Source organism: Streptomyces sp. NPDC044033 (genome assembly GCF_056434425.1).
In genome coordinates this window covers 1-112,635 of record NZ_JBWKFF010000013.1, presented here as the reverse complement: position 1 = coordinate 112,635, position 112,635 = coordinate 1, and the positions used below count along the sequence as shown (strand labels likewise).

Annotated in this window: 102 protein-coding genes, 1 rRNA gene and 1 pseudogene (1 of these 104 only partly in view); 36 read left to right on the top strand and 68 right to left on the bottom strand. The window is 73.0% G+C overall.

The annotated features are described in order from the left end of the window. The 12 genes from AC07AB_RS23050 to AC07AB_RS22995 all read right to left on the bottom strand — a co-directional run. On the bottom strand, positions 1–699 hold the 5' portion of the coding sequence (locus AC07AB_RS23050) for a type III PLP-dependent enzyme (protein ID WP_478569831.1). It extends 477 nt beyond the left edge of the window; only the first 699 of its 1,176 coding nucleotides appear in the window; its start codon is at positions 697–699; the stop codon falls past the left edge of the window. Beyond that, the gene (locus AC07AB_RS23045; protein WP_478569829.1) at positions 696–2,408 is read right to left on the bottom strand and encodes an IucA/IucC family protein; all 1,713 of its coding nucleotides are present in this window, start codon (positions 2,406–2,408) and stop codon (positions 696–698) included. Before AC07AB_RS23045 ends, AC07AB_RS23050 begins: the two co-directional genes overlap by 4 nt. Positions 2,409–2,639: 231 nt before the next feature. Further along, positions 2,640–4,445 (bottom strand): IucA/IucC family protein, encoded by a 1,806-nt coding sequence (locus AC07AB_RS23040; RefSeq protein WP_478570060.1) that lies wholly within the window; start codon positions 4,443–4,445, stop codon positions 2,640–2,642. A 101-nt stretch (positions 4,446–4,546) separates the two neighbouring features. After that, a complete protein-coding gene (locus AC07AB_RS23035) occupies positions 4,547–5,782 on the bottom strand; it encodes an ATP-grasp domain-containing protein (RefSeq protein ID WP_478569827.1) in 1,236 nt (411 codons plus the stop codon). A gap of 696 nt (positions 5,783–6,478) precedes the next feature. Beyond that, the gene (locus AC07AB_RS23030) at positions 6,479–8,248 is read right to left on the bottom strand and encodes a carboxyl transferase domain-containing protein (RefSeq protein ID WP_478569826.1); all 1,770 of its coding nucleotides are present in this window, start codon (positions 8,246–8,248) and stop codon (positions 6,479–6,481) included. 279 nt (positions 8,249–8,527) lie between these two features. Then, entirely contained in the window at positions 8,528–9,205 is a 678-nt protein-coding gene (locus AC07AB_RS23025) for a class I SAM-dependent DNA methyltransferase (RefSeq protein ID WP_478569824.1), read from the bottom strand. A gap of 91 nt (positions 9,206–9,296) precedes the next feature. Continuing rightward, complete coding sequence (locus AC07AB_RS23020) at positions 9,297–10,442, bottom strand: mandelate racemase/muconate lactonizing enzyme family protein (protein WP_478569822.1); 1,146 nt, start codon at positions 10,440–10,442, stop codon at positions 9,297–9,299. Between the two features lie 37 nt (positions 10,443–10,479). Then, complete coding sequence (locus AC07AB_RS23015) at positions 10,480–11,859, bottom strand: aldehyde dehydrogenase family protein (RefSeq protein WP_478569820.1); 1,380 nt, start codon at positions 11,857–11,859, stop codon at positions 10,480–10,482. Then, positions 11,856–12,461, bottom strand: coding sequence for a thiamine pyrophosphate-dependent enzyme (locus AC07AB_RS23010; protein ID WP_478569818.1), 606 nt, complete (start codon positions 12,459–12,461; stop codon positions 11,856–11,858). Before AC07AB_RS23010 ends, AC07AB_RS23015 begins: the two co-directional genes overlap by 4 nt. A gap of 2 nt (positions 12,462–12,463) precedes the next feature. Then, the gene (locus AC07AB_RS23005) at positions 12,464–13,036 is read right to left on the bottom strand and encodes a hypothetical protein (protein ID WP_478569816.1); all 573 of its coding nucleotides are present in this window, start codon (positions 13,034–13,036) and stop codon (positions 12,464–12,466) included. Positions 13,037–13,204: 168 nt separating this feature from the next. Beyond that, a complete protein-coding gene (locus AC07AB_RS23000; protein WP_478569814.1) occupies positions 13,205–13,411 on the bottom strand; it encodes a hypothetical protein in 207 nt (68 codons plus the stop codon). Positions 13,412–13,538: 127 nt separating this feature from the next. Then, complete coding sequence (locus tag AC07AB_RS22995; protein WP_478569812.1) at positions 13,539–13,982, bottom strand: MarR family winged helix-turn-helix transcriptional regulator; 444 nt, start codon at positions 13,980–13,982, stop codon at positions 13,539–13,541. Between the two features lie 191 nt (positions 13,983–14,173). On the opposite strand from AC07AB_RS22995, the gene AC07AB_RS22990 reads away from it, so the two are divergent. After that, positions 14,174–15,412 (top strand): MFS transporter, encoded by a 1,239-nt coding sequence (locus AC07AB_RS22990; protein ID WP_478569810.1) that lies wholly within the window; start codon positions 14,174–14,176, stop codon positions 15,410–15,412. Positions 15,413–15,829: 417 nt separating this feature from the next. Here the strand turns inward: AC07AB_RS22990 and AC07AB_RS22985 are convergent, their stop codons facing one another. Beyond that, a complete protein-coding gene (locus tag AC07AB_RS22985) occupies positions 15,830–16,549 on the bottom strand; it encodes a GntR family transcriptional regulator (protein WP_478569808.1) in 720 nt (239 codons plus the stop codon). Positions 16,550–16,630: 81 nt separating this feature from the next. Continuing rightward, positions 16,631–18,052, bottom strand: a complete 1,422-nt coding sequence (locus AC07AB_RS22980) for an MFS transporter (protein ID WP_478569806.1) — start codon at positions 18,050–18,052, stop codon at positions 16,631–16,633. Positions 18,053–18,379: 327 nt separating this feature from the next. On the opposite strand from AC07AB_RS22980, the gene AC07AB_RS22975 reads away from it, so the two are divergent. Then, on the top strand, positions 18,380–18,703 hold the full coding sequence (locus AC07AB_RS22975; RefSeq protein ID WP_478569805.1) for a nuclear transport factor 2 family protein: 324 nt from the start codon (positions 18,380–18,382) through the stop codon (positions 18,701–18,703). A gap of 113 nt (positions 18,704–18,816) precedes the next feature. Here AC07AB_RS22975 and AC07AB_RS22970 read toward each other — a convergent pair whose 3' ends face one another. The 4 genes from AC07AB_RS22970 to AC07AB_RS22955 form a co-directional block, all read right to left on the bottom strand. Next, complete coding sequence (locus AC07AB_RS22970) at positions 18,817–19,041, bottom strand: hypothetical protein (protein ID WP_478569803.1); 225 nt, start codon at positions 19,039–19,041, stop codon at positions 18,817–18,819. 160 nt (positions 19,042–19,201) lie between these two features. After that, positions 19,202–20,086: an esterase/lipase family protein gene (locus AC07AB_RS22965; protein ID WP_478569801.1), complete on the bottom strand. Its 885-nt coding sequence runs from the start codon at positions 20,084–20,086 to the stop codon at positions 19,202–19,204. Between the two features lie 143 nt (positions 20,087–20,229). Further along, positions 20,230–21,444 (bottom strand): DNA polymerase Y family protein, encoded by a 1,215-nt coding sequence (locus AC07AB_RS22960; protein WP_478569799.1) that lies wholly within the window; start codon positions 21,442–21,444, stop codon positions 20,230–20,232. After that, positions 21,441–25,097 (bottom strand): DNA polymerase III subunit alpha, encoded by a 3,657-nt coding sequence (locus AC07AB_RS22955; RefSeq protein ID WP_478569797.1) that lies wholly within the window; start codon positions 25,095–25,097, stop codon positions 21,441–21,443. Before AC07AB_RS22955 ends, AC07AB_RS22960 begins: the two co-directional genes overlap by 4 nt. Positions 25,098–25,308: 211 nt before the next feature. Here AC07AB_RS22955 and AC07AB_RS22950 point away from each other — a divergent pair, with 211 nt between their 5' ends. Beyond that, on the top strand, positions 25,309–26,361 hold the full coding sequence (locus tag AC07AB_RS22950; RefSeq protein WP_478569795.1) for a DUF3533 domain-containing protein: 1,053 nt from the start codon (positions 25,309–25,311) through the stop codon (positions 26,359–26,361). 135 nt (positions 26,362–26,496) lie between these two features. Here AC07AB_RS22950 and AC07AB_RS22945 read toward each other — a convergent pair whose 3' ends face one another. After that, positions 26,497–27,456 (bottom strand): NAD(P)-dependent alcohol dehydrogenase, encoded by a 960-nt coding sequence (locus AC07AB_RS22945; RefSeq protein ID WP_478569793.1) that lies wholly within the window; start codon positions 27,454–27,456, stop codon positions 26,497–26,499. 121 nt (positions 27,457–27,577) lie between these two features. Between AC07AB_RS22945 and AC07AB_RS22940 the strand changes: the two genes are divergently transcribed. Then, positions 27,578–28,282, top strand: coding sequence for a TetR/AcrR family transcriptional regulator (locus tag AC07AB_RS22940; RefSeq protein WP_478569791.1), 705 nt, complete (start codon positions 27,578–27,580; stop codon positions 28,280–28,282). Here the strand turns inward: AC07AB_RS22940 and AC07AB_RS22935 are convergent. Next, complete coding sequence (locus tag AC07AB_RS22935) at positions 28,279–28,635, bottom strand: cupin domain-containing protein (protein WP_478569789.1); 357 nt, start codon at positions 28,633–28,635, stop codon at positions 28,279–28,281. The genes AC07AB_RS22940 and AC07AB_RS22935 overlap by 4 nt on opposite strands. 200 nt (positions 28,636–28,835) lie before the next feature. Here AC07AB_RS22935 and AC07AB_RS22930 point away from each other — a divergent pair, with 200 nt between their 5' ends. Then, on the top strand, positions 28,836–29,054 hold the full coding sequence (locus tag AC07AB_RS22930) for a DUF397 domain-containing protein (RefSeq protein ID WP_478569788.1): 219 nt from the start codon (positions 28,836–28,838) through the stop codon (positions 29,052–29,054). Between the two features lie 30 nt (positions 29,055–29,084). On the opposite strand, the gene AC07AB_RS22925 is transcribed toward AC07AB_RS22930, so the two are convergent. Next, positions 29,085–29,330 carry a DUF7848 domain-containing protein gene (locus AC07AB_RS22925; RefSeq protein WP_478569786.1) on the bottom strand — a complete coding sequence of 82 codons (246 nt, stop codon included), beginning with the start codon at positions 29,328–29,330 and terminating at the stop codon, positions 29,085–29,087. Positions 29,331–29,872: 542 nt separating this feature from the next. Between AC07AB_RS22925 and AC07AB_RS22920 the strand changes: the two genes are divergently transcribed. Then, complete coding sequence (locus tag AC07AB_RS22920; RefSeq protein WP_478569784.1) at positions 29,873–30,694, top strand: DUF5753 domain-containing protein; 822 nt, start codon at positions 29,873–29,875, stop codon at positions 30,692–30,694. Next, entirely contained in the window at positions 30,691–30,906 is a 216-nt protein-coding gene (locus tag AC07AB_RS22915; RefSeq protein WP_478569782.1) for a DUF397 domain-containing protein, read from the top strand. Before AC07AB_RS22920 ends, AC07AB_RS22915 begins: the two co-directional genes overlap by 4 nt. A gap of 198 nt (positions 30,907–31,104) precedes the next feature. Here the strand turns inward: AC07AB_RS22915 and AC07AB_RS22910 are convergent, their stop codons facing one another. Beyond that, the gene (locus AC07AB_RS22910) at positions 31,105–31,572 is read right to left on the bottom strand and encodes a MarR family winged helix-turn-helix transcriptional regulator (RefSeq protein ID WP_478569780.1); all 468 of its coding nucleotides are present in this window, start codon (positions 31,570–31,572) and stop codon (positions 31,105–31,107) included. 102 nt (positions 31,573–31,674) lie between these two features. Between AC07AB_RS22910 and AC07AB_RS22905 the strand changes: the two genes are divergently transcribed. Next, a complete protein-coding gene (locus AC07AB_RS22905; RefSeq protein WP_478569778.1) occupies positions 31,675–32,889 on the top strand; it encodes an amidohydrolase family protein in 1,215 nt (404 codons plus the stop codon). A 583-nt stretch (positions 32,890–33,472) separates the two neighbouring features. After that, positions 33,473–33,907, top strand: coding sequence for a subtilase-type protease inhibitor (locus tag AC07AB_RS22900; RefSeq protein WP_478569776.1), 435 nt, complete (start codon positions 33,473–33,475; stop codon positions 33,905–33,907). Between the two features lie 234 nt (positions 33,908–34,141). Here the strand turns inward: AC07AB_RS22900 and AC07AB_RS22895 are convergent, their stop codons facing one another. Next, positions 34,142–35,212 carry a S1 family peptidase gene (locus AC07AB_RS22895; protein ID WP_478569774.1) on the bottom strand — a complete coding sequence of 357 codons (1,071 nt, stop codon included), beginning with the start codon at positions 35,210–35,212 and terminating at the stop codon, positions 34,142–34,144. A 449-nt stretch (positions 35,213–35,661) separates the two neighbouring features. Next, entirely contained in the window at positions 35,662–36,738 is a 1,077-nt protein-coding gene (locus AC07AB_RS22890) for an alkene reductase (protein WP_478569772.1), read from the bottom strand. Positions 36,739–36,935: 197 nt separating this feature from the next. On the opposite strand from AC07AB_RS22890, the gene AC07AB_RS22885 reads away from it, so the two are divergent. After that, a complete protein-coding gene (locus AC07AB_RS22885; protein ID WP_478569770.1) occupies positions 36,936–37,349 on the top strand; it encodes a MerR family transcriptional regulator in 414 nt (137 codons plus the stop codon). Between the two features lie 45 nt (positions 37,350–37,394). On the opposite strand, the gene AC07AB_RS22880 is transcribed toward AC07AB_RS22885, so the two are convergent. Together AC07AB_RS22880 and AC07AB_RS22875 are read right to left on the bottom strand one after the other, a co-directional pair. Then, positions 37,395–38,426 (bottom strand): slipin family protein, encoded by a 1,032-nt coding sequence (locus AC07AB_RS22880; protein ID WP_478569768.1) that lies wholly within the window; start codon positions 38,424–38,426, stop codon positions 37,395–37,397. 129 nt (positions 38,427–38,555) lie between these two features. Then, a complete protein-coding gene (locus AC07AB_RS22875) occupies positions 38,556–39,332 on the bottom strand; it encodes an aminoglycoside adenylyltransferase family protein (protein ID WP_478570058.1) in 777 nt (258 codons plus the stop codon). Positions 39,333–39,427: 95 nt separating this feature from the next. Between AC07AB_RS22875 and AC07AB_RS22870 the strand changes: the two genes are divergently transcribed. The 4 genes from AC07AB_RS22870 to AC07AB_RS22855 all read left to right on the top strand — a co-directional run bounded on the left by AC07AB_RS22870 (position 39,428) and on the right by AC07AB_RS22855 (position 41,518). Then, a complete protein-coding gene (locus AC07AB_RS22870) occupies positions 39,428–39,772 on the top strand; it encodes an MmcQ/YjbR family DNA-binding protein (RefSeq protein ID WP_478569766.1) in 345 nt (114 codons plus the stop codon). Positions 39,773–39,810: 38 nt separating this feature from the next. Continuing rightward, positions 39,811–40,515 (top strand): hypothetical protein, encoded by a 705-nt coding sequence (locus tag AC07AB_RS22865; RefSeq protein WP_478569764.1) that lies wholly within the window; start codon positions 39,811–39,813, stop codon positions 40,513–40,515. After that, a complete protein-coding gene (locus AC07AB_RS22860) occupies positions 40,512–40,661 on the top strand; it encodes a hypothetical protein (protein ID WP_478569762.1) in 150 nt (49 codons plus the stop codon). The genes AC07AB_RS22865 and AC07AB_RS22860 overlap by 4 nt, the downstream gene beginning before the upstream one ends. A gap of 65 nt (positions 40,662–40,726) precedes the next feature. Then, complete coding sequence (locus AC07AB_RS22855; protein WP_478569760.1) at positions 40,727–41,518, top strand: maleylpyruvate isomerase family mycothiol-dependent enzyme; 792 nt, start codon at positions 40,727–40,729, stop codon at positions 41,516–41,518. 272 nt (positions 41,519–41,790) lie between these two features. Here the strand turns inward: AC07AB_RS22855 and AC07AB_RS22850 are convergent, their stop codons facing one another. From AC07AB_RS22850 to AC07AB_RS22820, 7 genes are all read right to left on the bottom strand, one after another. Then, entirely contained in the window at positions 41,791–42,699 is a 909-nt protein-coding gene (locus AC07AB_RS22850) for a S1 family peptidase (protein ID WP_478569758.1), read from the bottom strand. 419 nt (positions 42,700–43,118) lie between these two features. Further along, entirely contained in the window at positions 43,119–43,928 is an 810-nt protein-coding gene (locus AC07AB_RS22845; RefSeq protein WP_478569756.1) for a DUF1684 domain-containing protein, read from the bottom strand. A 5-nt stretch (positions 43,929–43,933) separates the two neighbouring features. Continuing rightward, positions 43,934–45,424 (bottom strand): NtaA/DmoA family FMN-dependent monooxygenase, encoded by a 1,491-nt coding sequence (locus AC07AB_RS22840; RefSeq protein WP_478569754.1) that lies wholly within the window; start codon positions 45,422–45,424, stop codon positions 43,934–43,936. Then, positions 45,421–46,509 (bottom strand): LLM class flavin-dependent oxidoreductase, encoded by a 1,089-nt coding sequence (locus AC07AB_RS22835; protein WP_478569752.1) that lies wholly within the window; start codon positions 46,507–46,509, stop codon positions 45,421–45,423. The genes AC07AB_RS22840 and AC07AB_RS22835 overlap by 4 nt, the downstream gene beginning before the upstream one ends. Positions 46,510–46,735: 226 nt before the next feature. Then, positions 46,736–47,488, bottom strand: coding sequence for an amino acid ABC transporter ATP-binding protein (locus AC07AB_RS22830; protein WP_478570056.1), 753 nt, complete (start codon positions 47,486–47,488; stop codon positions 46,736–46,738). 251 nt (positions 47,489–47,739) lie between these two features. Further along, positions 47,740–49,812, bottom strand: a complete 2,073-nt coding sequence (locus tag AC07AB_RS22825; RefSeq protein ID WP_478569750.1) for an FAD/NAD(P)-binding protein — start codon at positions 49,810–49,812, stop codon at positions 47,740–47,742. Then, positions 49,809–50,738 (bottom strand): amino acid ABC transporter permease, encoded by a 930-nt coding sequence (locus AC07AB_RS22820; protein ID WP_478569748.1) that lies wholly within the window; start codon positions 50,736–50,738, stop codon positions 49,809–49,811. The genes AC07AB_RS22825 and AC07AB_RS22820 overlap by 4 nt, the downstream gene beginning before the upstream one ends. A 487-nt stretch (positions 50,739–51,225) precedes the next feature. On the opposite strand from AC07AB_RS22820, the gene AC07AB_RS22815 reads away from it, so the two are divergent. Further along, positions 51,226–51,753: a GNAT family N-acetyltransferase gene (locus AC07AB_RS22815; protein WP_478569746.1), complete on the top strand. Its 528-nt coding sequence runs from the start codon at positions 51,226–51,228 to the stop codon at positions 51,751–51,753. Continuing rightward, positions 51,750–52,688 (top strand): ABC transporter substrate-binding protein, encoded by a 939-nt coding sequence (locus AC07AB_RS22810; protein ID WP_478569744.1) that lies wholly within the window; start codon positions 51,750–51,752, stop codon positions 52,686–52,688. Before AC07AB_RS22815 ends, AC07AB_RS22810 begins: the two co-directional genes overlap by 4 nt. Before the next feature lie 100 nt (positions 52,689–52,788). Here the strand turns inward: AC07AB_RS22810 and AC07AB_RS22805 are convergent, their stop codons facing one another. Next, entirely contained in the window at positions 52,789–53,985 is a 1,197-nt protein-coding gene (locus AC07AB_RS22805; RefSeq protein WP_478569742.1) for a DUF5685 family protein, read from the bottom strand. 309 nt (positions 53,986–54,294) lie between these two features. On the opposite strand from AC07AB_RS22805, the gene AC07AB_RS22800 reads away from it, so the two are divergent. After that, the gene (locus AC07AB_RS22800) at positions 54,295–54,741 is read left to right on the top strand and encodes a cell division protein SepF (protein WP_478569741.1); all 447 of its coding nucleotides are present in this window, start codon (positions 54,295–54,297) and stop codon (positions 54,739–54,741) included. A 137-nt stretch (positions 54,742–54,878) separates the two neighbouring features. On the opposite strand, the gene AC07AB_RS22795 is transcribed toward AC07AB_RS22800, so the two are convergent. Together AC07AB_RS22795 and AC07AB_RS22790 are read right to left on the bottom strand one after the other, a co-directional pair. Beyond that, the gene (locus tag AC07AB_RS22795) at positions 54,879–56,066 is read right to left on the bottom strand and encodes an acyl-CoA dehydrogenase family protein (RefSeq protein ID WP_478569739.1); all 1,188 of its coding nucleotides are present in this window, start codon (positions 56,064–56,066) and stop codon (positions 54,879–54,881) included. Between the two features lie 155 nt (positions 56,067–56,221). Continuing rightward, positions 56,222–57,922 carry an MFS transporter gene (locus AC07AB_RS22790; protein ID WP_478569738.1) on the bottom strand — a complete coding sequence of 567 codons (1,701 nt, stop codon included), beginning with the start codon at positions 57,920–57,922 and terminating at the stop codon, positions 56,222–56,224. Between the two features lie 219 nt (positions 57,923–58,141). Here AC07AB_RS22790 and AC07AB_RS22785 point away from each other — a divergent pair, with 219 nt between their 5' ends. Together AC07AB_RS22785 and AC07AB_RS22780 are read left to right on the top strand one after the other, a co-directional pair. Further along, positions 58,142–59,320: a hypothetical protein gene (locus AC07AB_RS22785; protein WP_478569736.1), complete on the top strand. Its 1,179-nt coding sequence runs from the start codon at positions 58,142–58,144 to the stop codon at positions 59,318–59,320. 268 nt (positions 59,321–59,588) lie between these two features. Beyond that, complete coding sequence (locus tag AC07AB_RS22780) at positions 59,589–60,617, top strand: phosphatase PAP2 family protein (RefSeq protein ID WP_478569734.1); 1,029 nt, start codon at positions 59,589–59,591, stop codon at positions 60,615–60,617. A 127-nt stretch (positions 60,618–60,744) separates the two neighbouring features. On the opposite strand, the gene AC07AB_RS22775 is transcribed toward AC07AB_RS22780, so the two are convergent. After that, the gene (locus AC07AB_RS22775; RefSeq protein WP_478569732.1) at positions 60,745–60,960 is read right to left on the bottom strand and encodes an I78 family peptidase inhibitor; all 216 of its coding nucleotides are present in this window, start codon (positions 60,958–60,960) and stop codon (positions 60,745–60,747) included. A gap of 406 nt (positions 60,961–61,366) precedes the next feature. Here AC07AB_RS22775 and AC07AB_RS22770 point away from each other — a divergent pair, with 406 nt between their 5' ends. The 6 genes from AC07AB_RS22770 (at position 61,367) to ctaD (ending at position 65,909) form a co-directional block, all read left to right on the top strand. Next, positions 61,367–61,669 carry a gas vesicle protein GvpO gene (locus AC07AB_RS22770; RefSeq protein ID WP_478569730.1) on the top strand — a complete coding sequence of 101 codons (303 nt, stop codon included), beginning with the start codon at positions 61,367–61,369 and terminating at the stop codon, positions 61,667–61,669. A 131-nt stretch (positions 61,670–61,800) separates the two neighbouring features. Next, positions 61,801–62,523 carry a GvpL/GvpF family gas vesicle protein gene (locus tag AC07AB_RS22765; protein ID WP_478569728.1) on the top strand — a complete coding sequence of 241 codons (723 nt, stop codon included), beginning with the start codon at positions 61,801–61,803 and terminating at the stop codon, positions 62,521–62,523. Between the two features lie 77 nt (positions 62,524–62,600). Beyond that, on the top strand, positions 62,601–63,506 hold the full coding sequence (locus AC07AB_RS22760) for a GvpL/GvpF family gas vesicle protein (RefSeq protein WP_478569726.1): 906 nt from the start codon (positions 62,601–62,603) through the stop codon (positions 63,504–63,506). Further along, positions 63,503–63,718, top strand: a complete 216-nt coding sequence (locus AC07AB_RS22755) for a gas vesicle protein (RefSeq protein WP_478569724.1) — start codon at positions 63,503–63,505, stop codon at positions 63,716–63,718. Before AC07AB_RS22760 ends, AC07AB_RS22755 begins: the two co-directional genes overlap by 4 nt. Next, complete coding sequence (locus AC07AB_RS22750) at positions 63,715–64,005, top strand: gas vesicle protein K (protein ID WP_478569722.1); 291 nt, start codon at positions 63,715–63,717, stop codon at positions 64,003–64,005. Before AC07AB_RS22755 ends, AC07AB_RS22750 begins: the two co-directional genes overlap by 4 nt. Positions 64,006–64,169: 164 nt before the next feature. Next, positions 64,170–65,909 carry an aa3-type cytochrome oxidase subunit I gene (gene ctaD, locus AC07AB_RS22745; RefSeq protein ID WP_478569720.1) on the top strand — a complete coding sequence of 580 codons (1,740 nt, stop codon included), beginning with the start codon at positions 64,170–64,172 and terminating at the stop codon, positions 65,907–65,909. Positions 65,910–66,023: 114 nt separating this feature from the next. Here ctaD and AC07AB_RS22740 read toward each other — a convergent pair whose 3' ends face one another. From AC07AB_RS22740 to AC07AB_RS22725, 4 genes are all read right to left on the bottom strand, one after another. Beyond that, entirely contained in the window at positions 66,024–66,194 is a 171-nt protein-coding gene (locus AC07AB_RS22740; protein WP_478569718.1) for a hydrophobic protein, read from the bottom strand. A 180-nt stretch (positions 66,195–66,374) separates the two neighbouring features. After that, complete coding sequence (locus AC07AB_RS22735) at positions 66,375–67,280, bottom strand: hypothetical protein (protein WP_478569716.1); 906 nt, start codon at positions 67,278–67,280, stop codon at positions 66,375–66,377. Next, positions 67,277–68,527 carry a glycosyltransferase family 4 protein gene (locus AC07AB_RS22730; protein WP_478569714.1) on the bottom strand — a complete coding sequence of 417 codons (1,251 nt, stop codon included), beginning with the start codon at positions 68,525–68,527 and terminating at the stop codon, positions 67,277–67,279. Before AC07AB_RS22730 ends, AC07AB_RS22735 begins: the two co-directional genes overlap by 4 nt. An 841-nt stretch (positions 68,528–69,368) precedes the next feature. After that, positions 69,369–70,022: a transglycosylase family protein gene (locus AC07AB_RS22725; RefSeq protein WP_478569712.1), complete on the bottom strand. Its 654-nt coding sequence runs from the start codon at positions 70,020–70,022 to the stop codon at positions 69,369–69,371. A gap of 451 nt (positions 70,023–70,473) precedes the next feature. Here AC07AB_RS22725 and AC07AB_RS22720 point away from each other — a divergent pair, with 451 nt between their 5' ends. Together AC07AB_RS22720 and AC07AB_RS22715 are read left to right on the top strand one after the other, a co-directional pair. Further along, positions 70,474–71,286, top strand: a complete 813-nt coding sequence (locus AC07AB_RS22720) for a hypothetical protein (protein WP_478569710.1) — start codon at positions 70,474–70,476, stop codon at positions 71,284–71,286. Positions 71,287–71,429: 143 nt separating this feature from the next. Next, positions 71,430–71,711, top strand: coding sequence for a hypothetical protein (locus tag AC07AB_RS22715; protein WP_478569708.1), 282 nt, complete (start codon positions 71,430–71,432; stop codon positions 71,709–71,711). Between the two features lie 49 nt (positions 71,712–71,760). Here AC07AB_RS22715 and der read toward each other — a convergent pair whose 3' ends face one another. From der to aroH, 5 genes are all read right to left on the bottom strand, one after another. Continuing rightward, positions 71,761–73,221: a ribosome biogenesis GTPase Der gene (gene der, locus AC07AB_RS22710; protein WP_478569706.1), complete on the bottom strand. Its 1,461-nt coding sequence runs from the start codon at positions 73,219–73,221 to the stop codon at positions 71,761–71,763. Between the two features lie 61 nt (positions 73,222–73,282). Next, positions 73,283–73,960: a lysophospholipid acyltransferase family protein gene (locus AC07AB_RS22705; RefSeq protein WP_478569704.1), complete on the bottom strand. Its 678-nt coding sequence runs from the start codon at positions 73,958–73,960 to the stop codon at positions 73,283–73,285. Beyond that, a complete protein-coding gene (cmk, locus tag AC07AB_RS22700) occupies positions 73,921–74,634 on the bottom strand; it encodes a (d)CMP kinase (protein ID WP_478569702.1) in 714 nt (237 codons plus the stop codon). Before cmk ends, AC07AB_RS22705 begins: the two co-directional genes overlap by 40 nt. 147 nt (positions 74,635–74,781) lie before the next feature. Then, the gene (locus tag AC07AB_RS22695) at positions 74,782–75,867 is read right to left on the bottom strand and encodes a prephenate dehydrogenase (protein ID WP_478569700.1); all 1,086 of its coding nucleotides are present in this window, start codon (positions 75,865–75,867) and stop codon (positions 74,782–74,784) included. Further along, on the bottom strand, positions 75,864–76,226 hold the full coding sequence (gene aroH / locus AC07AB_RS22690) for a chorismate mutase (RefSeq protein WP_478569698.1): 363 nt from the start codon (positions 76,224–76,226) through the stop codon (positions 75,864–75,866). Before aroH ends, AC07AB_RS22695 begins: the two co-directional genes overlap by 4 nt. Positions 76,227–76,392: 166 nt before the next feature. Between aroH and AC07AB_RS22685 the strand changes: the two genes are divergently transcribed. After that, positions 76,393–76,755, top strand: coding sequence for a DUF952 domain-containing protein (locus AC07AB_RS22685; protein ID WP_478569696.1), 363 nt, complete (start codon positions 76,393–76,395; stop codon positions 76,753–76,755). A 103-nt stretch (positions 76,756–76,858) separates the two neighbouring features. After that, positions 76,859–77,593, top strand: a complete 735-nt coding sequence (locus tag AC07AB_RS22680; RefSeq protein ID WP_478569694.1) for a nucleotidyltransferase domain-containing protein — start codon at positions 76,859–76,861, stop codon at positions 77,591–77,593. Positions 77,594–77,879: 286 nt separating this feature from the next. Here the strand turns inward: AC07AB_RS22680 and AC07AB_RS22675 are convergent, their stop codons facing one another. The 9 genes from AC07AB_RS22675 to AC07AB_RS22635 form a co-directional block, all read right to left on the bottom strand. Then, on the bottom strand, positions 77,880–78,911 hold the full coding sequence (locus AC07AB_RS22675; RefSeq protein ID WP_478569692.1) for a pseudouridine synthase: 1,032 nt from the start codon (positions 78,909–78,911) through the stop codon (positions 77,880–77,882). Continuing rightward, positions 78,911–79,594: an SMC-Scp complex subunit ScpB gene (gene scpB / locus AC07AB_RS22670; protein ID WP_478570054.1), complete on the bottom strand. Its 684-nt coding sequence runs from the start codon at positions 79,592–79,594 to the stop codon at positions 78,911–78,913. The genes AC07AB_RS22675 and scpB overlap by 1 nt, the downstream gene beginning before the upstream one ends. 59 nt (positions 79,595–79,653) lie before the next feature. Further along, the gene (locus AC07AB_RS22665) at positions 79,654–80,730 is read right to left on the bottom strand and encodes a segregation and condensation protein A (protein ID WP_478569690.1); all 1,077 of its coding nucleotides are present in this window, start codon (positions 80,728–80,730) and stop codon (positions 79,654–79,656) included. An 83-nt stretch (positions 80,731–80,813) separates the two neighbouring features. Next, positions 80,814–81,422 (bottom strand): hypothetical protein, encoded by a 609-nt coding sequence (locus AC07AB_RS22660; protein WP_478569688.1) that lies wholly within the window; start codon positions 81,420–81,422, stop codon positions 80,814–80,816. Then, a complete protein-coding gene (locus AC07AB_RS22655; protein WP_478569686.1) occupies positions 81,407–82,522 on the bottom strand; it encodes a ParA family protein in 1,116 nt (371 codons plus the stop codon). The genes AC07AB_RS22660 and AC07AB_RS22655 overlap by 16 nt, the downstream gene beginning before the upstream one ends. A 309-nt stretch (positions 82,523–82,831) precedes the next feature. Continuing rightward, positions 82,832–83,956 carry an alanine dehydrogenase gene (gene ald / locus AC07AB_RS22650; protein ID WP_478569684.1) on the bottom strand — a complete coding sequence of 375 codons (1,125 nt, stop codon included), beginning with the start codon at positions 83,954–83,956 and terminating at the stop codon, positions 82,832–82,834. Between the two features lie 122 nt (positions 83,957–84,078). Next, complete coding sequence (locus tag AC07AB_RS22645) at positions 84,079–86,214, bottom strand: tetratricopeptide repeat protein (RefSeq protein ID WP_478569683.1); 2,136 nt, start codon at positions 86,212–86,214, stop codon at positions 84,079–84,081. A 666-nt stretch (positions 86,215–86,880) separates the two neighbouring features. Next, positions 86,881–87,507 (bottom strand): NUDIX domain-containing protein, encoded by a 627-nt coding sequence (locus AC07AB_RS22640; RefSeq protein ID WP_478569681.1) that lies wholly within the window; start codon positions 87,505–87,507, stop codon positions 86,881–86,883. Between the two features lie 69 nt (positions 87,508–87,576). Then, on the bottom strand, positions 87,577–89,229 hold the full coding sequence (locus AC07AB_RS22635) for a CTP synthase (RefSeq protein ID WP_478569679.1): 1,653 nt from the start codon (positions 89,227–89,229) through the stop codon (positions 87,577–87,579). 416 nt (positions 89,230–89,645) lie between these two features. Here AC07AB_RS22635 and AC07AB_RS22630 point away from each other — a divergent pair, with 416 nt between their 5' ends. Beyond that, a complete protein-coding gene (locus AC07AB_RS22630) occupies positions 89,646–91,457 on the top strand; it encodes a glycoside hydrolase family 15 protein (protein WP_478570052.1) in 1,812 nt (603 codons plus the stop codon). Here the strand turns inward: AC07AB_RS22630 and AC07AB_RS22625 are convergent. Beyond that, complete coding sequence (locus AC07AB_RS22625) at positions 91,429–92,964, bottom strand: MFS transporter (protein ID WP_478569678.1); 1,536 nt, start codon at positions 92,962–92,964, stop codon at positions 91,429–91,431. The two genes, AC07AB_RS22630 and AC07AB_RS22625, sit on opposite strands and share 29 nt — an antisense overlap. A gap of 86 nt (positions 92,965–93,050) precedes the next feature. Between AC07AB_RS22625 and AC07AB_RS22620 the strand changes: the two genes are divergently transcribed. Continuing rightward, positions 93,051–94,706 carry a PucR family transcriptional regulator gene (locus AC07AB_RS22620; protein WP_478569676.1) on the top strand — a complete coding sequence of 552 codons (1,656 nt, stop codon included), beginning with the start codon at positions 93,051–93,053 and terminating at the stop codon, positions 94,704–94,706. 96 nt (positions 94,707–94,802) lie between these two features. On the opposite strand, the gene AC07AB_RS22615 is transcribed toward AC07AB_RS22620, so the two are convergent. Together AC07AB_RS22615 and recN are read right to left on the bottom strand one after the other, a co-directional pair. Further along, positions 94,803–95,921 carry a glycosyltransferase family 4 protein gene (locus AC07AB_RS22615; RefSeq protein WP_478569675.1) on the bottom strand — a complete coding sequence of 373 codons (1,119 nt, stop codon included), beginning with the start codon at positions 95,919–95,921 and terminating at the stop codon, positions 94,803–94,805. A gap of 243 nt (positions 95,922–96,164) precedes the next feature. Continuing rightward, on the bottom strand, positions 96,165–97,916 hold the full coding sequence (gene recN / locus AC07AB_RS22610) for a DNA repair protein RecN (protein WP_478569673.1): 1,752 nt from the start codon (positions 97,914–97,916) through the stop codon (positions 96,165–96,167). A 214-nt stretch (positions 97,917–98,130) separates the two neighbouring features. On the opposite strand from recN, the gene AC07AB_RS22605 reads away from it, so the two are divergent. Further along, complete coding sequence (locus AC07AB_RS22605) at positions 98,131–99,483, top strand: FtsX-like permease family protein (protein ID WP_478569671.1); 1,353 nt, start codon at positions 98,131–98,133, stop codon at positions 99,481–99,483. Positions 99,484–99,642: 159 nt separating this feature from the next. Here AC07AB_RS22605 and AC07AB_RS22600 read toward each other — a convergent pair whose 3' ends face one another. Genes AC07AB_RS22600 through AC07AB_RS22590 form a run of 3 tightly spaced genes read right to left on the bottom strand, consistent with a single transcriptional unit; the run spans position 99,643 to position 101,832 of the window. Next, entirely contained in the window at positions 99,643–100,530 is an 888-nt protein-coding gene (locus AC07AB_RS22600) for an NAD kinase (protein ID WP_478569670.1), read from the bottom strand. 53 nt (positions 100,531–100,583) lie between these two features. After that, positions 100,584–101,426 carry a TlyA family RNA methyltransferase gene (locus tag AC07AB_RS22595; protein WP_478570050.1) on the bottom strand — a complete coding sequence of 281 codons (843 nt, stop codon included), beginning with the start codon at positions 101,424–101,426 and terminating at the stop codon, positions 100,584–100,586. A 13-nt stretch (positions 101,427–101,439) separates the two neighbouring features. Continuing rightward, a complete protein-coding gene (locus tag AC07AB_RS22590; RefSeq protein ID WP_478569668.1) occupies positions 101,440–101,832 on the bottom strand; it encodes a hypothetical protein in 393 nt (130 codons plus the stop codon). An 82-nt stretch (positions 101,833–101,914) separates the two neighbouring features. Between AC07AB_RS22590 and AC07AB_RS22585 the strand changes: the two genes are divergently transcribed. Further along, complete coding sequence (locus AC07AB_RS22585; protein WP_478569666.1) at positions 101,915–102,262, top strand: SCP2 sterol-binding domain-containing protein; 348 nt, start codon at positions 101,915–101,917, stop codon at positions 102,260–102,262. Here AC07AB_RS22585 and AC07AB_RS22580 read toward each other — a convergent pair. The 3 genes from AC07AB_RS22580 to AC07AB_RS22570 all read right to left on the bottom strand — a co-directional run bounded on the left by AC07AB_RS22580 (position 102,228) and on the right by AC07AB_RS22570 (position 105,474). After that, complete coding sequence (locus AC07AB_RS22580; RefSeq protein WP_478569664.1) at positions 102,228–103,097, bottom strand: ABC transporter ATP-binding protein; 870 nt, start codon at positions 103,095–103,097, stop codon at positions 102,228–102,230. The two genes, AC07AB_RS22585 and AC07AB_RS22580, sit on opposite strands and share 35 nt — an antisense overlap. 185 nt (positions 103,098–103,282) lie before the next feature. Further along, a complete protein-coding gene (locus AC07AB_RS22575; protein WP_478570048.1) occupies positions 103,283–104,371 on the bottom strand; it encodes a FecCD family ABC transporter permease in 1,089 nt (362 codons plus the stop codon). 59 nt (positions 104,372–104,430) lie between these two features. Continuing rightward, on the bottom strand, positions 104,431–105,474 hold the full coding sequence (locus AC07AB_RS22570; protein ID WP_478570046.1) for a FecCD family ABC transporter permease: 1,044 nt from the start codon (positions 105,472–105,474) through the stop codon (positions 104,431–104,433). 58 nt (positions 105,475–105,532) lie between these two features. Between AC07AB_RS22570 and AC07AB_RS22565 the strand changes: the two genes are divergently transcribed. Continuing rightward, complete coding sequence (locus AC07AB_RS22565; protein ID WP_478569662.1) at positions 105,533–106,552, top strand: ABC transporter substrate-binding protein; 1,020 nt, start codon at positions 105,533–105,535, stop codon at positions 106,550–106,552. A gap of 79 nt (positions 106,553–106,631) precedes the next feature. Continuing rightward, a complete protein-coding gene (locus tag AC07AB_RS22560) occupies positions 106,632–107,468 on the top strand; it encodes a siderophore-interacting protein (RefSeq protein WP_478569660.1) in 837 nt (278 codons plus the stop codon). 100 nt (positions 107,469–107,568) lie between these two features. Here the strand turns inward: AC07AB_RS22560 and AC07AB_RS22555 are convergent, their stop codons facing one another. Continuing rightward, a complete protein-coding gene (locus tag AC07AB_RS22555; protein WP_478569658.1) occupies positions 107,569–108,603 on the bottom strand; it encodes an HAD-IIA family hydrolase in 1,035 nt (344 codons plus the stop codon). A gap of 76 nt (positions 108,604–108,679) precedes the next feature. Between AC07AB_RS22555 and AC07AB_RS22550 the strand changes: the two genes are divergently transcribed. Continuing rightward, on the top strand, positions 108,680–109,960 hold the full coding sequence (locus tag AC07AB_RS22550; RefSeq protein ID WP_478569656.1) for a DUF1015 family protein: 1,281 nt from the start codon (positions 108,680–108,682) through the stop codon (positions 109,958–109,960). A 76-nt stretch (positions 109,961–110,036) separates the two neighbouring features. Here the strand turns inward: AC07AB_RS22550 and AC07AB_RS22545 are convergent, their stop codons facing one another. The 3 genes and pseudogenes from AC07AB_RS22545 to rrf form a co-directional block, all read right to left on the bottom strand. Continuing rightward, positions 110,037–110,831: a tetratricopeptide repeat protein gene (locus AC07AB_RS22545; protein WP_478570044.1), complete on the bottom strand. Its 795-nt coding sequence runs from the start codon at positions 110,829–110,831 to the stop codon at positions 110,037–110,039. Positions 110,832–110,975: 144 nt separating this feature from the next. Next, a pseudogene (locus AC07AB_RS22540) lies at positions 110,976–111,731 on the bottom strand (tetratricopeptide repeat protein); the annotation flags it as partial. Between the two features lie 578 nt (positions 111,732–112,309). Then, positions 112,310–112,426 (bottom strand): 5S ribosomal RNA (gene rrf / locus AC07AB_RS22535). Between the last annotated feature and the right edge of the window lie 209 nt (positions 112,427–112,635).

The window sequence follows — 112,635 nt, the reverse complement described above, 5'->3', positions numbered from 1 at the left end:
CGCGTAGTCGACGGCCATGCCGCCGCCCACGCCGACCTCGGTGAGGGCGAGGCCGTGCCGGGCCTCGAAGTCCCGGGTCCAGTCCGCGATCCGGGTCGCCACGGCGAGTTGCGCGGCGGCGTCGAGGCCGCTGGCCAGGTGCGCGTGGATGCCGCGCAGCCGGAGCGGGCCGGCGCCGGTGAGCAGGGGCAGGCAGGCTTCCAGCCGGTCCGGGTCCAGGCCGAAGGGGCTGGGGCGGCCGCCCATGGCCAGCGCCGCGCCGCCCAGTTCGGCCGCGTCCAGCGGCAGGTTGACGCGTAGGAGGACCTCCACATCGCGTCGGGACGGGGCCAGAGCGGCCAGCAGGCGGATCTCCTGTTCGCTCTCCACGTGGAAGCGCTCGACGCCCGCCTCCAGGGCGAGCCGGAGTTCCGCCTCCGTCTTGCCCGGTCCGCCGAAGGCGAGCGGCAGTCGGGGGACGGCCTTCCGTACGTGCGCGAGCTCGCCGCCGGAGGACACCTCGAAACCGTCGAGGTGCGGGGCGAGGGCCGCGAGGAGTTCGGGGGCCGGGTTGGCCTTCGCCGCGTAGTACAGCTCGACGCGGGGCGGCAGGGCGGCCCGCACGGCGCGGGCGTGGGTGTCGAGGGCGGCCAGGTCGTGGACGTACGCGGGCAGTTCGTCCAGCGCGAGCGCGCGCTCGGCGGCGCGGGCGGTGATCATGTGGCGCTCCGGGACTCGGTGCGGGCCGCGCCGGACAGCAGGTCGCCGACCAGCGGCGAGGCGATGCGCACATAGCCGGCGTCGCGGTCGGCGCGGCGCTCCCAGCGGGTGAGGAGGTTGGCCTTGGCGGGCAGCGGCACGCCGGCGACCAGGGCGCGCAGCGGCGGCGGGTTGCCGTGCGCGGCGGCGCGCTCGGCGAGGACGCGGCGGACGGCCGCCCACAGCCGCGGTTCGAGGGCGGGGTGCCGGTCGGCGAGGGCCGCGAGGAGTTCGGCGAGGTGGTTGACCACCAGGCAGTAGACGACGCGGTCCCAGCCGCGCTCCCGGTCGTACGTCATGGGCCGCGCCACGTCCTGCGGGAGCCCGGCGAGGGGCCCCGCGTGGTGTTCGGGGAGGAGCTTGACGCCCTCCAGGTCGCGCAGCAGGACCTGGCGGGGCGTGCCGTCGGCGGCGACGCCGACGACCACGTTCTGGAGGTGCGGTTCGAGGACGACGCCGTGGTCGAGGTAGGCCGCGAGCACGGGCGGCACCAGCAGGCCGAGGTAGGCGTCCCACCAGGCCAGGGCCTCGGCGGGGCCCCCGTCGCCCAGCAGCCGGGACAGTTGGGCGCCGCCGGTCGGGTACTCGTCGGCGACGGCCGCGGCGAGCAGCCCGGTGACGCCGGGCCGCAGCCGGCCGCCCAGCCCCTCGCGGATGATCACGCCGAACCCTTCGGCCAGTTCGCGGCTGCCGAGGTCGAGCGTGCGGTAGCCGGGTTCGCGCAGCAGGTCGAAGCCGGGGAAGCGGGCGGCTAGGTCGCGGGCGACGGGCTCCAGGACGCGGGTCAGCGCGACGGCCCCCGCCAGCTCGTACTCGGCGTTCTTGCGGAGGCAGTTGGTGATCCGCACGTTGAGGCTGAACTTGAGGAAGTCCCGGCCGTCGTAGAGCGTGCGGACGGACGCGGTGGGCGCGAACTCGGGCCCGCCGGGGCCGAGGTCGAGGACGTCGCCGTATTCGACGGCGCGTGCCAGGGCCGGGTGGTCGCGGAGCATGGCGTACTGCCAGGGGTGGGCGGGCAGCAGCCGGTAGCCGTCGGGGACGGGGCGCTGCCGGTCGAGGGCGTCCAGGGGGCCGGGGCGGCCCGCGCCCGTACGGACGTGCTCCTCGCGCACGTACCGCTCGCGCACCGCCAGGTGGTGCAGCGGGAAGCGGACCCGGCTCTCCGGCGCGTACCGCTCCCAGTCCTGGTCGCGGCCGGTGCGGGCCTTGGGGGTGGGGTGGAAGCGGTGGCCGAAGAGGAGGGACTGCTCGGAGTCCAGGTAGGCGTCCGGGCCGGGCGGGCGGCCGGGCAGCAGGGCGGCGGACACGCCCGCGTGGGTGGCGGCGACCTGGTCGAGGAACTCGTCGTTGCGGACGCCGGTGCGCAGCTCCAGTTCCCGGTGGATGTACTCGGCCAGGGTCTGCCAGGACACCTCCCGCCAGACCCCGTCGCGCTGTTCGGCGGGCGGCCCGGTGAACCGGTGCGCGCCGATCAGTGAGGTACGGCGCAGCGCGATCCCCAGCAGCACGCCGCAGCGCGGCATCCGCAGCAGCAGTCGGCCGCCGGTCACGGCCGTCTGGTGCTCGGGGCCCGAGACCTCGCGGAGCAGGCAGTTGAGGAGGGTGTGGGCGACCACGTGGTCGGCGTGCGCCACGGCCGTCACGGCCGTACGGGAGGGGGCTGTTGACATGGAGCGGCTCCAGCGGGTGCGGAGGGGACGGGGTGCCGGGGGCCGCCGCGCGCGCGGCGGCGGGGGCGGGGGCGGCCGGAACCCGCCCGCCTGGGGAGGCGGCGGGCCCGGCCTGGGGTATGGACTCCGAGCGGCTGTGCGCCGCCGATGCCATCGCGGAATCCGGGCAGCCGTGCCCCGCCCGCTCCTGATCCGCCGTGCCGCCGTCGCGATGACGGGGTAACGCCGTCGTCATCGGCCCGCCGTCCGCAGGTAGTTGGGGCCGCTCACGTAGTACTTGTTGATGTCGGCAGCCCCGGAGCGCTCCTTGCTGAGCAGGGTCCCGGCGGTGACCATCGCCTTGATGGGCAGCCGGTCGGCGTCGAGCACGCGGGCGCGCAGGACGGACGCGGGCGCGCCGGGCACCCCGGAGGCGTGTTCCAGCCGGTCCACGGACTCGCGGAGCCGGTCGGCGAGCTGCCGCAGGAGTACGTCCAGGGGTGCGCGGCCGGCTTCGGCGAGCCCGAAGGCGAGGGCGCCCGCGCACAGGTGGACGGTGATGGTGGCGAAGACGTCGGCGACCGGTTTGTCCGCGCCGACCAGTATGCGCCGGTCGTCGAAGCCGCACAGGTCGGCGGCGCCGCCGCCGGTGACGGCGGCGAGCCGCACGGAGTGCACGCGCGGCCCGTCGTTGTCCTTGAGCAGCAGCCGCAGCCGGGTGCGGCCGTCGTCGTCCTCGTCGAGCACCAGGGAGGTGTTCTGCTGGTGCGATTCGAGGGCGATGCCGTAACCGAAGAGAGTGGTGTGCCAGTCGAGGAGCAGCGTCAGATAGGCGTCGAGGAGATCGGTGAGCGAACCGCCGTAGTAGCGGTCGGCGAGCGCGTCGATGACGAGCGCCCCGTCGGGGCCGGGCGCCAGGAGCGCGGCGACGGGGACCACCTGGGCCCCGTCGAGTCCGGCCGGGTAGCGGCGGACGAGGGCCGCGAGCAGTTCGTGCCCGGCGGTGAGGTGGGTGCGCTCGTCGGCGAGGAGTACGGTCCCCGCGAAGCGCGGCTGCCGGGCGATGACCGACTCCAGGAGCCGCTGCCCGGTCGCGCCGTCCACGAGGGTGCCGGGCTTGATGGTGCGGCGGTTCCGCAGGCCCAGGGTGGCGGTGGCGAGCGGGAGTTTGAGGTGGACGGCGGGGTCGTCGGCGACGGCGACGGTGCGCATGGACAGGGTCGGCCGGACGTCCAGCCAGGGCCGGTCGGCGAGGCGCGCGGAGCCGTCGAGTCCGGCGGCGCGCAGCGCGTCGGCGAGGGAGCGCCGGGCGGTGAGGGGGTGGACGGGCAGGGCGAGGTGGGTGGCGTCGAGGTAGGGCAGTCCGAGGGCGCCGGGGGCGGGCCACCAGGCGGGCAGGGCGGCCGGGTCGCCGCGCACGGCCTCGCGCGGCAGGGCGAGCCAGCGCAGCGCGAAGGAGGGGTGGAACTCCGGTGCGTAGTCGCGCAGTTCGGCCTCGGACAGGCCGGAACGGCCGCGCCCGGTCGGGTAGACGGGGTGGTCGCGGAAGGCGGCGAGGGTGTCGTAGGCGAGGGTCCGCCGCAGCCCCGCCCAGTGGCGGGCGGGGTCGGGGCCGTAGCGCTCGGCGAGGGCGCCGGTGACCTTCTCGCGCACCCGGCCGTGCAGCCGCATGGCGTCCAGCGCCTCGTCGCACTCGACGACGAACGCGTCGAACCCGGGGCGGTCCTCGGGCTCGGCGGCGCCCCGCAGCCGGGCGAGGACCGGGCGCAGCCCGGTGAGGGTGCCGCCGGGCGTCTCCAGTTCGGGCCTGCGCGGCCCGACCTCGCACTGGAACCCGTCGGGCGCCACGGGCAGCAGCAGCGCCTCCCCCGCCACGTCCAGGCGCAGCCAGTCGCCGTCGGCGCGCCGCTCGGTGTGCGCGGCGGCGCGCAGCCCGTAGGCGTTCTCGCGGAGCAGGGCGGCGAGGACCCGGCCGAGCAGCGCGCTTTCGAAGGCGTCGGGGGCCGCGCCGGTCGCCTCTGAGGCCGCGCCGACCGCGCCGGGGGCCGCGCTGCCCATGTCCGGGGCCCCGCCGCCCGCGTCCGTCACCGCGCCGACCGTGTCAGGTGCCACACCGGCCATGTCAGGTGCCACGCCGGCCATGTCGGGTGCCACGCCGCTCATGAGGCGATCTCCCAGCGGTGCGTGGCCAGGAATTCCTCGACGGCCCGGTCGATACGGTCCTGGTCGCGACCGGTGGCGCGCAGCACGCCGAGGTAGTCACGGTTGGTGTGGCGCAGCGGATGTTCCTCGTTCAGCTCGCGCAGCGGCCGGTAGTCCAGGCGCACGCCGTCGGCGGTCGTACGGTCGCTGGCGGCGGGCGCCGCGACCAGCCGCCCGCCGCGTTCGGCGCGTATGTACTCCAGGCGCGCCCGGCCGTCGGTACGCGCGTCCAGATCCGTGGGCAGGGGGGCGCCGAGGTGGGTGCGCAGAACGTGTTCGAAGAAGGGGATGCCGAGCACGTCGGCGAGTACGAGGTCGCACTGGTCTCCGATGGCGCGGTAGTTGACCTCGATGACGCGGGCCCGGTCGCCCTGGACGACGTACTCGGTGTGGCAGGCCCCGAACCCGACGCCGAGCGCGGAGAGCTGGGCGAGTACCTGCTCGGTGTACGGCTGCGGCGGGGCGGGGAGCAGGGTGAGCCGTTCCTCCATGAAGTACGGGAGCGGGGACATGTCGGTGCGGAACGAGCCGACGGCGTGCAGGGTCCGGCCGTCCCCCAGCGTTTCGAGGGTGTGCAGCGGCCCTGCCAGGTACTCCTCGACCACGAGCGCGTCGCCGGGCCGCCGCGCTCCGATCTCCCGGCAGCGGTCGGTGAGCTGCCCGGCGTCGGCGGCCAGCACCACGTCTTCGCTGGCGACGCCCTCGCGGGGCTTTATCACGCAGGGGTAGGACAGCCCGGCGGCGGCGATCGCGGCGGGGGCGTCCTCGGGGTCGCCGCCGGGGGCGAGTTCGGCGGCGCGTACGGCGTCGAGCCCGGACGCGGCGAGGGCGCGGCGCAGGTGCGCCTTGTTCTTGGTGCGCAGCGCTGCCCGCCAGTCCTTGCCGGGCAGCCCGAAGTAGTCGGCGGCGAGGGCGGCCTGGGCCTGGAGATGGTCGCTGTTGGTGAAGACGGCGTCGGCCGGGCCGAGGTGTGCGCCGCGGCTGATGACCTCGCGGAAGTCGCGTACGTCGCAGCCCTCGACGGCGAGCGGCGGCAGGGTGCCGCCGCGGGCCGCGTACCGGTCGTAGGCGGCGCGGTGGGCGTCGGCCTGGTCGGTGAGGAGTGTGACGTCGAGGCCGAGGCGGGCGGCGGCGGGCAGGAACCCCTCGGTGACGGAGTCGGTGGGGTTGCGGGCGAGGAGGTGGAGGCGCACGGGGTGCGTGCCTTTCGGGCGAAGGGAGCGTCAGCCTGCGGCGCGCGGGGGCTCGGTGCGGCTGAAGGGGTGGCGCGGGGAGGGCCTGGGGCCATGGAGGGCCCGGGGACCGGGGGCGGTGCGTGCTACAGGGGCACCGGGAGGCCGGTGCCGGCCGTGGCAGCACGGCCGTCGGCGTGGGGCGTGCGGGTTCCGCCGCCGGGCGTACGGACGGCGGCGGAACGGAGCGTTCTGGCTCCACCGTACGTGCGCGGGGCGGCGCCGGGTGTTCGGGAGCCGCCGGGCGTACGGACGGCGGGGCGGGGGATCCGGGCTCCGCCGTACGTACGTGGGGCGACGCTGGACGTCTCGGGTTCGCCGGGCGTACGCGCGGGGCGGACGCGGGGCCCGCCGGGCGTGCGTACAGCGGCGCCGGGGGTTCGTGCTCCACCCGGCGTAGCGGCGCCGGGGGTTTGTGCTCCGCCCGGCATGCGTACAGCGGCGCGGGTGGGCGCGGCCGGTACCGCGGCGGGGAGTCGCGGGGTGTGTGAGCCGGTGGCGGCCGGACTCGGCGCCGTACGGACGGAGAGCGCGGCGGTCACCGCAATCGGCGTGGCGGCTCCGCGAGTTGCCGCAGGGCGCCCGGCAGCATGCCGGGCGGTTCCGAGATCGGTCCGGTTCACAGGAGAGACACTAGGTTAGGCATACCTAACTTTGTCAATTTGCCCCGGGTGTATGCCCCCGATGCACCGTTTCGCGCTCTGCGGCCGGTCCCTGCGGCAGCCCCACCCGGCGGTACCGCGCCCGCCTGGCGGCGAGCCGTTCGCCGCGCTCCCGCGCGCGCAGCGCGGCCAGTTCGTCCCCGAGCACCGCCCCCAGACGGTCCGTGAAGACGCCAGGCCCCGCGCCCTCCTCCACCACCCGGTCCACGATGCCGCCCGCCAGCAAGTCGGCGGAGCGCACGCCCTGTCGGGCGGCGACCTCGTACGCCCGTTCCGTGGTCCGGTACAAGATGGCCGACGCGCCCTCGGGCGGCAGCGGCGACAGCCACGCGTGCCGGGCGGCCACCACCCGGTCGGCGGGCAGCAGCGCCAGCGCGGCACCGCCCGCGCCCTGCCCCAGCAGCAGGCACAGCGTCGGCGCGGGCAGCGTCACCAGGTCGGCGAGCGACCGTGCGATCTCGCCCGCCAGTCCGCCCTCCTCGGCCTCCCGGGACAGCGCGGCCCCCGCCGTGTCGACGACGGTGAGCAGCGGCAGATCCAGCTCGGCGGCGATCCGCATGCCCCGCCGCGCCGCCCGCAGCCCGGCGGGCCCGAGCGCCTGCCCGGCGGGGGCCGCGCCCGCGCGGCGGCTGCCCCGGTCGTGGCCGAGCACCACGCACGGCACGGACCCCACCCGCGCCAGGGCGAGCAGCAGCCCGGGGTCGCGCTCCCCCGCGCCCGTACCGCTGAGCGGCGTCACCTCAGTGGCGACGGCGTCCAACAGCTCCCGCACGCCGATGCGTTGCGGCAGGCGCGAGCGCCGGATCGACTCGGCGGCGGTAGGTGGCTCGACGGCGGTAGGTGGCCCGACGGCGGACGACGGCTGTGCAGCAGGCGACGGCCCGGCAGCGGTCTGCGACTCGGCAGCGGGCGACGACCCAGCAGCGGACAGCGGCCCGGCGGCGGACGGCGGCTCAGCAGTCCCGTCCATCGCGGCGCTCGGGTCGCCCTGCCGGCCGGGCCCGGCGGCCGGCGGCCCCGGCTCGCCCGCCCCGCTCGCCCCGCTCTCCCCCGGCTCCCCGCCGCCCCGCGCCGCATCCGCGCACAGCACGTCCAGCGCCCGCGCCGCGATGCCCGCGAGCTCCCCCGCGGGGAGCACGGCATCGATCAGGCCGTGGGCCAGCAGATGCTCCGCGACCTGGACGCCCTCCGGAAACCGCTCGCCGTAGAGGGCCTCGTGGACGCGTGGGCCCAGGAAGCCGATCAGGGCGCCGGGTTCGGCTGCCGTGAGGTGGCCCAGGGAGCCCCAGGAGGCCAGGACGCCGCCCGTCGTGGGATGGCGGAGGTAGACGAGGTACGGCAGTCCGGCGCCCTTGTGGTCGGTGATCGCGGCAGTGACCTTGACCATCTGGAGGAAGGCGACCGTCCCTTCCTGCATGCGCGTGCCCCCGGATGCCGGGGCGGCCAGCAGCGGCAGCCGCAGCTCCGTGGCGCGCTCCACCGCCCGTACGAGCCGCTCGCCCGCGACCACGCCGATCGACCCGGCCAGGAAACGGAACTCGCAGGCCACGATCGCCACTCGGCGCCCGAGCAGCCGCCCCTCGCCGGTGATCACGGACTCGTCCAGGCCGGTGCGCTCGCGCGCGGCGAGCAGGTCCGCGCGGTAGACGGGGTCCGCCGTGTCGGCGAGCGCCCCGGCCGGCTCGTCCCAGGAGCGCCAGCTGCCGGGGTCCACGACGGCTTCGATCAGTTCCAGCGCGGGCGCGCGAGGGCTCGGTGCGGTCATGGGATCACCCTGCCACGCGCACGGCGAAGCGACCGGCCCGAGGGGCCGCCGCCCGCCGGCCCGAACGGACGGGCGGCCATGGGCTCCGACGGCCGCCCACCCCCGGCTCGATCAGACCTCCGACCGTCGACTCAGCCGAACCGCCGTCTCCAGCACAGGCCAACCGCCCACCCCCGGCTGAGACCGCCCGCCCTCAGCCCACACCGACCGCCCGCGCTCCCGGCTGAGGCCCACACCGGCCGCCCCGCCCCGGGCTGAACCAGGCCGCCCCGCCCCGGCTCAGCCGGGCTGCCCGCCCCCGGTCGGCTTGCGGGCCAGCACGAACGCCTGCGGCGTCCGCTCCGGGAACTCGCTCTCGACGTCACGCTCGCGCCACACCTTGGCGCGTACGGTCAGCCCGGCCTCCGTCAGCAGTTCGGCGATGCGGTCCGGCTGCCACCGGTGGAAGTCGAGCGCCACCGAGTGCCCGAGCGCCTCCTCCAGCCGCAGCGACTCGTCGCCGACCTGGAAGGCGAGCAGCACCTCGCCGCCCGGCGCCAGCACCCGGTGGAATTCGGCGAAGACCTCCGGCAGCCGCTCCCCCGGCACATGGATGGTCGAGTACCAGGCGAGGACCCCGCCGAGGGCGCCGTCCGCCACGTCCAGCGACAGCATCGAGCCCTCGTCGAACCGCAGCTCCGGGTGGTCCCGCCGGGCCGCCGCGAGCATCCCCGGGGACAGGTCGATGCCGTACACGTCCACCCCGAGGCCGTGCAGATGCGCCGTCAGCCGGCCCGTACCGCACCCGATGTCGGCGACCGGCCCGGCGCCCGCCCGTTGTACGTACTCGGCGAACCCGGCGAGCACCGCCCGTTCCAGCGGCTTGGCCGCCAATTCGTCACGGGCGAATGCGACGTAGTCATCGGCCATGGCGTCGTAGGACGCCCGGGTGGAGGTCAGGAAGTCGGCTTCGGTCATGGAGGGGGACCCTACGCCACGGCCCCGGGGCCCGGACCGCCGGTCACCGGCGTGCCCGTCAGCCGCCCCGCCCCGCGCTCCGGACAGGCCCCTACCTCGTCATCTCGTATTTCGCGACCGCCTCCGCGTCGAATTCGATGCCGATTCCGGGGCGGTCGGGCACGAACACCTGGTTGTCGCCGTACGTCAGCCGGGTCTCCGGCGTCAGCAGCGTCTCGAAGTTGTAGATGCCCTTCTCCGGCGCGAAGTACTCGACCACGAGGGCGTTCGCCACGGCGGCCGTCAGATGGACGTGCAGGTTGTGGTGCCAGTGCGGGGCCATCCGGAGGCCGAAGCTGTCGGCGGTGTGCGCCACCCGCAGCCATTCGGTGACCCCGCCGACGACACCGGCGTCCGTCTGGAGGACGGAGGCGGCCCGCGCCTCGATGAGGCTGCGGAACTCCCAGCGGGTCTGGTGGATCTCGCCCGTGGCGACCGGGGTGCGGATACGGCTCGCCAGTTCGCCGTGGCCCACGATCGCCTCCGGGGAGAGCGGCTCCTCGAACCACCACAGCGGGGTGTCCCCGGCGGCGCGTTCGAACGCCTCGACGGCGACCTGGGCCTCGCGCACGGAGTGGTAGGCGTTGTTGGCGTCGAGGGCGAGCCGGCCGCCGTCGCCGTGTTCGGCGATCGCGGCGGTGGCGGCGGCTACCCGGCGGGCGTCCTCGGCGACGGAGAGCCCGCCGACCTTGATCTTGTGGTCGGTGAATCCCTGAGCGGTGTTGAACGCGATCTCATCCGCGACCGCCCGGGTCCACTCGCCGTCGTCCGGGCGGTAGTAGCCGCCCGACGCGTAGGCCGGCTGGGGCGCCCTCGACCCGCCCAGCAGCGCGGCGAGCGGCTGCCCGGCACGCTTGGCCTTGAGGTCCCAGAGCGCGATGTCGACGGCCGACAGGGCCCGTACGACCGCGCCGCGCCGCCCCGCGAGCAGCGTCTCCTGGTAGGCGCGGGACCACAGGCCGGTGCTGTCGTCCTGGTCCGCGCCGAGGTAGACCGGCGCAAGGAGGTCGTCGACGGCGGCCTTGGTCAGGAAGGCGCCGGCGGTGCCGGCGTAGGTGTAGCCGGTGCCGGTGCGGCCGGCGTCGTCGGTGACCTCGACCAGTACGTAATGGCGGTCGTCGAGGACCCGGTTGGACATGCGGGTGGGCTTGTCCACCGGGATGCCGATGGCCCGGGCGCGGACGTCCGTGATCGTCATGGAGCGTGTCCTTCGCGAAAGAGGGGGGGTACGGAGGTCAGGCAGGGGTACGGGCGGCGGTGCGCACGGACTGGACGTTGGCGAACTCGACGGCTCCGTACGCGCCGAGCTCCCGGCCGTATCCGCTCGCCTTGACGCCGCCGACGGGCAGCCGCGGATCGGACTCCGAGATCCGGTTGACGGCGACGGAACCGGCCTCGATCCGCCCGGCCAGCGCCTCGGCCCGGTCCGGGTCGCGGCTCCAGAGCGAGCAGCCCAGGCCGTAGCGGGACGCGTTCGCGGCGTCGACGGCGGCCGTCCCGTCGGGCACGGTGAGCACCGCGCCGAGCGGGCCGAAGGTCTCCTCCCGGAAAGCGGCGTTCGCGGTGTCCGGCACCTCGACGAGCGTCGGTGTGAACCACGCGCCGGGCCGCTCGTCGGCGGTGCCGCCCGCGAGCAGCCGGGCGCCGCCGGCCAGCGTCTCGGCGAGCTGGCGGCGCAGCTCGTCGCGCAGGTCCGTACGGGCCATCGGGCCGAGGTCCGTACCGGCGGCGGTGGGGTCGCCGACCACGAGCCGGCCGAGTTCGCGCACCAGGCCCGCCAGGAACGCGTCGCGCGCCGGGCGCTCCACGATCAGGCGCTTGGCGGCGATGCAGCTCTGGCCCGTGTTGAGGAACCGGGAGCGTACGGCGGCGCGGGCGGCGGCATCGACGTCGGCGTCGGCGAGCACGACGAAGGCGTCGGAGCCGCCGAGTTCGAGGACGGTCTTCTTGGCGGCCGCCCCGGCGCGGGCGCCGACGATCGCGCCGACGCGGTTGCTGCCGGTGAACGCGACGGCCGCGATGCGCGGGTCGTCGATCAGCGGGCCGATGCGGTGCGGCGGCAGCACGGCGGCGGTGAGCACCCCCGGCCCGAACACCGCGTCGAAGAGGCTCTGGACGGCGCGGGCGCTGCCGGTGACGTTGTCGGCGTGTTTGAGCACGACGGCGTCGCCGATCGCGACGGCGGGGATCATGGAGCGGAACACCTGCCAGAACGGGTAGTTCCACGGCATGACGGCCAGGACCGCGCCGAGCGGCAGGAGCCGGACGGAGCCGGTGTCCGGCGCGACGTCGGCGGGCCGGGGCGCGAGCAGCTCTTCGAGGCGGTCGGCGTAGTACTCGCAGGTGACGGCGGACTTCTCGATCTCGGCCGCGGCCTGGTCGAGCGGCTTGCCCATCTCGGCGGTGACCAGCCGCGCGAACTCCCCCGCGCCGAGGCGCAGTCGCGCGGCCATCGTGCGCAGCCGCGCGGCCCGCTCGGCGGCCGGCTCGCCGCGCCGGTCGGCGACGGTGGCGGTCGCGGCGTCGAGCGCGGCGTTCAGCTCGCGCTCCGTGGTGAGCGGGTACGCGGCGATGGGCTGCCCGTCGGCGGGGTTGACGGTGGTGATCTCCTTCATCGCGCGCCCTCCCGGGCGGCGGGCGCCTCGCCGGTCTGCGCCGCCAGCCAGTCCTGGAAGCGGCGCCCCAGAACGACGGGGTCCTCCAGCAGTTTGGGGACGCCGGTGGCGTTGCCCACGTCGATGCGTACGTGCAGGAGTACGGGCCCTTCGTCGGTGAGCGCTCCGGCGAGTTCGGTGCGCAGTTCACCGGCGTCGCCCGCGCGGCGCACCGTCCAGCCGGCCGCCGCGGCGAGGCGGCCGAGGTCCACGCGCCCGGCGTAGGTGGGGAGGTTGGCGGTGGCGCCGTAGACGCCGTTGTCGAGGAGGACCATCAACAGCTTCTCGGGCCGCAGATAGCCGCCGGTGGGCAGGACGTTGGGGTTCATCAACAGCGAGCCGTCGCCCTCGATGGCCACCACCCGCCGTACGGGCGTATCGGCGAGGGCCAGGGCGAGCCCCGTGGCGACCGAGCCCGCGAGCCCCATCGCGTCCAGCAGGTACAGGTGGTTGGGGCCGCCCGCGACGGCGGCCAGTTCGCGGCTGCCGGCCGCGCAGGTCACCACGACCGGCAGGTCGGACGTCGGCCCGGCCACGATCTCCAGCGCTTCGATGCGCTTCATGCTCACGCCCCCTTTCCGTCGGTGGCCCAGAAGTGCGCCAGGACCACGACCGGTCGGTAGGTCATCCGCGCGTGCACTCCGGCCTCGGTGACCACCGCCTCCCAGTCGTCGGGCCCACTGCGCCGGTCGAGTTCGAAGACGCGCACGCCGAGCCGGTCGAGCACCCCGGGCACGTACTGGCAGAGCGAGTGGATCATCGAGTTGTACTCGCCGAGTCCGCCGCGGGTGTTGGCGACGATCAGCAGCGGCAGGTGGTAGGCGGCGTTGAACGTGGTGAGGGCGGTCAGCGCGTTGCCGAATCCGTTGTCCTGCATGACGATCGCCCCGAACTTGCCGGCCAGCGGCAGGGCGCCGAGTACGCCCATGGCCTCTTCCTCGCGGGAGAGCGGGAAGACCTGGCCGGGCCGGCTGTCGCCGCCCGTCCCGCCGTCTCCGGTCCCGTCGCCGCCGGTCCCGGTCAGCGCGGTGATGACCGGGGCGACGCTGACCGACGGGACGTAGCCGACGAGATCGGCGCCGGAGGCCCGGATGCCGCGGGCGATCGAGGCCGCGTAGGGGGGTGGGGATGAGGTCAAGGGATACCCCTTCCTTCTCTTGCGTCTCTTCCGTCTTGATCAGCCACCGCCGTGAAAGATGGCAGTGGCTGATCACCAATGAGAAGTAACGTACTACTCCTATTGAGTAGCATGCAACACATACGCATAGCGCGGGCCGGCCCCAGCGGTCTTGCGCCGAGGGCCTGTTCAGCCTTGGGGCACGGGCGGGACCAGCGCGTGACGGCCGATGACGTGGGCCAGACCGATGACGGTGTCGGCGATGGCCAGGCCGATGGCGGTGTCGGCGACGGCGCCCGCGGCAAGGACAAGCTGGTGGCGGGCGACGGACGGTGCGGCGGTGAAGCCGGCCCGGTCCGGATCCACGCCCGGGACGGTGCCGGTGGCGTCGGTCATCGCGGTCCGCGGTACTTGGCAGACGGTCAGCAGAGCCCAGACTTCCCGCTCAACGCCGTCCGGGGTGCGGGCCCGCAGGGCGTGTCCGCCCAGGATCGCGGACTTCAGCTCCCCCCGGGTATCCGGCTCAGGCCGGGTCTTCCAGCGCCTGGATGAGGAGATGGGACAGACGGCGGAACTCCTCGGCGTTGGCCCTGTCGAACTTATCCAGCGCCGGAGCCAGCCGGGCCTCAATCTGGATGAACGCCTCATCCATCACTTTGTGCCCCTTGGCCGTGAGGTGGTTGTCCATCACCCGGCCCCGGGCCGGGGACCGCTCCACCAGTCCCTCCTCCTGGAGGGTCCGGACGAGACGACTGACGGCCTGCGGCGTGTGGACCGCGGCGCGCGCGAGCTCTGAAGCGGAGGCGCCGGGCGTCCGCTTCAGCTCCCGCAGCACCGTCCACTGCCCGAGGGTGAGCCCCAGAGGGTGGATGACCTGCTCGATCCGGTCGGCGAAGTGTTGCCGAATGACCCTGGACAGCGCACCGATTTCGATCCCCTGAGGCAGCGGGTCACCCGAGTTCTTCATGTTTGACATTGTACTCATCGCGTTCTATGTTGAATCAAAGTTCAATATGGAATTCTGATTCTAGACCAGTCGGCTGCCCGTTCGAGCGATCGAGGTATCCGCTTCAGGCCAGGGCACAGGTCCTGGGCCGGCCGATCTGTGGAGTCGACTCGGCTTCCGTCCCTCCCCACGTCCGCATCCGGAGACAGACCATGCCCGTGCCCACAGCCGCCCGTGCCACACCGGAGTCAAACGCGCGACAGAAAGCCCTGCCCGGCTGGCTGGTCGTACTCCTGGCCACTTCCTGCGGGCTGACCGTGGCCAACCTCTACTACGCCCAGCCGCTCCTGGAGATGCTGCGCCGGACCTTCCAGCTCCAGGACTCGACCGCCGGCCTGCTGATCACCCTGACCCAGCTCGGCTACGCCGCCGGCATGGTGTTCCTGGTCCCCCTCGGCGACCGCGTCGAGAACTCCCGTCTGGTCTCCGTCCTGCTCACCGTCACGGCCCTGGCCATGGCCGCCGGCGGCCTCGCCCCCACCTTCGCCGTCCTGCTCATCGCCGCGCTCGTCGCGGGCGCCACCTCCGTCGTCGCACAGGTCCTCGTCCCCTACGCCGCCGGCCTCGCCCCCGATCACCTGCGCGGAGCCGTGGTGGGCAAGGTCATGAGCGGACTGCTCGCCGGGATCCTGCTCTCCCGCACCGTCGGCAGCCTGCTCGCGGACGTCGCGGGCTGGCGCAGCGTCTACCTGGTCTCCGCCGCCCTGATGGTGATCCTGGCCCTCGTCCTGCGCCGCGCGCTGCCTCACCGGGCCCCCACCAGCACCGATTCCTACACCGCGCTGCTGCGTTCCACGGCCCGCCTGATCCGCGTGCACCCGCAGCTGCGTCGCCGGTCCTTCTACCACGCCTGCATGTTCGCCGCCTTCAGCGCGTTCTGGACGACCATCTCCTACGTCCTGACCACCGCGCCGTACAACTACTCCCAGCTCCAGGTCGGCCTGTTCGCCTTCGTCGGCGCCGCCGGCGCGCTCGTCGCCCCTCTCGCGGGCCGCCTCGCCGACCGAGGGCTCGCCCACCGGCTCACCCCCGTGGCCTGCCTGCTCGCCTCCGCCACCCTCATCTGGGCCGGCCTGGCCGCCCACCAGATCCTCGTCCTCGCCGCCGCCACGGTCCTCCTGGACTGCGCCGTGCAGTGCTCCCTGATCTTCGGACAGCACACCATCTACCAACTCGACGCAGCCGCCCGCGCCCGGGTCACCAGCGTCTACATCGCCACCTTCTTCATCGGCGGCGCCATCGGCTCCCAACTCGGCACCCTTGCCTACCACTTGGGTAACTGGCATGCGGTCGCCCTCACCGCGGCGGCCTTCCCTGTCATCGCCGCGCTCGCCTGGACCACCGACCGCACCCACACCAGCAGGAAGCGCCGGGCAGCGGGCACCACATGAAGCCTGCTCCGCCTGCCCTCGCCATCGTCGAGGCCAGCCGCGCAGCCATCAATCTCCCGGTCGGCACCGAGGCTCCCGCAGGCGTCCCCCACCGCACCCCGGACGGCGTTGAGCAGGAAGTCCGGGCGCTGCTGACCGTCTGCCAACGCACCACCCGCAAAGCCACCATCAGCATCAACATGCTCACGAGAAGCCCTCGATACCTCCGGCCCCGCCCAAACTGAACAGCGTCGCCTCCAGAGGTTCGACTCCGCGCGTTCAGCTCATTACGAGCGTCGCGGGCGCTACGGGCGTCGCGAGCGCTACAGGCGCTACGGGCGTTGCGAGCACTACGGACGCCGCGGGCACTCCAGGTGTCGCTACGGGCACTACAGGTGTACGGGCGCCAGGCGTTACGGGCGCCCGTAAGCGTGCGCCCTACAAGCCTTCGCCGCCGGCCGGTGCCGCGATCTCCAGCCAGCGCCGCCACTCCGCGACGAGACCCCAGCTGTCCTCGCTGCTGTTGGCCACCAGCAGATCCGCGGAGCGCACGATGTGGTTGCGCATGGCGCGCTCCGCCCCTGCCCCGTCCCGCCGCCGCAGCGCCTCGACGACCGCGCCGTGGTCCTTCAGCGCGGTGTCCACCGGCTGGAATTCGGGGACGCTGTGCCGCCCGTCCAGGGCCAGGGTCTGCCGCAGCTCCGCGACGAACTTCGCGAGCCGCAGATTGCCGCTCGCGCGCATGATCAGGTCGTGCAGCCGCTCGTCGGCGGCGAAGTACTCGGGGCCGCCGTCCGCGCGCTCCTCCATGATCGCCAGCTCGGCGGCCATGGCGTCGTCGTCGCGGCTCGTCATGACGGCGGCGGCGCTGCGGCAGGCGGGCGGCTCCAACAGCACCCGCAGGCTGCACAGTTCGACGATGCCGCGTCCGTCGGGGCCCAGCACGCGGGCGCCCCGGTTGCGCTCGATTCTGACCAGTCCGAGGTCCGCCAGTTTCAGCAGCGCCTCGCGCACGGGGGTGCGGGAGGCGCCGAAGCGCTCGCCCAGCTCCCGTGAGGAGTAGAGCAGCCCGCGCTGGAGCTTGCCGAGCCTGATCGCGTCGCGGATCTCCGCCGCGATCTGCTCGGACTTGCTGTCGGCCCGTCCGTCTGACGTCAAGACATTCCCCGATACCGGCCGAGCGACCATGAGCACAAGCCCCGGCCCGCCTGGCCCACGACCGGGGCCCCAGGATAACCGCTACCCGCTCGCCCGAGATCCCGGTGCGGCGGGGGACGCGTCCTCCCCCGGCACCCCGGCGCCCGCCTCCCCCGGTGGCGGCCCCGGCGGTGCGCTCGCGCTCCGTCCTCGGCGGGCGGAGCGCGCCAGGGCGGCGAGCACGCCCAGCGCCAGGATGTTGGCGAGGATCATCACGGTCATCGACAGGCCGTCGTCGCCGCCGGAGGCGTCCTGGATCCAGCCCACGGCGAAGGGGCTGATGAACCCCGCGGCGTTGCCGAGCGAGTTGATCAGGGCGATGCCGCTCGCGGCCCCGGCGCCGGCCAGGAACGCCGTCGGCAGGGACCAGAACAGCGGCTTGGCCGTCTGCGCCGCCATCGTCGCGACGCTGATGGCGACGAAGGCGAGCGCCGGCGTCCCCAGGGTGACCGCGGTGACGATGAAGGCCACGACGGAGACGCTGAGCGCGATGACCACCGGTTTCGGCGAGCGCTCGTCCCGGACCAGCCGGGAGCCGAAGTACATGCAGAACGCGGCCAGCAGGAAGGGCACGGCCGACACCCAGCCGACCTCGACGTCGCTCAGCGTCTTCCCGACGTCCTTGACCACCGAGGGCATCCAGTACGTCAGCGGGTAGGCGCCGCACATCAGCAGGAAGTAGACGGCGGTGAGCGCGATGACCTTCCTGTCGCGGAAGACCGCGCGGTGCCCGGCCGGGGCCGTCGCGGCGCGCTCGCGCTCCTCCGCCGCCAGCGTCGAGACCAGCCAGTCGCGTTCCGGGCGGCTGAGCCAGTGGGCGTCGGCGGGGCGCTCGGTGACGGTGGCGAAGAAGACCACGCCCAGGATGACCGCGGGGACGCCGCCCACCAGGAAGATCCAGCGCCACCCTTCGAGGCCGAGCGCGCCGTCGAAGGCGGAGAGGATCCAGCCGTCGAGCGGGTTGCCGACGACGCCGGCCAGCGGGATCGCGATCATGACGGTCGCGACGGCCCTGGTGCGCTCCTTGTTGGGGAACCAGCGGGTGAGGTACAGCAGGATGCCGGGGAAGAAGCCGGCCTCCGCGATCCCGAGCACGAACCGCAGGACGTAGACGGTCTCCACATTGGGCGCGAAGCCGATGCACGCCGCGACGATGCCCCAGGACACCATGATCCGGCTGATCCAGATCCGGGCGCCGACCTTGGCCAGGACGAGGTTGCTGGGGATCTCGGCGAGTACGTAGCCGACGAAGAAGATCCCCGCGGCGAACCCGTACTGCGCCCCGCTCATGCCGTAGGTCCGCTCCAGGCCGAACTTCGCGAAGCTGATGTTGATCCGGTCGAGGTGGCTCACGCCGTACGCGACCACGAGGAGCGGGATGATCCGGCGGGTCATTCTGCGCACGGTGCGCGCCCGCAGCGGATCGTCCTGCGGCGGACCGGTCACCCGTGTCACCTGTGTCATTTGGACCTCCTGATCAACGCTGACCACGCCGATAACGAATCACTGACAGGCCACTGCCATCATGTGAAATACCAAGCCGATGGAGTGGCATGCTACTTAGCGACATGGGTCCCCACAAGCCTTTCTCGGGCAGTGGGGCCGGGGCTCAGTCAGCGGGTCAGGGCCAGTCAGCGGGCCGGGGCTCGGCCAAAGGGCCGGGGCACGGTGCGGGGGGGCCGGGGCTGGGGGCGGCACGCGGTTGCGGGGCCGTCGGCCGGGTGTGAGCCTGGAGAGCCTCGGGGATCCGCCGTGCGCGCCCGCGCGCCCGCGCCAGCGAAGGGGACTTCCGTGAGCATCGCCGCCGACAGCCTGTCCGACCCGGCCGTACGAGCCTTCGTCACCGCCCTCAACGCCAACGACCAGCAGGCGTTCCGGGCGGCGCTCGCCCCCGGCGCGACCATGTCCGACGACGGCACCGAGCGCGACCTGGCCGATTGGGCCGACCGGGAGATCTTCTCCTCGCGCGGCCGGATGGACGTGGAGTCCGAGTCGGACGGCGGGCGTTCGCTGACCGCCCTTTACAGCAACGACAGTTGGGGCGACATGCGCACCCGCTGGGTGTTCACCGTCGAGGACGGCAAGGTGAGCCGCTTCGAGACCGGACAGGCGTGACCGCCGGGGTCTGTCAGCCACCCGCACCCCGCCCACCGGGCTGTTTCGGCCGTGCGGTCCGCGGCTCCCGCGCGGTCCGGGGGCCGCCGGTGAAGGCGACCCCCGGAGGGCGATCAGCCGTTCGGCGGCTTGACCCACCCCTTCTTCACCAGCTGGTCACAGTGCCACTTCGCGTGCGCCGTGCTCTCCCCCTTCTTCGCGGTCGCCTTGAGGCAGTCCGCATACGGGAACGGGGGCCCCTGCACGGGGGCGGCGGGGGCGGCCTGGGCGGCCACCGCCGACACGCCGAGCCCGCCGGCGGCCACGGCCAGAGCCAGGGCGATACGCATTCTGCGCATGACGTTCTCCTCCTCTCGCCCCGGAGCGGAGTGCTCCGGAGATCCACGCCGTCCTGCCGCGGCGGCTCGGCCGCCGAACAAGATCAGCTAGGGCTCAACGAGCGAGAGCGGCAGCAGAAACCATCCGCCCGCTCCGGCCTCAAGAGAGGCTTGCGGGGCTTCAGGAGAAGCAGGTGGTCGGCGTCGCGTGGGCCGGGTCGAGGGCGTTGGCCGTCTCGTGGAAGGCCACCCGGTCCGTCAGGCCGATCGCGAGGTGTTCGGAGAGGTCGACCGGGCACAGGCTCTGGAGCAGGACGTTGTGGACGTCCGGGCCGTTCAGGAACTGCGAGCGGTAGGGCGTGACGACCTCGTCGTACTTGCTCGCGATGACGGTGTAGCGCACGCCCGGCACCGTGTCGCCGCCCGCGTTGAGGCGGTTCAGGAAGCCGGACCCGGCGACCTGGTCGGTGAGGCCGGGGGTGGCGCCGTGGATCGCGTCGGCCGCGCCCGGGAAGTAGTCCAGCAGCTTGGTGAGGCCGCTGAGCGTCGTGCCGTGGTTGTCGGGGGCGATGCCGACGAGCGCGCCCACCTTGGCCGCGCCGCCCAGGAACTTCAGGTACTGACGCGGCATCATGCCGCCCTGCGAGTGCCCGACCAGGTCGGCCTCGGGCGTGCCGGTGGCAGCCAGCACCTTGTCGACGTACGCGGACAGCTGCTTGGCGGAGTCCTCGATGGGGCCGAGGCCGTGGAAGAGCGGGACGCCGGGCAGTTGCCCGTAGTCGAAGGAGAAGACGCAGTAGCCGCGCGCCACCAGGTAGGGGGCGAGGCCGAGCCAGTTGTCGACGGAGTTGCCGAAGGTGCCGTGCACGAGGACGACGGGGCGGGGGTGGGCGGCGGAGGGCTTGCAGGAGTAGTCGTTCCAGCCGCGGCTGACGGCCGCGGTACGGGCTGCCGCGTCCGACGGCGCGGCGGACGCGGTGGCCGGTGTCACGAAGGCGGCGAGCGCGGCGAGCGTCAGGGCGAGCGCGGGCAGTGGCCCGCGGGCACGCCCCAAGGACAGCTTCATGTGGACTCCTCGCAGGTGGCGGGGGGTTGCGTCAGGCGTTCACGCTGCGGTCCGGACCACAGATTTGCCAAGTGCACGTCAAAGTACTCACGAGTAAGGAAGCTCGCCAGCCATGCGCCGGTGAAGAAAGAGGCACGGAGCCCTCACGCCACGTCCAGGAGCGCGGCGGGCCCGACCGCCGCGGCGCCGAAGCGGGCCCGCGCCCGGTCCACGGCCGCCCAGGCGCGGCGCGCCTTGTCGTCGGCGGGGTCGAAGGTCAGCTGACGCGCGGTGCGGTCGGCGTCCCGCAGGTCCTCCGCCCGCAGCGCCACGGCCCGCACCCGGGCCCGCTCCAGGCCGAGCGCCGCGTGCAGCGCGTACGCGGTGGCGGTCAGCGCCGGGGTGTGCGCGGTCGGCTCCTCGAAGGCCCTGGCCCGTACGGTCGAGGAGCCGTCCGCGTAGCGCACGGTCAGCGTGAGGCCGCGGGCGGTCTGCCCGCTCGTACGCAGCTGGGAGCCGAGCCCGTCGGCGAGCGTGAGCAGCGCGCGGCGCCGGTGCCCGGGGTCCAGCTCGTCGCCGCCGAAGCGGTGTTCGGCGGAGAGCGAGCGGGCGGGCGCGTTCGGCGTGACGGGCGTCGGGTCGATGCCGCGCGCCCGCTCGTGGATGCGGCGGCCGGTGCTCGCGCCGAGGATCCGTTGCAGGGTGGACAGCGGAGCGGCCGCGATCCGGCCGACGCTGTCGAGCCCGTACGTGCACAGAGTGCGGGCGGTGGCCGGCCCCACTCCGTGCAGCGCCGCGGCGGGTTTCCGGGCGAGAAAGGCCGCGATCTCGGCCGGGTCGTCGGCCAGGGTGCGTACCGCGCCGGGCGGGCCGTCCTGCGCGGCCATCCGCGCCAGCAGCGGGCTCGCGGCCGCCCCGACCGTGCAGTCGACTCCGTGCAGGGCCAGCGCCCGGAGCCGTATGAGGTCGGCGAGCCCGGCGGCGTCCCGCCCGAAGTACCGCCGGGCGCCCCGCACATCGACGAGCGCGGCGTCGGGCGGCAGCGCCTCGACCACGGGTGAGAACTCCGCCAGCATCGCGAGCAGCCCGCCATAGGTCTCCTCGCCGAGGGAGACCGGCCGTCCGCCGGGGCCGTGGGGCGCGCGGCGGTGGAAGTGCGCGTACAAGACGTGCGGCCCGGACCCGGCGGCACTGTCCCGCCCGCTCCCGCCTCCCCCGAACCGCCCTTCCCCGTCCGGCCGTTCGGCTCCCGGCCCCGGCTGGTCACCGCGCGGCCTCGGGCGGGCGGCCAGCTCGCCCCAGACCTCCCGGTACGTCGGCCCTCCACCGTCCGTACGGGACGCGCCCGTACGGTCCCCAGCCGCCGCGCGGCCCGTCATCCCGCGCTCCCGGGGCTCGCGTGCCACAACTTGCGCCCCGTGGCGGCGCGGTCGCCGGCGGGCTGGAGGTCGGCCCAGGGGTGCAGCTCGTACCCGGTGGGCAGCTGGATGCGGCGGCCGGGCGGCCCGGCGCCGTCCGAGGCGTCGGAAGCGGAGTCGGAGGGGACGGCGGAAGCCCCCGGCTCGGCGGCGAGCAAGGCGGTGACCGCGTCGAGGCCGCCCTCGCGGCGCAGGGCGGTGAGGTCGGCGAGGTTCCAGGCCGCGGCGCCGACGACGCTGAGGCTGCGGGGGCCGCGGCGCTGGACCACGCCGCGTACGAGCAGCAGCCAGGAGTGGAAGACGGTGTGCGCGCACGCGGCGTGGCTGTCGTCGAAGAAGGCGCAGTCGACCAGGCCGGTGCCGTCGTCGAGGGTGGTGAAGATGACGCGCCGGCCCGAGCGGATCGGCGGGGTCTGGGTGGCGGCCTTGGCCCCGGCGACCAGTACGGTCTCGCCGTGCCGCGCGTCGCGCAGCCGCTTCGCGGGTACGGCGCCCAGTTCGGTCAGGAACTCCCGGTGGTCGTCCATGAGATGGCGGGAGGCGTCCATGCCGAGGACGCCCAGCTCCGCGCCGAGCCGCTCGGCCGCGTCGAGGTCGGGCAGGCCCACGGGTTCGGACAGCGTGCCGCCGTCGAGCGGGAGCTGCCGTTCCCTGGGGTCGGCGCCGCGCTGTCCGCGGTGGAGTTCGGCGATGTGCAGCAGCAGGTCGCGGCGGTTGGGGCCGAAGGCGTCCAACGCGCCGACCTGGGCGAGCCGTTCGGCGACGGGGCGGCCGGGGCGGGCGCGTCGCCACAGGTCCTGGAGCGAGGCGTACGGACGTCCGGCCGCGATCCGGTCCGTGGCCGCCTCGCTGATGCCGTGCACGTCGCCGAGGGCCAGCCGCACCCCGAAGGCGGCGCCCGGCCCGCGCGCCGCACTGCCTACACCGCCCGCACCGCCTACACCTCCCGCATCAGACACCAGTTCGATTTGATAGGCGGCCGCCGACCGGTTCACGTCCAGCGGCAGGATCGGCACTCCCCGCCGCCGCGCGTCCGCGAGCAGCAGCCGCTTCGGGTACATCCCCGGGTCGTGCGTGAGCAGCCCGGCGTAGAAGGCCGCCGGGTAGTGCGCCTTGAGCCAGGCCGACTGGTAGGTCGGCACCGCGAAGGCGACGGCGTGCGCCTTGCAGAAGCCGTAGCTGCCGAACGCCTCGACGATCTCCCAGGTGCGCCGGACGGCCTCGGGCGCGTACCCCCGCTGGGCGGTCTCCCGCGCGAACCAGGCCCGTACCCGCCCCTGCCGCTCGGGGTCCGACAGCGCGCGCCGCGCCTCGTCGGCCAGCGACCGGTCGCAGCCGGTCATGATCGCCAGGATCTCGATGATCTGCTCGTGGAAGACGACCACGCCGTATGTGTCGCGCAGCGGCCCCTCCAGGTCCGGGTGCGGATAGCGGACCGGCGCCCGCCCGTGCCGGGCCTCGATGAAGGGGCGCACCATGTCGGCGGCGACCGGACCCGGCCGGAAAAGCGATATGTCGACCACGAGGTCGTGAAAGGTCGAGGGCTGCAACCGGCCCACCAGGTCCCGCTGGCCGGGCGACTCGATCTGGAAGCAGCCGAGCGTCTCGGCGGACCGGATCAGCTCGTACGTCCTGGGGTCGCCGGGCGCCACCCGCGCCGGGTCGTCGAGGTCCACCCGCTCCCCCGTGGCCCGCTCGACCTCCCCCACCGCGTGCGCCATCGCCGACTGCATCCGCACGCCCAGCACGTCGAGCTTGAGCAGCCCGAGGTCCTCGACGTCGTCCTTGTCGAACTGCGCCATCGGGAACCCCTCGCCGCTGGTGGGGACGGTGGGCGTACGGGCGCGCAGCGTGGCGTCCGAGAGCAGCACCCCGCACGGGTGCATGGCGACGCCGCGCGGCAGCGCGTCCAGCGACTCCACCAGTTCCCACAGCCGCCCGTGCTTCGTGCCGTCGGGGTCCACGCCGCGCAGCTCCGGCAGCTCCGCCAGCGCGGTGCGCGCGTCCCTGGCCCGGATGTGCGGGAAGGACTTGGCGAGCCGGTCGACGAGGGCCGGGTCCATGCCCAGCGCCGCGCCCACGTCCCGTACGGCGTGGCGCACCCGGTAGGTCTCGGGCATGGCGACGGTCGCCACCCGCTCCGCGCCGAAGCGGTCGAAGACCGCGCGGTAGACGTCGAGGCGGCGCGCGGACTCGACGTCGATGTCGATGTCGGGCAGCACGGCCCGCCGGGTGGACAGGAAGCGCTCCATCAGGAGCCCCTGTTCGACGGGGTCCGCGTGCGCGATGCCCAGCAGGTGGTTGACCAGCGACCCGGCGCCCGAGCCGCGCGCGGCGACGCGGACACCGAGCGCGCGGGTGTCGTCGACGACCTGGGCGACGGTGAGGAAGTACGAGGCGAAACCGTGGTGTTCGATGACGCGCAGCTCGTCGGCCAACCGGTCCCAGTACGTGCGGTCGCGGTCGTACCGGCGCAGCACCAGGCCCGCCGCGCACCGCGAGCGCAGCACGCGGGCGGCGGTGCGCCGCTCCGCGCCGACGAGATGCGGCTCGGGGAAGTGGACGTGGCCGATCCCCAGGTGGTCCTCGGGGTCGACCACGCACTCGGCGGCGGTGCGGTGGGTCTCGGCCAGCAGCCGCAGGGCCGCGCCCCGCCCCTGCCCGGCGGCCTCGGTGATCTTCTCGGCGACGGCCGCCATGTCCGGGGCGCCCTTGATCCAGCGCTCACCGCTGTCGAGGAGCTCGGGTCTGCGCGGGTCGATCGGCACCAGCCGCCGCGCCGAGTCCAGGACGTCGGCGACCGGGCCCTGTCCGGGGTCGGCGTAGCGCGTGGAGTTGGCCAGCACGGCCCGTACGCCCTGGTCGGCCGCGAAGCCGACGGTACGGGCGGCGAGCCGCAGCGAGCCCGGCCCGGTGCCCTGCCGGCCGTGCCATACGGCGGCCAGCCGCAGGGCGTCGCCGAAGAGGTCGCGCCAGGGGGCCAGCAGCCGGGCGGCGCGGTCGGGCCGGCCGGCGGCGAGCGCCCGGCCGATCTCGGAGTCGGGGCCGAGCAGCACGGTCAGCGGGGCGAGCGTCCCGGCGGCGCTGTTCTCCAGGTCCTCCCAGAGGAGCCGGGGCCGCCGCGCGGGGTCGGTGCGGATGAAAACGGCGGGGGCTCCGCCCGTACCGCTCCCGCCCATGCCGGTCCCGCCCATGCCGTTCCCGTCCGCCCGGACCGTGTCCGCGTGGGCGGCCGAGACCAGCCCGCACAGCGTGGCCCAGCCGGCCGCGCCGTCGCGGGCGAGGAAGACCGCGCGGGGCGTCGACTCGTCGATGAACGCGCCGCCCCGTACGGGCGCGCGCCGCCGCACCGTGCCGTGGCGGTCCTGGGGCTCGGCCCGTTCCCGTACGGCCAGGTCGGCGCCGAAGAGCGGCCGCACCCCGGCCCGTGCGCTCGCCTTCGCGAACCGTACGGCCCCGGCGAGACTGTCCCGGTCGGTCAGCGCGATCGCGTCCATGCCCCGCTCGGCGGCGCGTTCCGCGAGTCGTTCCGGGTGCACCGCGCCGTACCGCGTCGAGAACCCGGAGGCGGTGTGCAGATGCGTGAAGCCAGGGGGAACCGGAAGAGCCGACATCCGCACCTCCCACTCGAAAACCCGAAAAAGATCCCACCCCCTGACCGTCCTGACATTTCCCGTCTCCCTCCTTCACCATAACCCCTCCATCGAACATTCGTACGAACAGACCTCACCCTCACCTCTTCGCCCCGTCCACGCTGCGGAATGCCTGCTTTTATGCGCACCATATGGGGGCAGAAAGCCCACCCACCACGGCGAGGAGCGGCCCATGGCCACCACAGACCCCGGCACCCGCCCCTCCTTCGCCAAAGAGGTCAGAAGCGCGGTCAGCACCCGCGCCGCCGCGCTGGTGATCGGCGTACTGGTGCTCCAGCTCGCGTTCATCGCCTCCTACGTGGGCGCCTTCCACAGCCCCAAACCCAAGAGCATCGCGCTCGCCGTCGTCGCCCCGGAGCAGGCCCGCGGGCAGCTGATGGCCAAGCTCGACAAGCTGCCGGGCGACCCCCTGGACCCGCGCGCCGCCGCCGACGAGGCCAAGGCCGTACAACAGATCCGCGAGCGGGACATCGACGCGGCCCTGATCGTCGACCCGCGCGGCAGCACCGACCGGCTGCTCGTCGCGAGCGGCGGCGGCGCCTCGCTCTCCCAGGCCGTCGAAAAGATCGTCACCGCCGCCGAGAAGTCCCAGCAGCGCACCGTGAAGACCCAGGACATCGCGCCGGTCGCCAAGGGCGACGCCCGCGGGCTGTCCGCGTTCTACCTGGTGGTGGGGTGGTGCGTGGGCGGCTATCTGTGCGCCGCGATCCTCGCGATCAGCGCCGGGGCCCGGCCCGCCAACCCGCGGCGCGCGGTCATCCGGCTCGGCACGCTCGCGCTCTACTCGATCGCCTCCGGAATCGGCGGCGCGATCATCATGGGCCCGATCCTCGAAGCGCTGCCCGGCTCCATCCTCGGGCTGTGGGGCCTGGGCGCCCTGGTCGTCTTCGCGGTCGGGGCCACCACGCTGGCGTTCCAGGGGCTGGCGGGCATCGTCGGCATCGGACTCGCCATCGCGGTCATCGTCGTCCTGGGCAACCCGAGCGCGGGCGGCGCGTACCCCTACCCGCTGCTGCCGGGCTTCTGGCGCGCCATCGGCCCCGCCCTGCCACCGGGCGCGGGCACCTGGACGGCGCGCTCCATCGCGTACTTCCGGGGCAACGCGGTGACGGGGCCGCTGCTGGTGCTCTCGGCCTGGGCGGTGGCGGGGTCCGTGGTCACGCTGCTGTTCGCCGCGTTCAAGAAGCCGTCGGACGGGGCGGTTTCGGCGACGCCGCCGCGTTGACGGGCGGGGAGAGCCGGCACGAGGAGCCCCGCGCATCCCCGACCCCCTGCCTCTGCCCCCACCCCTGCCCCTGCCGCTGCCCCTGCCGCCGCCCCTGCCGCCAGGGGCAGAACGGCCATCCGTGACGCCCAGGCGTCACCCGATCTCGATGACGTGCTTTCCCCGGACGCCGCCGGCTTCCAGGGCACGGTGCGCGGCGGCGATGGAGCCGAGGGGGTGGACGGTGTCCACGACGGGCTGGATGTCGCCGTTCCGCGCGTACCGGGTCAGTTCGGCGAACAGCTCGTGCCGGGGGTTGCCGCTGAAGAAACGCACCCGCCGGGAGCCGTGGACGGTGGAGGCGAGGAGATAGGAAACGCTGGTGGGGATCTTCTTCATGTCGAAGGCGATGGCCACCATACGACCGCCCGGAGCCAGCAGCCGGCGGAAGGCGGCGAGCTGGGTACCGGCGGTGTCCATGATGACGTCGAACGTGCCCAGGTCGGCCGGGCGGACCGTCGTGTAGTCGAGGACCTCGTCCGCGCCCAGGCCGCGAACGAAGTCGAGGTTCTTCGGGCCCGCGAGAGCGGTGACATGAGCGCCGAAGACCTTGCCGAACTGGACCGCGACACTGCCGACACCGCCGCTGGCACCGCGCACCAGGAGGCGTTCGCCCGGCCTGAGCCGGGCCTTGTCGCGCAGGGCGGTGATCGAGGTCGTTCCGCCCGCCAGCAAGGAGACGGCCTGCATCGGAGTGAGGTTGTCCGGGGCGTAGGCCATCTGCCGGGGGCGGACGGCCACGTACTCCGCCGCGCTGCCGAACGTCGCCCGCCCGATGAGACCCCACACCCGCTCGCCTTCCCGGAGGCCGGTCGCCGAGGGGCCGGCCGCAGCGACCTCGCCGACGAAGTCGATCCCGGCGCGCTTCGGGAAGCGGCGCCCCGTCAGCAGGCTCATCGTCCCGGCCCGGCCGGCCAGTTCGCCGCCGTTGACGCTGACCGCGCGGACGCGGACCAGCACCTCGCCGGGCCGGGCCACCGGCACGGGCACCCTGCCCTCGTACAGCACCTCCGGAGGGCCGTACCGGTCGTAGAGGGCTGCGCGCATCTCGTTCACGGCTCGTCGTCCTGTCTCTGTCACTGCCTCGGAAACCGCGAGCGGAGGGAGTTTTCCGCTCGCCAGCCCAAGCTAACGCCGTAAACGGGCGACACCTTCCACTTACGTTAAAGTGAGAGTCATGCCTGCTCAGCCCTCTCGGAAACCAGGCCGGCCAGCCGCTTCCGCCCCCGGGACGCGGCCGTCAGCCGCGGCTGCGGGGCTGCGCGCCGACGCCCGGCACAATCGCGAACTCATCCTCGAAGCCGCCCGCGAGGCATTCACGGACCGGGGAATCGACGTCCCCCTCACCGCGATCGCCCGCCGAGCCGGAGTCGGCGCCGCCACCCTCTACCGGCACTTCCCCACGCGCGCCTCCCTCGTCACCGAGGCCTTCGCCGAACAGCTCGCCCACTGCGTCGCCATCCTCGACGAGGCGCTGGAGGACCCCGACCCCTGGCGCGGGTTCTGCTCCGTCATCGAGAAGGTGTGCACCATGCAGGCCGCCGACCGGGGCTTCACGGCCGCCTTCCTCTCCCGGTTCCCCGACGCCGTCGACTACGAGCGCGAACGCTCCCGCGCCGAGGAGGGCCTCGCCCGGCTGGTGCGGCGCGCCAAGGACGCGGGGCAGCTGCGGGACGACTTCGACCACAGCGACGTCACTCTCGTACTCCTGGCCAACTGCGGCGTCATCGAAGGAGCGCGGCAGGATTCGGCAGCCGCCTCCCGGCGCCTGGTCACCTACTTCCTCCAGTCCTTCCGGGCCGGCCGCACCGAACCCTTGCCCCCGCCCGCACCGTTGGGACTGCACCACGTCAACCGGCCCCCGCCCCTTCGCGGGCGTTAGGCGACCGTGACGCTCTTGTCGCCCGGGGGCCACCCGATGGCCGTGACCGCGGTCAGCAGCACCACCGCGTCCTCCAGCGCCACCAGCCCGTGCGGCTCCTGCCGGATGCCGTGCAGCGCCCCGGCCGCCAGCTCCCGGTCCCCGGAACCCGCCGTCAGCCGCACCCGCCCACGCAGCACCTGGAGGCTCGCGGAGGGCGGCGCGCTGTGCTCGTCCAGGGCCGCGCCCGAGACCAGCGCGATGACGCTCTGACGCAACGGGCCGTCATGCAGGACCAGATGGGCACTGCGCCCGTGCTCGGCGGCCCGGGCCACGGCCAAGTGCTCGTCGGCCAGGGAATTCAGGTCCTCCATCGGAGTCTCCCGTTAGCAGATGGCGAGTAGCGCTGCACAACCACCGTAACTCCCGCTCCCCCGCCACGACCGCCTCATTGAGCCGAACGGCGCCCCGGGCATCACTGGACTCGGGCCGCATATACCGGGGGGCCGCACGGCGGTAGCGTCATGGATGCGTCGGCGGAGCCGGCCAGGGGCCCCTTAGGAGCGTGAGAAGCATGCCCGATGAGCAGACCTGGCATAAGTCGAGCCACAGCGGCGGCGAAGGCGGCCAGTGCGTCGAGTGGGCACCGTCCACCGCGGCGACATGCGGCGTCGTCCCGGTCCGTGACAGCAAGGACCCGCACGGCCCCGTCCTCACGGTCCCTGCCGCCACGTGGACCTCGTTCATCGGCTTCGCGACCCGGAGCGTACGCGCGGAGGCCGACACCTCATGACGAGGTGCCGGCTTCCGCGGCGAGGGCGTATCAGGTCTCAGACCGAGTGACGAGCGGCTCCAGCGTCACGTAGTCGTCGACGACCCGGTGGTAGCTGGTGTGGCCGGTCGTCCGCGTGTGGCGGCGCATCCACTCCTCGATCCACTCCAGGCCCGCGGAACGGATCATCTCCCCGCAGTCCTTCCCCTCACCCGTGACACATGTGGCGCTGTACTCCGGGCGCACACTCGGGTCCCGCTCGAACGTCCACGCCACGTGCCGGAAAACGCACCTCATGACGTCTCCTCTCGACCGTCGTCGCCGGAAACGTCCCTGACGGCCAGCCGAACCGCCGTGTCCGGCACCCCCAACCCGGCGCGGTGCTGAGGGCATTCGCACCGGGGGTAGACGAGGGAGCCGGGCGGAAGTTCCAGACCTTCGTCCGACTCGTCCAGGTGATTCGGGGGCACCGTGGAAACGAGGAGCGCCCCGTCGGTCCCCCTCTCCGCGATCATTCGGGCCAGGAGCGCCCGCGCTGTGCTCTTCATGCGATCATTCGCCTCAGTCCGTGCCGTACCCGTTTCGTCAATTCCCTTGTGGGCTCCGCGTATTGACGTGGCACCCAATCGGGAGCCAATCGCCAGAAGCCGCCTGTACGAATGAGTTCGCACAGCGCTTCAAGGTCGTCCCCTGGCGGCGGGGGCTCGGAGGCTTGTTCGATCACGTCGCGCGCCTTTCGTCGCTGCGTACCGTCTGCACCCCTAGCTTCGACGTCCGCGAGTAGTCTCAAAAGAGCCGAGAGGTTTCCAACGCATTTGGAAAGGCGGGTAGTTGAACAAATGATCGAGGGTACTGAACCTGCCAACGGGCTCGAATGGTTTGGGCAGGAGCTGGAAGCCGCCCTACTGCACAAAGGAGCTAAGCAGTGCGCGCTAGCTGACGCGACTGGCTACAAGGAGCCTTACGTATCCAAGGTCAAAAATGGGCAGGCCCTTGCGTCCCCTGAGTTCGCGGAGGGATGTGACCTGTTCCTCGACACATCCGGATACTTCGCTCGGCTACGGAACCGAGTGTCGAAGCACGGCCACCCCGAGTGGTTCGTGCCCTACCTTCGCCTGGAGGAGAAGGCGACTCAAGTGCTCGACTTCTCCTCCTACCTGGTGATGGGGATACTCCAGACCTATAGGTACGCAGAGGCTCTATTTCGCGCGGCTCATCCACGGGACACAGCAGACGTGACGAAAGGAAAGGTAGAGGCACGGCTTCAGCGCCACGAGGTGATGGAGCAGTCGAGCCCTCCCCTGCTCTGGGTCGTCCTCGACGAGTCGTGTCTTCACAGGGCGGTGGGCGGTAGGGCGGTCATGCATGATCAGCTCGCGTACCTGCTATCGGAGTCGGCTACCCCCCATGTGACCCTCCAAGTACTGCCGTTCACGACAGGAGCACCACCAGCCGCAGAGTCGCTCACGCTGTTGAGGTTTGATGACGCGGAGGACCCCCCTCTTCTCTACTCGGAGGCCCAGGGACTAGGACGCGTAATCGACTCCGCCGCTACGGTCGCGATGGCTAGCGCACGATACGAACGCTTGCGCGCCGACGCCCTCTCCCCGGAGAATTCGCGAGCACTGCTGCGCAAGGCAATGGAGGAATACGCGTCATGAGCAATGCCCCCGACTCGTCCACGATGACATGGGTCAAGAGCTCGCACAGTTCAGGCGACGGCGGCCAGTGCATCGAGTGGGCACCGGCCACCGCGGCAACGCACGGCGTCGTTCCCGTCCGTGACAGCAAGGACCCGCACGGCCCCATCCTCACCGTCTCCCCCACCGCATGGGCCTCGTTCATCGCCTTCGCGACCCGCGGCGACGCCTGAACCCCGCCAGCACTCACGTACGTACGGAAGCCGGCACCGCATGATGCGGTGCCGGCTTCTTCAGCAGGCGCAAGCCCAAGCCCCGGCACGACGTGCCACAGTCACAGGCGGCGCAGACAGGGCGCGGGGGGGGGGGGGGGGGGGGGGGGGGGGGGGGGGGGGGGGGGGGGGGGGAGCCCCCCCCCCCCCCCCCCCCGCTCACCCGCGCCCCGCCAGCCGATCGCGTGACCACGCAGTGGCATCGGCGCCGTAGCGGGCCAGGAGGCGCGCGAACTGGACCCGTTCCTCCTGCGTCCAGGCGGCGGTGATCTCCTGGAAGGCCGTTCGCTGCTCGGCGGCGAAGCGGTCGCGTTCGGCCTCGCCGGGCTGCGTGAGTTCAAGGACGGTGCGGCGTCCGTCCGCCTGGGATGCCGCCCGGCGCAGGAGCCCGTCGGCTATGCAGGCGGCGACGGTTCGGCTGGCCACCGGTTGAGCGACGCCCATCTCGGCGGCGAGACCACCGACCGTCATCTCGCCCGGGGCGTCGGCGATCACATTGAGCACAAGGTTGCGGGAGAGGTCTTTGCTCGAAGCGGGTGCGCGGCGACGCAGACGCGACAACGCCGGGCCGATCTGGTCCAGCGCGAGGTCGTCGGATTGCCGCTCGGAGGAGGACGCACTGCTCATGCCGCTCATCCTAGTTCGCCTCCGCACATTTGCATACCACTACGCAAGTCCATAGCATCAGGTATACAAATACGGGCGAGCAAGAAAGCGAGGTGGGCCGCCATGGCACTCACCGCCATCACCGGTGCGCGGGTCTTCGACGGGGAGAAGGCGCTCGGTGTGCAGACCGTGGTCATCGACGGCGCGAGGATCGTTCGCGTCGGCGGTGACGCTCCCGACGGCTGTGCGACTGTCGACGGCAGCGGGGCGACGCTGCTGCCGGGGCTCATCGACGCTCACGTCCACTCCGCCCCGGGGACCCTGGCCCTCGCGCTGCGGTTCGGTGTGACCACCGAACTGGAGATGCAGGGGATGAACACCCGGGAGAACCGGGGACACATCGCCGAGGACGACACCGTGGCGGACGTCCGCTCCGCCGGATTCGGCATCACACCGCCGGGCGGTCACCCGAGCGAGCTGATGCCCGAGGGGTTCGAGCCGGAGTGGGACCTTCCGCCGGTCATGCCAGTGATGCCCTTCTCCACCACGCCGGAGGAGGCGGCGGCGTTCGTCCCGCAGCTTCTGGCGCGCGGGTCCGACTTCATCAAGTTCATGATCGACGACGGCAGCGTGGAAGGGCACCCCGGACTGCCGATGCTCGACCAGGCCACGGTGAACGCCGGTGTGGCGGAGGCCAAGAAGTACGGGGCCCTCACCGTGGCCCATGCGCTGACCGTGGAGGCCACGAGGATGGCCGCCGAAGCGGGCATCGACGGCCTCGTCCACGTGTTCATGGACCAGCCGCACACCGCGGAGATCATTGAACTCATCAAGGACGCGGGCATGTTCGTCGTGCCCTGCATCAGCGTCAACGCGTCGCTGATGGGGATCACGGGCGGCGAACTCGCCGACGACCCCCGAGTCGCCGCGCGACTCGACAGCAAGTGGGACGAAGCCCTGCGCTCCAGCTTCGACCGCTACCCGCAGGGCAAGCTCGACGACGTGTACGCGACCGTGCACGCCCTGGACGCCGCCGGGATCGACGTACTGGCCGGCACCGACGTCTCCGTGCCGGAGACGTTCTTCGGGGGCCTGGCCCACGGGGCCAGCCTCCACCACGAGTTGCAGCATCTCGTAGCCGCCGGCCTCACGCCCTCGCAGGCCCTGCGCGCGGCCACGGCGACGACGGCCCGTCGCTTCAGTCTCGGCGACCGGGGCCGCATCGCGGAAGGTCTCCGCGCGGACCTCCTGCTCGTCGACGGCGACCCGACCTCCACCATCAGCGACACCCTGAACACTCGCGCCATCTGGCGCCGCGGCACCCGCCTGGCGAGCTGACAGCGTGGTCGCCACGGTCGGGAGACACCCGTCGTAGGCGTTCCGGCGCACGCCCGGCGTCCACGAGCCGACTTGGTACGGGAACCGCCGGGCGGCCTGGTCGTACGGTCAGGAGTGGATACGGGCGAAGAGCCCCCCGGCGACCTCTCGGCGGGGCGGATCTCGCGTGTTCGCTGAGCGGACTTCGGCCATTGCTGCCGTGGACCTGAGGCGCTCCGGACGCCCCGCGACCGCTCATCGGGCCTCTTTTCGGCCGGGCCGTCAGAGACCCCACGCCAGGGTTGCGGACCATTGGAACCGAAGGCAGATCACGGGTCAGGCTTCAACCACTAAGGCATATCTCGCAACATAGGCAATGATCAGAAGGCTTTTCCGCCGCTCCGCACCCCGGAAACATGACCGCGCATCAACTCATGGCGGCCGCCCGCGCGTTCCCGCCCCTGAGACCCCCGTCACGCGAGTTCGCGCCACTACGGAACGCATTCAACCAGCGACCAGAAGTGATCGGAGGATGTGCGTTCGGCGAGCGGTTCGGTAAGACTCCCGTCCGGTATCTGCACCTACAAGCAAGGGAGTGTTCGAAATGCGATACATCACTGGGGGAATCGCTCTTGCCGCCGCGCTGGCCGTGACCGGCCTCGCCGGGGCGTCGACCATGGCCAACGCCGCGCCCGTAAAGCCCATGAGCCTCTACGCGCCCTCGGCGCTGGTGCTCACCGTCGGCGAGGGCGAGCACGCCGCGAACACCACGGTCCGCCGTGCGGTGACGCTGAGCTGCGCCCCGACCGCGAGCGGGACCCACCCGGCCGCGACCGCCGCCTGTGCCGAACTGCACGCGGCCGACGGCAAGTTCGACGTACTGGCCGAACCGGCCTCGAACCGAGCGTGTCCGCACGTATGGAACCCCGTCGTCGTCACCGTGGACGGCGTCTGGGACGGCGCCCGGATCTCGTACGAGCACACCTTCGCCAACGCGTGCACCAAGGAGAACGCCCTCAGCACGGTCTTCGAGTTCTGAGACCGCCGTTCCTGAGGCCGCAGTTCCCGAGGCCGCCGTTCCTGAGGCCGCAGTTCCTGAGGTCGCACTTCCTGAGGGCACAGTTCCCGAGGGCCGCCGGGGCGCCGCCGACCGTACGGATAACGGGCGCCCGTACGCATAGCGGAGCGCCGACCGTACGCGGTGCGGCCCCCGGGCAACCTGGAGGGGTTGCCCGGGGGCCGCGTCAAGCGGACCGGGTGGGGGGCCGGTGGACTAGCCGATCTCCGCCCCGTACTCCTTGAGCGCCTCCGGTACCGGCTGGAAGAAGGTCTCGCCGCCCTGGGAGCAGTCGCCGCTGCCGCCCGAGGTGAGGCCGAGGGCCGACTCGCCGTCGAAGAGGGCGCCGCCGCTGTCGCCGGGCTCGGCGCAGACGTCGGTCTGGATCAGGCCGTCGACCTTGCCCTCCTGGTAGTTCACGCTGGCGTTGAGCGCCTTGACCGTGCCGTCGTGGACCTGCGTGGTCGAGCCGCTGCGCTTGACCTTCTCGCCCACGGTGGCCTCGGCGGCCTTGCTGATCTTCTGGGTGCCGCCGTAGAGATCCACCTCGCTCGGGTGGTCCGTCTGGCCGGTGTACTTCGCGATGGAGTAGTCGTGACCGGGGAAGGTCGACGCCTCCGTGGTCGCGATCTCCTGGCCGCCCTGCTTGTCGGACCAGCTCTTGACCGCGTTGCCGCAGTGGCCGGCGGTCAGGAAGTACGGCTGGCCGCCCTTGGTGACGTTGAAGCCGAGCGAGCAGCGCGCGCTGCTGCCCCAGATCGCGTCGCCGCCCGCGACCAGCGGCTTGAACTCACCAGCGCTTCTCTTCAGCGCGGCCTTGTCGCCGAGCGAAGAGACGACCTTGTTGAGCTTCGTCAGTTTGGCGCCCTTGACCGTGCGGTCGGCGGTCACGGCGACCTGGTTGGTCTTCGGGTCGACGGCCCAGGCGGTGCCGGGGATGGCGGCCTTGGCGTCCAGCGTCCGCCGGGCGGAGTCCAGTTGGGCGAGCGAGTGCTTGACGACCTTCGGCTCGGCCCCGGCCTTGCGGACGTTGTCCGCGGCGGCCTGGGTGAGGACGTTGACGACGAGTTTCTTGGCCTTGGCGTCGTAGTACGAACCGGCCGCGTCACCCTTGAGGCCGGCGGAGAGCTTGCTCGCGAGCTTTCCGGCCGACGTGACGGACAGTGAGTCGGGGGTGGGGGTGGGGGCCGCGTTGGCGTTCTGCAGGGTGAGGGACGTGGCCGCGAGTACGGCGACACCTGCTCCGGCGAGGGCGACGCGCCGCTTGGGCATCCGACGGTTCTTCAACTCTTGACCTCCAGTGGGGGGATGGGGCCGGCTGTGGGGTAATGCCCGGACCCGGAGGGGGTACGACATGGCCGCCGCCCCCGATTGGGAGTCGCGTCCATGCCAAGTTGCGCCGTCGAGTATTCCGATGAGGTGAGGGAGTGCACAAGACCGACTTCCAGTCGCGCGAACAGAGTTTCGCACGCCCCCGCCACGTGGGTCTCACAGGTAACTCCATGCACGTCGGCCACGGTCCTGAATACGGTGGGCCGATGGTACGTCAGCGGAGGGTGAGGGTTGGAGCTGTCCGGTAACCGCCCCTCCGCTTCCGGAATGCGAGGCGGTTGACGGCGGGTGAATTACGGGCGCGGGCGCCAGCGGACCGCACACGGCGGCACACTGCGGCCCTCCATCCGTATGAGCTGGAGGAAGACCGCGCCCCATCCGCCACGTGCGTGAGAGCGGCCGGGTCAGGCCGCTTCGTGCTGATAGGCCGGATAGGTGATGTAACCGGCGTCGCCGCCTTGGTAGAAGGTCGCCTGGTCGACGGGTGCGACGGGCAGACCCGTGCGCAGGCGTTCGACCAGGTCGGGATTGGCGAGGAAAGCGCGACCGAAGCTGATCAGGTCCGCGCCCTGGCCCAGCCAGCGGTCGGCCTCGGTCAGCCCGGCCTGCTTGGGGCCGTTGGGCATGGTGGGGCTGATGATCAAGGTCCCCGGCCAGGCCCTGCGCAGCTGGAGGAGTACATCGTCATCCGCGGTGGCCTCCACGTGCACGTAAGCCAGGTCGAGGCGGGCCAGCTCCTCCAGCAGAGCGGTGTTCAGCTCGGCGGCGTCGTTCTCCACCACGCCCCAGATGCCCCCGCCGGGCGACAGCCGGATGCCCGTACGGGCGGCGCCCACGGCCTCGACGGTGGCGGCGACGGCCTCGACGGCGAACCGGATACGGCCCGCGATCGAGCCGCCATAGCGGTCGTCGCGCAGATTGGCGTTGGACGACAGGAACTGGGAGATCAGATAGCCGTTGGCGCCGTGCAGTTCGACCCCGTCGAAGCCCGCGTCGACGGCGCGGCGCGCGGCGTCCGCGTAGGAACGGGCGTGTCGCGGCACCTCGTCGGTCTCCAGGGCCCGGGGTACGGGCATGGGCTGCGGGCCGTTCGGGGTGAAGACGCTGCCTTCGCCGGGCACGGCCGACGGGCCGACCGGCTGGAAGCCCGTGGTGTCCGGGTGCGAGACCCGGCCGCCGTGCATGATCTGCGCGAAGATGCGGCCGCCGTTGACATGCACGGCGTCGGTCACCTGCCGCCAGGAGTCCCGCTGCCCGTCGGTGTGCAGACCGGGCGTGCCCGGATTGGACTGCCCGACGAGGCTGGGCTGGACACCCTCCGAGACGATCAGCCCGGCCGTGGCCCGCTGCGCGTAGTAGGTCGCCATCGCGGGGGTGGCCAGACCGCCGGCGGCGGCCCTGACGCGGCTCATCGGGGCCATGACGGTCCGGTTGGGGAGGGTCAGCCCGCCGAGCTGATAGCTGCTGAACAGGGACGGCATCGGTTGCTCCTTCGTGGTTCTGCGCCCGCTCTTTCGGGGCGCAGAACCACGTTAGAATCTGACACCCATGTCAGATACAAGTCGGAGGCGCCGCGAATCCGTGTGAGGGCCCTCACACGGTTCGGTGCCGGAGCCCGGCGGCCCGGCGGCCTGACGGCCCGACGTAGAACCGGCGAAGACCAGAGAAGAGGGCGGCTATGCGCATCGGAGAACTCGCGGCACGTACCGGAGTCAGCGTGCGATCGCTGCGGTACTACGAGGAGCAAGGGCTCCTCACCAGCGTCCGCAGCGGCGGCGGGCACCGGCACTACGCGGAGACCGCCGCCGATCGCGTCCACTTCATCCAGGGCCTGTACGCGGCCAACCTGTCCAGCCGCACCATCGCCCACCTCATGCCGTGCGCCGACGACCCGAGCACGCACAACTCCGACGCCGCGTTGGAGCGGATGGCCCTCGAACGCGGCAGGATCACGGCACAGATCGACGGCCTTCAGCGGGCTCGGGACACGCTCGACCACATGATGGACGCGGCCCGCGCCTACCGGGAGACGCTGGAGCACACGAGCAGCGCACCGACGGCGGAGGCCGCGGTGGCACGGGTCGGCGCCTAGGGTGGCCGGCGCGGCACGCCGAGCGAGGGGCCGATGCCGGGCCCCCTACCGCACCTTTGGTTCCGAGCGCGTCTGATCCGCGCGGGTCGCTTGATCCGCCTGAGCCACCTGGTCCGGTTGGCGCAGCTGCGCCGCCTGCGCCAACGGCTCTGCCAGGTCTGCCCGATCGGCCTGATCGGGCAGATCGGCCTGATCGGGCAGATCGGCCTGTTCCGGCTGCTTCACCTGAGCCTGCTGGGGCTGCGGGGGCGGTGACTGCTGGGGCTGCTGGGGCTGTACCTGCTGAGCTTGCAGCGGTGGCGGCGGCTGCGGGGTCTGCGGAGTCGCGCGCTCCAAGAACCGCAGCAGCTCCACCGGGAACGGCAGCACCAGCGTGGAGTTCTTCTCCGCCGCCACGGCCACCACGGTCTGCAACAGCCGCAGTTGGAGCGCCCCGGGCTCGTCCGACATCTCGTGCGCGGCCTCGGCCAGCTTCTTCGACGCCTGCAACTCCGCGTCGGCGTTGATGACCCGCGCCCGCCGCTCACGGTCGGCCTCGGCCTGCCGGGCCATCGACCGCTTCATGGTCTCCGGCAGCGACACGTCCTTGATCTCCACCCGGTCGATCTGCACGCCCCACCCCACGGCGGGGCTGTCGATCATCAGCTCCAGCCCCTGGTTGAGCCGCTCGCGGTTGGAGAGCAGGTCGTCCAGGTCGCTCTTGCCGATGATCGAGCGCAGCGAGGTCTGGGCCATCTGCGAGACGGCGAAGCGGTAGTCCTCGACCTCGACGACGGCGCTGGCCGGGTCGATCACCTTGAAGTACACGACCGCGTCCACGCGCACCGTGACGTTGTCCCGGGTGATGCCCTCCTGCGCGGGCACCGGCATCGTGACGATCTGCATGTTCACCTTGCGCAGCCGGTCCACGGCCGGGATCACCATCGTGAACCCGGGCCCGCGCACGGACTCCCGCAGCCGGCCGAGGCGGAACACCACACCCCGCTCGTACTGCTTGATCACACGGGCCGCCGTGAGTGCGTACAGCACACCCGCGGACGCGACCGCCGCTCCTGCTGCCACCAGCTCCTCGACCATCACGGCCCCCTAGCCGCCCTGGGCCCCTCCCCGTCACCGAGAGCGGGGAGGGCGGGTGTTATTTCCCACGGTATGCCCGCTACGGGCAGCGGTCGAGCCCCCCGGCACAGGCCCGGAGACAGACCGGGGTCAGCCCGGGGCCAGCCGCCCGATCGCGGCGGCGACGTGACCGGCGTACGGGCGCAGGCGCGGCGCGAGATCGTCCCAGCGCTCCCGCTCCGCGCCGAGGTAGCCGGCCCGCGCGCGGGACAGTACGGGGCGGTGCTCCTCGGGGAGTCGGGCGAGCGCCCAGTCCGCGGACGCGTCCTTGGAACCGATCTCCCCGGTCGCCAAAGTCATCCAGACGCGGGCGAGCGTCAGGACGGCGTTGCGCGTGTCGTCCTCCAGCTCGGCCAGCGATTCCGGCACACCGGCGACGATGCCGCGCCGGAGGTCTTCGTGCGGCACGGCGTCGAGCACTTCGGCCGGCGGCGGCCCGTACAGCGGCGTATCGCCGAGCAGCACCATGGTGATCAACGGCGCGAGATCGGGGCTCGTCCCCGGAGCCGGCGTCTCGCCGCGCTCGTACTCCGTACGCAGCCACTCGCCGTACTGGAACTCGTGGCGCGGCGGGTACCGCCACGGCCGCACCGCGTCCTGGACGACGATCGTCAGCTCGACGGGCCGGGCGTCCCCGCCGCAGCCCGTACCGGAGATCCCCAGCAGCGCGTCCACGAGCGCCCGCCGCTCCCCCGGCGTCGTGCGCCGCCGCACGACGGCCAGCACATCGACGTCGCTGCTCGGCCGCAGCCCGTCCAGGACGGCGGAGCCGTGGAGGTACGCGCCGACGGCGTCCGCGCCGAACACCCGCCGCACCAGGCGCACGACGTCCTCGGTCTGTGCCTCCGGGAGGCCGTTCTCGCTGATCGCCACGGTCCGGATCGTAGGGAGCGGCGGAGCGGGGGCCAACCGGTTTCCGGCGAGGCGCCGCCGCCGTGCGGTCACCGCTTAATCTGGTGATCATGACCGATTCCGCAGACGTACGCCGCATCGCCCTCTCCCTGCCGGAGACGGTGGAGAAGGTGGCATGGTCCATGCCCACCTTCCGGGTCGCCGGCAAGATGTTCGTCACGGTCCCCGACGACGAGACCTCGTTCGCGGTGAGGTGCCCCGCGCACGAGCGGCGGGAGCTGATCGCGGCGGAGCCGGAGAAGTTCTGGGTGCCGCCGCACGAGGCCGGCTCCAACTGGGTGCGGGTGCGGCTCGCCGCACTGGAGGACGTGGACGAGCTGCGGGACATCCTCGTGGACTCCTGGAAGCAGGCGGCCCCACCGCAGCTCCTGGACGCCTTCACCGGGGCGGGCTGAAGCAGCCGGGGCGGGGCGTCGCCCGATGGCCTTGATGAGTGGATGCGAAAGCGAAGGCGACTGTGCGGCCGGACCAACTCACCTATTTGATACGCGGGTTATGGATCGTCGGCACGACAGCCGTCGTCACCACCGCCCTGACCGCATGGTGGCTCTGGGAGGACCGGCTCAAGAACCACCGCGATGACGGGCTGGTGTCGAGCCAGGTGCTGGTGAGCCGGGACGGCCGTACGCTCACCACCGCCGTCACCTCGTCCCCCTGCCAGAAGGTGCGGCCCGAACTGGCTGCTCGGGAGTCCTCCGACACGGTCGCCGTGACGATCAGGACCGGCATCTCCACCCTGTCGCACCCCTGCCGAACCTCGGCGGACCAGCAGATCGCCACCACGCTACGGGCCCCCTTGGGAAAGCGGCGGCTCATCGACGCCTCCACCGGCGAACGCATTTCCCCTTTCGACGGCGCCTTCCTCGGCGCCCCCCGCTATCTCCCACCGGGCTACACGCAGACGGACGGCATGTACCAGGAGCAGCCCGGCCCCCAGCTCGGCCTTCCGTCCCTGCTGGACCGGGACAGCGAACACGGGCCCGCCTGGACCCGCTACTACAGGAGGGCTCGGGGGATCCGTCGCTGGCCATCTCCCAGTTCACCGGCCGGAGCCGGCGGGACGGCTCGGGCAAGGCGGTGTCGGTCGCCGGACTCCCCGGCCGCCTCTTCACGGGGGCGGGCGCCGAGCACGGCGTGACCTGGTTCGACGGGACCTTCACCTACATGGTGTGCGGCTCGGACCCGCACCCTGCCACCGGAGAGCTGCTGAAAGTCGCCGGGCGGCTCGGCGGCGGGGAGCGAGGCGGGACGGCGTACGGACCGGCCGCGGGCCCGCGGTCCTGACGGGCCGCGGAGAGGCCGCGCGGCCCGTCAGGTCCTGTGTCACCCCCGGCGTCTAACGTGACGCCATGACATCCATGAGCCACGACCGCTACTGCACCGAAATCACCGCGCAGACCGCCCAGTTGGCGACCGTTCTGCCAGGTGCGGACCTGACGGTTCCGGTGCCTTCCTGCCCTGGCTGGAACGTCGGACAACTGCTGCGGCACCTCGGCGGTGCGCAGCGCTGGGCCGAGGAGGCCGTACGGACGCGGGCGACGCGGCCGCCCTCCGACGAGCACTTCCGCGATCTCTCCGGGTACACCGACGAGGACCCGGCCGTGCTCGGGCCCTGGCTCACCGAGGGCGCGGAGCTGCTGGCGGACGCGCTGCGGGACGCCGGGCCGGACGCGGCCGTGTGGACGCCGGTGGACGAGGGGAAGGCGGCGTTCTTCGGCCGCCGCATGACGCACGAGACGGTCATGCACCGGGCCGACGCGACACTCGCCCTCGGCGCGGAGTTCACCCTCGGCCGCGAGGCCGGTCTCGACGCGCTCGACGAGTGGATGGAGCTCGGCTCGCTGTCCATGCACTTCGAGGTCCACCCTCAGATGCGGGAGCTGCTCGGCCCCGGCCGTACGATCCACCTCCATGCCACCGACACGCCGCCGGACGCGGCGGCGGAGTGGCTGGTCGATCTGACCGGCGATGCCATCGTCTGGCGCCGCGCGCACGAGAAGGCCGCGGTGGCCGTGCGCGGGCCGCTCACCGAGTTGCTGCTGGTCGTCTACCGGCGGCGCTCCCCGCACGGCCCGGGCATCGAGGTCCTGGGCGATGCGGAGCTGCTCGACTTCTGGCTGGAGCGGGTCGCTTTCGGGTGACCGGTGGGCTGTCTGGCCGATGCGCTGCCCGCCGATGCCCGCACACCGACGCGCTGCCCGCTGATGCCTTGCCCGCCGATGCGCCGCACCGATGCCCCGCACGCCGGCCGATGTCCTGTGCGCCTGCCTCCGGCCGGTGTTCCGGCCGGAGGCAGGCTCCGCTGGCGGGGAGGTGGGGAAGAGAGCTGCGCCTTCGAGAACTACGCCTTCGTGAGCCGCGCCTTCGTGAGCCACGCCTTCGCTGGGGACGCGCTCACAAACCGATCAACCGATCAGAAGAGGCTCACGCCATAGGCGTTCATCGCTTCGACGACCGGCTGGAAGAACGTCGTGCCACCGGAGGTGCAGTTGCCGCTGCCGCCGGAGGTGAGGCCGTAGGCGGTGGAACCGGAGTAGAGCGAGCCGCCGCTGTCGCCGGGCTCGGCGCAGACGGTGGTCTTGATCAGGCCGGAGACGATGTCGCCGTTGCCGTAGTTGACGGTCTGGTTCAGCGCGGTGACCTTGCCGCTGTGGGTGCCGGTGGTGGAGCCGCGCCGGGTGACGTTCTGGCCCACGGTGGGGTTGGCGGCGCTGGTGATCTGCTGGCTGCCGACGGAGCTGGGGTGGGCCAGCGAGGTGTTGGTGTACTGCACGATGCCGTAGTCGTTACCGGGGAAGCTGGTGCCCGTGGTGGGGCCGATGCTCGTGGTCTTGCTGGAGTTCGCGTAATAGGCCGGCTTGCCCTCGGTGCAGTGCCCGGCGGTGAGCAGGTAATACGTGTTGCCCTTGCGCACGTTGAAGCCGAGGGAGCAGCGCCAGGACGGCGCGTAGATCGCGTCGCCACCGGATATGAGCTTCTGGAGCTTGCCCGCCATGTGCTCGACGCGAATGGCGCCGGCGTTGGCGCCCGCCTCGGTCTTGATCCTGGATATGTCGGCCGCGGAGACGGTGCTGTCCGCGGTGACGACCAGGGAACCGGTCTTCGCGTCCACGGCCCAGGCCGTGCCCGCGACGTCGGCGCTCCGCACGGCCGAGTCGACGGCTGAGAGCTGGGCTGCGCTGTATGGTCCGGCGGTCTGGCCGCCGTCCGCGTGTGCGTTGGTGGCGACGAGGGCCGTCGCTGCCGCGAGGCCCGCCGCCGTGGCGAGCAAGCCGGAACGTCTGACGACGCCGCTGCGGGGGGTGGTGCGCTTGATCCTCACGTTCTTCCTCCCGAGGGGGGTAGGGGGCCGCCGTGGGGTGGGCGGGCCCGTGAGGCGCAGTCAAAGGGCACACCGGGATTCCGCTTCCGCCGTGCCCCTGACAAGCGCTGTTGCGGAGTATCGGGGCGTCCGTACGCAGGCGCAAGGGCATCTTTCGGACCGCGGGCCGCGGCGAGCCGCCAGGACCCCGGCGGCTCGGAAGCCACCGGGGCCGGCGCTGACCCCCTCGGGTCGGCGATAGGACGTATCGGCGCGTCAGCCGGTTCCGCCCGGCGTGACGGCCGGCGCTATGGCGCGTCAGCCGGTTCCGCCCGGCGTGACGGACAGCGCTACGGGGCGTCAGCCGGTTCCGCCCAGCACGACACCCGGCCCTACGGGGTGTCGGCCGGTGCCGCCGCCCGCTCCGGGCCTGTTGTCCCTCAGCGCGTCAGCCGGTTCCGCTCCCCCGCCCGGACATCGATCGGCAGCGTGTTGCCCGGCGGCGGGAAGGGGCAGATGAAGTGGTCGGCGAAGGCGCACGGCGGCAGGACGGTCCGGTTGAAGTCCACGGTCACCGTGGAGTCCGCGGCCGGCGCGGGCGGGCGCAGGAAGCGGAAGCGGTAGCTGTCCCGGCCGCTCGTGCCGTCGGCGAGTACGGCCCACAGCGACCCGTCGTCCTCCACCGCGACCTGGAGCGTGTGCTCCTCGCCGTCGACCGTGAAGGCCAGTTCGCCGCCGAGCCCGAGGCCCCGCTCCTGGCCGTCGGCGTTGCCCACCCGCACGGTGCGGCTCGCGCCGTAGGGGCGGAACACCCCCTTGAGCACCCACCGCTCGTCGTAGTCGAAGACGTCGATCCCGGCGAAGGAACGGCGGTTCTCCGCGTCCGGGTCGAAGACCCGCACGGCCCACAGGCCCTCGCGGCGCAGTACGACGAAGCGCTGTCCGCCCCGTGCCACGCGGGCCGTCCCGGGGCCGCTGTCCTCGCCGAGCCGGGCCTCGCCGTCCAGTGGCCGGCCGTCGAGGGTCAGCCCGTCGGCGGCGGTGGCGCTCAGCAGGATCGTGTCATCGCCCGCGCCGTCCTCGGTCCAGCGCCCGGGGAGGGTGCCGCCGTCCAGGGTCGGAACGCGGCCGTCCACGGCGTCGGCGAGCCAGTGCGTACCGGTGAGCGCGAGCGGCCCGTACGGCTCGGAGACCGCCGCCACGCGGCCCTCGTGCCAGGTCTTCCACTGCTGCCGCGCGTCGTCGCTCATGTCGTTCAACCTTTCACAGCCGCCGCGCGCGTGCCACGCGTGGGGGCGGCGGGGGCCGGTGCGGCGGGCCGGGGCAGCCCCAGGTGGTCGCGGAGCGTCGTGCCCTCGTACCGGGTGCGGAACGAGCCGCGCTCCTGGAGCAGCGGCACCACCCGCTCCACGAAGTCGTCGAGACCGCCGGGGGTGAGGTGCGGCACGAGGATGAAGCCGTCGGCGGCGTCCGTCTGCACGAACTCGTCGAGCTCCGCCGCGACGCTCTGCGGGGTCCCGATGAACGACTGCCGGCCGGTCGTCTCGATCACCGTCTGCCGGATGGACAGCCCCTTGGCGACCGAGAGCGCCCGCCATTTCTCGGCGACGGCCAGCGGGTCGCCGAGCCGGACCCGGCCCTGGGCCAGCTCGCCGTCGGGGTCCGGGTCGATGTCGGGCAGCGGCCCGTCCGGGTCGTACGCGGACAGGTCGCGGCCCCAGATCTGCTCCAGGGTGAGGATCGCGTTCTGCGGCGAGACCTGGAGCCGGCGGATCTCGGCGGCGTTCTCCTGCGCCTCGGCGGCGGTGTCGCCGAGCACGAAGGAGACCCCGGGCATGATCTTGAGATCGTCGGGCCGCCGGCCGTACGCGCCGAGCCGCCGCTTCACATCGGCGTAGAACTCGCGGCCCGCCTCCACCGTGCCGTGCCGGGTGAAGATGATGTCGGCGGCGGAGGCGGCGAACTCGCGGCCCTCGTCGGAGTCGCCGGCCTGGATGACCACGGGGTGGCCCTGCGGGCTGCGCCGTACGCCGAACTCGCCCGAGATGTCGAAGTGCCGCCCGGTGTGGGAGAAGGGGCGCGGGGCGTCGCCGCCGTCCCAGGAGTCCCACAGTTCGCGGGCGGTCGCGACGAACTCGGCGGCGCGGGTGTAGCGGTCGGCCCGGTCGAGGTAGCCGCCGCGCCGGAAGTTCTCGCCGGTGAAGGCGTCGGAGGAGGTGACGACGTTCCAGGCGGCCCGGCCGCCGCTGAGGTGGTCCAGGGTGCCGAGCCGCCGGGCCAGTTCGTACGGCTCGTTGAAGGTGGCGTTGACCGTGGCGGCCAGTCCGAGGCGCTCGGTGACGGCGGCGAGGGCGTTGAGCGCGGTGATCGATTCGGGGCGGCCGACCACGTCGAGATCGTGCACCCGCCCCTTGTGCTCGCGCAGCCGCAGCCCCTCGGCGAGGAAGAAGAAGTCGAACAGGCCGCGCTCGGCGGTGCGGGCCAGGTGCTCGAAGGAGGAGAAGTCGATCTGGCTGCGGGAGCGCGGATCGGCCCATACAGTCGTGGAGTTGACGCCTGGGAAGTGGGCCGCGAGGTGGATCTGCTTCTTGGCGGGGGTGTTCCCGTTCTTGGCTGGGGAGTTCTTGGCGGATGTGTTCTTGGCGGGTGTGTTCTTGGCGGGTGTGTACTTGGCCGGTGTGCTCGTGACCGGTGTGTTCTTGGCCAGGGAGTCCCTGGCCGGTGTGTTCTTGGCCGGTGTGTTCATGCGATGCCTCCGGCGGGTGCGTAGCGGTTGGCGGGGCGCGGCAGGCCGAGGTGGTCGCGGAGCGTGGCGCCGGGATAGAAGGTGCGGAAGAGGCCGCGGTGCTGGAGCAGCGCCACCGTGCCGTTGACGAACCGCTCCAGGTCGTCCACCGGGTCGGTGGGCGTGATGTGGAAGCCGTCCACGGCCCCGGACTCGTGCCAGCCGCTGATCAGTTCGGCGAGTCCGACGGGCCCGCCCCGGTAGAGCGCGCGCCCGTCGCGGCCGGTCGTGAGGGGGCCGTCAGGCGAGGCGGCGCCGGCCGGCGCCGCGATCTCGCCGTCGGTCAGGTCCACGGTGAGCGCGGCCAGCACCGTCAGCTCGTCCGGGTCGCGGCCGTGCGTCGTCGCGCGCCCGCGCAGATCCGCCCGGGCCCCGGCGGCCGCGCTCCGGCTCATGGCCCGTACGTACGCGACGTCGGCGTGCCGGGCCGCGGCCTCGCGCGGCAGCGAGGCGGTGGCATCCAGCGCGATGACCGGCTGCCCCTGGGGCGGCCTCGGCACGATGGCCGGGCCGCGCACGGAGAACTCGCCGCCCTCGAAGTCGACGTAGTGGAGCTTGTCGCGGTCGATGAAGCGACCGGTGGCGATGTCCCTGATCTCGGCGTCGTCCTCCCAGCTGTCCCAGAGCCGCCCGGCGACGTCGGCGGCCTCGGCGGCCTCGCGCCACAGCGCCCGCGCGGAGGCCGCGGAACGGCGGCCGAAGAGCCGCGCCTCGGCCGCGGTCGTCGACACGTCCACGGCCCAGCCGGCCCGGCCGCGGCTGACCCAGTCCAGGGTGGCGACGGCGCTGGAGACGTGGAACGGCTCGGTGTGCGTGGTGGTGACGGTGGGCACCAGGCCGACCCGCTCCGTCGCGGGCGCGACGCGGGCGAGCACGGCGAGGGCGTCCGGGCCGCGCCGGGCGAAGGAGTCGCCGAGGGTGACGAAGTCGAGCCTGCCGCGTTCGGCGAGGCGCGCGGCGCGTACGTACGGCTCGGCGTCGAGGGCGCCGGCGTGGTCGACGGCCGCGGCCAGCCGCAGCGGCCGGGAGGGGGAGGGTACGGACATGGTCGAATGCCTTCCTTCGGTGGTCGCTTCCGTACGGCGGCGGGCGGTCCCGGCTGGTCGCGCCCGGGGCCCTCGGGGCTCCCCGGCGCCGCCCGGCGGCCGTCGCGTCTCGGCACGCGTCTCGACGGCGCGCGGCCCGACTGGGCCCGTCTCGGCTGGGCCCGTCTCGACGGCGTGCGGCCCGAGAGCGCGCGTCTCAGCTGTGCGCATCCCAACTGGCCCCATCTCAGAGGACCTTGGACAGGAACGCCCTGGTGCGCTCGCGAGTCGGGTCGTCCAGCACCTCGGCGGGCGTGCCCCGTTCGACGATGCGGCCGCCGTCCATGAAGACGACGGTGTCGGCGACCTCCCGGGCGAACCCGATCTCGTGGGTCACGACGATCATCGTGGTGCCCTGTCCGGCGAGGCCCTTGATGACGTCGAGCACCTCGCCGACCAGCTCGGGGTCGAGGGCGGAGGTCGGCTCGTCGAAGAGGAGCAGCCGGGGTTCGAGAGCGAGGGCCCGTGCGATGGCGACGCGCTGCTGCTGGCCGCCGGAGAGCTGCCGGGGGTAGGCGTCGGTCTTGTCGGCGAGGCCGACCCGGGCCAGCAGCCGTGCCGCCGTGGCGGCGGCCTCCTTCTTGGGGCGCTTGAGTGCCGAGACGGGCGCCTCGGTGACGTTCTCCAGCACCGTCAGATGCGGGAAGAGGTTGAAGTTCTGGAAGACGAAGCCGATCCGGGTGCGCTGCTTGAGCACCTCCCGCTCGCGCAGCTCGTAGAGCTTGTCACCGGATCGGCGGTAGCCCACGAGGGAGCCGTCGACGCTCACCCAGCCGCTGTCCACCTTCTCCAGGTGGTTGATGGTGCGCAGCAGGGTGGACTTGCCGGAGCCGGACGGGCCGAGGACGACGGCGACCTCCCCGGCGCGTACTCGCAGGTCCACGCCGCGCAGCACGTCGAGCGAGCCGAAGCTCTTGTGGACGGACCGGACATCGACCATGGCGTCCGTGGCGTCCACGTTCACGTTTACGTCCTCCGTTTCTCTCGTAGCGCTCGTTTCTCTCGTGGCGCTCGTGGCGTTCATCGGGGGCTCCCCGCTCGAAGTGGCGTTCCAGCCAGGGCTGTTGGGCGTGGAGCGTTGCGGTCGGAGGGGCGTATCAGCGGCATAGGGGTCCTCGAAGTCCGTGCGTACGGGCCGGGGCGCGGCCTCGGCGTGCGCGGTGGCGCGGGGTGTGCGGCGGGCGCGACGGCTCAGGCGCTGAGCGGTGCGCGACAGGAAAGGTCGCGGAGGAAGGCGAGCAGGGCGCGCGCGGTGGCGTCGTTCTGCCGGAAGGCGGGCGCGTTGGTACGGGGCCGGGCGAAGGCGCCCGCCGAGCGGGCGTCGGTGTGCGCGCCGATGGCGAAGCGGCGGGGGTGCGGGCGGCCCGTACGGTCCAGGACGCGCGCGTCCTCGGGGCGGACGGCGAGCAGCCCGGCGGGGGTCGCCGCGGCCCCGTCCGCGTACAGGTCGCGCAGCAGCGTGTCCCGCGAGCGGGTCACGGAGGGCGCGGGCAGCCGGGCTTCGACGAGCGCTCTCGCCTCGACGGCGTGGCCGGGCACGCTCGCGCCGCCCGCCCGGAAGACGCCGCGCACCGGGTCGGCGGTCACGGTCATGTCCGCTCCCAGGAACCGCACGACGCCGGCGCGGGAGAGGGCGAGGAGCCGGCGGAGCCGGGGGCCGGGCGGGCCGGAGGCGAGGTAGCTGAAGAAGCCGTGCCACCACGGACCGAGGTCGCCCAGGCGCACCAGCTGCCCGTAGACGGAGAGCAGGGCGAGGAAGACGGCCAGGTCGGGGCTGTACGCGGGGTCGTGGTGGCGGGTGAGGTCGGCCTCGATGTAGCCGCGCAGGCCGTCTTGGAGGGCGTCGGCGTCGGGGTAGCGCAGCCCCGCGAGGGGGTGGTCGAGCGCGTCGAGGTCGAGCCGGTCGGCGGGGTCGGGGACGGAGGCCGCGACCAGCGCCTGGAGTGCGGCGCCGCCGGGGTCGCAGGCGGCGTACTTCTCCTCGAAGTCCGGCCAGTTGACGGAGGTGCGGTGCGGGTGGGCGGTGAAGAGCCGGTGGTAGTGGGCGAAGCCCAGCTCCTTCTCGACCAGCGGCCAGACGTCGCGCCGGAAGTCGAGCGGGCCGGGGCGGGCGAGCAGGGCGTCGACCTCGGCGGGGCCGAAGAAGCGCGGCAGCGGGGGCGTCTCGCCGCGCAGCGGGTAGCCGAGCTTGGAGTGGTACGGGACGCCGCGTCGCGAGCCGACGTGCAGGACGGGTTCGCGGCCGGAGGGGTGGTAGGTCAGCGCGCCGTCGGGGCCGCCCTCCGTGTAGCGCCCGCCGCGCCCCTCGGTGAGCAGCACCATCAGGTCGATGAAGGCCAGCCCGAAGCCGCGCACGATGACGGGTTCGCCGGGGCGCAGGCCGGACAGGTCGCTGTCGGCGGTGAACTCCGGGGGCAGGTGGGTGAGTTGGTGTTCGGCGGCGAAGGCCGCGAGGGCGTGCTGCTCCTCGTCGGGTTCGGCGTCGAGGTGGCCGAGAGCGAGGACGACGAGGTCGGCGAGGAGCGGCGTGGGCCGGTCCGCGAGCCATACCTGCTGCCGGCCGTCGCGCGGCCCGGACACCCGGGTGGCGCGGTGGCGGTGTTCGTGGACGGTGATGTGCGCGGGCAGGGCGGCCACCGCCTGCTCGTACACCCAGCCCAGATACGCGCTCTGGAGCCGCCTGCTGGCGAAGGACTGCCCGGTCAACCCGTCCAGTTCCGCGGCCGTTTCGGGGTCGAGGTCCACGGCCGACGCGCCGGTGCGCACGAGGGCGGCCCATTCGGCGAGGGAGGGTCCGGAGCGGACCGGGCCCTCGTGTTCCACGGATTCGTCGGTGTACATGGTGACGTCCTCGGCCATGGAGTTCATCCACAGCAGCCGCGACTGGTCGTGCCGCCAGATCCGGCCGCCGCCGGGCGGGTGCGGGTCGACGAGGTGGATGTCGAGGCGGGCGCCGTCGAGGAGTTCGGGCGCGTTGGCGGCGATCCGTTCGATCACGCCGGTGGCGCGCGGACCGGCTCCGACGATCACGACGGAGGGCACGAGGGCGCTCGGAGCGCGGCCATTCGGCGCGAGGCCGCCCTGGTCACCGTCCTTTTCACCGCCCTGGGCAACGCTCTGGGCAGCGTTCTGAACGCCGTTCCCGACACCGTTCCCGACGCCGTTCCGGACACCGTTCTGGACGCCGTTCTGGACGCCGTTCTGGACATGGGTGCCCTGGATACGGGCGTCAACCGGCCGGGAACTCGGTGCGCGGGTACTCATCGGGCGCCCGCCGTGCCGCGCGCGTAGCGCCGTTCGACGTAGTGCTGCCCCACGCTCAGCACCGAGGTGACCAGCACATACCAGATGGTGGCGACCAGCAGCATCGGGATGATCTGGTACGTGCGGTGGTAGACGAGCTGCGCGGAGTACAGCAGGTCGTTCACGGCGATGATGGAGACGATGGAGGTGCCCTTGAGGGCGCCGATCAGCATGTTCCCGGCCGGCGGCACGATCGATCGCATGGCCTGCGGCAGCACGATGCGGCGCAGGGTGCGGCCGCGCCCGAGGCCGAGCGACTGGGCGGCCTCCAGCTGGCCCTTCTCGACGGAGAGGATGCCGCCGCGGACGACCTCGGCGGCGTACGCGGCCTCGTGCAGGGTGAGCCCGACGATGGCGACGGCCGTGGGTCCGAAGAGGTTCACGGTGTGGACGCTGACGAACTCGGGGCCCCAGGGGATGCCGAGGCCGAGCGTCGGGTACAGGGCCCCTATGTTGAACCAGAACAGCAGCTGCACCAGGACCGGCACCGAACGGAAGAGCCAGACATACCCCCAACTCACTTTGTTGAGCACGGGGTTGGCCGAGAGTCGCATGACGGCGAGCAGGGTGCCGAGCGCGAAGCCGAGCACCATGACCAGGGCCGTCAGCCAGAGCGTGAGCCCGAGGCCGCGCAGCACGCTGGACGAGGTGAAGTACGCGCCGACGACGTCCCATTGGAACGCCTTGTTGCGGGCTACGGAGTTGACCGCCATGGCGAGCAGCAGGACGACGGCGGCTGCCGCGATCCACTGGCCGGTGCGCCGTACGGGCACGATGCGCGGCCGTGTCCCGGGGCGGTCGCCGGGGGCGGGGGCACCGTCGGGACGGGCCGGGGAGGAGGTGGCGGGGAGGGTTTCGGGGTGTGTGGCTGCGCTGCCCAAAGACATGCGGAGGCTCCGTGGATGCCGAGATCGAACACGGGATACGCCTTCACACACGGGCCGCGCCCCTCAGCGCGACCACACCAGGAGGCTAAGCCGCCCACACGGTGCGCTGTCAACCCCGTCCACACTGTGAGCCGTACGTCTCATATCAGTTGACGAAGAAACGGATACCTGTTCCACTTGGGCCATGCATTCACGGCAGTGGCTGGTCACGCGGGACCACATCGACTTCGGTCGAGTGTGGTCGTCCTCCTGTCAGAGCTGACCCTCCGCCCTTGAGCCCGCCCTCCGTGGCGCGGCGGCGGCATACGCGCGTTCTCTCCGCGCCTTCACACACCTGAGCGACCTCCCCTCGGCACGTCCTGTCTCGGCACTACGCACCGCACTACGCACCGCACCGCACGCCGTCCGCCTCGCGTACCGCGTCCGTACCGTCGCGCCGCGCCCGTGCGCTCCCGTCCACCGCGTCATGCACCCAGAAGGGCCACGCATGCGTTCCGAAGTCCTGCCCCCGGCAGGTGGCGCTCCGGACCTGACCGTCCATCACACCACCGTCGCCGATCCGCTCGCCCGCCCGCTGCTCGACGAGCTGACGTACGAGTACACCGCCCGTTACGGCTCGTCGGCCGATCTCCACCGCTATCCGGCCGACGAATTCGCCCCGCCCGAGGGCGCTTTCCTGCTGCTCCTGGAGCGCGGGGCCGCCATCGCGGGCGGCGCGTTCCGCCGGCACGAGTCCACCGGCCCGCCGACGGCCGAGCTCAAGCGCGTCTGGACGCACTCGGCGCACCGCCGCCGCGGGCTGGCCCGGCGCGTCCTGCTCGTACTGGAGCGGGAGGCCGCGGCCCGCGGGTACGAGCGCGTCTTCCTGACCACCGGGCCCCGGCAGCCGGAGGCCAAGGGCCTCTATCTGGCCGCCGGTTACCGCCCCCTGTTCGACGTGTCCGCGGACCCCGAGACGATCGGGCCGCTGCCGTTCGAGAAGAACCTGAACCGGTTGGAGAACCGCACACCATGAGAGCAACCGCCGTGCGCGGCACCCTCGCCCTGCTGGCCGCGGCCGTCCTGTCGCTCACCGCGTGCGGGACCGGCGACCCGGCCGCGGGCGGCGGCGCGCGGAACGCCCCGGCCGAAGCGGACATCCCCACCGAGGACGTGGTCTCGGGGATCACGGAGGACCGGGCGGCGGCCGCGCTGCTGCCCGCGGCCGTACGGGAGCGCGGCACCGTGAAGCTCGCCGCCAGCGCCGGCTCGCCGCCCAGCTCCACCTATCTCAAGGACGGCAAGACCCTCGCCGGTGTGGACATCGACATCGCCGACGCGGTCGCCAGGAAGCTCGGGGTCCGGCTCCACCGGGAGGTCGCGGGGTTCGAGGCGATCCTGCCGGCGCTGGGCAGCGGCAAGTACGACGTGGGGACCGGCAACTTCGGGGTCACCGAGGAGCGCCGCAAGACCATCGACTTCGTCACGTACATCAACGACGGGCAGGGGTTCGCCACTCTCGACGGCGGCGGCCCGGAGAAGGTGGCCGACCTGACCGCGCTGTGCGGGCTGACGGTGGCGACGGGCGCGGGCACCACCTTCGAGGCGACGCTGGAGGAGAACGCGCACCGGTGCGCCGACGCGGGGAAGAAGGCGTACCGCGTGAAGACCTTCGCCGACCCGGCGACGATCTGGCTCGCGCTGCGGCAGGGCCGGGCCGACGTGGTGATGAGCACCGCCAACGGGCTGCGCTACGCGGTACGGCAGCAGCAGGGGGTGAGGTTCCTCAACGAGTCCCACCGGCTCGACGTCGGTTTCGCCTTTCCCAAGGGAAGCAGGCTCGCGCCCGCCTTCCGGGCCGCGGTCGACGGGCTGATCGCCGACGGCTCGTACGCCCGCATCCTGAAGAAGTGGGGCGTCGGCCCTTCGGCGCTCCGGCACGCGCAGCTCAGCCCGCACGAGGTGAAGTAGCGAAGTGCAGTAGCGAGGTGCAGTAGCGAGGGGGATCTGGCGAGAGGAGGCAGCGGGGCGGTACGGGCCGGAAGCCGACCGCCCTCAGCCATCCGTCCCCTCAGCAGTCGCACCCGCAGTCGCACCCATCACAGCAATCGCAACAGTTGCAGCAGTCGCCGCAACTCCCGTCGCAGCCACCGCAGTCGCAGTCGCAGTCGCGGCACCAGCCCTGGCGGCGCTCGCCGCTCCACGGATCGTGGTACGGATCGGAGCAGCACACCTGGCAGGTGCAGAACAGCCCGGCCCAGACCGCGCAGCCCGCTATCGGCCCGCGCCGCCGCCCCCGCCGGGGCGGCTCGGGCGGTGCGGGCGGCGGCGGCATGACGGGCGGCGGTCCGAAGGCGCCACCGGCCGGTGGCCGGGACCGGCCGGCCCCGGCGTGGGAGCAGCCGGCCGTGCCGAAGGCGCGGTCCACCGCGCGCCCCAGCTCGTGCGCGAGCAGCAGGTGCACCAGCCTCCCGGCGCCGTCGCCCGCGAACTCCACGTCCCGCAGGGCCAGCCGCACCCCGCGCACCGCGTCGTCGCACAGCCGCCGCACCTCGGCCAGGTCCGTACCCGTGCCGGCCACCGGGTTCCAGGCGCCGCTCGCGGCGTCCTCGGCCAGATCCTCGACCGCGTCCAGCAGATGCGCGAGCCGCCCGAAGAGCCGCCCCGCCTCCGTCAGCGGCGCGAGGTTGCCGGGCCGCCCGGCCAGTACGGCCGTATGCCCGAAGGCCGCCGCGGTCGCCGTCTCCGTCGGCTCGGTGATGTCCAGCAGCGGGGTGCCGATGCCCGCCGCGGCCTCGATACCCGGCTGCCGCTCGACCGCCGCGACGAGCACGCCGGTGTCGAAGCCGAGCCCCGCGCCCGTACGGGCCCCGGCCCGGTCCCAGCGGCCGGCCACCCGGCGGGCGGCGAGCGCGACCGGCCGCTTCGCCAGCACCCCGTCGCCGTCGGCGACGTGGTCGCGCACCTTCGCCGAGGCCAGCACCAGCGAGACCGCCGCCGCCAGCCGCGCGCCCTCGCCGCGAGCCACCGGCGCGGTGCGCATCCCGCGCAGCGGGCAGGGCCCCGCGGTGCGCCGCCAGCCGTCCGTACGCTCGGACTGCGCCTCGACCAGGACGGAGATGACCAGTCCGTCGTAGTTCGTGGCCACCCGCGCGAACTGCCCGTGGTCGCCGCGGAGCGCGAGGCAGAGCCCGCACAGATGGGCCATCCACTCCGTCCGCATCCCCTCGGACAGCCGATGACGGCACGGCCTGATGATTCCGAACACACTCGCCCCCGTGATGTGACACGCCAAATCCCAGGGGATCCTAACGGCACGTCACAGCAGGTCAGGGCGGGGGCCACCGCGGCGCCGGGCCGGCGGGCGGACCGGTCCGGGCATATGCCCGGACCCTGATCGCGTCACGTTGGGTACTGAAAACATCTCAGCTGGTTATAAATCGACAACCCGTCACACTCTTTGCACCAGATGCGTCACGAAACCCCCGTGCGGCGGCTATCCACTTGGCACATCATCAGCATCATGGACGACCATAGGAAGGCGGACGGTACACACCGCGTGTGAGAGGAGGCGTCCATGGGATCGGTGCGCAAGGCGAGTGCCTGGCTTGGCCTCGTCGACGACAGCGATGAAGAGCGCTACTACGACGACGAGTACGCCGAGGGGCAGCCCGAGGCCCGGGAGTCGTGGGTGACGAACCCGCGGGTACGGGTGGCCGAGGAGGCCGTGGAGGAAGAGGGCACGCGCATCGCCACGGTCACCCCGGAGAGTTTCCGGGACGCCCGCGGCATCGGCGAGCTGTTCCGGGACGGCATTCCGGTGATCGTGAACCTCACGGGCATGGAGCCCACCGACGCCAAGCGCGTCGTGGACTTCGCGGCCGGACTCACCTTCGGCCTGCGCGGTTCGATCGACCGGGTCGCCAACCGGGTCTTCCTGCTCACGCCCCCCGATTACCAGGTGCTCAGCGGCGGGTCCGGCGGGGCCGGCGGCCGCAAGACCGGCTTCTTCAACCAGAGCTGAGCCCGCGCCTTATCCCCGGCCGGGCGCCCGGCGCCTCGCACGCACCGGACGACGCGCACCGATCCGGCCCGGGATATGACGCGGGCTCCGACCGCTTTCCCGCCTCCGGCCGACACCCGGCCGGAGGCGGGGGCCGTTCACCGGAAGGCGTCGAGCCCGGTGAGCGCCTTGCCCAGCACCAGCTGGTGCATCTCCACCGTGCCCTCGTAGGTGAGCACGGACTCCAGGTTCGTGGCGTGCCGCATGACGGGGTACTCCAGCGAGATCCCGTTGGCGCCGAGGATCGTACGGGCCGTGCGGCAGATGTCGATGGCCTCCCGCACGTTGTTGAGCTTCCCGAAGCTGACCTGTTCGGGCCTGAGCGTGCCCGCGTCCATCCGCCGCCCGAGATGGTGCGCGAGCAGTATGCCCTTGTGCAGTTCCACGGCCATGTCGGCGAGCTTGGCCTGGGTGAGCTGGAAGCCGCCGATCGGCCGGCCGAACTGCTCGCGGCCGCGCGCGTAGTCGAGCGCGGACTCGAAAGAGGCGCGGGCCGCGCCCATCGACCCCCACACGATTCCGTAGCGGGCGTGGGAGAGGCAGCTCAGCGGCCCGCGCAGCCCGGTGGCCCCGGGGAGGACGGCGTCGGCGGGGAGCCGCACCTCGTCCAGGACGAGTTCGCTGGTGACCGAGGCCCGCAGCGACCACTTGTGCTTGATCTCCGGCGCGGCGAAGCCGGGGGCGTCGGTGGGCACGACGAAGCCCCGGATGCCGTCGTCGGTGCGGGCCCAGACCACGGCGACGCCCGCCACCGAGCCATTGGTGATCCACATCTTGCGGCCCGTCAGCACCCAGTCCCCGCCGTCGCGCTTGGCGTACGTGCGCATGCCGGCCGGGTCGGAGCCGTGGTCCGGCTCGGTCAGCCCGAAGCAGCCGATGGTCTCGCCCGCCGCCATCCCCGGCAGCCACCGCTGCTTCTGCTCCTCGGAGCCGAACCGGTGGATCGCGTACATCGCCAGGGAGCCCTGCACGGAGACCAGGGAGCGGACGCCGGAGTCGGCGGCCTCCAGCTCCAGGCAGGCCAGCCCGTACTGGACGGCGCTCGCGCCCGCGCAGCCGTAGCCCTTGAGGGTCATGCCGAGCGCGCCCATGGAGCCGAGTTCGCGGGTGAGTTCGCGGATGCCGGGCAGTTCCCCGCGCTCGTACCAGTCCGCGATGTGCGGCAGCACCCGGTCGGCGGCCCACTGGCGGACGGTGGCCCGTACGGCGAGGTCTTCGGGGGCGAGGAGGTCGTCGATCCCGAGCGGATCAGTCGGGTCGAACGGCGGCAAGGAGCGTACGGACATGTCTGCGCCTCCGGCAGTGATCTTTTCGGCTCGCGCCCGACGCTACGACCGGCCGGCGCTCCGCGTCCAGAGGCCCCGGGGCCGCGCGGCCGGGCCGCGGACGGTTCGCGGCGGTGTGGATCAAGGACCGGCCGACAGGTCCGCGGCGGCGTGGATCAGCCGCCGGACTCCGCCGCGCACGGCTCGGCCCTGCGCGGTCCGGCCTCGCGGCCGGTGACCGGCTCCGCGCCGGCCCCCTCGCCCGAGTCCGCGTCCGCGTCGCCGTCCGGGGCCGATTCCGGGTCCGGCCCGCTCTCGCACTCCATCGTGCGCGGCAGCCGCAGCGCGGCGAGCGCGCCGAGGAGCAGCAGCCCCGCGCTGACGATCAGGGTGACGTGCAGGCCGTGCACGAAGGAGGCACGGGCGGCGTGGCGCAGCGCGCCGCCGGCCGCGCCGCCGAGCCGTCCGGAGACGTCGTACGCCTCGCCGAGGGAGTGGCTCGCGGCGGCGGCGGAGTCGCTGGGGACGCCGGAGGCGCCCTTGACGCCGGGCGCGTACGCGGCGTTCATGACGCTGCCGAGCAGCGCGATGCCGATGCCCGCGCCGAGCTGGTAGGAGGTCTCGCCGATGGCGGCCGCTCCCCCGGCGGAGGCGGCGGGGGCCTCGCTGAGCATGGACTCGTACGCGCCGAAGAGCGTGGTCTCCAGGCCGAAACCGAGCAGTACGAAGCTGATGATGAGGAGCACGGGCCGGTCCTGCTGGCCCATGACGGTCAGCGAGAGGACGGCGGCGGCGGTGAGGACGAAGCCGAGGCCGACCATGGTGCGGGGGCCGAGGCGGTCCAGTATTCGCGACCCCACCAGGCCCGCGGCCATCGCGGCGAAGGTGAGCGGCAGCAGCCGCAGCCCGGTTTCGAGGGGGGTGAGGCCGAGGACGAGCTGGAGGTACTGGGCCGCCACGAGTTCGAGGCCGACGAGGGCCAGCATGGCCAGGACGATGCAGCCGACCGAGGTGCCGAAGGCGGGCCGGGCGAACATCGTGAGGTCGACGAGGGGGTGTTCGCGGCGGCGCTGGCGGCGGACGAACAGGACGAGGAGGGCCGCGCCGAGGATGACCGGGGCGAGGGTGTCGACGGTCAGCAGCGCCTCGCCGCCGCCCGCCCGCTTGACCCCGAGGACGACCCCGAACAGCCCGAACGCGGCCATCAGCGCGCCGATCACATCCCAGGGCCCGTCGCGGTCGCCGGTGGACTCGGGCAGCAGCCAGCGGCCGATCGGCAGGCTGACGACCATCAGCGGGATGTTGATGAGGAAGACCGAGCCCCACCAGAAGTGTTCGAGGAGGAAGCCGCCGAGCAGCGGTCCGACGGCCGCGCCGACGGCCGCGACCGCGCTCCAGACGCCGATGGCCAGCGCCCGTTCGCGGCGGTCGGGGAAGACCTGACGGAGGATCGACAGGGTCGCGGGCATGATCATCGCGCCGCCGACGCCGAGCAGGGCCCGGGCCGCCACCAGCACGTCGGGGCTGGTGGCGAAGGCCGCGAGCGCCGAGGCCAGGCCGAAGAACCCGTATCCGAGCAGCAGTACGCGGCGCCGCCCGACGCGGTCGCCGAGGGTGCCGAAGAGGATGAGCAGGGAGGCGCAGACGAGCGGGTAGACGTCGACGATCCACAGCAGCTCCATCGGGCCGGGGCGCAGCTCCTCGGTGACGGCGGGCACGGCGACGTGCAGCACCGTCGAGTCGAGGGCGACCAGCAGCAGGCTGACGCAGAGCACGACGAGCACGGTCCAGCGGTTGGCCCCGCCCTGGCGTCCGCCTCGATGCCGGGACGGGCCGTCCGCTGTCGGCCTGTCGCCGGCCGTGGTCGTCCCGGACATTTCACACACCTCCGTGTCGTGCGCTCGCGCTCGGAACGGGCCAAGGGGGACTGTGGACCCGGCGTCGAGGGGCGAGTGAGTCGTCAGAGTACGCGAGTCCTCCGGGGGGCCGTAGGGCACTCCTCCCGTTGGGAGACCGATCACAGCAGATCACCGGGGTCGGCGGCGGCTCAGCGCCCCTGCTCCATACCCCGTGGGCCATGACCGATAATCGTGGCGATGACCGGTCTCTCTCCCGCGCTGAGCGCACCCGCGAGCCCCGGTGTGCGTGCGGTGGCCGAGGCGGTGCGCCGGGCCGCGCCCGCGCTCTTGGCCTTCGCGTGCGTACGCCTCCTCGGCCTCGTGGTCCTCGCGGTGTGGAGCCGTGCGGCGGGCAACAGCCCGCACCAGTTGCTCTCCGCGCGCTGGGACTCGCTCTGGTACACCCACGTCGCCGAGCACGGCTACGGCCACACGCTCGATCTGGGCGGCGGCCGGGTCCATTCCGATCTGGCCTTCTTCCCGCTGCTGCCGTGGCTGGAGCGGGGCCTGGCCGCCTGCTCGCCGCTGACCGCCGCCGACGCGGGCCTGGTCGTCTCGGCGGTCTCCTCGCTCTTCGCGGCCTGGGCGGTCTTCCTGATCGGCGAGCGGGTGTACGGGCGGCGGGCGGGCATCGCGTTCGCCGCGCTGTGGGCGGCGCTGCCGGTGTCGGTCGTGCAGTCGATGGCGTACTCCGAGTCGCTGTTCACGGCGCTGGCGGCCTGGGGCGTGTACGCGGTGCTGACCGGCCGCTGGGTCTGGGCGGGGTCCTTCGCGCTGCTGGCGGGGGCGACCCGGCCGGTGGGCGCGGCCGTCGTCGCGGCCGTGTGGCTCACGGCCGCGGTCGCGCTGGCGTCCGGCGGCCGGTGGCGGACGGCCTGGCGGGCCGAGCGGCGGATGCTGCTGGGGGTGGTGCTCGCGCCGCTGGGCTGGCTCGCGTACTTCGTGTGGGTCGGCGTGCGCGAGGGCGACGCCCTGGGGTATCTGCGGGTGCAGGCCGGCTGGGGCAACGGCTTCGACGGCGGGCTGACCTTCGCCGGCTTCGTCGGCGACCGGCTCGCGGGGCCGGGGCTCCTCGCCGGTCTGGCGCTGCTGGCGGGGGTGGCGCTGGTCATCTGGCTGTACGTGCGCGGGGTGCGGCAGGGGCAGCCGCTGCCGCTGCTGGTGTTCGCGGGCGTCGTGCTGCTGCTCGCGCTGACCGCGAAGGGTTACTTCGGCTCGAAGCCGCGGCTGATGCTGCCCGCGTTCCCGCTGGTGCTGCCCCTGGCGGTGGCGCTGGCCCGGCTGCGGACCCGGTGGGCCGCGGCGACGCTCGGGACGGTGGCGCTGGCCTCGGCCGTGTATGGCGCGTTCTGGCTGAACGGGACCGGCCCGCCGTGACCGCCGGGCCGGTCCGGGGCCGCGATCACGGCGGCCGGGAAACGGTTCGGGACATCCCGGCCAATCGGCGATAAACGGCGGTGCGAGAAAAGGATAAAGAGACGGAAGGCCCTCCGGCGACATCTTCACACCGGTTTCTTTAGGTCTCCTTTATTTATCTGAATCACGCCATCGAAAGACACGATCGAGACAGACTCCACATCACATCGTCATCACAAAGAGTCCTGATCGGCCATGCCTTCCTGTCACCCAATGTAACGTCGATTGGGTGCGTACCAATGACGAGCTCGTCCAAGCGGAGGAGCGCCCTGACGATCCGCGACCACGGATGACCCGGACACGTCTGGGCATCTTCGTGGCGACCTTCGTGGTCTACCTGGCGATCGTGGTCGGCGTGCTCACCACGTCCTGGCCGGTGCGGTTCGACTGGCAGGTCATGCTGTTCCACCCGTACAAGCAGTGGCCGGAGATCCACACCTTCCTCGACTACTTCGTGGTGCTGGGGCAGCGCGGGCCGACGGCGGTGGCGGTGGCGGCCTGGCTGGGCTGGCGCTCGTACAAGCAGCAGAGCCTGCGCCCGCTGCTGGTGCTGGGCTCCTCACTGCTGCTGCTCAACATCACCGTGGGCGCCGCCAAGCTCGGCATGGGCCGGCTCGGGCCGCACTACGCGACGGAGATCGGTTCGAACGAGATGTTCGCAGGCGGGGATATATTCCCTTCCGGCCACACCGCCAACGCCGTCGTGACCTGGGGCGTACTCGCCTATCTGGCCACCACCCCGCTGACCCGCCGCGTCACCTCCGTGATCGTCGCCTCGCTCGCCTTCGGCATCGGCATGACGACCGTCTACCTCGGCACCCACTGGGTGAGCGATGTGACGCTCGGCTGGACCGCCGGCCTGCTCGTCCTGCTGGCCCTGCCCTGGTTCGAGCCGATGATGGCCTACGCCGAGGCGCACGTGATGGCGCTGCTGCGGCGGCTGCGCGACAGCGGGGCGCTCACCCCCGCTCCGGCCGGCGGTCTGACCGTCATCGCCGCGCCGCGCCCGGCCGTGGACGACGAACTGCCCGTCCTCGAACCGGTGGGGGCCGCCAGCCGGTCGGGCGGCGGCTCGTCCCCGGCCGCCGGGCGGGTTCCGGACGCCTGGCCGCACCTGTCGCCCCGGCCGCACACCGTCCGCTCCGAGCGGACCCCCGTCACCCCCGGCGGCAGCCGCCGCCCGCCGCACGGCGACCGCGCCCCGCGCACGGCGCCGCTGGGACCCTCGGCCGGGCGGGGGCGCACGGCCGGCACCTGAGCGCCTCGGCCGCCGCGCCGACCGGCCCGCGGGGAAGCGGTACGCACAGCCTTCTCCCCGCACCACCGCGGCCCCGGCCGCCCCTGCCACCAGGGGCGGCCGGGGCCGTCGCCGTGCGGCCGGGCCGTCAGCCCTTCCAGCAGCGGCGCACCGTGCCGTGCCCGACCTCGAAGTTGAGCCTGCCGCCCTGGTACTCCATGGTGATGATCGCGCCCGGCGGCAGCGCGCGCACCGTGCTCCAGCCGCGCGCGCGGGCCTGCTCCTCGGCCTCGGCCGCGTCGAGACCCACGTACCGGTCCGGGTCGTCCTCGGGTTCGTAAGGGGGCTTCGGAAGAGGTGCCATGGCAGCCACCGTAGGCCGCCGGGCCCGGCGGCGGAAGTCCGGGCGGTGCCATGGACTCATGCGCAACGTGTTCGCCACTGGTCACACTTGTGTCACAGAAAACTGACTCCGGTTTGCCGTAACGGACGTCACTCGTACGGTGCTTCTCTTGCCGTGTCCAAGACACGCTAACGGTCTCCGGATAAATTCCCGGGCCCTTCCCGAGGAATGCCGCGGGCCGATCGGGCACGCGCGGCTAAAGCCCCGGACGCGGGGATAGCGGACAGGCCCGGCCATCGGAATTCACGCGGCGCGGCGAAATGCGGTGGCGGGCACATGGATTACACAAATCCGCCACATCCTGCCCCTGGCCCCCGCACAGGTTTGACGCGGCTCCGGAGCGGTACCCGCTCCCCCGAGGTCACCTATGACAGACACACCTGAGAAGCGAGACAAGAGCGCGGCGGGCGGCGAACCGACACCGCTCGAACTTCTGCGCGCGGCCCGCGAGCAGCTGGCCGAACTGACCGGACGGACACCCGAGACGGTCTCCCGGTTCGAGCGGACCGAGGACGGCTGGACAGTGGAGGCGGAGGTCGTGGAAGTCGCCCGGGTGCCGGAGACGATGAGTCTCATGGCGCTCTACGAAGTGACGCTCGACGCGGACGGCCGCCTCACCGGCTACCGGCGCATCCGCCGCTACGAGCGTTCGCGGTCCGACCGCGGCTGACACCCGGCCCCCGGCCCCGGCCGCGGCTGATACCCGGCACCCGGCCCCGCGCCGGCCACGAGCACCAGGAGAGGAAGACCGGCGACATGACCACTGCCCCCGCCTCCCGCCCCCGGACGGACGGAGAGCCAGTGAGCACGTATGTGTACGGCATCGCACGCGGCGAACGGGTCGAGTACCCGGAGCGGCTCACGGGCGTCGGCGACCCGCCGCGACCCGTGCGCGCGCTCAACGAGGGACGGCTCACCGCGATCGTCAGCGACTGCCCGGAGCACCTGCGGCCCAAGCGACGCGACCTGATGGCGCACCAGCAGGTGCTGGCCCGGGTCGGCGAGCGGTCGGCCGTGCTGCCGATGCGGTTCGGCAGCGTCTCCCCCAGCGACGACGCCGTACGCACCGTGCTGACCGACCAGGCCGAGCACTACCACGACCAACTGGAGCGGCTGACCGGCCGCGTCGAGTACAACGTGAAGGCCGTGCACCGCGAGGACGCGGTACTCCACCTCGTCCTCGCCGACAGCGCCGAGCTGCGCGCCCTCGCCGAGGCCAACCGGTCGGCCGGCGGCGGCACGTACGAGCAGCGGCTGCGCTTCGGCGAACTCGTCGCGGGCAGCGTGCGCGAGCGCGAGGAGCGCGACGCCAGGCTGGTGGAGGAGACGCTGCTGCCGCTGTCCGAGGAGAGCCGGCCGGGGCCGGAGAGCGGCGGCTGGTTCGTGAACATGTCCTTCCTCGTCGAGAAGGGCGCGGGCGCCGAGGAGCTGCTGCGCACCGTCGACGAGCTGACCGGACACCACCCCCACATGGAGCTGAACGTGCACGGCCCGCTGCCTCCGTACAGCTTCGTCGAGCCGTGAGCGGGGGCGGCGGGACCGCGGGCCGGCAGGCGGCCGGCCCGCGGAAAGCGGATCGACGGACGGGAGGAGGGGTCGCGGTGTCCGAGGGCCCGACGACCGGGGAGCTGCTGTACGCCTATGCCGTCGCACGGGACGCCGAGACCGGCGACGCGGCGCTCGAATCCGTCGGCGGCGTGTGCGGCCGGCCCGTGCGGACGGTGCGGCATCTGGGGCTCGCGGCGCTGGTGAGCCCGGTGCCCGCCGCCGACTTCGACGAGGCGGGGCTGCGCGCGCGGCTGGAGGATCTGCCGTGGCTGAGCGAGGTGGCCCGCGCCCACCAGCGGGTCGTGGACGCGGCCTCGCGGGAGTGCTGCGTGCTGCCGCTGCGGCTGGCCACCGTCTACCGCGACGAGGCGGGGCTGCGGCGCGTACTGGCCGCCGAGCGGGAGGAGTTCGCCACGGTGCTCGACCGCCTGGAGGGGCGGGTCGAGTGGGGCGTCAAGGCGTACGCCGCCGGGCCCGGCCCGGACGGCGGGGCCAGGCCGGACGGCGGGGCCGGCTCGGACGGCGGGGCCGAGGAAGCGGTCGCGGGCGCCTCCGGGCTCTCCGGCAGCACCGGTGACCCCGGCAGTTCCGGCAGCACCGGCAGCCCCGGCGGCTCCAGCCGCTCCGGCCGCGACTACCTGCGCCGGCGCGGCGCGCAGCGGCGGGCCCGCGAGGAGCGGCGGCAGCACGCCGACGAGCGCGCCCGCCTGGTGCACGATGCCCTCGCCGCACTGGCCGAGGGCGTCCGGCTGCACCCGCCGCAGGACGCCAGGCTCTCCGGCGATCCGGACCGCAACGTCCTCAACGCCGCGTATCTGGTGCGCCGCGAGCGCAGCTCCGAGTTCACCACGCGGGTGGGCGAGCTGGCGCAGGCGTCGGACGGCGTGCGGCTGGAGCTGACCGGGCCGTGGGCGCCGTACTCCTTCGTTTCCCGCGAGGAGCGGGGCGCCGACGAGTGAGGGAACAGGAACAGCTCGCGCTCGTGGACCTGCTGGACCGGCTGCTGGCGGGCGGCGCCGTGATCGCGGGCGACATCACGCTGCGGATCGCCGACGTCGACCTCGTACGGATCGACCTGCGGGCGCTCATCAGCTCGGTGAACGAGAACGTGCCCTCGCCGTGGGGCAGTTCGGGACAGGAGATCGGCGCGGGGAGGGAGTGGGACGCGTGAGTGACCGTACCGTGAGCGGCCGGGTCGAACTGGACCGGGACACCGTCGAGCGCGATCTGATGAAGCTGGTGCTCACCGTCGTCGAGCTGCTGCGCCAGCTGATGGAGCGGCAGGCGCTGCGGCGGGTGGACCAGGGCGATCTGACGGAGGATCAGGAGGAGCGGATGGGGCTGACCCTGATGCTGCTCTCGGAGCGTATGACCGAGCTGCGCGAGCGGTACGGGCTGAGCGCCGCGGACCTCAATTTGGACCTCGGCCCGCTCGGGCCGCTGCTGCCCCCTGAATAAGGCGTGATCCGCACCCCCAAGCACCCCGACGCACCCTCGCGCAACCGCCGGGCGGCGAGCATCATGGCCTGAGCCCGAATGCTCGTAAGCCCAATGCCCCAATGGCCCACGCTCCATGGCCCAGGGCCCTTCACCCCGGCGCAGGCGACATCGAGGGAGCACAGATGGGTGCGGACACCGCGGAGGCTGCCGCCGGTCCGGTGCGGGTGCGCCGGCCCGGACAGACCGTCGTCGCCTGGCTGACCACGACCGACCACAAGAAGATCGGCCACCTCTATCTGATCACGTCGTTCGGCTTCTTCCTGATCGGCGGCGTGCTGGCGCTGCTGATGCGCACCGAACTGGCCCGCCCCGGGCTCCAGATCTTGACGAACGAGGAGTTCAACGAGGCGTTCACGGCGCACGGCACGATCATGCTGCTGCTGTTCGCGACGCCGGCGTTCGCGGGCTTCGCCAACGAGATCATGCCGTTGCAGATCGGCTCTCCCGACGTCGCCTTCCCGCGCCTGAACATGCTCTCGTACTGGCTGTTCCTCTTCGGCGGGCTGATCGTGGTGTCCAGCCTGCTGATGCCCGCGGGCGGCGCGGCCTTCGGCTGGACCGCCTACGCGCCGCTGAACAGCATGGTGCGGTCGCCGGGCGGCGGGGCCGATATGTGGATCATGGGGTTGGCGCTGGCCGGCTTCGGCACGATCCTCGGCGCGGTGAACTTCCTGACCACGATCATCGGGATGCGCGCGCCCGGCATGACGATGTTCCGGATGCCGATCTTCACCTGGAACGTGCTCTTCACCTCGATCCTCGTGCTGATGGCCTTCCCGGTGCTGGCGGCCGCGCTGCTCTCCCTGGAGGCGGACCGGCGGTTCGGGTCGATGGTCTTCGAAGCGCCGTACGGCGGGGCGCTGCTGTGGCAGCACCTGTTCTGGTTCTTCGGCCATCCCGAGGTCTACATCATCGCGCTGCCGTTCTTCGGCATCATCACGGAGATCATCCCGGTCTTCTCCCGGAAGCCGATCTTCGGCTATGTGATGCTGATCGGCGCGACGATGGCGATCACCGGGCTGTCGGTGGTCGTGTGGGCGCACCACATGTTCGCGACGGGCGCGGTGCTGCTGCCCTTCTTCTCGTTCATGTCATTCCTGATCGCGGTGCCCACCGGGGTGAAGTTCTTCAACTGGATCGGCACCATGTGGCGCGGCTCGCTGTCCTTCGAGACGCCGATGCTGTGGGCGATCGGCTTCCTGGTGAGTTTCCTGTTCGGCGGGCTCACGGGCGTGATCCTGGCCTCGCCGCCGCTGGACTTCCACGTCACGGACAGCTACTTCGTCGTCGCGCACTTCCACTACGTGGTGTTCGGGACGGTGGTGTTCGCGATGTTCGCGGGCTTCTACTTCTGGTGGCCCAAGTTCACCGGCAAACTACTCGACGAACGGCTCGGGAAGCTGCACTTCTGGACGCTGTTCGTGGGCTTCCACACCACGTTCCTGGTGCAGCACTGGCTGGGCGTGGAGGGCATGCCGCGGCGGTACGCGGACTATCTGTCGGCCGACGGCTTCACAGCGCTCAACACCCTCTCCACGGCGGGCGCGTTCCTGCTGGGCCTGTCCACGCTGCCGTTCCTCTACAACGTCTGGAAGACCGCGAAATACGGCCGGAAGATCGACGTGGACGACCCGTGGGGGTTCGGCCGCTCGCTGGAGTGGGCGACGTCCTGCCCGCCGCCGCGCCACAACTTCCTGACCCTGCCGCGCATCCGCTCCGAATCCCCGGCCTTCGACCTGCACCATCCGCAGGTCGTACGGGACGAGATGGTCGTACGGGACGAGATGGGGGTGGCCGACGGGCCGGAGTCGTCTTCCGCAACGGACGGTCCCGTGGAGCCGACCGCCCCGGAGAACGGCTGAGCCGGCTCGTGGCCGCATGCGTCCGCCGACCGCCGAGGAGTGTTGCTCGGCCTCGGCGGCCGGCGGTCGCGTAGATCTGATCGGATCATGGCATCCGGCGGCGGGCGCCGCCGGTCACCATCGGTACCAGCGTGACCTGCTCCCCCCAGCGGCCGTGGACCGGAAGAGGAAGCCGAGCAGCCAGATCACCAGGACCGCCACCGCGACCCACCACAGAATCTTGATCGCGAAACCTGCGCCGAAGAGGATCAGGGCGAGCAGGAGAACGAGAAGAACTGGAACCATTATTCGCACCTCCGCAGCGCCGAGTGCCCCTGGATGCGCGTTCCATACCCCTTTTTCCGGGCCGCTGTCCGAGACGGCACCCGCCGCCGTCCGAGACGGTGCCGTGCCCGCCCGTCGGACGGGGCGGCGCCCGCCCGGCGCCCCTCGGCGGCCGGCGGGCCGTCAGCGGGCGGCGGGCCGTCAGCGGGCGGCGGGCTCGCGCTCGTCGATCCGCAGCGACAGGTCGTTGTCGGCCGTGTAGTACGGGCCGGCCTGCGCGGGGGCGTGCTCGGCGTCGATGGGGCGCGCCGGATAGACGAAGACCGGCTTCTTCTCGGCGATGTCGTCGAGGATGCGGGCGATACGGACCGGCTCGCCGTCAGCCGGGCGCAGCCACAGGTCCCATACGTCGAGCCCGCCGCGCCACACTTCCGCCAGCGGCCCGTACGGCAGGGTGAAGGCGAACTCCGTGCCCTCGGCGGTCGTCGGAACCGTGTGGACCAGAGCGGCGTCGCGCCGGCAGCGGGCCTCGACCACGGCGCCGTCCAACCACGCCTGCGGGTCCTGGACGCGGTAGAGGAGGCCGCGGGCGGTTATGCCGGCACTCTCGACCTGGATGTCGGCGGCCTCGGCGTGCGGCCCGCGGAGCCAGCTGCGCAGCGAGAGGTTGCCGTGCTTGGTCGCGTACGGGATGCGGACGGCGAGCGGCGAGATGCTCTGGCCGGGCCTGCGGTCGACGAGCGAGCGCAGGTCGTTCAGGCCGGGCACGAGCCGCCGGACGTCGTCCTCGCCGCAGGCCACGTGGATGTCCCAGCGGCCCTCGGGGAGCGCGACCGTGCTGGGCAGCACGGCCCTCAGCCGTCCGTCGCCGTTGGGCGACAGGGGCAGGCGGACCTCATCGGAATCGACGTCCGCGTCCGCCACCCGGCGGCGCAGGACGAGCGCGGCCGTCCAGTCGCCGGTGGGGGCGGGGCGGCCCCAGACGTCGACGTCGAAGGTGAGTCCGCCCGCGGAGTCCGCGATGCAGTCGGCGCGCGGCGGGGCAGACACGATGGTGGGCTCCTCGGGTGGGGTGACGGGGTGGTGGCGCGGGGCGGAGGTCGTCATGCGGCTCGCCCCCGTCGCAGCGCTGCTCTTCCGACGTCCTTGCTGCGGAACGCGTTGCTCAGCAGGGCGCCGCGGGTGCGGTGCAGCGAGCCGCGCAGCGAGCCGCGGGCCACGAGGTCGGCGAAGAGCGACTCGTAGCGGCCGGCGATCCGTGACGGGTCGAAGCGCTCCGAGTGCGCGAGGGCCTCGCGGCCCATGCGCTGACGGAGCTCGTCGTCGTTGATGAGGCTCAGCAGGCCGTCGGCGATGGCGTCGACCTTCCCGGTGGGCACGAGGAGGCCGTCGACTCCGCTGTCGATGATCTCGCCGGGGCCGTGCGGGCAGTCGGTGGAGACCACCGGCAGGCCGCAGCGCATGGCCTCGACGATGGTCATGCCGAAGGATTCCAGGCTGGAGGTGACGGCGGCGACGGAGCCCTTGACCCACTCGGGGTCCAGGGGGTTGGCGGGGCCCATGAGGAAGACGTGGTTGTAGAGGCCGCGCTTGTCGATCTGGGCGCGCAGCTTGGCGCGCTCGGCGCCGCCGCCGTAGATCCTCAGCCGCCAGTCGGGGCGCTGGGCGACGACCTTCTCGAAGGCGCGGATCAACAGGTCGTACCGCTTGGCGGGGGCGAGGCGGCCGGCCGCGACGACCCACTTCCCGGTCCCGTCGGCGGGGGCGACCGCGGGCGCGGGGATGGAGTTGGGCACGGCCTCGACGCGTACGCCGGGCAGCTTCATGAGCTTGCGGTAGGTGTCGGCGTCGGCCTCGGTCACGGTGGTGACCGCGTCCAGCCGGGGGTAGGCGGTGCGCAGCGTCCGCTTGAGCGGCGCGGAGTGGGTGGAGAGCGTCAGGTGCTCCTGGCCGACGCGGACGGGACCGCGCCGGGCCTGCTGGGCGATGTGCACGTTGAGCCCGGGGCGGGTGCCCACGACGACATCGCAGTCCAGGCCGCGCAGATGCTCGGCGATCCGCCGGTCGGTGAGCGCGCTGTACTGCTTGTAGCGGCCCTCGGTGGCAGGGAAGACGGTGGCCGGGCGTTCCTGCTCGGGGTCGTCGCCCTCGTAGGAGGGGCTGTCCTTGCGGAGGTCGACGAGGTGGCGCAGGCGCACATCGCCGCTCGGCGCGAGGATCGGCTCTTCGCGGTGGCGGAACACCGAGACGATCTCCACGTCGTGCTGCTCGGCGAGCGCGCTCGCCAGGTTGTACGTGGTCCGGATCGTCCCGCCGATGCCGTACGCGTTGTGGATAAGGAATGAAATGTGCATTCGACCCCGTATGCCGCTGATTTCCAGCGGACGTTACCACTCGCCCGCCTGCCTTGAGATAAGACTGTCGCCCGGTGGCCGAGGTTGACCGTGCTCACCAAGTCGTTCTTGAAGCGATGGCCAATCGGTAGCCGGAACCGGGAACTTTTCACTGTCCCCCGCATTACGGCCGGTGGGCAAGGAGGGGAACAGTGAAGCAATTGTGGATCATGTCGCCGCCCTCGGTGGCCCAGCGCCCCGCCCGCTCCGAACCCGGCCCGCCGACGCGCCACCGACAGGCGCGTACGGCGGCTCGCGGGCGGCCCGGCCGACTTCGCGTACGGGACCGGAAACGGCAGGCCACGCGCCGTACAGAGGGTGCGGTCGCTCATGAAGCGCCGTACGCGGCCCGGGGTGACGGCCCGAGAACGGGACGCGGCGGCATCGGTGAACCCCATGGCCGCGGCCCGGCCCTCCAGCCCCTGCCCCGAGATCGCCTCGTTCTTCGCATAGCGGCCCATGCCCGGCCGGAACCCGCGCGCTTCCGCGTCGCACGCGCCGTCGTGATTCGGCTGGAACCCGCCGCCCACAGGGCGTTACGGCGGTCCGGCGCCCCTTGCGGTCCTCGCGGGCGGTCGCCGTCCAGGTCTGCGCATGGGGGCCTCGGCGGCGTCCATCGCCTCGCACGGCCGCGCGTCGCCATGGGGGTCCGGCGCGCCCGCCGCGCCGCCCCGGGGGCCCTGCCCACGGCCCGGCACACGCCCTCGGCGCCCGCGCGGGTCGGCCCGCCCGGTCGGGTCGACCGGGCGGGCCGGGCGCCGGCGTCGCCGCGTGTCACCGCGGCGGCCGCCGACGCGATCGGTCACAACGCGAGCCGCTGCCCCGGCAGGATCAGGTCGGGGTCCGGGCCGATGACGGAGCGGTTGGCCGCGTGGAGCGCCCCCCAGGTGGTGCCGTGGACGGCTGCGACACCGCCCAGGGTGTCGCCGGAGACGACGGTGTAGTGGCCGCCCCGGACGGTGAGGCGGGGCCGGTCCGGCGCGGAGCGGTGCCGGTCGGCCTGGTGCGACGACCCGCGGCCCGTCTCCGGAGCGGGCTTGGGCGCGGGCTTCGGGGCGGCCTTGCGAACGGCCTTCGGCACGGCATTCGCGGTCAGGTGCCCCGGCGCCTTGCCGGAGGCCCCCGCTCGTGCCGAGCAGCTGGGCCACGCGCCCCAGCCCTGTGTCGCCTGGACCCTGGAGGCCACGGCGATCTGCTGGGCCCGGCTGGCCCGGTCGGCGGTCGCGGCGTACGCGCCGCCGCCGTGCGCCCGCCAGGTCCCGGCGCTGAACTGGAGCCCGCCGTAGTAGCCGTTGCCGGTGTTGACGTGCCAGTTTCCGCCGCTTTCGCAGGCGGCGATACGGTCCCACACTCCGCTGTCCGCCGCCCCGGCCGGGCCGGTGGCGGCGAGCAGCGCCAGCGGGGCGAGAAGTACGGCCCCGGCCAACGCTGCTGTCTCGCGACGACGTCTGGACATGGATTCCCTCTCGACGGACCCGAGGTCCCCCTGCCGGTGCGGGGCCGCCGTATCGGACGCCGGTCCTCCGCTCTGGCCTCGGGCGGTGCTCGCTGCACACGGCCGGTGAATGTAGGGAGCCGCTCACCCCGACGGCAACCGCTTCCCCTCCCGCAGCAGGCCAGTTCGACGTTACCGGCGGTATCAGCCTTTTTCAGACACCCACTTGATAGTGAGATATCGGCATTTACCACTGAGTGATCCGAATGATCTGTGACTCAGCTCACCTGGATAACTTCCATGCATTACCCACGCGTTGGCAGGGAGTGAGCGGTTCCGCCGCGCTTCTCACCGTGTGCGCCGATTGCCGCGATCCCGGCCCGGCCTACGCGTGACCCTCGACACAGATCGTCCGTTGTCTTCTCATGAGCCGGGAACAGCCCGGCGCACGCACCGAGTTCAAGGAGCCCCAGTGCCGCGCATGCTCGACGTCAGCGACGAGGTACGCGCCGAGATCGGCGACCAGGAAGCCGAGCGGCTGCTCACCGGCGACAACGCCCCGGGCAGCTACGACTGCACGTCCTGCCGCACCGCCGGCGACACCGAACAGGAGCGCACCAGCACCGTGCTCTTCGTCGGCGAGGAGACGGCCGTACTCGCCTTCGCCCACGCGAGCTGCATCCCCTCCCAGGTCGTCCCGGTCTCGGAGGAGCAGCTCCAGGGGGCCGTCCGGTCCATCAACGGCGAGGGTGGCACCCCCACGGCGCCCGCGCCCGCCGTTCCCGCGCCCGCCCCGCCGATCGAGACGCTCCCCCGCCAGGCCGTGCTCGGCGTGACCAGCGGCCTCGTGCTGATCAGCGGCGACCTCTACCCGGCGCTCGTGGTCGAGCCGACCGAGCCGATCGTCCGCCCGGGCACCGACGGCCCCGAGGACGAGTTCCTCACGCTCCTGACCGAGCAGGGGTTCGTGCCGGTCGGCCACCTCAAGGAGCCGCCCGCCGACAACCCCGGCTGGTCCGTGCTCGTGGCCATGGGCCAGCTGCACGCCGTCCTGCAGCCCGGCCCCGGCATCACGCCGACCGCCTGGTGGCAGGCGCACCAGCCGCTCCAGGTCACCGACGACTGGCGGTCCACCGTCAACCGGACCAAGAAGGTGCTCGTGTTCGCCGCGCCGGTCGGCACCATCGGCGCACAGCCGCGCGAGGACCTGCTCGCGGAGGCACTGGACCGGGCAGCGGCGGCCGGCCTGCTGGTCGGCGCCGCGATGCCGCTGGCGGGCACGTGATCACCGCACCACACCGGCCGCAAACCCCGCCAACGGGACATTCCCCGTCGCACCCGCATCCGAGCGGCAATCAGGTCGTTGGCACCTATGTGCACTCATACGACCCTTCGTCTCGGAACCCGTACCAGCACCAGATCCCCGGCATGCGTCCGTCGCACGACGGCTCGGCGGATCACCACGGCTCGGCAACGCCCATCTACGACGCGCTGTACTCCGAGTACCGGCGGTCCTTCCGGGCGCTGCCCGGCGACCGTACGGATGAGGCGGACCTCGCCTTCACGGCCTTCGGCCGCCAGCAGGGAAGCACCGGGTACCCCGGTCACTCCGGGCGCTCCGGGTTCTGGGAGCCGTTCGGGCGGGTGCCGGTGAACGGGCAGCCCGCGCTGCCGCCCGCCCCACGGGACGGACGGGGGCGCGGGCGATAGTCGCCCGCGCCCCCGGGCGCTCCGGTCCGCCCTCTCCCGATTCTTCGGGCTACTGCTTGCGGCCGCGCTTCTCGCGCACTCGCACGGAGATGTGGATCGGGGTGCCCTCGAAGCCGAACTCCTCGCGCAGCCGGCGCTCGACGAACCGCCGGTAGCCGGCCTCCAGGAAGCCGGAGGCGAAGAGGACGAACCGCGGCGGCCGGACGCCCGCCTGCGTCCCGAAGAGGATGCGGGGCTGCTTGCCGCCGCGGATCGGGTGCGGGTGGGAGGCCACGATCTCACCGAGGAAGGCGTTGAGCCGCCCGGTCGGCACCCGCGTCTCCCAGCCCGCCAGGGCCGTCTCGATCGCCGGGACGAGCTTCTCCATGTGGCGGCCGGTGAGCGCCGAGACGTTCACCCGCATCGCCCACGGGATCTGCACCAGGTCGCGCTCGATCTCGCGCTCCAGGTAGTAGCGGCGCTCCTCGTCGAGGGTGTCCCACTTGTTGTAGGCGATGACGAGCGCGCGGCCCGCGTCGACGGCCATCGTGATGATCCGCTGGTCCTGCACGCTGATGGACTCGGAGGCGTCGATCAGGACGACCGCGACCTCCGCCTTCTCGACGGCGGCGGCGGTGCGCAGCGAGGCGTAGTAGTCGGCGCCCTCCTGGAGGTGGACGCGGCGCCGGATGCCGGCGGTGTCCACGAACTTCCAGGTCTTGCCGCCCAGCTCGATCATCTCGTCGACCGGGTCGCGGGTGGTGCCGGCCTGCTCGTTGACGACGACCCGCTCCTCGCGCGCCACCTTGTTCAGGAGCGAGGACTTGCCGACGTTCGGGCGGCCGATGAGCGCGATGCGGCGCGGCCCGCCGAGGGCGGTGCCGAAGGTCTGCGCGGGCGCCTCGGGCAGCGCCGCCAGCACGGCGTCGAGCATGTCGCCGGTGCCGCGGCCGTGCAGCGCCGAGACGGGGTGGGGCTCGCCCAGGCCGAGCGACCAGAGCATGGCCGCGTCGGCCTCGGAGGACGGGCCGTCGACCTTGTTGGCGCAGAGCACCACGGGCTTCCCGGCCCGGCGCAGCAGCTTGACGACGGCCTCGTCGGTGTCGGTCGCGCCGACCGTGGCGTCGACGACGAAGACCACCGCGTCGGCGGCCTCGATGGCGAACTCGGCCTGCGCGGCCACCGACGCGTCGATGCCGAGGACGTCCTGCTCCCAGCCGCCGGTGTCGACGACCTTGAAGCGGCTGCCCGCCCACTCGGCCTCGTAGGTGACGCGGTCGCGGGTGACGCCGGGCTTGTCCTCGACGACCGCCTCACGGCGGCCGATGATGCGGTTCACCAGGGTCGACTTGCCGACATTGGGGCGGCCGACGACGGCGAGCACGGGCAGCGGGCCGTGCCCGGCCGCCGCCAGCTCGCTGTCGATGTCCTCCGGGTCGAAGCCTTCCTGCGCGGCGAGCTCCATGAACTCCGTGTACTCGGCGTCGCCAAGCTCACCATGCTCGTCGCCGGAGTGGATCTGGTCGTTCATGAAGTCCGTTCCTCGTTCATCATCGATGGGCCACGACTGCGGCCCACTACTCAAGTCTCGGTCAGCGGCCCGTGAGCCGCTTGGCGGCGGCCAGATGCGCTCCCAGCCGGGCCTGTACGCGCACGGTCGCCGCGTCCAGCGCCGTACGGGTGCGCTTCCCGCTGCCGTCGCCCGCCTCGAACGGGTCACCGAAGACCACGTCGACGCGGGTCCGCAGCGGCGGCAGCCCGGATATCAGGCGCCCCTGCCGCTCGACGCTGCCGAGCACCGCCACCGGTACGATCGGGGCCCCCGACCGCAGCGCGAAGTAGGAGAGCCCGGCGCGCAGCGACGCGAAGTCGCCCTCGCCCCGGCTGCCCTCCGGGAAGATCCCCAGCACCCCGCCGCCGGCGAGCACGTCGAGCGCGCCGGTGACCGCGGTGCGGTCGGCGCTGCCGCGGTCCACCTTGACCTGCCCGATGGCGCGCAGGAACGGGTCGAGCGGGCCGACGAACGCCTCCCGCTTGATCAGGAAGTGCACCGGCCGCGGCGCGGTGCCCATCACCATCGGGCCGTCGACGTTGTGGGAGTGGTTGACCGCCATGATCACCGGGCCCGCGGCGGGCACCCGCCAGGAGCCCAGGACGCGCGGCTTCCACAGCCCGTACATCAGGCCGATGCCGATGCGGCGGCCGACGGCGGCGCCGGAGGCGGGGTCGGTCACGCGGTCCGCTTCTCCTCGATGAGGGTGACCACGCACTCGATGACCTGATTCAGCGTCAGCTCGGTGGTGTCCACCTCGACGGCGTCGTCCGCCTTGGCCAGCGGGGAGGTCTTGCGGCCCGAGTCGGCGGCGTCCCGCTTGACGAGCGCCGCCTGGGTCGCGGCCAGGTCCGAGCTCTCCTTGCCGACCAGCTCGCCGCTGCGGCGCGAGGCGCGCGCCTCGGCGGAGGCGGTCAGGAAGACCTTGAGGTCGGCGTCGGGCAGCACGGTGGTGCCGATGTCCCGGCCCTCCACCACGATGCCGTGCGGGGCCTCGGCGGCGATGGCCCGCTGGAGCTCGGTCAGCCGGGCCCGTACCTCCGGGACGGCGCTGACCGCGCTCACCGAGGAGGTGACCTCCTTGGTGCGGATGGGGCCGGCCGCGTCCTGGCCGTCGACGGTGATCGTCGGCGCGGCCGGGTCGGTGCCGGAGACCAGCGACGGCTTGTCGGCGGCGTCGGCCACGGCCGCGGCGTCGCGCACGTCGATGCCGTTGTTCAGCATCCACCAGGTGATCGCCCGGTACTGGGCGCCGGTGTCGAGGTAGCTCAGCCCGAGCTTGGCCGCCACGGCCTTCGACGTGCTGGACTTGCCCGTACCGGAGGGGCCGTCGATGCCGACAATGACTGCGGCCGGGGCGGTCCGGGCGGCGGTTTCCACGGTGACAGACACCTTCCTTGTGCACGGGGCGGGGTTCGCGGGCCGGGGGCCTGATCGCGCGGGCTCGAAAATCGGGCCCCGGTCAAGGTTACTGGCTTGTGCGACCGGTCCGTACAGCAACTGCCACCGCCATCGCGCGCGGGGTGCCGGCGCGCCCGGCTACTGCCGCAGCGACCAGCCCCGTTCGCGCAGGGCGGCGGTCAGCGCCGGTACCGCCTGCGGCTCCACCATCAGCTGGATGAGACCCGCCTGCTGCCCGTTGGCGTGCTCAATGCGGACGTCCTCGATGTTGACGGCGGCCCGGCCGGCGTCGGCGAAGATACGGGCCAGCTCGCCCGGCTGGTCGCCGATGAGGACCCTGACCGTCTCGTAGACGGCGGGGGCCGCGCCGTGCTTGCCCGGCACCCGGACGCGGCCCGCGTTGCCGCGGCGCAGCACATCGTCGATGCCCGCGGTGCCCTCGGCCCGCTGCCCGTCGTCGGCGGACTGGAGCGCGCGCAGCGACCGTACGGTCTCGTCCAGGTCGGCGGCGACGGCCGCGAGGACGTCCGCGACCGGGCCGGGGTTGGCGGCGAGGATGTCGATCCACATCCGGGGGTCGGAGGCCGCGATCCGGGTCACGTCGCGGATGCCCTGGCCGCACAGGCGCACGGCGGTGTCGTCGGCGTCCCGCAGCCGGGCCGCGACCATGCTGGAGAGCAGTTGCGGGGTGTGCGAGACGAGGGCGACGGCGCGGTCGTGGGCGTCGGCGTCCATGACGATGGGGACGGCGCGGCAGAGCGCGACGAGTTCGAGGGCGAGGTTGAGCACCTCGGTGTCGCTGTCCCGGGTGGGGGTGAGCACCCACGGCCGGCCCTCGAAGAGGTCGGCGGTGGCGGCGAGCGGCCCGGAGGACTCGCGGCCGGCCATCGGGTGGGTGCCGATATAGCGGCTGAGGTCGCAGCCGAGGGCCTGGAGGTCGCGGCGCGGGCCTGCCTTGACGCTGGCCACGTCGACGTAGCCGCGGGCGAGGCCGCGGCGCATGGCGTCGGCGAGCGTCGGGGCGACGTGCGCGGGCGGCACGGCGACCAGGGCGAGGTCGACGGTGGACTCGGGCTCCTCGGCGTACCCGGCGCCGAGGGCCGCGGCCGTACGGGCCTGGGCGGGGTCGTGGTCGACGAGGTGGACCCGGACGCCGCGGGCCGCGAGCACGAGGGCGGCGGAGGTGCCGATCAGGCCGGTGCCGATGACGAGCGCGGTTCTCACTGGGCGATGTCCTTGCGCAGGGCGCCCGCGGCGCCGAGGTAGACGTGCGAGATCTCGGACCGCGCGGTGTCCGTCTCGACGTGCGCGAGGATGCGCACGACACGCGGCATGGCCCCGGCGACCTCCAGCTCCTGCGCGCAGATCAGCGGTACGTCCGTGATGCCGAGCATCCGGGCGGCGGCGGCCGGGAAGTCGCTGTGCAGATCGGGGGTGGCGGTGAACCAGACGCTGATCAGGTCGTCCGGCCCGAGGCTGTTGCGCTCCAGGATCGCGGTGAGCAGCGCCGACACCTGCTCGTGCATGTGCCCGGCCTCGTCCCGCTCCAGCTGGACGGCTCCGCGGACCGCTCGTACCGCCACGTCATCGCTCCCTGTGTCCGCCCGGTGGCCTCGATGGCCTTGCTGCGCTCTCAAGCCTATCCAGTGGCCGGGCGGGCACCGGCACGGTGTCCAACCGCGCGCGAATCGGCCGGGCGCCGTCCGCGTCAGCCTCCGGGACGGGGCCCCGTCCGGTAGAACCGTGTGCATGATCTTCCATGTGGTGCCCCTGGACGACTGGCTCACCGCCCCGGACCGCCCCTACGCCCCGGCCTCGCTCGACGCCGAGGGGTTTGTGCACTGCTCGCCGGACGAGGACATCGCGCTCACCGTCGCCTCGGCGTTCTACCGCGAGGCGGTCGGGCCCCTGATGGTGCTGCTGATCGACGAGCACAAGCTGGACGTCATGGTCCGCTGGGAGGACGCGGCGGGCGCGCCGCCGCCGGGCGTCTCGCCGGGGACGCTGTTCCCGCACGTCTACGGCCGCATCAACCGCACGGCGGTCCAGGGGATGATGGAGGTGCGGCGCGACGGCGCCGGGCGGGCCACCGAGCTCGCGGTGTGGTCCTGAGCGGCGCGCACGCCGGCCCCGAGCCGGGCGGCACGCTCCCGCGCCGCGCGTCCGCGCCGAAATTCGGCGGCCTCCGGGCGGGCCTCCGTGGCACCATCCGGTCATGGTGGAATCTCCCGAAAACGCTGGTCACGCCCTTGTCCGCGACCACACCATCTATGACTGCGTGATGGGCTCGCGGGCGTTCGGGCTGGCGACGGAGGGCAGCGACACCGATCGACGCGGGGTCTTCGTCGCGCCGACGCCGATGTTCTGGCGGTTCGACAAGCCGCCGACGCACGTGGACGGCCCGGACGCCGAACAGTTCTCCTGGGAGATCGAGCGGTTCTGCGAACTCGCGCTGCGCGCCAATCCCAACGTCCTGGAGTGCCTGCACTCCCCGCTCGTGGGCCGCCTCGACACGACCGGCCGCGAACTGCTCGCCCTGCGCTCCGCGTTCCTCTCCCGCCGCGCGCACCAGTCCTTCACCGGTTACGCGCTCAGCCAGCGCAGGAAGCTCGACGCCGACGCCCGCACGCACGGCGCCCCGCGCTGGAAGCACGCCATGCACCTGCTGCGGCTGCTGACGTCCGCCCGCGACCTGCTGCGCACCGGCACGCTCACCGTGGACGTGGGGGAACAGCGCGAGCCGCTGCTGGCGGTCAGGCGCGGCGAGCTCACCTGGTCCGCCGTGGAGACCTGGATGACCCGTCTGCGCGACGAGGCCGACGCCGCGGCCGTACGCAGCCCCCTGCCGCCCGAACCGGACCGCGCCCGCGTCGAGGACTTCCTGGTCCGGGTGCGGCGCGCTTCCGCCCAGCCGCCGGCCCCGGCCCCGGTCGGCGCCTCGGCGCCGTAGGCCGGCGCGCGGACGGTGTCCCGGGCGGCCTTGCGCCCGTAGCCGGTCGCGTCGACGGTCGCCTTGACCGGCCCGGAGGGCGCCGCCGCCCGGCATGGACATGCGGGCACCCCCAGGCCCCGGGCCCGCCGCGGGTCACCGGGGTGCGACCGCTTACGCGCGTACGAGGCGTGCGGCGCGTCGCAGCCTTCGCGGGCGCACGGGCGGCTACGGGCCTCCGGGCCGTACACAGGCGCACCCGCCCACCCGGACGGGGAGGGCGGGTGCGCGGAGCGTCGGGGCGGGCCTACAGCTCGACCTCGCGCATCAGCATGCCGACCTCGGTGTTGGTCATCCGGCGCAGCCAGCCGGACTTCTGGTCGCCGAGGGCGATCGGGCCGAAGTGGGTGCGTACGAGCTTCTCGACCGGGAAGCCGGCCTCGGAGAGCATCCGGCGCACGATGTGCTTGCGGCCCTCGTGGAGGGTGACCTCGACGAGGTAGTTCTTGCCGACGTTGTCCACGATCCGGAAGTGGTCGGCGCGTGCGTAGCCGTCCTCCAGCTCGATGCCGTCCTTGAGCCGCTTGCCGAGGTCGCGCGGGAGCGGGCCCTGGATCGCGGCGAGGTAGGTCTTCTTGACGCCGTACCGGGGGTGGGTGAGGCGGTGGGCCAGCTCGCCGTGGTTGGTGAGCAGGATGATGCCCTCGGTCTCGGTGTCGAGGCGGCCGACGTGGAACAGCCGCGTCTCGCGGTTGGTCACGTAGTCGCCGAGGCACTGCCGGCCGTCGGGGTCCTCCATGGTGGAGACGACGCCGGCGGGCTTGTTGAGCGCGAAGAAGAGGTACGACTGGGTGGCCACGGTCAGGCCGTCGACCTTGATCTCGTCCTTCTGGGGGTCGACGCGCATCCCCTGCTCCAGGACAATCTCGCCGTTCACCTCGACGCGGGCCTGGTCGATCAGCTCCTCGCAGGCGCGCCGCGAGCCCATGCCGGCCCGGGCGAGGACCTTCTGGAGCCGCTCGCCCTCTTCCTCGGTGGTCTTGGGCGTCTTGATCTGCGGCTTGTTGCTGTAACGCTCGCGGTTGCGCTCCTCGATCTTGGCGTCGAGCTCGCGGGAGCGGGCGGGCACGGGCTTGCGCCCGCGGTTTCCGGTCGGCTTGTTGCTCGGCTTGGACCGCTCCACGCCGCCGGGCCTGTTCGCCCCCGACTGGCCCGTGGTGCCCACGTCGTAGCGGCGCTCCTCGGGCCGGGGGGAGTTCGGGCGCTTGTTCTCGTCGCGCTTGCCTCCGCCCGCACCGCGTGGGTTCCGGTTGCCGCTGTTCCTGTCGCTGCTTCGCATCAAGGTTCCGTTGTCGAGTGGGTATGGTCTGCATCGTCCGGTGCATCCGGGTCGAACGACGGAACCCCCTCGCGGGAGTCCGCCTCGACGGCGTCCGCCTCCGGCAGGAACGGGGCGAGCTCAGGCAGCTCGTCCAGGCCGCGCAGACCCATCCGCTCCAAGAAGTAGTTCGTCGTCCTGTACAGGATCGCACCTGTTTCGGGTTCCGTGCCCGCCTCCCGCACCAGACCGCGCTGCAGGAGGGTCCGCATCACGCCGTCGCAGTTCACCCCGCGTACGGCCGAGACCCGGGAACGGCTGACCGGCTGACGGTACGCGACCACGGCCAGCGTCTCCAGCGCGGCCTGCGTAAGCCGGGCCTGCTGGCCGTCCAGGACGAAGCTCTCGACGGCGTCCGCGTACGCGGCACGCGTGTAGAACCGCCAGCCGCCGGCGATCAGCCGCAGGTCGAAGCCGCGCCCCTGGTCGGTGTACTCGCCGGACAGGGCGTGCAGCGCGTCCGAGATCTCGCGGCGGGGGCGCTGGAGGACCTTGGCGAGGTGCTCCTCGGTGACGGGCTCGTCCACGACCATGAGCACGGCCTCCAGCGCGGGCCGCAGGTCGAGCCGGGCGACGGTGGTGAGGCCGACGGGGCTGTCGTCCCCGCCCGGGGCCGGGGGCTCGCCGCCCTCCGGGAGCTGGATCTCGTACGCGTCATCCGTCCCGTACGCAGCCGCCTGCGCCGTCGGCTCATCGCGCGGCTTCACGGTGTCTCCTCCACGGCGCTCTCCTCGTCGCTGTCGTCGTCGCTGCCGTCGCTGTCACTGCCGTCGTCGCTGCCGTCGAACTCGTCCGCCACCAGGACCGGCCCCTCCCCCGGCGCCTCACCGGTCCACCGGACCGTCAGCGAGCCCAGCGCCTCCTCCTGGTCGAGGGCGACCACCCGCTCCCTGTACAGCTCCAGCAGCGCGAGGAAGCGGGCGACGACGGTGAGGGTGTCGGGGGCGTCCTCGGCGAGCTGCGCGAAGCTCGCCTCGCCCGCCGCCCGCAGCCGGGCGATCACCACGTCCGCCTGCTCGCGCACGCTGACCAGCGGCGCGTGGATGTGGTCGACGTACACCTCCGGCTTCGCCTTGGGCCGCATCGCCCGCACCGCGAGCTCGGCGAAGCCCTCCGCGCCGATGCTGATGACCACCTCGGGCAGCAGCTCGGCGTGGTGCGGCTCCAGCCCGACCGTACGGGGCCGGCGGCGCGCCTCCTCCTGGAGCCGGTCGCCGAAGATGTCCGCGATCCGCTTGTAGGCGCGGTACTGGAGCAGCCGCGCGAACAGCAGGTCCCGCGCCTCCAGCAGGGCGAGGTCCGCCTCGTCCTCGACCTCGGCGGCCGGCAGCAGCCGGGCGGCCTTGAGGTCGAGCAGGGTCGCGGCGACGACCAGGAACTCGGTGGTCTGGTCGAGGTCCCAGTCGGCGCCCATGGCCCGGATGTGCGCCATGAACTCGTCGGTGACGCGGGAGAGCGCGACCTCGGTCACATCCATCTTGTGCTTCGAGATCAGCTGGAGGAGAAGGTCGAAGGGGCCTTCGAAGTTGTCCAGGCGGACGGTGAAGCGCCGGTCACCGGCGGCGTCTGCCTTCTCGGTCTCCACTGCGGCCTGCGCTACGGGCTCCACGGCGCCGTCCGCGGCGGCATCGGGACCGCCGGGGCCGGCAGGACCGTCCTCGGCGCCGGGCCCGGCGCCGTCGCGCGGCTCAGGAGAAGCCGGCCCCGGCCCGCGCCCCAGCGTTCGGCGGGGCGGTGCGGCCGGGGCGGCGGAGCCGGTGGCGTCGTCGGTCGGGGGCATCGTGGTCCATCGGGCGGTTGCGGGCGGGGGCGCGACGGACGTACGGGCCCGGCAGCAGACGGGCAGGCTACCGCCCCCGGCGGTCAGCGACCGCGCAATCGGCGCACCAGGATGCTCGCGTCGCCCCGCGACTCCAGATCGGCGAGGACGACCGCGACGGCCTCCCGCACGATACGGCCGCGGTCGACGGCGAGGCCGTGCTCGCCGCGCAGCACCAGCCGGGCGTGCTCCAGGTCCATGAGCTCCTCGGCGGAGACATACACCGTGATCTTCTCGTCGTGGCGCTCGCGGCCGCTCGGGCGGCGGTTGGCGGCCCGGGCCCGGCGGCGCGCCGCCGCGGTGGAGCCCTGCTCGGACTGCGGCTGGCGGCCCTTGGGGCGTTCCTGCGCGGTGGCGGGCGCAGGGGCCGCACGGCGCTCGGCGGACGCCTCCTGGCCCGCACCCTGCGCGGCGGCGGCGTCGCGCCCGCCGTGCTCGGGCTCGGCGGCGCCCTGCCGGGCAGGGCGGTCCCCGTCCCCGGCGCCACTCGCGGGCTCGGGCTGCGCGGGGGCGCCGGGCTCGGCGGCCGGTGCCGGCACCCGCGGCGGCTGCTCGCCGTTCGCGGGCCTGCGCGGCGACGAGGACTGGAGCGCCGTGCCCCCGGTGGTGCGGAACAGTTCATCGGCGCCGGGCAGACTCACGCGGCGTGACACCGGGCGAGCACCTCCCTGGCGAGCTGTCGGTAGGCGGCCGCGCCGACGGAGTTGGACGCGTACGTGGTGATCGGCTCGCCCGCGACCGTGGTCTCGGGGAACCGGACGGTGCGGCCGATGACCGTGTGGTAGACGTGCTCGTCGAACGCCTCGACCACACGGGCGAGCACCTCGCGGCTGTGCACGGTCCGCGAGTCGTACATGGTGGCGAGGATGCCGTCGAGCTCCAGGTCGGGGTTGAGCCGCTCCTGGACCTTCTCGATGGTCTCGGTGAGCAGCGCGACGCCGCGCAGTGCGAAGAACTCGCACTCCAGCGGCACGATGACCTTGTGGGCGGCGGTGAGCGCGTTGACGGTGAGCAGGCCCAGCGAGGGCTGGCAGTCGATGACGATGTAGTCGTAGTCCGCCATGAGCGGCTTGAGGGCCCGCTGGAGCGTGGACTCGCGCGCGACCTCGCTGACCAACTGCACTTCAGCGGCTGACAAATCGATATTGCTGGGCAGCAGGTCCATATTGGGCACGGCCGTCTTCAGGAGCACCTCATCGGCCGCCATGCCCCGCTCCATGAGCAGGTTGTAGACGGTGAGGTCGAGCTCCATCGGGTTGACGCCGAGGCCGACGGAGAGGGCGCCCTGCGGGTCGAAGTCGACGAGCAGCACCCGGCGTCCGTACTCCGCGAGCGCGGCTCCCAGGTTGATGGTCGAGGTGGTCTTGCCGACCCCGCCCTTCTGGTTGCACATCGCGATGATCTTCGCGGGTCCGTGGTCGGCCAGCGGTCCCGGGATCGGGAAGTACGGGAGCGGACGGCCGGTGGGGCCGACACGCTCCCGGCGCTGTCGAGCTGCGTCGGGGGCTAGCGTGGCTGCGTACTCCGGGTCGGGCTCGTACTCGGCATCGGGATCGTAGAAGTGCCCCTTGGGGACTTCCTCGTAGTCGGCGAGACGGGCGGAGTCCGTGCCGCCGTGGTCGCCGGCCATGGCGTTCACGTGGGGGCCATCCATGCTCTGGTGGGCTGTGGTCGTGCTCTGCGCTTCGAAGGTGTGGACAGCGACGGAGCCGACAGCCTGGAGCCCCGAGGCGCTCTGGCCCTGTGCAGGCATTCCTGGTTGACCACCCCCGGGAGCAAATGTCGACTCATTCACAAGTCGTCCTACCTCCTTGGTGACCAGGAAACATCTCGATAGGTCAGCGTGGCACCATGCCGACGGTGGCCGACTCTATGGCGTGTCGGCCTTCCGCAGCAACACAATCCGCCGGAGACGGCACGATGTGTCGGCAATCGAACACCCCTCTGTCAAGGGTGTACGGAGCGCGGTCCGGAGGTTTCGCGGGTGGGTGAAACGGCCCGGCCGGACCTCGTTCGGCAAGGTCCGGCCGGGCGCGTCACGTTGACCGGTGGCGGTCGCGCGTCAGCCGAGGAGCGCGCTCAGTTCCACGTGCGGCAGGCCGTGCGCCTCGGCGACGGAGGCGTAAGTGACCTGGCCCTCGTGGGTGTTGAGGCCCTTGGCCAGGGCGGCGTCCCGGCTCAGCGCCTCGCGCCAGCCGCGGTTCGCCACCTCCACGATGTAGGGCAGCGTGGCGTTGGTGAGGGCGTGGGTGGAGGTGTGCGGGACCGCGCCCGGCATGTTCGCGACACAGTAGAAGACCGAGCCGTGGACCGGGAAGGTCGGCTCGGCGTGCGTGGTCGGCTTCGAGTCCTCGAAGCAGCCGCCCTGGTCGATCGCAATGTCGACAAGGACACTTCCGGGCTTCATCCGGGACACCAGCTCGTTGGTGACCAGCTTCGGGGCCTTGGCGCCGGGGATGAGCACCGCGCCGATCACCAGGTCGGCGTCGAGGACGGCCTTCTCCAGCTCGAAGGCGTTGGAGGCGATCGTCTGCACCTTGGTGCCGAAGACCTTGTCGGCCTCGCGCAGCTTGTTGATGTCCTTGTCGAGCAGTGTGACGTGGAAGCCCATGCCGACGGCGATCTGCGCGGCGTTCCAGCCGGAGACGCCGCCGCCGATGACGACCGCCTTGCCGGCCGCGACGCCGGGGACGCCGCCCGGCAGCACGCCGCGGCCGCCGGCCGCGCGCATCAGGTGATACGCGCCGACCTGCGGGGCGAGCCGGCCCGCGACCTCGGACATCGGGGCGAGCAGCGGCAGCTGGCGGCCCGCGGTCTCGACGGTCTCGTAGGCAATGGCGGTGGTGCCGGACCCCAGCAGCGCGTCCGTGCACTCCTTGGAGGCGGCGAGGTGGAGGTAGGTGAAGAGGGTCTGGCCCTTGCGGAGCCGGTGGTACTCCTCCGCGATCGGCTCCTTGACCTTCAACAGCAGGTCGGCGATGGCCCAGACCTCGTCGGCGGTGTCCAGGATGTCCGCGCCCGCGACGGTGTACTCCGCGTCGGTGATGGAGGAGCCGACACCGGCGTTCCGCTCCACGTAGACCTGGTGGCCGTGGCGCACCAGCTCATGCACGCCGGCGGGGGTGATGGCCACGCGGAACTCGTTGTTCTTGACCTCGCGGGGGATGCCGACCTTCACGTCGATCACGGTCCTTGTATCGGAGAATGACAGGCTAATCCGGATATGCCACGGCACACCAGAGCAGACCGCGGCGTCCGCGGCGCGGCCAGTCTAATGAAGGATCTCGTGGTGTCTAGCCTTGCAAAGCACTAATCTTCTCTGGATGAGCTACTGATTTCGTAGGTCGAGAACGGTTCCGCGCCTTCCGCTTCCCCCACAGGACCCACCGGGGCGCCGAGCAGCTCCTCCGCGGCGGCCCGGTGCACCCCCGCCGCGGCCCGGTCGCCGAGCCGCTCCAGGGTGTCCGCCAGCCTCAGCCGCACCGCCGCCTGCAAGCGGACGTCGCCCGCCTCGCGCGCGCACTCCAGCGCCTCCAGACAGGTCCGCAGCGCCTCCTGCGGCCGGCCCGCGTACTCCTGCACCCGGGCCGTCTCGCTGAGCGCCCGCGCGTGCCCGGGCAGATCCCGCAGCCTGCGGCAAGCGGCCGCCGCGGCACGCCAGTTGCGCAGCGCGTCGCCCCAGCGCCCGGCATACGTGTGCACCGCGCCGAGCCGTCCGTACAGCCGCGCCTCGTCGGCGAGTTCGCCCCGGGTCAGCCGCAGCTCCAGCGCCCGCCCGTACCAGTCGGCGGCCCGCTGCCAGTCGCCCATCTCGTGGTACGAGGCGGCGATGGACTCCAGCGAACGGCCGGTGGCGTACGGGTCCGCGGCCTCCCGCGCCGCCACCAGCGCCTCCCGGTAGCGGACCAGGGCGCCCTCGGTGCGCTTCGCGCGCGCGTCCAGGTCGCCCAGGTTCAGCAGTGCGGCGGCCTTCTCCATGGGCATCCGGCGGCGCCCCGCGACGTCCAGGACCAGTTGGTGGAGGCCGTAGAGGTCCGGCGCGGCCTGCTCCGCGCCCTGATGGGCGGTCAGCGCCCGCGCGAGCGCGGACACCAACCGCCGTGCCAGAGTGTCCAGTTGACCGTCGTACACCGCGAGCCGGGCCGCCGCGAGGAGCGCGGGCCGGCGCAGCCGCAGCCACCGCGCGGCCTCGTTCCCCGAGCCGAAGCGCAGCGCGCGGGGCACCTCGGCCAGCCTCCTGCGCGCCACGGAATCCACCGGCTCGGTGATCGCCCGGCAGGAGTGCAGCTGCCGTACGGTCCGCTCCAGCATCCGCGCCCGGGCCAGCTCCGCCTCCGCCGGACGCTCCTGCGCGGCGAGCAGCGTCCGCAGCATCGGGTGCAGGGAGCCGGGCACCTGGTACTGCGGCGGCACGGCGGAATCCTGGTCCGCGGCGGCCGGCGGGTCCGCCGGGTGCAGCAGCCCCTGGGCGACGAAGTCTTCGAGCGTGGACTGGGCCGCGGAGACCGAGCAGCCGGCGAGCGCCGAGGCGGTGTGGGCGTCGGCCAGCCCCGCCGGGGCGAGCGCGAGCAGCCGCAGTATCCGGGCGGCGGGCGACGGCAGCGACTCGTACGCGAGCCGGAAGGCGCGGGCCAGCGGGCGCCCGCCACTCTCCTGCCCCTCCTCCGCCGGCATCTCCCGCAGCCGGTTCACGACGTCCGCGACGGACGCCTTGGGGCGGGCCGCCAGCCAGCCGCCGACGAGGACCAGGGCGGCGGGCTGGCCGCCGCACTCCTCCACGACGGAATCCGCGGAGACCGGGTCGCAGGTGATGCGGGTCGAACCCGCGAACCGCCCGATCAGCTCCACGGCGGCGCCCTTGCCCAGCCCGCCCAGCGTGCACGGCCGCACGTCCGGGACGCCGGTGAGCGGCCCCTGCGAGACGGCCACGAGCAGGGAGTCCGGAGCGTCCGGGAGCAGCGCGTCGACCTGCTCGGCGCCGGCCGCGTCATCGAGCAGCAGCAGCACCCGCCGCTTGCCCAGAGCCGCCCGCAGCGCCTCGGACAGCTCGTCCTCGCCGGCGCCGGGCACGGGGCTCACACCGAGCGTGCCGAGCAGTTCGCGGGCGGCCCGCTCGACCGGTACGGGCTCGCCGCCGGGCTCCGTGAGCCGCGCCCGCAGCACCCCGTCCGGGTAGTCATCGGCCAGCCGCCGGGCCAGCTCCTCGGCCAGGGCGCTGCGCCCGGATCCGGGGCGGCCCGCGATGAGCAGCACCCGGCTGCGGGGCGTCTTGCGCCCGGAGATGGTGTCGAGCCCGGCTCTGCCGATGTCGGACCGCAGGGCCTTCAGCTCGCGCTGCCGCCCGTAGAAGGTGCGCGGGCCCGCCGCGGTGGCAGCGGCCGTACGACCCGCCGAGGGCGACCGCCGCGAGGCGACCCCCTGTTCCCCCACCGCCTGATCCGTCACGCGCCACGCTCCCGTCCACTTGCGCGTACGAGCCCGCCGCGGCTGCGAGCGGGAACTTCATGAGCGTAGTTCACCGGGCGCCACCGTTCCGGCAGCGCACGCCCCTCGGATCACTCAATCGGATCAGCGCACCGCGTCGCCTCCGGCTGGGGTCCGCCGACGGTACGGAGCGCCCCCAGCTCCGGCCCGGGGCGCGAACCCGCGCGCGCCGCCGCCACCGGGCGCGCCGAGGACCGCGCCCACCACTGGGCAACCGGTCCGGGCGGCACGGGCGCGTCGTGTGCCGCCGAGACGGCATGGCCACCGGCACCGACCCATGCACGCCCCGCCGCTTCCGGACCGCGCGGGCCGTGACCACCGCCCGACGACCGGCCCGGGCGCGTCGCGTGCCCGACGCCGACACCATCGGACCACCGGGCCCGCGCACGGCCGGATCTCGCCTCGGGCCACCGGCTTCGGGCGCGGGCCGAACCGCCAGACCCGGACCGCCCGGCGGCGGGCGCGACCAGCGCGGACCGGCCACCGGACCACGGGACCGCTTCGGGCCACCGGGTCTCGGGCCCGTAGCCGCCGCCCGGCGACAGGCGACGAGCGCGACCAGCGCGGGCCGGCCACCGAGTCACTGCTCCCCGCCCGTCGGCCGACGGGCGGGGGCGGCGCCGACCGCTACGCCTCGAACGGCCTCGCCGGCCACGGCGCGTCCGCCGGGCGGAGCGCGTCGAGGCCCCCGCCGTGCAGCGCGGCCTGGAGCGAGAGGACGCCCACCACCAGGCAGTTGTTGTGGAGGTCGCCGGCCAGGACGCCCTGGATCAGGTCGGTCAGCGGGATCCGGGCCAGTTCCATGTCGGCCTCCTCCTCGGAGACCTCGAAGCGCTCGCCCTCCACCTCCGAGACACCGCGGGCCAGGAAGATCCGTACGGCCTCGTCGCAGCCGCCGGGCGTGGTGTAGACGTCGCTGAGGACGCGCCAGTCCTCGGCCTTGACGTGGGCCTCCTCGTACAGCTCCCGCTGGGCGGCGTGCAGCGGGTTCTCGCCGGGGATGTCGAGGAGGCCGGCCGGGATCTCCCAGAGCTTGTGCCGCACCGGGTGCCGGTACTGGTTGAGGACCAGGACGCGCTGCTCGTCGTCGAGGGCGAGGACGGCGACCGAACCGGGGTGGACCTGATAGTCGCGCTTGACGGTGGCACCGTCCGGCATGACGACCTCGTCCGTGCGGACACTGGTCTTGTTCCCGACGAACGGCGTTGCGGTCGCGGTGACCTGCCACTCGGCGGCGGTGTCCTTGATACCCATGTACGTCCTCCTGAACAACGGAACCGGGGCACGGGCCGCGAAAGCCCGTACCCCGGTCCACCGTATCGGTCAGCCCTGCTGCCGCTTGACGGCCGCCTTCACCAGGCCCGCGAAGAGCGGGTGCGGCCGGGTCGGGCGGGAGCGCAGCTCCGGGTGCGCCTGGGTGGCGACCAGGTAGGGGTGCACGTCGCGCGGGTACTCGACGTACTCCACCAGCTTGTTGTCCGGGGAGGTGCCGGAGAACCGCAGCCCGGCCTTCTTCTCCAGGTCCGCTCGGTAGGAGTTGTTGACCTCGTAGCGGTGGCGGTGGCGCTCCTCCACGTACGGCTGGTCGTCGTAGGTCTCGCGCACGATGGAGCCCTCGGCGAGCTTCGCCGGGTACATGCCGAGCCGCATGGTGCCGCCCATGTCGCCCTCGCCGGCGACGATGTCGAGCTGCTCGGCCATGGTGGAGATGACCGGGTTGGCGGTGGCCGGGTCGAACTCGGTGGAGTTGGCGCCCTCGATGCCCGCCAGGTTGCGGGCCGCCTCGATGACCACGCACTGCAGACCCAGGCAGAGGCCGAGCAGCGGGATGCCGCGTTCACGGGCGAAGGTGATCGCGCCGACCTTGCCGTTGACGCCGCGGTCGCCGAAGCCGCCGGGGATGCAGACCGCGTCCACGTCGCCGAGCTGCTCCTGGGCGCCGGCCGGGGTGGTGCAGTCGTCCGAGGTGACCCACTTGATCTTCACGCGGGCCTGGTTGGCGAAGCCGCCGGCCCGGATCGCCTCGGTGACCGAGAGGTAGGCGTCCGGCAGGTCGATGTACTTGCCGACCAGCGCGACCTTGACCTCGTGCTTCGGCTCGTGGACCCGCTTGAGCAGATCGTCCCACTGGGTCCAGTCGACGTCCCGGAACGGCAGGTCGAGGCGGCGCACGACGTACGCGTCCAGGCCCTCGGTGTGCAGCACCTTCGGGATGTCGTAGATGGACGGGGCGTCCTTGCAGGCCACCACCGCGTCCTCGTCGACGTCGCACATCAGCGAGATCTTGCGCTTGATGGCGGTCGGCACGTCGCGGTCGGCGCGCAGCACGATGGCGTCCGGCTGGATGCCGATGTTGCGCAGGGCGGCGACCGAGTGCTGGGTCGGCTTGGTCTTCAGCTCACCGGACGGGCCGATGTACGGGAGCAGCGAGATGTGCACGACGAAGACGTTGTCGCGGCCGACCTCGTGGCGGGTCTGGCGCACGGCCTCCAGGAACGGCAGCGACTCGATGTCGCCGACGGTGCCGCCGACCTCGGTGATGACGACATCGACGTCGTCGGTCGCCATCCGTCGGACGCGGTGCTTGATCTCGTTGGTGATGTGCGGGATGACCTGCACCGTGTCGCCCAGGTACTCGCCGCGCCGCTCCTTGGCGATCACGGTGGAGTAGACCTGGCCGGTGGTGACGTTGGCGGACCCGTCGAGGTCGACGTCGAGGAAGCGCTCGTAGTGGCCGATGTCCAGGTCGGTCTCGGCGCCGTCGTTGGTGACGAAGACCTCGCCGTGCTGGAACGGGTTCATCGTGCCCGGGTCGACGTTCAGGTACGGGTCGAGCTTCTGCATCGTGACCCGCAGGCCCCGCGCCTTGAGCAGGGCGCCCAGGCTGGAGGCGGTGAGGCCCTTGCCGAGTGAGGAGGCGACACCCCCGGTGACGAAGAGGTGCTTGGTCGTCGTGGGCTTTGCGGCAATGGCCAAGAGGGGGCTCCCGTGGTCGCGAAGTGAAGTGCGGATCGGCGCCTGCCCGGTTTTTCGGGGGCTGCCGTCGCTGCGGTTCGGGGGTTCTGCTCCCACCGGTCCACGGGCTACCAGGGTATCAGCGACCGGGGCCGGTCGGTCCCGGCCACGCGGGATGAGCCCTGCGTAACGGCTTGGGGACCCCTGCGTAATGACAGTGGGACCCCTGTGTAGTGGCGAGGTCACAGGCCACCCATTCGGCTCAGGTTCCTGTGCGGACCGTCGCGCATCACACCAACTGGGCGTCGTATCCTGCACGGACACAGCAGCGAGCCGGCCGGCATGGCACTACCCCGCCCCTCCCCGGAACAAGAGCTCGTCGAAGATCGCTTGACCGCAAGAGAGCCCTTCGGGGCGACGTGGCCGTTCGACTGGAGATGCACGTGGCCGGGCGCATCGAGGATTACGCACTAATTGGCGATATGCAGACCGCCGCCCTCGTCTGCCGGGACGGGACAGCCGACTGGCTGTGCCTCCCTCGTTTCGACTCCCATGCCGTTTTCGCCGGACTCCTCGGCAACGACGAGCACGGCTTCTGGCGCATTGGGCCCACCCATGCGCCCGGGGCCACCCCACCGCGCGCCGACCGGCGCCGCTACAGAGGCGACTCTCTCGTACTGGAATCCGAGTGGGACACGCCGCGCGGCACGGTCCGCGTGATCGATTTCATGCCGCCGCGCGACGGCGCGCCACAGCTGATCCGGATCGTGGAGGGCGTCAGCGGACGGGTGCCGATGCGCTCGGCGCTGCGGATGCGCTTCTCCTACGGCCGGGTCGTGCCGTGGGTGCACACGGGCGCGGACGGCCGCACAGTGGCCGTCGCCGGTCCCGATTCGGTGTGGTTCGACACCGAGGCGGAGACCTACGGCAAGGACCTGACGACCTATGCGGACTTCACCGTCGCACCGGGCGAACGGGTCGCCTTCACCATCAGCTGGGAGCCCTCGCACAAGGAGCCCCCGGCGCTGCCCGAACCCGAGGGCGCGCTGGAGGCGACGGAGGATTTCTGGCGGGAGTGGGTGGAGCACTGTACGTACCACGGGCCCTACCGGGACGCCGTCGTACGTTCGCTCATCACCCTCAAGGCCCTCACCTATGCCCCGACCGGCGGCATCGTGGCGGCCCCCACCACCTCGCTGCCCGAGGACATCGGCGGCTCCCGCAACTGGGACTACCGCTTCACGTGGCTGCGGGACGCGGCGATCACGCTGTCCTCGCTGCTGCGCACGGGCTACCGCGAGGAGGCCCGCGCCTGGCGCGAGTGGCTGCTGCGGGCCGTGGCCGGCGACCCCGAGAACCTGCAGATCATGTACGGGATCGCGGGCGAGCGGGAGCTGGGCGAGGCCGAGCTGTCGTGGCTGCCCGGGTACGAGAACTCGGGGCCCGTCCGGATCGGCAACGGCGCGGCCGGCCAGCTCCAGCTGGACGTCTACGGCGAGGTCACCGAGGCGCTGCACCTGGCGCACATGACGGGGCTGGCCCGCAACGACTACGCGAGCGTGCTCCAGCTCAAGCTGATCCAGTACCTGGAGTCCCACTGGGACGAGCCCGACGAGGGCATCTGGGAGGTGCGCGGCCCGCGCCGGCACTTCGTGCACTCGAAGGTGATGGCCTGGGTGGCGGTCGACCGGACCATCAAGCTCATCGAATCGGGTGATGTGGACGGCCCGTTGGAGAAGTGGCGCGAGCTGCGCGACGACATCCACCGCGATGTGTGCGAGAAGGGGTACGACAAGGAGCGCAACACCTTCACCCAGTCGTACGGGTCCGCGGAGCTGGACGCGTCCTTGCTGCTCATCCCGCAGATGGGGTTCCTGCCGCCGGACGACAAGCGGGTGATCGGCACCATCGAGGCGATCCAGCGGGAGCTGTCCACGGAGGACGGCTTCGTGATGCGCTACCCGACGAGCGGTGACGACGCGGGCGTGGACGGGCTGGAGGGCGACGAAGGGGCGTTCCTGGCCTGTTCGTTCTGGCTCGCCGACGATCTGGCGATGATCGGCCGGGTGGACGAGGCGCGGAAGCTGTTCGAGAAGCTGCTCTCGCTCCGCAACGACCTCGGGCTGCTCGCCGAGGAGTGGGACTCCCGGCTCCAGCGCCAAGTGGGCAATTTCCCGCAGGCGTTCAGCCATGTTCCGCTGATCGACACGGCGCTCCGGCTCACCGCGTCGAGCGCGTTCGTAGGCTGAAGAACAGCGCGCAGGCGCTGACCGGAAGGACGAGCACGGCTGCGGCGGCGTTGAGGCCGCCGTAGCCGACGAGGGCCAAGAGGCCGCCGGAGAGCGCGCCGCCCGCCGCCCCGACGAGGTTCATGAGGGTGTCGGACACCCCTTGGACCTCGGAGCGGTGTTCGGCGTCGATGGACTCGGTGAGCAGCGTGGAGCCCGCGACCGTGGCGCACGACCAGCCGACGCCGAGCAGGAAGAGCCCGGCGGTGGTCGCCCAGCGGTTGCCGCCCGAGGTGCCCGCGAGGAGCGTCGCGAGGACGTAGACCGCCTGCCCGAGCAGGATCACGGGCACCCGGCCGAGCCGGTCGGCGGCCCATCCCACCAGCGGCGACAGCGCGTACATCCCGGCGATGTGCAGGCTGATCGTGAACCCGACGACGCTGAGCGACGCCCCGTGGTGGGCGAGGTGCACGGGCGTCATCGTCATCACCGACACCATCACCGCGTGGCCGACCACCAGCGCCGTCAGCCCGGTGAGGGCAGCCGGCCGGGTGGACACATGGCGTATGGCACCGCTCATACGGGCGAAAAACGCGGGCTGTGGTGCCACGGGCCCCGCGACCGCCGCCGCGTCCCGGCCCGCGGCCAGCAGCAGCGGGTCCGGGCGCAGCCGGAACCGGATGACCGCCCAGCCGGCGAGGAAGGCCGCCACGGAGAAGACGAAGGTGCCGGCGGCCTCCGGGATCGCGAGGACGCGGGCGACGGCCTCGCCGGGACCGCTCAGGTTGGGGCCGAGGACGCTGCCGACGGTCGTGGACCAGACGACGAGGGACAGCGAGCGGGCGCGGGTCGCGGAGGTGGCGAGGTCGGCGGCGGCGTAGCGGGACTGGAGGTTGGCGGCGGTGCCGGAGCCGACGAGCAGCATGCCCGCGAGCATCAGCGGGAACCAGCCGAGGCGGGCCGCGGCCAGGACGGTCAGCGCGCCCGCCGCGGCGATCAGCCAGCCGATGCCGAGCCCGGCCCGGCGGCCCCGCGCCCGGGAGAGGGCGGCGAGCGGTACGGACAGCACGGCCGCGCCGAGGGTGGTCATGGTGGTGGCGAGTCCGGCGGCGCCCTCGGAGCCGGTGAGGTGCTCGACGAGCAGGCCGCCCGAGGAGAGCATCGAGCCCATGCCGATGCCGGCGACCACTTGGGCCGACATGAGGACCTTGACCGTGCGCCGCTGGACGGCGGCGAGGTCGGGCGGGGCGGGTATGGAGCCCTTGGGCCGCTCCCCGGGCTCCCCTGCGTCTCGGGGCTTCCCTGCCTCTCGGGGCTCCCCGGGCTCTCCAGCCCCTTGGGGCTCCCCGGGCTCTCCAACCCCTTGGGGCTCTCCGGCCTCTCCCGCCTCCTCCGTCGGCGAGGTCCGTCGAGCGTCGGCGGGTACGGACCCCTGGGCCCCCTCGGACTCCCCGGGCCCTCCGGACTTCTCGGACGCCCCCGACTTCCCGATCGGGCGGAGCTGTTGGGCATCGGCGGCTTCAGTCATGCGGAACAGCGTATGGGCAGCACTGAGCATGTGTGACGGCCCTGGTCGGATGCCCTTTTCGTCCATGCCGAGTACCGTCTGTGACCATGGAATCGCACGGCCCTGACCCCGGCCCACAGGGGACGATCACGGTGGCCCGGGCCCTTGAACTGCCCGCGCTGCGGCGCGGGCTCCCCGAGGTCATGGCCGCCGCCGACCGCCTGGAGCGCCCCGTGCGCTGGGTGCACGCCGGGGAGACCCCGAACATCGCCGCGCTCCTCAAGGGCGGCGAACTGCTGCTGACCACCGGCCTGGGACTGGGCAGCCGCCCCTCCGAGCAGCGCTCGTTCGTGCGCAGGCTCGCGGACCGGGGCATCGCCGCGCTGGTCGTCGAGTTGGGCGGGCGGTTCACCGCGCTGCCCGCCGCGGTCGTCGACACGGCGCGCTCGTACGGGCTGCCGCTGGTGCAGCTGCACCGCGAAGTGCCGTTCGTCGCGGTGACGGAGGAGATCCACACCGAGATCGTCAACGAGCACTACGCGCTGCTGCGCCGCGCCGAGGAGGTGCACCGGCGGGGCACGGAGGCGCTGCTCAACGGCGGGGGCATGCCCGAGATCCTGCGCCTGTTCGCCGAGTTCGCGGGCAACCCGGTCTTCTTGGAGACCCCCGACGGGCGGTTGCTGTACGCGGCCGGGCCCGGCCCGCAGCCGGGGACGGCCGATCCGCTCCAGGTGTGGGACGGGCTGCGGGCCCAGCGCGCGGCGCCGCGCCCCGAGCCGCCGGCGGGCAGCGTCGTCGCGGACATCCCCGGCGGCGGGCACGGGCCGGGAGCGGTACGGGCCCGGCTGACCGTACTGCCGGTGAGCGCCCCGCTGGCGCCCGTACACCGGATCGCCGCCGACCGCACGGCGGGGCTGCTGGCGGTCGTGCTCCTCCAGGCGCGCCAGGAGGAGGAGTTGGCGGCGCGCGGGCGCGGCGACTTCCTCACCGACCTGGCCGAGGGCCGCGTCGAGGCCGCCGACGCGCCCGCGCAGGCGCGGGTGCTGGGCTTCAAGCCGGGGGACGGCCCGCTGCTGCCGGTCGTGCTGCGGCCGGCCGCCGAACTCGCCTTCCTCGACGCGTCGGACAGCTGGGCGGCGCTGGCGTGCGCGGTCCAGGAGGAGTTGGCGTCGGTCGGGGCCCCGGTGCTGCTGGGGGTGCGGCTGCCGGAGGGCCGGCTGCCGCTGCTGGTCGGGCTGCGGGCGGAGACCGAGCGGGCGGCCGTCGCCGAGCGGGTGGCGGCGGCGCTGCGGGCCGGGGTCGAGCGGGCCTGGACGGAGCGTTCCGGCTCCCGGCCGGTGATCGTCGTGGGTCTTGCGGGCGACTGGGCCGCCGCCGGGGCGGGGCTGCGGCACGCGGCGGAGGCCGCGACGGCGGCCGAGGGGCTCGCGCCGCGGCCCTGGCACGACGTGCGGCGGCTGGACGTCGACCTGCTGCTGTGGCGGCTGCGCGCGCACGGCGACCTGACGGCGTTCGTCGACCGGGTGATCGGCCCGCTCCTCGTCCACGACCGCTCGGCGCGCCCGCCGCTGCTGCCCACCTTGGAGACGTATCTGGCGCACGCGGGCCGCAAGGCGGAGACCGCGCGCGAACTCCACCTCAACCGCCAGACCCTGTACGACCGTCTGGCCCGTATCGCCCGCCTGCTGGGCAGCGATCTGGAGGATCCGCAGACGGCCCTGGCGCTGAGCCTGGCGCTCCGGGCCCGCCGCCATGTGAAGTAGCGGACGCCGGACCGCCTTTCAGCGGTGCGCCTCAGTGGCGCGTCTCAGCGGTGCGCCTCGGCCATGCGCCTCAGCCGTGCGTCTCAGTGGCGCGCCTCAGCCGTGCGTCAATTCGTCGTAGACGCTGAGCACTTGGGCGACCGTATCGTCCTCCGTCGGCCAGTTCGCGGCCCGGACGCGCCCGGCGCTCGCCAGTTCGGCCCGCCGTCCGGGGTCCGCCAGGAGGCCGGTGACCGCTGCCGCGAGCGCGTCGGCGTCGCCGTAGGGGACCAGTTCGGCGGCGTCGCCCACCAGTTCCGGCACCCCGCCGACGGCCGTGGCGACCAAGGGCACACCCGCGTGCAGCGCCTCGTGGGCCAGCAGGGACCGCGCCTCCCAGCGGCTCGACAGCACGGCGAGGTCGGCGGCTGCCAGCAGGTCCGGTACGTCCTCGCGGCAGCCCAGCAGCAGCACCGGCAGCGACTCCGCCTCGATGCGGCGCTGCAACTCGGCGCGCTGGGCGCCCTCTCCGGCGATGACCAGCAGCGGTTCGGGGTCGAGCGCGCGCCAGGAGCGCGCGGCGTCCAGCAGCGTCCCGTACCCCCGGCCGGCGTCCAGCCGCCCGACGGCCAGCAGCAGCGGACGCCCCACGGCGCCCACTTCCGCCCGCGTCTTGTGCCCCGAGGGGTCGGCCTCCGCGTCCGGTACGACGTCCGGCACGGGCAGCGCCACCGGCGCGAGCCGGGCATCGCGCGCCCCTCGCCCGCGGGCGCGCTCCACGAGATCCGAGGAGGCGCCGAGCACGACGGCGGCGGCGCGCGCCACCTTGCGCTCCGTCAGGCGCACGACGTGGGCGCGCGCGCCGTCCGCCGCGGGCTTGGTGTGCCAGGTGACGACCAGCGGCGTCGCCCTGCCGCGCAGCGCCAGCGAGGCGAGCAGCCCGGAGCGCAGCCCGTGCGCGTGCACGACGTCGGCGTCCGCGCAGACGGACCGCAGCGCGGCGACGGCGCCCGGGTCCGTACGCGTCCGCAACGGCGTGAAATGGGCCCCGGCGTCCGCGAATCCGTACCCGTCGCCCGCTCCTCGCGGCGCGCAGACGGTGATCCGCAGCCCGCGCGCGACGAGCCCCGCGGCCAGCGACCTGACGTGCGCCCCGCTGCCCGAGCTGCCCGTGCCCAGCACCTGGACGGCGTGCAGCGGCCGCTGCCCGTGCGGTGGTGCCGGTGTGCTGCTCACGCGGGTGGAGCTCCTGAGTCGGCTCGAAGGCGTCCGGTCGAATGCGTTGGTACGAGGCCGGGTCGACGGCGTTCGTACGAGGGGGTGCGCTGGGCCCAGGATGCCAGCCCGCGCCGGCATCCGGTCACCGCCGCCGCCGGTTTCCGGCCCAGTCTCGCCCGTACGTCCACAAAATCAGTCACATGGGTGAGTTTGCGGCGGTTCCTTCCTCGTAGGTCCCGGCACCCCTCCGCGTAGGGCTTCTCAGCCCCCGGCGCGCGCCGCCGCCAGCAGCTCCTCGGCGTGCGCCCGCGCCAGCTCCGAGTCCTCCTGGCCCGCCAGCATCCGGGACAGCTCGCGGACCCGGTCCTCGCCGGCCATCGCCTGGACGCCGCTGCGCGTCACGGAGCCGTCGTTCGTCTTCTCCACCACCAGGTGCCGGTCGGCGAAGGCGGCGACCTGCGGCAGGTGGGTGACCACCACGACCTGCGCGGACTTGGCGAGCCGGGCGAGGCGGCGGCCCACCTCGACGGCCGCCTTGCCGCCGACGCCCGCGTCGACCTCGTCGAAGAGGTACGTCGGCACGGGGTCCGAACCCGCGAAGACCACCTCGACCGCGAGCATCACCCGGGACAGCTCACCGCCGGACGCGCCCTTGGCGATCGGCCGGGGCTGCGCTCCGGGGTGCGGGGCGAGGTGGAGTTCGACGTCGTCGGCGCCGTGCGGACCGTACGCGACGGCGCGCCCGTCCACCTCGATGCCGGAGTCCTCGTCGGCCACCGGTGTCTGCCGGATCTCGAAGGAGACGCGCGCGTGCGGCATGGCCAGCTCCGCCAGTTCGGCGGTGACCGCCCCGGCGAATCGCTTCGCCGCCTCGGTACGGGCGTCGGTGAGGGCCTGCGCCAGGCCGCCGAGTTCGGCGCGCAGCGCGTCGCGCTCACCGGTGAGTTCGGCGATCCGGTCGTCGTCGCCCTCCAGCTCGGTGAGGCGGCCGGCACTCTCCTCCGCCCAGGCCAGGACGGCGGCGATGTCCTGGCCGTACTTGCGCGTCAGCCCGGTGAGCGCCGCGCGGCGCTCCTCCACGGCCGCGAGCCGCAGCGGGTCGGCGTCCAGGTTGTCCGCGTAGCCGGCCAGCTCCCCCGCCACGTCGGCGAGCAGGATGCCGACCTCGCCGAGCCGCTCGGAGAGCGCCGCGAGGGCCGGGTCGTGGGAGCGTACGGCCTCCAGGGCGCGGTGCGCGCCGCCGACGAGGGTGGCGGCGTCGACGCCCTCGGGGTCCTCGGGGTTCCCGGCGAGCGCCGCGTGCGCGAGCGCCGCGGCGGAGGCGAGGGACTCGACGTGGCCGAGGCGCTCGGCCTCGGCGGCGAGTTCGGCGTCCTCGCCGGGGAGCGGTTCGACGGCGGCGACCTCGTCGAGGCCGAACCGCAGCAGCCCGGCTTCCTGGGCGCGCTCCCGGGCGCGCGTGGTCAGCTCCTCCAGCTCGACCGCGATCGCCCGCAGCCGCCGGTACGCGCCGGAGTACTGCGCGCGCGGCACCGCCACCGCGTCCCCCGCGTACCGGTCGAGCGCCTCGCGCTGCCGCGCCGGGCGCAGCAGCCCCTGCTGGTCGGTCTGCCCGTGCACGGCGACGAGGTCGTCCGCCAGCTCCGCGAGCAGCCCTACGGGGACGCTCCGGCCGCCCACATGGGCGCGCGAGCGCCCCTCGGCGGAGAGCGTGCGGCTGATCAGGAGCGCGCCGTCGTCGAGTTCGGCGCCCGCCTCCACGGCCCGTACGGCCGCGGCCGAGCCGGCCGCCACGACGATGCGTCCCTCCACCACCGCGGCCTTGGCTCCCATCCGCACCAGGGTTGGGTCGGCGCGTCCGCCGAGCAGCAGGCCGAGGCTGGTGACGACCATGGTCTTGCCGGCGCCGGTCTCGCCGGTCACCGCCGTGAAACCGGGTGACAGCTCGACGACGGCGTCATCAATGACGCCCAGTGAACGAATCCGCATCTCCTCCAACACGGATACGACCATACGAGGTTCCGGGGCAGACGTGCGACGGCCACCCCCTGGGCCCGCCCCCGGGCGCCGGTGCGGAGAGCGCCCGCGGGGGCGTCCGCGGACCGGCCGGCGGCCGTCCTGGGGACACCCCCACCCCTGATCGGGGTGGGTACTCCATGGTCCTGGCGCCACCCTGGGGCGGAGGGTGGGCGGTGATCCGAAACCGTTCACCGCGAGAGGCTCATCCATGCCCAACGGACTGGCGCGCGCCGCTCTGCGCGGCCACCGGCCCGCTTTCGCCGGCACCGCCGTCGCCGCGCTGTTCTCCGCCACGGTCGTCAGCGCGTCGACGACCATGATGGCGGCCACCGGCGCCGACGGCCTGTCCGCCGCCACCCGCAGGACTCTGGACGCGAACGGCGTGGGCGACATGGCCGTCGTCATGCTGATCGGCTCGGTCTATCTGTCGATATTCGTGATCGTGTCGACCATGGGCACGGCCGTGGCCCAGCAGCACCACGAGTTCGCGATGCTGCGGGCGATCGGCGCCCGCCCCCGGCAGCTGCGGCGCGCGGTGGCCGTACAGGCGCTCGCGGCCGCGGTCCCCTCGGCGGTGGCGGGGGCCGGGCTCGGCGTCCTGGTGGCGCGCTGGTGGTTCGCGGCGCTGGCGGGGCACGGGCTGATCCCGGCGGAGGTGCGCTTCCGCTTCACCCTGATCGCGCTGCCGGCCTGCCTGGCGGTCGCCGCCGTGACATCGGCGCTGGCGGGCATGGCGGCCGCCGCGCGATTCACCTGGCTGCGCCCCGCGAAGGCCCTGGCGGAGGCCGCCTCGGGACGGCGGGGGCTCGGGATGGTCCGTACCCCGCTCGGGGTGCTCGCGCTCGCCGGCGGCGGCGTGCTGTGCGCGGTGGTCTCCAGGCTGCCGGCCGACAAGGCGGGCCAGTCAGCGTTCCTGGTGCTGATCCTGTTCTGCGCGGGGGTGGGGCTGCTGGGGCCCCGGATCATCGGCCCCGCGGCGTGGCTGGCCGCGCGCGTCACCCGGCCGTTCGGCAGCGCCGCGGAACTCGCGATGATCAACGTCACCTCGCAGACGCGGCGGTTCGCGGCGGCGGTGGTCCCGCTGACCCTGGTGGTCGGCTTCGGCGTCACGAAGATCGCCGTGCACACGACGGCGGCGCACCGCACCGGATCGGCGGGCAGTCCGGGCGAGGTGTGGCTCGACTACACCGGCACCGGCCTGTACGCGGCGTTCGCGGCCATCGCCGCCGCCAACACCCTCGCCATGATCACCTTCGAGCGCCGGCGCGACCTCGCCCTGCTGCGCGTGGTCGGCACCGCCCCCGGCCAACTGCGCACCATGGCCGCTTGGGAGGCGCTGGTGGTGGCCCTGACGGCGCTGGTCATCGGCACGGCCGTCGCCCTGCTCACCCTCGCCCCCATCCTCCGCGCCGCGTACGGCTCCGCGCTCCCGTACGTGCCGTGGCCGGTTGCCGCCTCCGTCGCGGGCGCCACTCTGGCCCTGACGCTGCTGGCCACCGGCGTGCCGGTACGCGCGGGGCTGCGCCGCCGGGCGGTCGTGACGCTGGGGGCCACGGGGTGAGGCCGGGGCCCAGCGCGGGGCCCGCCGCCGCGGCGGACGCGTGGAGGAGGTCCGCCGCGATACCGCGCCCCGAAAGGGGCGCGGGAAACCGCGCGACCAGCCACGGCGAACCCGCGCGCGACGCACCGGACCTCCAGCGGACCGAACCCAGCCGAGCGCCTAGTTCGGCGCGCCCCGCCACCCCGCCACCGGCAGGGCGAACTTCGCCACGAGCCGGTCCGTGAAGGACGCGTGGTGCAGGCGCGCCAGCCGTACGGGCACGGCGCCGCGCCGCACCTCCACCCGCGCGCCCGCGGGCAGCTCGACGGTGCGGCGGCCGTCGCACCACAGCACCCCGTGCGGGGTCTGCGGCTGCACCTCGACCGCGAGGACCGAGTCGGGCGCGGTGACCAGCGGCTTGGCGAACAGCGCGTGCGCGCTGATCGGCACCATCAGCAGCGCCTCCACCTCGGGCCACACCACCGGGCCGCCCGCCGAGAACGCGTACGCGGTGGACCCGGTCGGGGTCGCGCAGACCACCCCGTCGCCGCCGAAGCGGGAGACGGGCCGCCCGTCGACCTCCGTGACGACCTCCAGCAGCCGCTCACGCGCGGCCTTCTCGACCGACGCCTCGTTCCAGGCCCAGTCCGTGTGCACGACGTGCCCGTCGTTGCGTACGAGGACGTCGAGCGTCATCCGCTCCTCGACCTCGTACGCCCGCGTCGCGACGCGGTCCACGACCTTGTCCAGGTCGTCCCGCTCGGCCTCGGCGAGGAACCCGACCCGGCCGAGGTTGACGCCGAGCATCGGCACCCCGGAGACGCGGGCGAACTCCGCGCCGCGCAGCAGCGTGCCGTCGCCCCCCAGGACGACCAGCAGCTCGCACCCCGCCAGCACGTCCGGCGCCTGCGGCCCCGCCTCGACCAGCTCCACCTCGGCGGGCAGCGGCAGGTCCGCGGCCTCGTCGGCGAGGACCCGGACCCGGATGCCGCAGCGCAGCAGCCCCTGGACGACGAGTTCGGCGCTGCGGATGGCCGCTGGGCGGCCGGTGTGGGCGAGCAGGAACACGGTGCGCTGCTCATCGCCTGCTGAAATCGCTGCTGAAGCTGCTTGTGATGTGGTCAACGAGGCCCCTCCGCCACGGCACGGTCAACGTCGGCCGGGTCCAGTTCGGGCGCCCCGGCACGCAGCCACAGAAAGTACTCGACATTCCCGGACGGTCCCGGCAGCGGGCTCGCGGTCACGCCGAGAACGCCGAGGCCGAGCGCCGCGGCCCGCTCGCCGACCGCCCGTACCGCCTCGGCGCGCAGCGTCGCGCTGCGCACCACGCCGCCGCTGCCGAGCCGCTCCTTGCCCACCTCGAACTGCGGCTTGACCATCAGCACGAGGTCCGCGTCGGGCGCCGCGCAGCGCACGAGGGCGGGCAGCACCAGGCCCAGCGGGATGAAGGACAGATCGCCGACGACCACGTCGACGGGTTCGCCGCCGAGCTGCTCAAGCGTCAGCTCGCGTACGTTCGTACGGTCCTTGACGGTGACCCGCTCATCGCTCTGCAGCGACCAGGCGAGCTGCCCGTACCCGACGTCCGCGGCGACGACGCGCGCCGCCCCGGCCCGGAGCAGCACATCGGTGAAGCCGCCCGTCGACGCCCCGGCGTCGAGCGCCCGGCGCCCCTCGACGGTGAGGCCCAGCGGTCCGAACGCGGCCAGCGCGCCCGCGAGCTTGTGCCCGCCGCGCGAGACGTACTCGGGGTCGTCGTCGTCCTTGGCGACGACCAGGGCCGCGCTGGTCTCCACCTGGGTGGCCGGCTTGGTCGCGGTGGCGCCGCCCACGGTCACCCGGCCGGCCGCGATCAGCTGGCTCGCGTGCTCGCGCGAGCGGGCGAGCTTGCGGCGCACCAGCTCGGCGTCGAGCCGCGCGAGCCGGCCGCGCCCGTTGTGGTGGCTGTTCTTGCCACGTGCCACTGCCACGTGTGGTTCAGCTCCTGTTGTCGTACGGACCGGAGGGCGCGGAAGGCCCGGGACGCTGGTCGAGCGCGGTCAGCGCGTGGCGCAGTCCCCGGTGTACATCCTCGTACACCTCAAGGTGCCCGCTCGCCGCGAGGTGGTCGGCGTCGCCGAGCCGGGCCAGCTGCGCGTCCACGTCGGCGTCACCGGTGGGGGTGCGGTGGACGCCGAGCGGTCGCGGCCCGGGGCCCGTGAGCGGCTCGGGGTCCACGAGCGGCCCGGGGCCCGTGAGCGCATCGCTCCCCGGCTCCGGCTCGCTCCCCGGCTCCGGCTCGCTCCCCGGCACCAGCTCGCTCTCCGCATCCGGCTCAAGCTCCGGCTCGTGCTCCGGCCCCGGCTCGGCGCCGGTCATCGGATCGGTCATGGTTCCGACGCTACCCCGGAACGGGTCTTTCTCCGGTATGAGAGCCCCGGTACGAGCGGCCCCTGGGGTACCGTCGATCACAATGGCGACCATCGAGGAGTGCCGCGCCGCACTCGACCGGCTGGCGGAGAACCTCGCGGGGGCGGACGGCGGCCTGCGTACCGCCGCCGCGCTCAACCGCTCGCTCAGCTGCCACCTCACCGACCTCGGCACCACCTTCGTGGGCCGGCTCGCGGACGGCCGCATCGAGGACGTCACGCCCGTGGCCGGACCGCCGCCCGGCCGCGCCGACATCAGAATGGCGATGACCGGCGACGACCTGGTGGCCCTGGTCGGCGGCGAGCTGAACTTCGCGAAGGCGTGGGGCAGCGGCCGGGTCAAGCTCCAGGCGGGCCTCAGGGATGTGCTGCGGCTGCGCTCCCTGCTGTGACGGCCTGTTCCTGGGCCGTACGGGCCTTGGCCACCCGCTCCCCGGGCGTGCGCGCCTCGCGGGCGGCGGGCACCACCAGCGGGGTGCCGGTCTCGGGGTCGTCGATGACCTGGCAGCGCAGCCCGAAGACGCGCTCCACCAGCCGCGCCGTGACGACCTCGGCGGGCTCCCCCTCGGCGACGATCCGCCCGTCGCACATGGCGATCAGGTGCGTCGCGTAGCGGGCGGCGTGGTTGAGGTCGTGCAACACGGCCACCAGCGTGCGCCCCTGCTCCTCGTGCAGCTGCGCGCACAGGTCGAGCACCTCGATCTGGTGCTGGATGTCGAGGAAGGTGGTCGGCTCGTCGAGGAGCAGCAGCGGGGTCTGCTGGGCGAGCGCCATGGCTATCCACACACGCTGCCGCTGGCCGCCGGAGAGCTCGTCGACATAGCGGTCGGCGAGCGCGCCGACGCCGGTCGCCGCCATCGACTCGTCGACGACGCGCTCGTCCTGCGCCGACCACTGCCGCAGCACCCCCTGGTGCGGGTATCGGCCGCGCGCGACGAGGTCGCCGACGGTGATGCCGTCCGGCGCCACCGAGGACTGCGGCAGCAGCCCGAGGGTACGGGCGACCTTCTTGGCCGGGTACGAGCCGATGGCCTGCCCGTCCAGCAGCACGGAACCGGCCGACGGCTTGAGCATCCGGGAGAGGGCGCGCAGCAGCGTGGACTTGCCGCAGGCGTTGGGCCCGACGATGACGGTGAAGGAGTTGTCGGGGACCGCTACGGAGAGGTTCTCCGCGATGACCCGCTGGTCGTAGGCGAGGGTGACGGACTCGGCCGCAAGACGGCTCACGGTATCTCTCCTGTTGCTGGTGGTTTCCGGGGCGCGTGCGCCTGCCGCGGGTACGTCCGTACCGCCCGTACGCGCCCCGCCCGTACGCGCCCCGCCCGTACGCGCCCCGCCCGTATCCGTTCCGCTCGTATACGTCCCGCGCGTATCCGTTCCGCTCGTATCCGCGGAGTGCGTCTCCGCGCTGTTCATATCCGCCCCGCCCGGCGCTCGGTGAACAGCAGCCACAGCAGGTAGCAGCCGCCCACCATGCCGGTCAGCGCGCCGACCGGCAGCCGGTCGGCGCCGAAGATCCGCTGCGAGGCCCAGTCGGCGGTGACGAGCAGGGCGGCGCCCATGCAGGCGGCGGCCGCCAGGTTGGGGCCCGACGCGCGGGTCAGCCGCCGGGCGAGCTGGGGCGACGCCAGGGCGATGAAGGCGACGGGCCCGGCCGCCGCCGTGGCGGAGGCGGTCAGCAGCACGGCGGACAGCATGAGCACGAGCCGGGTCCGCTCCACCCGGACCCCGAGCGCGTACGCGGCGTCGTCCCCCATCTCCAGCGTCTTCAGGCTCCGGCCGTGGCCCAGCACGACCGGGAAGAGCACCGCGCACACGGCCAGCAGGGGCCAGACCTGGTCCCAGTCCCGGCCGCTGAGGGAGCCGACCATCCACGCCACCGACCGGGAGGCGTCGGAGGGGTTCGCCTCGGTGAGCAGATAGCCGATGAGGCCGGTGAGCATGGCGGCCGCGCCGATGCCGATGAGGACGAGGCGGTAGCCGTGCACGCCCTTCTTCCAGGCGAGCGCGTAGATGGCGACGCCGGTGATCAGCCCGCCGACGATCGAACCGCCGGAGACCGCGTAGGGGCTGCCGTGGAAGAGGACGATGACGGCCAGTGCGCCGACCGTCGAGCCCTGGCCGAAGCCGATCACGTCGGGGCTGCCCAGCGGGTTGCGGGCGACGGACTGGAAGACCGCGCCGGCCATCCCGAGCGCCGCGCCGACGAGCAGCGCCACCAGGGCTCTCGGCAGCCGCAGGTCCTGGACGATGAACTCCTGCGCGGTGGTGCCGCCGCCGGTCAGCGTCCGCAGGACGTCGGCGGTCGACATCGGGAAGTCGCCGATGCCGATCAGGACGACGGACGCGGCGAGCGCGATGGCCACGAGCAGCAGCGAGACGAGCGCCGCGCGGGCGTCGAGGCGGAAGGAGAGGCCGCCGGGGGTGCGTACCGCCTTCGTCCGGAGACGACTCTTCGCACCCGGCTCCCCCACAACGCCTTCTTCCCCGGAGGCGCGCATCGCCCCTCCGGCCACTCCGTCTTCTTCTTCCGCGTCCGCGCGGTGCAGGGGTGCGCTGTTCACAGGTGCGCCATCTTCCGTCGGCGTACGAGATAGATGAAGACGGGCCCGCCGATCACCGCCGTCACGATGCCGACCTGGAGCTCGGAGGGCCGGGCGACGACGCGCCCGACGATGTCCGTACCGAGCAGCAGGACGGGCGCGAGCACCGCCGCGTACGGCAGGGTCCAGCGCATGTCGGGGCCGGTGATCGCCCGTACCACGTGCGGCACCATCAGCCCGATGAAGACGATCGGCCCGCAGGCGGCCGTCGCGGCCCCGCACAGCAGGGTGACCGCGAGCATCGCGAGAACCCGGGTACGGGTCAGGTCGGCGCCGAGCGCCCGCGCGGTGTCGTCGCCGAGCGCCACGGCGTTCAGCGGCCGGGCGAGCGCGAGCGCGAGCACCACACCGACCAGGATGAACGGCGCGATCCGCGCGACGATGCCGCCGTTGGCGGAGGCCAGCGACCCGACCGTCCAGAAGCGCAGCTTGTCGAGGGCCGCGTTGTCCATGAGCTGTACGGAGTTGACGTACCCGAAGAGCGCGGCGGTCACGGCGGTGCCCGCCAGCGCGAGCCGCACGGGCGTCGCGCTGCGGCTGCCCCCCAGTGCGTACACGGCGACCGAGACGGCTCCGGCGCCGAGGAAGGCGAACCACACGTACCCGGTCAGCGAGGTGACGCCGAGGAAACTGATGGCGGAGACGACAGCGGCGGCGGCGCCCGCGTTGACGCCGAGGATGCCGGGCTCGGCGAGCGGATTGCGGGTGAGCGCCTGCATGACCGCGCCGGCGAGGCCGAGCGCCGCGCCCGCCAGCACGCCGAGCAGCGTGCGCGGCAGCCGTACGTCCCGGATGACCACGTCCGCGTCGGTGGCGGAGTAGTGGAACAGGCCGTGCCAGACCTGGTCGAGGGGGATCTGCTTGGCGCCGACGGCGATGCTCGCCACAACGACCAGCAGCAGCACGCCCGTTGCGGCGAGCAGCCCGGCCGCACGGGTGGCGTTGCGGCTCCGGGGCGCGGCCTCCGGGGCGGCGCGGGATTCGGGGGGACTGTCGACCAACACCCAGTTAGGTTAGCCTAACCTGGCAACTGCCCTCCAGGAGAGAAGCACATCCCCCATGAGCAACCCCCGCACCCTCACCATGTCCCGCCGCGGCCTCCTCGCCGCGGGCGGCGCCGCCTCCATCGGCGCCCTGCTCACCGCCTGCGGGGGCGGCAGCTCATCAACGGGCTCCTCGAAGAAGGACAGCGGCCCGTGGAAGTTCAAGGACGACCGCGGCGAGACGGTGAAGGCCGACCACACCCCGAAGAACATCGTCGCCTTCACCGGCACCGCCGCGGCCCTGCACGACTTCGGCATCGACTGCGTCGGCGTCTTCGGCCCCACCAAGCTCAAGAACGGCAAGCCCGACCCGCAGGCCGGTGACCTCGACATCGACAAGGTCACCATCCTCGGCAACGCCTGGGGCGAGTTCAGCGTCGAGAAGTACGCGGCGCTCTCCCCTGACCTGCTGGTCACCAACATGATCCAGGCACACGACCTGTGGGGCGTCCCCGAGGAGAGCAAGAAGAAGATCCTCACCCTGGCCCCCAGCGTCGGCATCACCACCTCCCACACCCCGCTCCTGGAGCCCATCCGGCGCTACGCCGCGCTCGCCGAGTCCCTCGGCGCGGACCTGGGGGCCAAGAAGGTCGTCGATGCCAAGGCCCGGTTCGAGAAGGCCGCCGAGACGCTCCGCAAGGCCGCGAAGGCGAAGAAGGGCCTCAAGGTCCTCGCCGCCTCCGGCAGCGCCAACCTGCTGTACGTCTCCGACCCGGGCGTCTACGCCGACCTCAGCTTCTTCAGGGAGCTCGGCGTCGACGTCATCGTCCCCTCCAAGGTCACCGGCGGCTTCTTCGAGAACCTCAGCTGGGAGAACGCCGACAAGTACCCGGCCGACCTGATCCTCCTCGACAACCGCACCGCCACCCTCCAGCCCAAGGACCTCGCCGCCAAGCCCACCTGGGCGGGGCTCCCCGCCGTCAAGGCCGGGCAGGTCGTCCCGTGGCTCAGCGAACCGCGGTACTCCTACGCCGGCTGCGCCCCGATCCTGGAGGACCTCGCCGCCGCCGTCGAGAAGGCCAAGAAGGTCACCTGACCGGCCGCGGCGCCGCGCCCCGGCCCGGCCCGGCGCCCGCCACGCAGCACAGCCCGGTACCCGAGAGGAGCACGCCCGCATGCCCGCCACGCCCTTCCGCTTCTTCGATGTGCACGTCATACGCACCGAACGGCTCAGCCCCGCCATGGTCCGCGTCACTTTCGGCGGCGACCTGACCGCCTTCGTCAGCGGCGGCCGCGACCAGCGCTTCAAACTCTTCCTCCCGCGGCCCGGCCAGGGCGCGCCCGTACTCCCCGACGACCTGGGCGAGGGCTGGTTCGGCGCCTGGCGCGAGCTGGACCCGGCCGTACGGTCGGTCATGCGTACGTACACGGTGCGCGACCAGCGGCGCGGCCCGGACGAGCTGGACGTCGACTTCGCCCTGCACGGCGGCGACCACGCCCCGGCGGGCAGCACGGACGGCCCGGCCTCCTCCTGGGCCCGCGCCGCCCGGCCCGGTGACCGCGCCGCCGTGCTCGGCCCGGTCGAGGAGGACAACGGCGGCGTCGACTTCCGCCCGCCGCCCGGCACCGACTGGACGCTGCTCACCGGCGACGAGACGGCGCTGCCGGCCATCGCGGGAATCCTCGCCCAGCTGCCGCCCGACTCCCCCGCCAAGGTCTGGATCGACGTCCCGAACGCGGAGGACGCCCAGCCCCTCCCCACCAAGGCCGACGCCGACATCACCTGGCTGGTCCGCGAGCACGCCCACGACAACGCCGTCCTGGAAGCCGTACGCGCCGCGGAACTCCCCGCCGGGACCCCCTACGCCTGGATCGCGGGCGAGTCCGCGAACGTACGCGCCCTCCGCCGCCACCTCGTCGACGACCGCCGATTCGACCGCAAGGCGATCAAGTTCACGGGGTACTGGCGCCAGGGCGTGACGGAGGACGACTTGATCGCGGAGATCGAGTAGGACGGGGCGCGACGCGGGCCTCCCATCCCGCCTTGGGCATCGCAGCCCGAGGCCGGATGGGAGGCCGCCCTTCCGGTGGGCCGAAAAGCCCGGCGGCGGACTACCGCCCCAGGCCCAACCGGGCCAGCGCCTTCCCCGAGTCCAACCCGGAGACCCCGTCACCGGCGCTCGACCAGGCCGCCCCGCACAGCGCCCTCAAGCCGTCGACGGCCGCCCCGCCGCCCTCAAGCGCCAGCGCCCCGTCCCCGGCCGACGCCGTCCATCCCCCGCACGCGAACCCGTCGCCCGCGCCCTCGACCACCGGCTGCGGCTCCAGCAACCCCCGCAGATCCTCGGCGACATACGTCGGCCGGTGCCGGGGCGAAGCCGCCAGCAGAGCTGCCGCCGACGTCACCCCCGTCAGCACCAGCAGCGAGTCCACGCCCCCCACGTACGCGCCCTCGATGTCCGTGTCCAGCCGGTCCCCGACCACCAGCGGCCGCTCGGCCCCGGTCCGCAGCACCGTCTCGCGGTGCATCGGCGGCAACGGCTTCCCCGCCACCTGCGGATCGGCGCCCGTCGCGATCCGTACGACCTCCACCGCCGCCCCGTTCCCCGGCGAGATCCCGCGCGCGCTCGGAATCGTGAGATCGGTGTTGGAGGCGAACCACGGCACGCCTCGCGCCACCGCGTACGACGCCTCCTGAAGCCGTTCCCACGTCATGCCGGGCCCGCCGTACCCCTGCGCCACCGCGGCCGGATCGTCATCGGCGGAGAACACCGGCTCCAGCCCGCGCTCCCGCAGCGCGACCTCCAGCCCCTCCGCGCCGATCACCAACACCCGTGCCCCGGCCGGGACCTGCTCGGCGATCAGCCGCGCCACCGCCTGCGCCGAGGTGATCACGTCGGCCGGCTCCGTCGCCACCCCCAGCCGGGTCAGATGCTCGGCGACCGTCCGCGGGGTCCGCGCCGCGTTGTTGGTGACGTACGCCAGGTGCATGCCGCCGTCCCGGGCCGTCCCCAGCGACTCGACGGCGTGCGCGATGGCCTCGCCCCCCGCGTACACCACCCCGTCGAGGTCCAGCAGCGCCGTGTCGTACGCGGCGCTCAGCCGCTCCTCGCTTCCGTCGGGGCTGGTCCGGACGGTCTGGTTCATGGCGTGCGCTCCTCGTGCTTCCGTGACTCTCTCCCCCGATCATCGCTCATCCCGGTTTGCGACATAACATTTCCCAATGAGCACTCCAGGGCACGCCGGACAGGGCCTCCAACTGGCCCCCTTCAGAGGGCTGCGCTATGTGCCGGAGCAGGTCGGCAGCCTGTCCGCCGTGACCTCGCCCCCGTACGACGTGGTCGTACGGCCGGACGGCCTGCGTCACCTGGAGACGGCCGATCCCCACAACATCGTCCGTCTGATCCTCCCGCAGGCCGCCACCGCCGCCGAGCGGCACCGCCAGGCCGCCGAGACCCTGCGCCGCTGGCAGGAGGAGGGCGTGCTGGCCCCCGACCCCGAGCCCGCGCTGTACGTGTACGAGCAGAGCGACGGCCACACCCTCCAGCGCGGCCTCATCGGCGCCCTGCGCCTGACCCCGCGCGAAGCGGGCGTCGTCCTCCCCCACGAGGACGTGATGCCGCACATCGTCGAGGACCGCGCCGCGCTCATGCGCGACACCTACGCCAACCTCGAACCGCTCCTCTTCGCCTACCGCGGCGACGGCTCCACCACCGGGGCCACCGCCGTCATCGAGCGCACGATCCGCACCGAACCGCTGCTCGCCACCACCACCGAGGACGGCTTCGCCCACCGGCTGTGGTCCCTCACCGACCCGGACGACCTGGCCCGCATCGACGAGGACCTCGCACAGCGGCAGGCCCTCATCGCCGACGGCCACCACCGCTGGGCCACGTATCTGCGGGTGCACTCCGAGCAGACCGCGCCCGGCCCCTGGGACTACGGCCTCGTCCTCCTCGTGGACACCGCCCGCTACCCCCTGCTCGTACGGGCCATCCACCGGCTCCTGCACCACCTCCCGGTCAAGGACGCCGTCGAAGCCGTGGCGGACACCTTCCGGACCCGCGTCGTCGAAGGGCCGCTCTCCAAGGCCCTCGAATCGCTCTCGGACGCGACCCGGGCCGGCGGCACCGCCTTCCTGCTCGCGGGCGACGGCGGCTTCCACCTCATCGACCGGCCGGACCCCGGCCTCCTGGCCCGTACGATCCCCGACGGCCGGCCGCAGGCATGGCGCTCGCTCGACGCGACCGTCCTGCACTCGGCCCTGCTCGAACACGTCTGGCGGGTCCCGGACGACCCCGAGCACATCGGCTACATCCACGAGGCGGCAGCCGCCGTCGAACAGGCCGAGCGGCACGGCGGTACGGCCGTGCTGATGCATCCGGTGCGCGAGGAGGTCGTGCGCGAACTGGCCCAGCAAGGCGTGACGATGCCCCGCAAGTCCACGTCCTTCGGCCCGAAACCGGCCACGGGCCTGGTACTCCGCAACCTCGCGCTCGGCTGACGGCGGCGCGAGAGCCCCGGACATACGACGAGGGCGGGACCCCGGTCAGGGGTCCCGCCCTCGTCGCCATCAGCGATCAGTGCTTGTCGCCGCCATCAGGCTCGCTGTCATGCCCGATCTCGTCCTTCGCGGGCGCGTCGCTCTCGACCGCGCCTTCGCCGTCCGCGAGCCGTTCGGACTCGCCTTCGCCGTCTTCGCTGCCTTCGCCGTCTTCGCTGTCTTCGCCGTCTTCGCTGTCTTCGCCGTCCTCCTCGGTCAGCGCGTCCACGAACTCCACGCCTTCCAGCTCCGCGAGCCGGTCGGAGGCGTCCGTGGTGCCGCCCTGGTCGGCCTCCAGCGCCTTCCCGAACCACTCGCGCGCCTCGCCCTCACGCCCGACCTCAAGCAGCGCGTCGGCGTAGGCGTAACGGAGGCGAGCAGTCCACGGCTGGATCGAGTTCGAGGCCAGCTCGGGGCCCTGCAACGTCACGACCGCCGCGTCGGCCTGCCCCATGTCCTTACGGGCCCCGGCCGCGACCAGCCGCATCTCGACCTGACCGGCCTTGTCCAGCCGCTGCACCTCCGGCTCGCCGGCCATCGCCATGGCCCGCTCCGGCCGGCCCATACCGCGTTCGCAGTCGGCCATGACCGGCCACAGGTCGACGGACCCGGTCATCCGCCGCGACGCACGGAACTCGGCCAGCGCCTCGGAGTACTTCTCAGTGGCGTACGCGGCGAACCCGGCCGCCTCGCGCACGGCGGCGACCCTGGAAGCGAGCCGCAGCGCGATACGGGCGTACTCGTACGCCTGCTCCGGGTCCTCGTCCAGCAGATTCGCCACCATCACAAGGTTCCTCGCGACATCCTCGGCGAGGGTCTTGGGCAGGCTCATCAGCTCCTGCCGCACGTCCGGGGCGATCTCGTCGCCCGTCACGTCCTCGGGGATCGGCAGCCGGCGTACGGGCTCCCGGTCCCGGTCCCGGTCATCGCGCCGCCCGGCCCCGCCGGAGCCCCGGTCGTCCCGCCCCCGGTAACCGCCGCCGCCCTGCCGGTCGTCCCGCGCAGGACGCTGCCCACCGCGGGGGCCGCCACGATCGCCGTCACAGCGGTCGCTGCCCCCCCGGTCGTCACGCCGGAACCCACCGGTGGGCCGACCGCCACGGTCATCGCGCCGGGCCCCACCGCGGTCGTCGTCGCGACGCGGGGCGCGGTCGTCACGCTGGAAAGCCGGACGGCTGTTGTCACGCCGGTCGTCGCGCCGGGCTCCACCGCGGTCGTCTTCACGACGCGGAGCCCGGTCATCACGCTGGAAAGCCGGACGGCTGTCACGCCGGTCGTCGCGGCGGTCGTCGCGGCGGGCCCCGCCGCGGTCGTCGTCGCGGCGGCGGTCGGGGCCACCGCGGTCGTCACGGCGGAAACCGCCACGGTCATCCTGACGGGGACCGCGCGGGCGGTCGTTGCTACCGCCACGGTCGTCACGACGAGGCGCACGCGACCGATCGTCATCACGCCGGAACGCCGGACGCTCATCACGCCGATCGTCACGCCGGAACCCACCGCGGTCGTCCTCACGACGCGGAGCCCGGTCATCACGCTGGAAGCCCGGACGGCCGTTGTCACGCCGGTCGTCCCGACGGTCATCACGGCGGAAGCCGCCGCGATCGTCCTGACGGGGACCGCGCGGACGGTCATTACCGCCACGGTCGTCGCGCCGGGCTCCACCGCGGTCGTCTTCACGGCGCGGGGCGCGGTCGTCGCGCTGGAAAGCCGGACGGCTGCTGTCGCGCCGGTCGTCGCGGCGGGCCCCGCCGCGGTCGTCGTCGCGGCGGCGGTCGGGGCCACCGCGGTCGTCACGGCGGAAACCGCCACGGTCATCCTGACGGGGACCGCGCGGGCGGTCGTTGCTACCGCCACGGTCGTCACGACGAGGTCCACGCGACCGATCGTCATCACGCCGGAACGCCGGACGCTCATCACGCCGATCGTCACGCCGGAACCCACCGCGGTCGTCCTCACGACGCGGAGCCCGGTCATCACGCCTACCGGCACCACCGGCGCCGGTAGGCCGACCGGCACCACCACCGGCAGGCCGGCCGCCACGGTCGTCATCGCGCCGGAACGCCGGACGCGCCGGACGGTCATCGCGCCGGGGGCCGCCACGGGTGTCGTCACGACGCGGCCCGCGAGGCGCACCGCGCCGAGGCTCGCGATCCGACCGATCGTCGGAAGAGTTGGGGGACATCGTCGTGACTCCTGTCTTCGGGTAACGCAGTCATTCTCGCGCACCCGGCTTATCGGCGCGCTTCGGCAAAAACAAAAAGGACCCTTGGTCCCAGCATGAACGCTGGGACCAAGGGTCCTAGAAATATTGTTCGGCGGCGTCCTACTCTCCCACAGGGTCCCCCCTGCAGTACCATCGGCGCTGAAAGGCTTAGCTTCCGGGTTCGGAATGTAACCGGGCGTTTCCCTAACGCAATGACCACCGAAACACCTTCGGGTGTTCCTAGCGAACAAGCACACTTTTTAATTAATCCATCCCGCAAAGCGGCATGGTAAAGCATTACTGGTTCAACCGGTGCGACTGTTCGCAACCCGGGAACCACACAGTGGACGCGAGCAACTGAGGACAAGCCCTCGGCCTATTAGTACCAGTCAACTCCACACCTTACGGCGCTTCCATATCTGGCCTATCAACC

Bases quoted from the DNA above. Each gene is read 5' to 3' on its own strand.
- AC07AB_RS23045 (WP_478569829.1), bottom strand. From the start codon at position 2,408: ATGTCAACAGCCCCCTCCCGTACGGCCGTGACGGCCGTGGCGCACGCC.
- AC07AB_RS23040 (WP_478570060.1), bottom strand. From the start codon at position 4,445: ATGGGCAGCGCGGCCCCCGGCGCGGTCGGCGCGGCCTCAGAGGCGACC.
- AC07AB_RS23030 (WP_478569826.1), bottom strand. From the start codon at position 8,248: ATGACCGCACCGAGCCCTCGCGCGCCCGCGCTGGAACTGATCGAAGCC.
- AC07AB_RS23025 (WP_478569824.1), bottom strand. From the start codon at position 9,205: ATGACCGAAGCCGACTTCCTGACCTCCACCCGGGCGTCCTACGACGCC.
- AC07AB_RS23020 (WP_478569822.1), bottom strand. From the start codon at position 10,442: ATGACGATCACGGACGTCCGCGCCCGGGCCATCGGCATCCCGGTGGAC.
- AC07AB_RS23015 (WP_478569820.1), bottom strand. From the start codon at position 11,859: ATGAAGGAGATCACCACCGTCAACCCCGCCGACGGGCAGCCCATCGCC.
- AC07AB_RS23010 (WP_478569818.1), bottom strand. From the start codon at position 12,461: ATGAAGCGCATCGAAGCGCTGGAGATCGTGGCCGGGCCGACGTCCGAC.
- AC07AB_RS23000 (WP_478569814.1), bottom strand. From the start codon at position 13,411: ATGACCGACGCCACCGGCACCGTCCCGGGCGTGGATCCGGACCGGGCC.
- AC07AB_RS22995 (WP_478569812.1), bottom strand. From the start codon at position 13,982: ATGAAGAACTCGGGTGACCCGCTGCCTCAGGGGATCGAAATCGGTGCG.
- AC07AB_RS22990 (WP_478569810.1), top strand. From the start codon at position 14,174: ATGCCCGTGCCCACAGCCGCCCGTGCCACACCGGAGTCAAACGCGCGA.
- AC07AB_RS22980 (WP_478569806.1), bottom strand. From the start codon at position 18,052: ATGACACAGGTGACACGGGTGACCGGTCCGCCGCAGGACGATCCGCTG.
- AC07AB_RS22970 (WP_478569803.1), bottom strand. From the start codon at position 19,041: ATGCGCAGAATGCGTATCGCCCTGGCTCTGGCCGTGGCCGCCGGCGGG.
- AC07AB_RS22965 (WP_478569801.1), bottom strand. From the start codon at position 20,086: ATGAAGCTGTCCTTGGGGCGTGCCCGCGGGCCACTGCCCGCGCTCGCC.
- AC07AB_RS22960 (WP_478569799.1), bottom strand. From the start codon at position 21,444: ATGACGGGCCGCGCGGCGGCTGGGGACCGTACGGGCGCGTCCCGTACG.
- AC07AB_RS22955 (WP_478569797.1), bottom strand. From the start codon at position 25,097: ATGTCGGCTCTTCCGGTTCCCCCTGGCTTCACGCATCTGCACACCGCC.
- AC07AB_RS22950 (WP_478569795.1), top strand. From the start codon at position 25,309: ATGGCCACCACAGACCCCGGCACCCGCCCCTCCTTCGCCAAAGAGGTC.
- AC07AB_RS22940 (WP_478569791.1), top strand. From the start codon at position 27,578: ATGCCTGCTCAGCCCTCTCGGAAACCAGGCCGGCCAGCCGCTTCCGCC.
- AC07AB_RS22935 (WP_478569789.1), bottom strand. From the start codon at position 28,635: ATGGAGGACCTGAATTCCCTGGCCGACGAGCACTTGGCCGTGGCCCGG.
- AC07AB_RS22930 (WP_478569788.1), top strand. From the start codon at position 28,836: ATGCCCGATGAGCAGACCTGGCATAAGTCGAGCCACAGCGGCGGCGAA.
- AC07AB_RS22925 (WP_478569786.1), bottom strand. From the start codon at position 29,330: ATGAGGTGCGTTTTCCGGCACGTGGCGTGGACGTTCGAGCGGGACCCG.
- AC07AB_RS22920 (WP_478569784.1), top strand. From the start codon at position 29,873: ATGATCGAGGGTACTGAACCTGCCAACGGGCTCGAATGGTTTGGGCAG.
- AC07AB_RS22915 (WP_478569782.1), top strand. From the start codon at position 30,691: ATGAGCAATGCCCCCGACTCGTCCACGATGACATGGGTCAAGAGCTCG.
- AC07AB_RS22910 (WP_478569780.1), bottom strand. From the start codon at position 31,572: ATGAGCAGTGCGTCCTCCTCCGAGCGGCAATCCGACGACCTCGCGCTG.
- AC07AB_RS22905 (WP_478569778.1), top strand. From the start codon at position 31,675: ATGGCACTCACCGCCATCACCGGTGCGCGGGTCTTCGACGGGGAGAAG.
- AC07AB_RS22900 (WP_478569776.1), top strand. From the start codon at position 33,473: ATGCGATACATCACTGGGGGAATCGCTCTTGCCGCCGCGCTGGCCGTG.
- AC07AB_RS22890 (WP_478569772.1), bottom strand. From the start codon at position 36,738: ATGCCGTCCCTGTTCAGCAGCTATCAGCTCGGCGGGCTGACCCTCCCC.
- AC07AB_RS22885 (WP_478569770.1), top strand. From the start codon at position 36,936: ATGCGCATCGGAGAACTCGCGGCACGTACCGGAGTCAGCGTGCGATCG.
- AC07AB_RS22880 (WP_478569768.1), bottom strand. From the start codon at position 38,426: ATGGTCGAGGAGCTGGTGGCAGCAGGAGCGGCGGTCGCGTCCGCGGGT.
- AC07AB_RS22870 (WP_478569766.1), top strand. From the start codon at position 39,428: ATGACCGATTCCGCAGACGTACGCCGCATCGCCCTCTCCCTGCCGGAG.
- AC07AB_RS22855 (WP_478569760.1), top strand. From the start codon at position 40,727: ATGACATCCATGAGCCACGACCGCTACTGCACCGAAATCACCGCGCAG.
- AC07AB_RS22845 (WP_478569756.1), bottom strand. From the start codon at position 43,928: ATGAGCGACGACGCGCGGCAGCAGTGGAAGACCTGGCACGAGGGCCGC.
- AC07AB_RS22840 (WP_478569754.1), bottom strand. From the start codon at position 45,424: ATGAACACACCGGCCAAGAACACACCGGCCAGGGACTCCCTGGCCAAG.
- AC07AB_RS22835 (WP_478569752.1), bottom strand. From the start codon at position 46,509: ATGTCCGTACCCTCCCCCTCCCGGCCGCTGCGGCTGGCCGCGGCCGTC.
- AC07AB_RS22830 (WP_478570056.1), bottom strand. From the start codon at position 47,488: ATGGTCGATGTCCGGTCCGTCCACAAGAGCTTCGGCTCGCTCGACGTG.
- AC07AB_RS22825 (WP_478569750.1), bottom strand. From the start codon at position 49,812: ATGAGTACCCGCGCACCGAGTTCCCGGCCGGTTGACGCCCGTATCCAG.
- AC07AB_RS22820 (WP_478569748.1), bottom strand. From the start codon at position 50,738: ATGTCTTTGGGCAGCGCAGCCACACACCCCGAAACCCTCCCCGCCACC.
- AC07AB_RS22815 (WP_478569746.1), top strand. From the start codon at position 51,226: ATGCGTTCCGAAGTCCTGCCCCCGGCAGGTGGCGCTCCGGACCTGACC.
- AC07AB_RS22810 (WP_478569744.1), top strand. From the start codon at position 51,750: ATGAGAGCAACCGCCGTGCGCGGCACCCTCGCCCTGCTGGCCGCGGCC.
- AC07AB_RS22800 (WP_478569741.1), top strand. From the start codon at position 54,295: ATGGGATCGGTGCGCAAGGCGAGTGCCTGGCTTGGCCTCGTCGACGAC.
- AC07AB_RS22795 (WP_478569739.1), bottom strand. From the start codon at position 56,066: ATGTCCGTACGCTCCTTGCCGCCGTTCGACCCGACTGATCCGCTCGGG.
- AC07AB_RS22790 (WP_478569738.1), bottom strand. From the start codon at position 57,922: ATGTCCGGGACGACCACGGCCGGCGACAGGCCGACAGCGGACGGCCCG.
- AC07AB_RS22785 (WP_478569736.1), top strand. From the start codon at position 58,142: ATGACCGGTCTCTCTCCCGCGCTGAGCGCACCCGCGAGCCCCGGTGTG.
- AC07AB_RS22775 (WP_478569732.1), bottom strand. From the start codon at position 60,960: ATGGCACCTCTTCCGAAGCCCCCTTACGAACCCGAGGACGACCCGGAC.
- AC07AB_RS22770 (WP_478569730.1), top strand. From the start codon at position 61,367: ATGACAGACACACCTGAGAAGCGAGACAAGAGCGCGGCGGGCGGCGAA.
- ctaD (WP_478569720.1), top strand. From the start codon at position 64,170: ATGGGTGCGGACACCGCGGAGGCTGCCGCCGGTCCGGTGCGGGTGCGC.
- AC07AB_RS22740 (WP_478569718.1), bottom strand. From the start codon at position 66,194: ATGGTTCCAGTTCTTCTCGTTCTCCTGCTCGCCCTGATCCTCTTCGGC.
- AC07AB_RS22735 (WP_478569716.1), bottom strand. From the start codon at position 67,280: ATGACGACCTCCGCCCCGCGCCACCACCCCGTCACCCCACCCGAGGAG.
- AC07AB_RS22730 (WP_478569714.1), bottom strand. From the start codon at position 68,527: ATGCACATTTCATTCCTTATCCACAACGCGTACGGCATCGGCGGGACG.
- AC07AB_RS22725 (WP_478569712.1), bottom strand. From the start codon at position 70,022: ATGTCCAGACGTCGTCGCGAGACAGCAGCGTTGGCCGGGGCCGTACTT.
- AC07AB_RS22715 (WP_478569708.1), top strand. From the start codon at position 71,430: ATGCGTCCGTCGCACGACGGCTCGGCGGATCACCACGGCTCGGCAACG.
- der (WP_478569706.1), bottom strand. From the start codon at position 73,221: ATGAACGACCAGATCCACTCCGGCGACGAGCATGGTGAGCTTGGCGAC.
- AC07AB_RS22685 (WP_478569696.1), top strand. From the start codon at position 76,393: ATGATCTTCCATGTGGTGCCCCTGGACGACTGGCTCACCGCCCCGGAC.
- AC07AB_RS22680 (WP_478569694.1), top strand. From the start codon at position 76,859: ATGGTGGAATCTCCCGAAAACGCTGGTCACGCCCTTGTCCGCGACCAC.
- AC07AB_RS22675 (WP_478569692.1), bottom strand. From the start codon at position 78,911: ATGCGAAGCAGCGACAGGAACAGCGGCAACCGGAACCCACGCGGTGCG.
- AC07AB_RS22665 (WP_478569690.1), bottom strand. From the start codon at position 80,730: ATGCCCCCGACCGACGACGCCACCGGCTCCGCCGCCCCGGCCGCACCG.
- AC07AB_RS22655 (WP_478569686.1), bottom strand. From the start codon at position 82,522: ATGCCTGCACAGGGCCAGAGCGCCTCGGGGCTCCAGGCTGTCGGCTCC.
- AC07AB_RS22640 (WP_478569681.1), bottom strand. From the start codon at position 87,507: ATGGGTATCAAGGACACCGCCGCCGAGTGGCAGGTCACCGCGACCGCA.
- AC07AB_RS22630 (WP_478570052.1), top strand. From the start codon at position 89,646: ATGCACGTGGCCGGGCGCATCGAGGATTACGCACTAATTGGCGATATG.
- AC07AB_RS22625 (WP_478569678.1), bottom strand. From the start codon at position 92,964: ATGACTGAAGCCGCCGATGCCCAACAGCTCCGCCCGATCGGGAAGTCG.
- AC07AB_RS22620 (WP_478569676.1), top strand. From the start codon at position 93,051: ATGGAATCGCACGGCCCTGACCCCGGCCCACAGGGGACGATCACGGTG.
- recN (WP_478569673.1), bottom strand. From the start codon at position 97,916: ATGGTCGTATCCGTGTTGGAGGAGATGCGGATTCGTTCACTGGGCGTC.
- AC07AB_RS22605 (WP_478569671.1), top strand. From the start codon at position 98,131: ATGCCCAACGGACTGGCGCGCGCCGCTCTGCGCGGCCACCGGCCCGCT.
- AC07AB_RS22590 (WP_478569668.1), bottom strand. From the start codon at position 101,832: ATGACCGATCCGATGACCGGCGCCGAGCCGGGGCCGGAGCACGAGCCG.
- AC07AB_RS22585 (WP_478569666.1), top strand. From the start codon at position 101,915: ATGGCGACCATCGAGGAGTGCCGCGCCGCACTCGACCGGCTGGCGGAG.
- AC07AB_RS22575 (WP_478570048.1), bottom strand. From the start codon at position 104,371: ATGCGCGCCTCCGGGGAAGAAGGCGTTGTGGGGGAGCCGGGTGCGAAG.
- AC07AB_RS22565 (WP_478569662.1), top strand. From the start codon at position 105,533: ATGAGCAACCCCCGCACCCTCACCATGTCCCGCCGCGGCCTCCTCGCC.
- AC07AB_RS22560 (WP_478569660.1), top strand. From the start codon at position 106,632: ATGCCCGCCACGCCCTTCCGCTTCTTCGATGTGCACGTCATACGCACC.
- AC07AB_RS22555 (WP_478569658.1), bottom strand. From the start codon at position 108,603: ATGAACCAGACCGTCCGGACCAGCCCCGACGGAAGCGAGGAGCGGCTG.
- AC07AB_RS22550 (WP_478569656.1), top strand. From the start codon at position 108,680: ATGAGCACTCCAGGGCACGCCGGACAGGGCCTCCAACTGGCCCCCTTC.
- AC07AB_RS22545 (WP_478570044.1), bottom strand. From the start codon at position 110,831: ATGAGCCTGCCCAAGACCCTCGCCGAGGATGTCGCGAGGAACCTTGTG.